The organism is Flavobacterium alkalisoli, assembly GCF_008000935.1.
Classification (GTDB): domain Bacteria; phylum Bacteroidota; class Bacteroidia; order Flavobacteriales; family Flavobacteriaceae; genus Flavobacterium; species Flavobacterium alkalisoli.
This window is the reverse complement of sequence record NZ_CP042831.1, coordinates 1,440,938-1,556,280: the sequence shown is the minus strand read 5'-3', so window position 1 is coordinate 1,556,280 and position 115,343 is coordinate 1,440,938. Positions and strand designations below refer to the sequence as shown.

Annotated in this window: 98 protein-coding genes, 3 tRNA genes, 3 rRNA genes, 1 pseudogene and 1 riboswitch (1 of these 106 cut by a window edge); of the genes and pseudogenes, 41 read left to right on the top strand and 64 right to left on the bottom strand. The window is 38.2% G+C overall.

The window, feature by feature from the left end; all coding sequences use genetic code 11:
* Positions 1-147: 147 nt before the first annotated feature.
* The 6 genes from rrf to FUA48_RS06865 all read right to left on the bottom strand — a co-directional run bounded on the left by rrf (position 148) and on the right by FUA48_RS06865 (position 7,494).
* Positions 148-256, bottom strand: a 5S ribosomal RNA gene (gene rrf / locus FUA48_RS06890).
* Between the two features lie 136 nt (positions 257-392).
* Positions 393-3,273: ribosomal RNA gene (locus FUA48_RS06885) — 23S ribosomal RNA — on the bottom strand.
* Between the two features lie 131 nt (positions 3,274-3,404).
* Positions 3,405-3,478, bottom strand: a tRNA-Ala gene (locus FUA48_RS06880).
* A gap of 108 nt (positions 3,479-3,586) precedes the next feature.
* Positions 3,587-3,660 (bottom strand) — tRNA-Ile (locus tag FUA48_RS06875).
* Between the two features lie 144 nt (positions 3,661-3,804).
* Positions 3,805-5,321, bottom strand: a 16S ribosomal RNA gene (locus FUA48_RS06870).
* The 16S, 23S and 5S rRNA genes sit together here with 2 tRNA genes alongside, the layout of an rRNA operon.
* A 937-nt stretch (positions 5,322-6,258) precedes the next feature.
* Entirely contained in the window at positions 6,259-7,494 is a 1,236-nt protein-coding gene (locus FUA48_RS06865; protein WP_147582856.1) for an ABC transporter permease, read from the bottom strand.
* A 5-nt stretch (positions 7,495-7,499) separates the two neighbouring features.
* Between FUA48_RS06865 and FUA48_RS06860 the strand changes: the two genes are divergently transcribed.
* Positions 7,500-8,756, top strand: a complete 1,257-nt coding sequence (locus FUA48_RS06860; RefSeq protein ID WP_147582855.1) for an exo-beta-N-acetylmuramidase NamZ family protein — start codon at positions 7,500-7,502, stop codon at positions 8,754-8,756.
* Between the two features lie 93 nt (positions 8,757-8,849).
* The gene (locus FUA48_RS06855) at positions 8,850-9,056 is read left to right on the top strand and encodes a hypothetical protein (RefSeq protein ID WP_147582854.1); all 207 of its coding nucleotides are present in this window, start codon (positions 8,850-8,852) and stop codon (positions 9,054-9,056) included.
* A 31-nt stretch (positions 9,057-9,087) separates the two neighbouring features.
* Here the strand turns inward: FUA48_RS06855 and FUA48_RS06850 are convergent, their stop codons facing one another.
* Both FUA48_RS06850 and FUA48_RS06845 read right to left on the bottom strand, forming a co-directional pair.
* Positions 9,088-9,318: a hypothetical protein gene (locus FUA48_RS06850; protein ID WP_147582853.1), complete on the bottom strand. Its 231-nt coding sequence runs from the start codon at positions 9,316-9,318 to the stop codon at positions 9,088-9,090.
* Between the two features lie 5 nt (positions 9,319-9,323).
* Complete coding sequence (locus FUA48_RS06845) at positions 9,324-9,815, bottom strand: YkgJ family cysteine cluster protein (protein ID WP_147582852.1); 492 nt, start codon at positions 9,813-9,815, stop codon at positions 9,324-9,326.
* Positions 9,816-9,856: 41 nt separating this feature from the next.
* On the opposite strand from FUA48_RS06845, the gene FUA48_RS06840 reads away from it, so the two are divergent.
* Entirely contained in the window at positions 9,857-10,567 is a 711-nt protein-coding gene (locus tag FUA48_RS06840) for a class I SAM-dependent methyltransferase (protein ID WP_147582851.1), read from the top strand.
* 50 nt (positions 10,568-10,617) lie between these two features.
* On the opposite strand, the gene FUA48_RS06835 is transcribed toward FUA48_RS06840, so the two are convergent.
* From FUA48_RS06835 to FUA48_RS06795, 8 genes are all read right to left on the bottom strand, one after another.
* Positions 10,618-11,019, bottom strand: coding sequence for a DUF2059 domain-containing protein (locus tag FUA48_RS06835; protein WP_147582850.1), 402 nt, complete (start codon positions 11,017-11,019; stop codon positions 10,618-10,620).
* A gap of 27 nt (positions 11,020-11,046) precedes the next feature.
* Entirely contained in the window at positions 11,047-11,679 is a 633-nt protein-coding gene (locus FUA48_RS06830; RefSeq protein WP_147582849.1) for a 7-carboxy-7-deazaguanine synthase QueE, read from the bottom strand.
* A gap of 100 nt (positions 11,680-11,779) precedes the next feature.
* Positions 11,780-13,477, bottom strand: coding sequence for a tetratricopeptide repeat protein (locus FUA48_RS06825; protein ID WP_147582848.1), 1,698 nt, complete (start codon positions 13,475-13,477; stop codon positions 11,780-11,782).
* A 49-nt stretch (positions 13,478-13,526) separates the two neighbouring features.
* Positions 13,527-14,471 (bottom strand): PstS family phosphate ABC transporter substrate-binding protein, encoded by a 945-nt coding sequence (locus tag FUA48_RS06820; RefSeq protein WP_147582847.1) that lies wholly within the window; start codon positions 14,469-14,471, stop codon positions 13,527-13,529.
* Between the two features lie 265 nt (positions 14,472-14,736).
* Positions 14,737-15,570: an energy transducer TonB gene (locus FUA48_RS06810; protein ID WP_147582845.1), complete on the bottom strand. Its 834-nt coding sequence runs from the start codon at positions 15,568-15,570 to the stop codon at positions 14,737-14,739.
* Positions 15,571-15,601: 31 nt separating this feature from the next.
* Positions 15,602-16,153, bottom strand: a complete 552-nt coding sequence (locus tag FUA48_RS06805) for an ExbD/TolR family protein (protein ID WP_147582844.1) — start codon at positions 16,151-16,153, stop codon at positions 15,602-15,604.
* A gap of 21 nt (positions 16,154-16,174) precedes the next feature.
* A complete protein-coding gene (locus FUA48_RS06800; protein ID WP_147582843.1) occupies positions 16,175-16,822 on the bottom strand; it encodes an ExbD/TolR family protein in 648 nt (215 codons plus the stop codon).
* Positions 16,823-16,911: 89 nt separating this feature from the next.
* Positions 16,912-17,757, bottom strand: a complete 846-nt coding sequence (locus tag FUA48_RS06795) for a MotA/TolQ/ExbB proton channel family protein (RefSeq protein WP_147582842.1) — start codon at positions 17,755-17,757, stop codon at positions 16,912-16,914.
* A 458-nt stretch (positions 17,758-18,215) separates the two neighbouring features.
* Here FUA48_RS06795 and FUA48_RS06790 point away from each other — a divergent pair, with 458 nt between their 5' ends.
* Entirely contained in the window at positions 18,216-18,578 is a 363-nt protein-coding gene (locus tag FUA48_RS06790; protein ID WP_147582841.1) for a cupin domain-containing protein, read from the top strand.
* Between the two features lie 10 nt (positions 18,579-18,588).
* Here the strand turns inward: FUA48_RS06790 and FUA48_RS06785 are convergent, their stop codons facing one another.
* Positions 18,589-19,929, bottom strand: coding sequence for an FAD-dependent oxidoreductase (locus FUA48_RS06785; protein ID WP_147582840.1), 1,341 nt, complete (start codon positions 19,927-19,929; stop codon positions 18,589-18,591).
* A 182-nt stretch (positions 19,930-20,111) separates the two neighbouring features.
* On the opposite strand from FUA48_RS06785, the gene FUA48_RS06780 reads away from it, so the two are divergent.
* Entirely contained in the window at positions 20,112-20,270 is a 159-nt protein-coding gene (locus tag FUA48_RS06780; RefSeq protein WP_147582839.1) for a lmo0937 family membrane protein, read from the top strand.
* A 71-nt stretch (positions 20,271-20,341) separates the two neighbouring features.
* Here FUA48_RS06780 and FUA48_RS06775 read toward each other — a convergent pair whose 3' ends face one another.
* From FUA48_RS06775 to FUA48_RS06710, 14 genes are all read right to left on the bottom strand, one after another.
* The gene (locus FUA48_RS06775) at positions 20,342-21,430 is read right to left on the bottom strand and encodes an agmatinase family protein (RefSeq protein WP_147582838.1); all 1,089 of its coding nucleotides are present in this window, start codon (positions 21,428-21,430) and stop codon (positions 20,342-20,344) included.
* 4 nt (positions 21,431-21,434) lie between these two features.
* Positions 21,435-22,718, bottom strand: a complete 1,284-nt coding sequence (gene kynU / locus FUA48_RS06770) for a kynureninase (protein WP_147582837.1) — start codon at positions 22,716-22,718, stop codon at positions 21,435-21,437.
* Positions 22,719-22,821: 103 nt separating this feature from the next.
* Entirely contained in the window at positions 22,822-23,871 is a 1,050-nt protein-coding gene (queA, locus tag FUA48_RS06765; protein ID WP_129750911.1) for a tRNA preQ1(34) S-adenosylmethionine ribosyltransferase-isomerase QueA, read from the bottom strand.
* Positions 23,872-23,969: 98 nt separating this feature from the next.
* Positions 23,970-25,193 carry a 3-phosphoshikimate 1-carboxyvinyltransferase gene (locus FUA48_RS06760; RefSeq protein ID WP_147582836.1) on the bottom strand — a complete coding sequence of 408 codons (1,224 nt, stop codon included), beginning with the start codon at positions 25,191-25,193 and terminating at the stop codon, positions 23,970-23,972.
* 3 nt (positions 25,194-25,196) lie between these two features.
* On the bottom strand, positions 25,197-25,406 hold the full coding sequence (locus FUA48_RS06755) for a hypothetical protein (protein WP_129750909.1): 210 nt from the start codon (positions 25,404-25,406) through the stop codon (positions 25,197-25,199).
* A gap of 33 nt (positions 25,407-25,439) precedes the next feature.
* Positions 25,440-25,766 carry a nucleotide pyrophosphohydrolase gene (locus tag FUA48_RS06750; RefSeq protein ID WP_129750908.1) on the bottom strand — a complete coding sequence of 109 codons (327 nt, stop codon included), beginning with the start codon at positions 25,764-25,766 and terminating at the stop codon, positions 25,440-25,442.
* A 3-nt stretch (positions 25,767-25,769) separates the two neighbouring features.
* Positions 25,770-25,952, bottom strand: coding sequence for a hypothetical protein (locus FUA48_RS06745; RefSeq protein WP_147582835.1), 183 nt, complete (start codon positions 25,950-25,952; stop codon positions 25,770-25,772).
* 29 nt (positions 25,953-25,981) lie between these two features.
* Positions 25,982-27,694, bottom strand: coding sequence for a DUF3857 domain-containing protein (locus FUA48_RS06740; RefSeq protein ID WP_147582834.1), 1,713 nt, complete (start codon positions 27,692-27,694; stop codon positions 25,982-25,984).
* 3 nt (positions 27,695-27,697) lie between these two features.
* Entirely contained in the window at positions 27,698-29,704 is a 2,007-nt protein-coding gene (locus tag FUA48_RS06735) for a DUF3857 domain-containing protein (RefSeq protein ID WP_147582833.1), read from the bottom strand.
* 1 nt (position 29,705) lies between these two features.
* On the bottom strand, positions 29,706-31,703 hold the full coding sequence (locus tag FUA48_RS06730; protein ID WP_147582832.1) for a DUF3857 domain-containing protein: 1,998 nt from the start codon (positions 31,701-31,703) through the stop codon (positions 29,706-29,708).
* A 24-nt stretch (positions 31,704-31,727) separates the two neighbouring features.
* Positions 31,728-33,629: a DUF3857 domain-containing protein gene (locus FUA48_RS06725; RefSeq protein ID WP_147582831.1), complete on the bottom strand. Its 1,902-nt coding sequence runs from the start codon at positions 33,627-33,629 to the stop codon at positions 31,728-31,730.
* 50 nt (positions 33,630-33,679) lie between these two features.
* Complete coding sequence (dtd, locus tag FUA48_RS06720; RefSeq protein ID WP_147582830.1) at positions 33,680-34,132, bottom strand: D-aminoacyl-tRNA deacylase; 453 nt, start codon at positions 34,130-34,132, stop codon at positions 33,680-33,682.
* The gene (gene rsgA, locus FUA48_RS06715; protein ID WP_147582829.1) at positions 34,132-35,103 is read right to left on the bottom strand and encodes a ribosome small subunit-dependent GTPase A; all 972 of its coding nucleotides are present in this window, start codon (positions 35,101-35,103) and stop codon (positions 34,132-34,134) included. The genes dtd and rsgA overlap by 1 nt, the downstream gene beginning before the upstream one ends.
* Before the next feature lie 36 nt (positions 35,104-35,139).
* Complete coding sequence (locus FUA48_RS06710) at positions 35,140-36,228, bottom strand: bifunctional 3-deoxy-7-phosphoheptulonate synthase/chorismate mutase type II (protein WP_147582828.1); 1,089 nt, start codon at positions 36,226-36,228, stop codon at positions 35,140-35,142.
* Between the two features lie 152 nt (positions 36,229-36,380).
* Here FUA48_RS06710 and gldA point away from each other — a divergent pair, with 152 nt between their 5' ends.
* The gene (gldA, locus tag FUA48_RS06705) at positions 36,381-37,277 is read left to right on the top strand and encodes a gliding motility-associated ABC transporter ATP-binding subunit GldA (protein WP_147582827.1); all 897 of its coding nucleotides are present in this window, start codon (positions 36,381-36,383) and stop codon (positions 37,275-37,277) included.
* Between the two features lie 2 nt (positions 37,278-37,279).
* Here the strand turns inward: gldA and metF are convergent, their stop codons facing one another.
* Genes metF through FUA48_RS06690 form a run of 3 tightly spaced genes read right to left on the bottom strand, consistent with a single transcriptional unit; the run spans position 37,280 to position 42,018 of the window.
* Positions 37,280-38,236 carry a methylenetetrahydrofolate reductase [NAD(P)H] gene (metF, locus tag FUA48_RS06700; protein ID WP_147582826.1) on the bottom strand — a complete coding sequence of 319 codons (957 nt, stop codon included), beginning with the start codon at positions 38,234-38,236 and terminating at the stop codon, positions 37,280-37,282.
* Positions 38,237-40,975, bottom strand: coding sequence for a methionine synthase (gene metH / locus FUA48_RS06695; RefSeq protein WP_147582825.1), 2,739 nt, complete (start codon positions 40,973-40,975; stop codon positions 38,237-38,239).
* A 2-nt stretch (positions 40,976-40,977) separates the two neighbouring features.
* Positions 40,978-42,018 carry a homocysteine S-methyltransferase family protein gene (locus FUA48_RS06690; RefSeq protein WP_147582824.1) on the bottom strand — a complete coding sequence of 347 codons (1,041 nt, stop codon included), beginning with the start codon at positions 42,016-42,018 and terminating at the stop codon, positions 40,978-40,980.
* Between the two features lie 87 nt (positions 42,019-42,105).
* Positions 42,106-42,211: riboswitch (SAM riboswitch) on the bottom strand.
* Between the two features lie 93 nt (positions 42,212-42,304).
* Here FUA48_RS06690 and FUA48_RS06685 point away from each other — a divergent pair.
* A complete protein-coding gene (locus tag FUA48_RS06685) occupies positions 42,305-42,778 on the top strand; it encodes a barstar family protein (RefSeq protein ID WP_147582823.1) in 474 nt (157 codons plus the stop codon).
* Positions 42,779-42,780: 2 nt separating this feature from the next.
* Here the strand turns inward: FUA48_RS06685 and FUA48_RS06680 are convergent, their stop codons facing one another.
* Entirely contained in the window at positions 42,781-43,308 is a 528-nt protein-coding gene (locus tag FUA48_RS06680) for a hypothetical protein (protein ID WP_147582822.1), read from the bottom strand.
* Between the two features lie 97 nt (positions 43,309-43,405).
* The gene (locus FUA48_RS06675) at positions 43,406-43,858 is read right to left on the bottom strand and encodes an OsmC family protein (protein ID WP_147582821.1); all 453 of its coding nucleotides are present in this window, start codon (positions 43,856-43,858) and stop codon (positions 43,406-43,408) included.
* Between the two features lie 701 nt (positions 43,859-44,559).
* Between FUA48_RS06675 and metK the strand changes: the two genes are divergently transcribed.
* The gene (gene metK / locus FUA48_RS06670) at positions 44,560-45,810 is read left to right on the top strand and encodes a methionine adenosyltransferase (RefSeq protein ID WP_147582820.1); all 1,251 of its coding nucleotides are present in this window, start codon (positions 44,560-44,562) and stop codon (positions 45,808-45,810) included.
* A gap of 55 nt (positions 45,811-45,865) precedes the next feature.
* On the opposite strand, the gene FUA48_RS06665 is transcribed toward metK, so the two are convergent.
* Together FUA48_RS06665 and FUA48_RS06660 are read right to left on the bottom strand one after the other, a co-directional pair.
* Positions 45,866-48,622 carry a TonB-dependent receptor gene (locus tag FUA48_RS06665; RefSeq protein ID WP_147582819.1) on the bottom strand — a complete coding sequence of 919 codons (2,757 nt, stop codon included), beginning with the start codon at positions 48,620-48,622 and terminating at the stop codon, positions 45,866-45,868.
* 29 nt (positions 48,623-48,651) lie between these two features.
* A complete protein-coding gene (locus tag FUA48_RS06660) occupies positions 48,652-49,551 on the bottom strand; it encodes a GLPGLI family protein (RefSeq protein WP_147582818.1) in 900 nt (299 codons plus the stop codon).
* Between the two features lie 113 nt (positions 49,552-49,664).
* Here FUA48_RS06660 and FUA48_RS06655 point away from each other — a divergent pair, with 113 nt between their 5' ends.
* Both FUA48_RS06655 and FUA48_RS06650 read left to right on the top strand, forming a co-directional pair.
* Positions 49,665-50,459, top strand: coding sequence for a hypothetical protein (locus tag FUA48_RS06655; protein ID WP_147582817.1), 795 nt, complete (start codon positions 49,665-49,667; stop codon positions 50,457-50,459).
* Positions 50,459-51,073: a deoxynucleoside kinase gene (locus tag FUA48_RS06650; protein WP_129750889.1), complete on the top strand. Its 615-nt coding sequence runs from the start codon at positions 50,459-50,461 to the stop codon at positions 51,071-51,073. Before FUA48_RS06655 ends, FUA48_RS06650 begins: the two co-directional genes overlap by 1 nt.
* Before the next feature lie 61 nt (positions 51,074-51,134).
* Here FUA48_RS06650 and FUA48_RS06645 read toward each other — a convergent pair whose 3' ends face one another.
* From FUA48_RS06645 to FUA48_RS06620, 6 genes are all read right to left on the bottom strand, one after another.
* The gene (locus tag FUA48_RS06645) at positions 51,135-53,591 is read right to left on the bottom strand and encodes a sodium-translocating pyrophosphatase (RefSeq protein ID WP_147582816.1); all 2,457 of its coding nucleotides are present in this window, start codon (positions 53,589-53,591) and stop codon (positions 51,135-51,137) included.
* Positions 53,592-53,704: 113 nt separating this feature from the next.
* Entirely contained in the window at positions 53,705-54,235 is a 531-nt protein-coding gene (locus tag FUA48_RS06640) for an inorganic diphosphatase (RefSeq protein ID WP_129750887.1), read from the bottom strand.
* A gap of 318 nt (positions 54,236-54,553) precedes the next feature.
* Positions 54,554-55,099 carry a hypothetical protein gene (locus tag FUA48_RS06635; protein WP_147582815.1) on the bottom strand — a complete coding sequence of 182 codons (546 nt, stop codon included), beginning with the start codon at positions 55,097-55,099 and terminating at the stop codon, positions 54,554-54,556.
* A gap of 84 nt (positions 55,100-55,183) precedes the next feature.
* Positions 55,184-55,663 carry a hypothetical protein gene (locus tag FUA48_RS06630; RefSeq protein WP_147582814.1) on the bottom strand — a complete coding sequence of 160 codons (480 nt, stop codon included), beginning with the start codon at positions 55,661-55,663 and terminating at the stop codon, positions 55,184-55,186.
* A 73-nt stretch (positions 55,664-55,736) separates the two neighbouring features.
* Positions 55,737-58,229: a DUF5686 and carboxypeptidase-like regulatory domain-containing protein gene (locus tag FUA48_RS06625; protein ID WP_147582813.1), complete on the bottom strand. Its 2,493-nt coding sequence runs from the start codon at positions 58,227-58,229 to the stop codon at positions 55,737-55,739.
* Positions 58,230-58,297: 68 nt separating this feature from the next.
* The gene (locus tag FUA48_RS06620) at positions 58,298-59,293 is read right to left on the bottom strand and encodes a pyruvate dehydrogenase complex E1 component subunit beta (protein WP_262712753.1); all 996 of its coding nucleotides are present in this window, start codon (positions 59,291-59,293) and stop codon (positions 58,298-58,300) included.
* A 257-nt stretch (positions 59,294-59,550) separates the two neighbouring features.
* Between FUA48_RS06620 and FUA48_RS06615 the strand changes: the two genes are divergently transcribed.
* The 8 genes from FUA48_RS06615 to porT all read left to right on the top strand — a co-directional run bounded on the left by FUA48_RS06615 (position 59,551) and on the right by porT (position 65,297).
* The gene (locus tag FUA48_RS06615; protein WP_147582811.1) at positions 59,551-60,297 is read left to right on the top strand and encodes an electron transfer flavoprotein subunit beta/FixA family protein; all 747 of its coding nucleotides are present in this window, start codon (positions 59,551-59,553) and stop codon (positions 60,295-60,297) included.
* 26 nt (positions 60,298-60,323) lie between these two features.
* Positions 60,324-61,292: an electron transfer flavoprotein subunit alpha/FixB family protein gene (locus FUA48_RS06610; RefSeq protein WP_147582810.1), complete on the top strand. Its 969-nt coding sequence runs from the start codon at positions 60,324-60,326 to the stop codon at positions 61,290-61,292.
* 96 nt (positions 61,293-61,388) lie between these two features.
* Positions 61,389-62,000 carry a bifunctional nuclease family protein gene (locus tag FUA48_RS06605; protein ID WP_147582809.1) on the top strand — a complete coding sequence of 204 codons (612 nt, stop codon included), beginning with the start codon at positions 61,389-61,391 and terminating at the stop codon, positions 61,998-62,000.
* A 74-nt stretch (positions 62,001-62,074) separates the two neighbouring features.
* Positions 62,075-62,899 carry a thymidylate synthase gene (locus FUA48_RS06600; RefSeq protein ID WP_147582808.1) on the top strand — a complete coding sequence of 275 codons (825 nt, stop codon included), beginning with the start codon at positions 62,075-62,077 and terminating at the stop codon, positions 62,897-62,899.
* A 36-nt stretch (positions 62,900-62,935) separates the two neighbouring features.
* Positions 62,936-63,298 carry a 2TM domain-containing protein gene (locus FUA48_RS06595; protein ID WP_147582807.1) on the top strand — a complete coding sequence of 121 codons (363 nt, stop codon included), beginning with the start codon at positions 62,936-62,938 and terminating at the stop codon, positions 63,296-63,298.
* Complete coding sequence (locus FUA48_RS06590) at positions 63,298-63,786, top strand: dihydrofolate reductase (RefSeq protein ID WP_147582806.1); 489 nt, start codon at positions 63,298-63,300, stop codon at positions 63,784-63,786. The genes FUA48_RS06595 and FUA48_RS06590 overlap by 1 nt, the downstream gene beginning before the upstream one ends.
* Before the next feature lie 76 nt (positions 63,787-63,862).
* The gene (gene ubiE / locus FUA48_RS06585) at positions 63,863-64,591 is read left to right on the top strand and encodes a bifunctional demethylmenaquinone methyltransferase/2-methoxy-6-polyprenyl-1,4-benzoquinol methylase UbiE (RefSeq protein ID WP_147582805.1); all 729 of its coding nucleotides are present in this window, start codon (positions 63,863-63,865) and stop codon (positions 64,589-64,591) included.
* A 4-nt stretch (positions 64,592-64,595) separates the two neighbouring features.
* Positions 64,596-65,297 carry a type IX secretion/gliding motility protein PorT/SprT gene (gene porT / locus FUA48_RS06580; RefSeq protein ID WP_147582804.1) on the top strand — a complete coding sequence of 234 codons (702 nt, stop codon included), beginning with the start codon at positions 64,596-64,598 and terminating at the stop codon, positions 65,295-65,297.
* On the opposite strand, the gene FUA48_RS06575 is transcribed toward porT, so the two are convergent.
* Positions 65,294-66,028, bottom strand: a complete 735-nt coding sequence (locus FUA48_RS06575) for a TrmH family RNA methyltransferase (RefSeq protein WP_147582803.1) — start codon at positions 66,026-66,028, stop codon at positions 65,294-65,296. The two genes, porT and FUA48_RS06575, sit on opposite strands and share 4 nt — an antisense overlap.
* 38 nt (positions 66,029-66,066) lie before the next feature.
* On the opposite strand from FUA48_RS06575, the gene tamL reads away from it, so the two are divergent.
* From tamL to accD, 3 genes are read left to right on the top strand one after another with little or no spacing between them, the layout of a single operon-like run.
* Positions 66,067-68,637, top strand: coding sequence for a translocation and assembly module lipoprotein TamL (gene tamL, locus FUA48_RS06570; protein WP_147582802.1), 2,571 nt, complete (start codon positions 66,067-66,069; stop codon positions 68,635-68,637).
* 49 nt (positions 68,638-68,686) lie between these two features.
* On the top strand, positions 68,687-69,754 hold the full coding sequence (gene fbaA / locus FUA48_RS06565) for a class II fructose-bisphosphate aldolase (protein WP_147582801.1): 1,068 nt from the start codon (positions 68,687-68,689) through the stop codon (positions 69,752-69,754).
* 37 nt (positions 69,755-69,791) lie between these two features.
* Entirely contained in the window at positions 69,792-70,646 is an 855-nt protein-coding gene (accD, locus tag FUA48_RS06560; RefSeq protein WP_147582800.1) for an acetyl-CoA carboxylase, carboxyltransferase subunit beta, read from the top strand.
* 52 nt (positions 70,647-70,698) lie between these two features.
* Here the strand turns inward: accD and FUA48_RS06555 are convergent, their stop codons facing one another.
* Positions 70,699-71,949: an ABC transporter permease gene (locus FUA48_RS06555; RefSeq protein ID WP_147582799.1), complete on the bottom strand. Its 1,251-nt coding sequence runs from the start codon at positions 71,947-71,949 to the stop codon at positions 70,699-70,701.
* Between the two features lie 157 nt (positions 71,950-72,106).
* Here FUA48_RS06555 and purH point away from each other — a divergent pair, with 157 nt between their 5' ends.
* The 6 genes from purH to rodA are packed head-to-tail and all read left to right on the top strand — an operon-like array spanning position 72,107 to position 79,166.
* Positions 72,107-73,633 carry a bifunctional phosphoribosylaminoimidazolecarboxamide formyltransferase/IMP cyclohydrolase gene (purH, locus tag FUA48_RS06550; protein WP_147582798.1) on the top strand — a complete coding sequence of 509 codons (1,527 nt, stop codon included), beginning with the start codon at positions 72,107-72,109 and terminating at the stop codon, positions 73,631-73,633.
* A gap of 58 nt (positions 73,634-73,691) precedes the next feature.
* Positions 73,692-74,720 carry a rod shape-determining protein gene (locus FUA48_RS06545; protein ID WP_147582797.1) on the top strand — a complete coding sequence of 343 codons (1,029 nt, stop codon included), beginning with the start codon at positions 73,692-73,694 and terminating at the stop codon, positions 74,718-74,720.
* Positions 74,721-74,733: 13 nt separating this feature from the next.
* Positions 74,734-75,558, top strand: coding sequence for a rod shape-determining protein MreC (gene mreC / locus FUA48_RS06540; protein ID WP_147582796.1), 825 nt, complete (start codon positions 74,734-74,736; stop codon positions 75,556-75,558).
* Positions 75,551-76,057: a rod shape-determining protein MreD gene (locus FUA48_RS06535; protein WP_147582795.1), complete on the top strand. Its 507-nt coding sequence runs from the start codon at positions 75,551-75,553 to the stop codon at positions 76,055-76,057. The genes mreC and FUA48_RS06535 overlap by 8 nt, the downstream gene beginning before the upstream one ends.
* Entirely contained in the window at positions 76,054-77,910 is a 1,857-nt protein-coding gene (gene mrdA, locus FUA48_RS06530; protein WP_147582794.1) for a penicillin-binding protein 2, read from the top strand. The genes FUA48_RS06535 and mrdA overlap by 4 nt, the downstream gene beginning before the upstream one ends.
* A complete protein-coding gene (rodA, locus tag FUA48_RS06525) occupies positions 77,910-79,166 on the top strand; it encodes a rod shape-determining protein RodA (RefSeq protein ID WP_147582793.1) in 1,257 nt (418 codons plus the stop codon). The genes mrdA and rodA overlap by 1 nt, the downstream gene beginning before the upstream one ends.
* Position 79,167: 1 nt before the next feature.
* Here the strand turns inward: rodA and FUA48_RS06520 are convergent, their stop codons facing one another.
* The 3 genes from FUA48_RS06520 to FUA48_RS06510 are packed head-to-tail and all read right to left on the bottom strand — an operon-like array spanning position 79,168 to position 82,780.
* Positions 79,168-79,467 (bottom strand): hypothetical protein, encoded by a 300-nt coding sequence (locus tag FUA48_RS06520; protein ID WP_147582792.1) that lies wholly within the window; start codon positions 79,465-79,467, stop codon positions 79,168-79,170.
* A gap of 10 nt (positions 79,468-79,477) precedes the next feature.
* Positions 79,478-80,587, bottom strand: a complete 1,110-nt coding sequence (locus FUA48_RS06515; RefSeq protein ID WP_147582791.1) for an ABC transporter permease — start codon at positions 80,585-80,587, stop codon at positions 79,478-79,480.
* 6 nt (positions 80,588-80,593) lie between these two features.
* On the bottom strand, positions 80,594-82,780 hold the full coding sequence (locus tag FUA48_RS06510; RefSeq protein ID WP_147582790.1) for a carboxy terminal-processing peptidase: 2,187 nt from the start codon (positions 82,778-82,780) through the stop codon (positions 80,594-80,596).
* A 138-nt stretch (positions 82,781-82,918) separates the two neighbouring features.
* Here FUA48_RS06510 and surE point away from each other — a divergent pair, with 138 nt between their 5' ends.
* The 5 genes from surE to FUA48_RS06485 all read left to right on the top strand — a co-directional run bounded on the left by surE (position 82,919) and on the right by FUA48_RS06485 (position 87,936).
* Entirely contained in the window at positions 82,919-83,689 is a 771-nt protein-coding gene (surE, locus tag FUA48_RS06505) for a 5'/3'-nucleotidase SurE (protein ID WP_147582789.1), read from the top strand.
* Positions 83,690-83,971: a hypothetical protein gene (locus tag FUA48_RS06500; RefSeq protein WP_147582788.1), complete on the top strand. Its 282-nt coding sequence runs from the start codon at positions 83,690-83,692 to the stop codon at positions 83,969-83,971.
* Positions 83,972-84,015: 44 nt separating this feature from the next.
* On the top strand, positions 84,016-85,134 hold the full coding sequence (gene lpxB / locus FUA48_RS06495) for a lipid-A-disaccharide synthase (protein WP_147582787.1): 1,119 nt from the start codon (positions 84,016-84,018) through the stop codon (positions 85,132-85,134).
* A 64-nt stretch (positions 85,135-85,198) separates the two neighbouring features.
* Entirely contained in the window at positions 85,199-85,879 is a 681-nt protein-coding gene (locus tag FUA48_RS06490) for a C40 family peptidase (RefSeq protein WP_240732553.1), read from the top strand.
* 62 nt (positions 85,880-85,941) lie between these two features.
* Positions 85,942-87,936 (top strand): ComEC/Rec2 family competence protein, encoded by a 1,995-nt coding sequence (locus tag FUA48_RS06485; protein ID WP_147582786.1) that lies wholly within the window; start codon positions 85,942-85,944, stop codon positions 87,934-87,936.
* Positions 87,937-87,939: 3 nt separating this feature from the next.
* Here FUA48_RS06485 and FUA48_RS06480 read toward each other — a convergent pair whose 3' ends face one another.
* The 6 genes from FUA48_RS06480 to FUA48_RS06455 are packed head-to-tail and all read right to left on the bottom strand — an operon-like array spanning position 87,940 to position 96,384.
* Positions 87,940-88,422: a thioredoxin family protein gene (locus FUA48_RS06480; protein ID WP_147582785.1), complete on the bottom strand. Its 483-nt coding sequence runs from the start codon at positions 88,420-88,422 to the stop codon at positions 87,940-87,942.
* 11 nt (positions 88,423-88,433) lie between these two features.
* Positions 88,434-88,895, bottom strand: a complete 462-nt coding sequence (locus FUA48_RS06475) for a thioredoxin family protein (RefSeq protein ID WP_147582784.1) — start codon at positions 88,893-88,895, stop codon at positions 88,434-88,436.
* 44 nt (positions 88,896-88,939) lie between these two features.
* Positions 88,940-90,805 (bottom strand): peptide MFS transporter, encoded by a 1,866-nt coding sequence (locus FUA48_RS06470; RefSeq protein ID WP_147582783.1) that lies wholly within the window; start codon positions 90,803-90,805, stop codon positions 88,940-88,942.
* A gap of 28 nt (positions 90,806-90,833) precedes the next feature.
* Positions 90,834-92,462: a peptide MFS transporter gene (locus FUA48_RS06465; RefSeq protein ID WP_147582782.1), complete on the bottom strand. Its 1,629-nt coding sequence runs from the start codon at positions 92,460-92,462 to the stop codon at positions 90,834-90,836.
* Positions 92,463-92,479: 17 nt separating this feature from the next.
* Positions 92,480-94,198, bottom strand: a complete 1,719-nt coding sequence (locus FUA48_RS06460; protein ID WP_147582781.1) for a peptide MFS transporter — start codon at positions 94,196-94,198, stop codon at positions 92,480-92,482.
* 14 nt (positions 94,199-94,212) lie between these two features.
* Positions 94,213-96,384, bottom strand: coding sequence for a S9 family peptidase (locus FUA48_RS06455; RefSeq protein WP_147582780.1), 2,172 nt, complete (start codon positions 96,382-96,384; stop codon positions 94,213-94,215).
* Positions 96,385-96,559: 175 nt separating this feature from the next.
* On the opposite strand from FUA48_RS06455, the gene FUA48_RS06450 reads away from it, so the two are divergent.
* Together FUA48_RS06450 and FUA48_RS06445 are read left to right on the top strand one after the other, a co-directional pair.
* Positions 96,560-97,909 (top strand): hydroxymethylglutaryl-CoA reductase, degradative, encoded by a 1,350-nt coding sequence (locus FUA48_RS06450; protein ID WP_147582779.1) that lies wholly within the window; start codon positions 96,560-96,562, stop codon positions 97,907-97,909.
* Entirely contained in the window at positions 97,890-98,810 is a 921-nt protein-coding gene (locus FUA48_RS06445) for a GYDIA family GHMP kinase (protein WP_147582778.1), read from the top strand. Before FUA48_RS06450 ends, FUA48_RS06445 begins: the two co-directional genes overlap by 20 nt.
* Before the next feature lie 50 nt (positions 98,811-98,860).
* Here FUA48_RS06445 and FUA48_RS18630 read toward each other — a convergent pair whose 3' ends face one another.
* From FUA48_RS18630 to FUA48_RS06410, 7 genes are all read right to left on the bottom strand, one after another.
* The gene (locus FUA48_RS18630) at positions 98,861-100,951 is read right to left on the bottom strand and encodes a peptidylprolyl isomerase (protein ID WP_147582777.1); all 2,091 of its coding nucleotides are present in this window, start codon (positions 100,949-100,951) and stop codon (positions 98,861-98,863) included.
* Positions 100,952-101,052: 101 nt separating this feature from the next.
* Positions 101,053-102,312 carry a hemolysin family protein gene (locus tag FUA48_RS06435; protein ID WP_147582776.1) on the bottom strand — a complete coding sequence of 420 codons (1,260 nt, stop codon included), beginning with the start codon at positions 102,310-102,312 and terminating at the stop codon, positions 101,053-101,055.
* A 10-nt stretch (positions 102,313-102,322) separates the two neighbouring features.
* Entirely contained in the window at positions 102,323-102,517 is a 195-nt protein-coding gene (locus tag FUA48_RS06430) for a hypothetical protein (protein ID WP_317130705.1), read from the bottom strand.
* A 3-nt stretch (positions 102,518-102,520) separates the two neighbouring features.
* Positions 102,521-103,075: an LPS export ABC transporter periplasmic protein LptC gene (gene lptC, locus FUA48_RS06425; RefSeq protein ID WP_147582775.1), complete on the bottom strand. Its 555-nt coding sequence runs from the start codon at positions 103,073-103,075 to the stop codon at positions 102,521-102,523.
* Positions 103,075-104,451 carry a tetratricopeptide repeat protein gene (locus FUA48_RS06420; protein ID WP_147582774.1) on the bottom strand — a complete coding sequence of 459 codons (1,377 nt, stop codon included), beginning with the start codon at positions 104,449-104,451 and terminating at the stop codon, positions 103,075-103,077. The genes lptC and FUA48_RS06420 overlap by 1 nt, the downstream gene beginning before the upstream one ends.
* Before the next feature lie 18 nt (positions 104,452-104,469).
* Entirely contained in the window at positions 104,470-105,744 is a 1,275-nt protein-coding gene (locus FUA48_RS06415) for a hypothetical protein (protein WP_147582773.1), read from the bottom strand.
* Positions 105,737-106,471, bottom strand: a complete 735-nt coding sequence (locus FUA48_RS06410; RefSeq protein WP_147582772.1) for a type III pantothenate kinase — start codon at positions 106,469-106,471, stop codon at positions 105,737-105,739. The genes FUA48_RS06415 and FUA48_RS06410 overlap by 8 nt, the downstream gene beginning before the upstream one ends.
* A 99-nt stretch (positions 106,472-106,570) precedes the next feature.
* Here FUA48_RS06410 and FUA48_RS06405 point away from each other — a divergent pair.
* A tRNA-Phe gene (locus tag FUA48_RS06405) sits at positions 106,571-106,643 on the top strand.
* A gap of 124 nt (positions 106,644-106,767) precedes the next feature.
* Here FUA48_RS06405 and FUA48_RS06400 read toward each other — a convergent pair.
* Both FUA48_RS06400 and FUA48_RS06395 read right to left on the bottom strand, forming a co-directional pair.
* Positions 106,768-106,938, bottom strand: a pseudogene (locus tag FUA48_RS06400) (cold shock domain-containing protein); the annotation flags it as partial.
* Between the two features lie 113 nt (positions 106,939-107,051).
* Positions 107,052-107,336, bottom strand: a complete 285-nt coding sequence (locus FUA48_RS06395) for an RNA recognition motif domain-containing protein (protein ID WP_147582771.1) — start codon at positions 107,334-107,336, stop codon at positions 107,052-107,054.
* A gap of 326 nt (positions 107,337-107,662) precedes the next feature.
* On the opposite strand from FUA48_RS06395, the gene FUA48_RS06390 reads away from it, so the two are divergent.
* The 6 genes from FUA48_RS06390 to FUA48_RS06365 all read left to right on the top strand — a co-directional run.
* Entirely contained in the window at positions 107,663-108,919 is a 1,257-nt protein-coding gene (locus tag FUA48_RS06390) for a hypothetical protein (RefSeq protein WP_147582770.1), read from the top strand.
* A 106-nt stretch (positions 108,920-109,025) separates the two neighbouring features.
* Positions 109,026-110,213, top strand: coding sequence for a porin (locus tag FUA48_RS06385; protein WP_147582769.1), 1,188 nt, complete (start codon positions 109,026-109,028; stop codon positions 110,211-110,213).
* Positions 110,214-110,272: 59 nt separating this feature from the next.
* Positions 110,273-111,364: an acyl-CoA dehydrogenase family protein gene (locus tag FUA48_RS06380; RefSeq protein ID WP_147582768.1), complete on the top strand. Its 1,092-nt coding sequence runs from the start codon at positions 110,273-110,275 to the stop codon at positions 111,362-111,364.
* A 118-nt stretch (positions 111,365-111,482) separates the two neighbouring features.
* Positions 111,483-112,061, top strand: a complete 579-nt coding sequence (locus tag FUA48_RS06375; RefSeq protein WP_147582767.1) for an RNA polymerase sigma factor — start codon at positions 111,483-111,485, stop codon at positions 112,059-112,061.
* Between the two features lie 99 nt (positions 112,062-112,160).
* Positions 112,161-113,099, top strand: coding sequence for a FecR family protein (locus tag FUA48_RS06370; protein WP_147582766.1), 939 nt, complete (start codon positions 112,161-112,163; stop codon positions 113,097-113,099).
* An 89-nt stretch (positions 113,100-113,188) separates the two neighbouring features.
* Positions 113,189-115,343: the 5' portion of a SusC/RagA family TonB-linked outer membrane protein gene (locus tag FUA48_RS06365; RefSeq protein WP_147582765.1), read on the top strand. The gene runs 1,289 nt beyond the window's last position; the window shows 2,155 of its 3,444 coding nt (coding positions 1-2,155); it begins with the start codon at positions 113,189-113,191; its stop codon lies beyond the right edge, outside the window.

Below are 115,343 nucleotides of genomic sequence, written 5' to 3'. Positions count from 1 at the left end.
AGTTAATTAAATTCAAACCGTAAATAAAACAATTGGCTTAAAGTGTGGAAATACACAAAAAAAGTGTAGAATTTCTACACTTTTAATATATATCAGAATATCTACAAAACAAAAAACCCTATCCGGTTATGGATAGGGTTTTCAAAAGAAAGGCGGTGACATACTCTCCCACAAGATGCAGTACCATCTGCGCAGGCGGGCTTAACTTCTCTGTTCGGAATGGGAAGAGGTGAGCCCCGCCGCAATAACCACCTTAAGTCGTTATGTTGCTTTGGGCAACATGATTACAGGTAACAATGTAACTGTAAACAAATATCTTAACATACTGAGATAAAGAATAGTATACTTAAATTAGAAAGTTTCTCCCCTCCCCCTGGAGGGAGGGAAAGAGCGTACATAAGCTTACGGGTTATTAGTACTACTCGACTATGACATTACTGCCTTTACATCTATAGCCTATCAACGTGGTCATCTTCCACGACCCTTAAAAGAAATCTCATCTTGTGGTGGGTTTCGCGCTTATATGCTTTCAGCGCTTATCCCTTCCAAACGTAGCTACTCTGCGGTGCCCCTGGCGGGACAACAGATACACTAGAGGTTTGTCCAACTCGGTCCTCTCGTACTAGAGTCAGATCCACTCAAATTTCTAACGCCCGCAGTAGATAGAGACCGAACTGTCTCACGACGTTCTGAACCCAGCTCGCGTGCCACTTTAATGGGCGAACAGCCCAACCCTTGGGACCTTCTCCAGCCCCAGGATGTGACGAGCCGACATCGAGGTGCCAAACCCCCCCGTCGATATGAGCTCTTGGGGGAGATCAGCCTGTTATCCCCGGCGTACCTTTTATCCTTTGAGCGATGGCCCTTCCATACGGAACCACCGGATCACTATGCTCTACTTTCGTACCTGATCGACCTGTATGTCTCTCAGTCAAGCTCCCTTATGCCATTGCACTCTACGCACGGTTACCAAGCGTGCTGAGGGAACCTTTAGAAGCCTCCGTTACTCTTTTGGAGGCGACCACCCCAGTCAAACTACCCACCAAGCAATGTCCCGCACAAAGTGCGGTTAGGCCTCAGATAAGCAAAGGGTGGTATTTCAACAATGACTCCACAACGCCTGGCGACGCCGCTTCAAAGTCTCCCACCTATCCTACACATCACTTATCCAAGGTCAATACTAAGCTATAGTAAAGGTGCACAGGGTCTTTTCGTCCCACTGCGGGTAATCGGCATCTTCACCGATACTACAATTTCACCGAGCTCATGGCTGAGACAGTGTCCAGATCGTTACACCATTCGTGCAGGTCGGAACTTACCCGACAAGGAATTTCGCTACCTTAGGACCGTTATAGTTACGGCCGCCGTTTACTGGGGCTTCAATTCAATGCTTCTCCGAAGATAACATCTCCTCTTAACCTTCCAGCACCGGGCAGGTGTCAGGCCCTATACTTCATCTTACGATTTTGCAGAGCCCTGTGTTTTTGATAAACAGTCGCCTGGACCTTTTCACTGCGGCCAGCATTGCTGCTGGCGACCTTTCTCCCGAAGTTACAGGTCTATTTTGCCTAATTCCTTAGCCATGAATCTCTCGAGCACCTTAGGATTCTCTCCTCGACTACCTGTGTCGGTTTACGGTACGGGTGCTTATAATCTAAGTTTAGAGGTTTTTCTTGGAAGCCCTTAGGTACACTATCACTTTGTCCGAAGACTCCGTGTACTATCGCATTTCACCAAAACCTGCGGATTTGCCTACAGGCCTTATAGCTAGGTGCTTCAACGAACTATTCCGTCAGTTCGCGGTACTTTCATCACTCCGTCACCCCATCACAATTATAAGCAGTACGGGAATATTAACCCGTTGGCCATCGACTTCCCCCTTCGGGTACGCCTTAGGTCCCGACTAACCCTCAGCTGATTAGCATAGCTGAGGAAACCTTAGTCTTTCGGTGTGCGGGTTTCTCGCCCGCATTATCGTTACTTATGCCTACATTTTCTTTTCTATCCGCTCCAGCAATACTCACATATCACCTTCGACGCTGAATAGAATGCTCCCCTACCACTTACGCCTAAACGTAAATCCATAGCTTCGGTAGTATACTTATGCCCGATTATTATCCATGCTCGTCCGCTCGACTAGTGAGCTGTTACGCACTCTTTAAATGAATGGCTGCTTCCAAGCCAACATCCTAGCTGTCTGGGCAGACAAACCTCGTTTATTCAACTTAGCATACATTTGGGGACCTTAGCTGATGGTCTGGGTTCTTTCCCTCTCGGACATGGACCTTAGCACCCATGCCCTCACTGCTGGTAAACATTATATAGCATTCGGAGTTTGTCAGGAATTGGTAGGCGGTGAAGCCCCCGCATCCAATCAGTAGCTCTACCTCTATATAACTATATCCAGCGCTGCACCTAAATGCATTTCGGGGAGTACGAGCTATTTCCGAGTTTGATTGGCCTTTCACCCCTACCCACAGGTCATCCGAAGACTTTTCAACGTCAACCGGTTCGGACCTCCACTATGTGTTACCACAGCTTCATCCTGCCCATGGGTAGATCACACGGTTTCGCGTCTACCATTACTGACTAAAGCGCCCTATTAAGACTCGCTTTCGCTACGGGTCCGTGACTTAATCACTTATCCTTGCCAGCAACGGTAACTCGTAGGCTCATTATGCAAAAGGCACGCCGTCACCCCACTAAAGGGCTCCGACCGCTTGTAGGCGTATGGTTTCAGGATCTATTTCACTCCGTTATTCACGGTTCTTTTCACCTTTCCCTCACGGTACTGGTTCACTATCGGTCTCTCAGGAGTATTTAGCCTTGGCGGATGGTCCCGCCGGATTCAGACAGGGTTTCACGTGCCCCGCCCTACTCAGGATACCACTATGTATTATATCTCTTACTCATACGGGACTATCACCCTCTATGGTGCAACTTTCCAGATGCTTCTGATTCAATTTACATACAATGTCGTGGTCCTACAACCCCAGTATTGCCGTAACAACACTGGTTTGGGCTAATCCGCTTTCGCTCGCCACTACTCACGGAATCACTTTTGTTTTCTCTTCCTCCGCCTACTTAGATGTTTCAGTTCAGCGGGTTTGCCTCCTATCGGATACTATATCTTCAATATAGTGGGTTGCCCCATTCGGATATCTGCGGATCAATTCGTATGTGCCAATCCCCGCAGCTTTTCGCAGCTTATCACGTCCTTCTTCGCCTCTGAGAGCCACAGGCATCCCCCATACGCCCTTATTTTGCTTATTGTACTTTATATGTGTGTTATAAATAACACACAACTGTGCTTTCTATATTTTTCTACTTGTATTTATCTCAATATGTCAATGAACGTGTGGCATCTCGCCACTGACAATAATATCAGCGACTTTAGCCGGATGTGGAGAATATCGGAGTCGAACCGATGACCTCCTGCGTGCAAGGCAGGCGCTCTAGCCAGCTGAGCTAATCCCCCGTTTTCAGTAAGCAGCTAACTCTTTTCAGTTAACAGTTTAAAACGGTCACTAAAAGTGTAACTCAACTTCTAAAATTTCCTTTGTATCTAAAATAAGAAGAGATTTAGTAGTCCCGGGCAGACTCGAACTGCCGACCCCTACATTATCAGTGTAGTACTCTAACCAGCTGAGCTACGAGACTATATTTCTTTAGAATCTTACCTACTTAGCAACTCTGTTACTCAGCAGCTTTCTTCCAGCTCTCTTACTTTAAATTTTTGAACTAACAGCGAGAGTAAGTCTTTTACTTATCACTCATTACTTAACCTAACGATCGTGTCTCTAGAAAGGAGGTGTTCCAGCCGCACCTTCCGGTACGGCTACCTTGTTACGACTTAGCCCCAGTTACCAGTTTTACCCTAGGCAGCTCCTTGCGGTCACCGACTTCAGGTACCCCCAGCTTCCATGGCTTGACGGGCGGTGTGTACAAGGCCCGGGAACGTATTCACCGGATCATGGCTGATATCCGATTACTAGCGATTCCAGCTTCATGGAGTCGGGTTGCAGACTCCAATCCGAACTGTGACCGGCTTTATAGATTCGCTCCCTGTCGCCAGGTGGCTGCTCTCTGTACCGGCCATTGTAGCACGTGTGTAGCCCAGGACGTAAGGGCCGTGATGATTTGACGTCATCCCCACCTTCCTCACGGTTTGCACCGGCAGTCTTGCTAGAGTTCCCGACATTACTCGCTGGCAACTAACAACAGGGGTTGCGCTCGTTATAGGACTTAACCTGACACCTCACGGCACGAGCTGACGACAACCATGCAGCACCTTGTAAAGTGTCCGAAGAAAAAACTGTTTCCAGTCCTGTCACTCTACATTTAAGCCCTGGTAAGGTTCCTCGCGTATCATCGAATTAAACCACATGCTCCACCGCTTGTGCGGGCCCCCGTCAATTCCTTTGAGTTTCAAACTTGCGTTCGTACTCCCCAGGTGGGATACTTATCACTTTCGCTTAGCCACTCAGTCTTGCGACCGAACAGCTAGTATCCATCGTTTACGGCGTGGACTACCAGGGTATCTAATCCTGTTCGCTCCCCACGCTTTCGTCCATCAGCGTCAATATAATGTTAGTAACCTGCCTTCGCAATTGGTATTCCATGTAATATCTAAGCATTTCACCGCTACACTACATATTCTAGTTACTTCACAGTAATTCAAGCTCTACAGTATCAGAGGCAGTTCGACAGTTGAGCTGCCGGATTTCACCACTGACTTATAAAGCCGCCTACGGACCCTTTAAACCCAATGATTCCGGATAACGCTTGGATCCTCCGTATTACCGCGGCTGCTGGCACGGAGTTAGCCGATCCTTATTCTTACGGTACCGTCAGCCCTCTACACGTAGAGGGGTTTCTTCCCGTATAAAAGCAGTTTACAATCCATAGGACCGTCATCCTGCACGCGGCATGGCTGGTTCAGACTTGCGTCCATTGACCAATATTCCTCACTGCTGCCTCCCGTAGGAGTCTGGTCCGTGTCTCAGTACCAGTGTGGGGGATCTCCCTCTCAGGACCCCTACCCATCATTGCCTTGGTATGCCGTTACCATACCAACTAGCTAATGGGACGCATGCTCATCTTGTACCGAAGTTCTTTAATATAGAAAAGATGCCAGTTCTATATACTATGGGGTATTAATCCGGATTTCTCCGGGCTATCCCCCAGTACAAGGCAGATTGCATACGCGTTACGCACCCGTGCGCCGGTCTCAAGGAAGCAAGCTTCCTCTACCCCTCGACTTGCATGTGTTAGGCCTGCCGCTAGCGTTCATCCTGAGCCAGGATCAAACTCTTCATCGTATGTTTTTAATATTTTTACGATCTTTATTGCTAGGTCTGTGTTTTTCGATAAATCGAGTTTCTTACTCTCTCTTTATGCTGTCAATCCAATATGTCTATGAACGTATTCTTCTGTTTTATTCTCACCTCAATCACTCAGCCTTTCGGCGTTTGTTTCTCAAAGCGGCTGCAAAAGTACAACTTCTTTTTAATCCCGCAAGCTTTTTTCAAAAAAAAATTTCTTTTTTATTTTTAAAGCTTTTCCGATAAAGAATCAGTGATTGCGGCTCGTTTCATCTCCGAAACGGGAAGGCAAAGATACTATCTTTTTTCCTTAACCTGCAAATCTTTTTTCTTATTTTTTTCAGATTCTTTTAAGCTTTTCTTCACTTAAAAAGTAAAGCTCAAAATGCGGTTTCATTATCTCAAAGTACGTCGCTCGTTTTGCGGTTGCAAAGGTAGACAAGTTTTTCATTTCTGCAAATATTTTCTGAACTTTTTTTTCGAAGCCTTTTTAAGCTCCTCCCTTTATTTAAAAGGGTTTCCAGATAATATCACTCTCCAAAAGAACTCGCTGTTATTGCGGGTGCAAAAGTAGCAAACTTTTCTTTTCTCACAAACTTTTTCCGAATTTTTTTCTGATTATTTTTTCTCAGTAATTCCACTCCTATAATAAGCGGTCCGGTAAGCTGTTTTTCTAAGAACGTGTGCCTCTAATGCGGGTGCAAAAGTAGCCATCTTTTCCACTAACGCAAACTTTTAATGCCCTTTTTTTAATCTTTTTTTAACCTTATTTCATAACTAACTGAAAAGGTGGTTTTTGCATGGTGAAAAAATTTACCGTTTTTTAAACCACATAAAGAGAAACTTTAAAAAATATCCAACCTAAAACAAGAAACGATGCTGTTTTTTCAAAAAGCATCGTTTCTTATATATTCAAATTAAGAATTTTTCAATACTAATCAAATCGTAGCACCTTAACAGGAGATATTTTTGTAATTATATAAGATGGTATAAGCAATAAAGCCATACATATAATAATAGTACCTGCGTTTACTGCTAATATAAAAGGTATATTAAAACTTACCGGCGCTACACTTACATAGTAACTTTCGGGTCTAAGGGTAATAATCCCGAAATATTTTTGAATCAACAACAAACCTATACTTATAGCATTACCCCAAAGAAGCCCTTTTACTATTAAATAGGTCGCATTGTATAAAAATATTTTTCTGATACTCCAGTTAGTTGCACCAACTGCCTTAAGCATTCCTACCATTTGTGTGCGCTCTAATATTAAAACAAGCAGCGCCACCACCATATTAATAGTAGAGACTACTATCATAATTGTAATTATCACTAATATATTAAAGTCAAAAAGCTTTAGCCACTCAAATATATTAAGGTATTTATCTTCTATGGTACGACTATCCAGTGTAGGAGGTAATGCATTATATACTTCTTTACCCTTTTCACCAATATTAGTAAAATCGTCTACAAAGACCTCAAAAGAACCTACCTGATCTTTTTTCCACTTATTAATACGCTGAACATGCCTAATATCACCTATTACTATAGTGGCATCAAACTCCTGAAATCCGGATGTAAACAAACCAACAACTTCAAAAACTCTCATATTAGGCATTCCGTTACCATCCTCTTTCATAAAATAAGTAGTAAACCTGTCGCCTATTTTAAGCTCAAGCCTTTTTGCCATATATTCTGAAAGGATGATTTCTTCGTTCAGTTTATCTTTCAGGTCAGGAATTCTTCCCTCAACAAGATACTCTTCAAGGTTATCCCATTTATAGTCTTTCCCTACTCCTTTAAATATAATTCCTTCAAAAGCTTTTTCGGTACGGATAATACCTGCCTTAGACGCAACAGCCTGTACATGGTTTATTCCCTGTACGGTTTTAAACTCAGGATAAAAATCCTGATTTATGGAAATAGGCTCTACGCTTACCTCCGACTGGTTATCGTCAAAATTGGAAATAATAATATGACCGTTAAAAGCAGATATCTTTTCACGTATCTTATCCTGAAGTCCCACACCTGCTGCCACAGATACCACCATCATAATAATACCTATAGCAATTGCTACAATTGCTATTTTTATTATTGGTGCCGAAATACTACTTTTATAGTTCTTTGCAGAAACAAGCCTCTTGGCTATAAAATATTCTAAATTCAATTTATATGGTATCTTATTCTTTGCTCAAAAATACATTTTTATTCTCATTTATATTAATTGGCGCCTGTGGAAATTCTATTTCCAGTCAAAACCCGAAAATTGAAAGTCATAAAGAAGAAAAACAGGACAATGGCAAAATTACAGCCAAAGATCTGTTTGTTGCCGATATTAAAACAGGAGCTGAGAATCACACCACTTATTTACCTATATTAAAAGACAAGAAAGTTGGCATTGTCACCAATCAGACAGGTACCATGACAATTAATGGGAATCCTACTCATATAGTAGATTTTTTAGTAGGTCAAAAGGTAAACCTGAAAGCAATATATGCTCCCGAGCATGGTTTTAGAGGAACAGCAGATGCCGGCGAGCACGTTAAAGACGGAAAAGACACACAAACAGGATTACCCATAGTATCATTATACGGTAACAACAAAAAACCGAAACCGGAACAGCTTCAGGGAATAGACATAATGCTTTTTGACCTTCAGGATGTAGGGGCACGTTTTTACACCTATATATCATCTTTACATTATGTAATGGAGGCCTGTGCCGAAAATAATATTCAGGTTATTGTATTAGACAGGCCAAACCCTAACGGAAGTATTGTTGACGGCCCTGTTCTGGAAAAAGAAAACACCAGTTTTGTGGGTATGCACCCTATTCCTGTACTTCACGGAATGACCATAGGGGAGTATGCCAAAATGATTAATGGTGAAAAATGGCTAAAGGATGGTATTCAGTGCAGGCTTACAATTATACCATGCCTTAACTACAATAGAGACATGGAATATCATTTACCTGTAAAGCCTTCCCCAAACCTGCCTAATGACCAGGCTATTAATCTTTATCCCAGCCTTTGTTTTTTTGAAGGAACCAATATTAGTGTTGGGCGTGGCACAAACAAGCAGTTCCAGATATATGGCTCTCCTTATCTGCCAAAAAAAGGATTCAACTTTACACCAGTACCTAATGAAGGTGCAAAAGATCCGCTGTATAATGGTAAAACCTGTTACGGAGAAGATCTTTCAACCATTAAAAATGTAAATCAGCTTGAACTTAAATGGCTTATTGATGCTTATAAGCATACTGAGGATAAATCGAAGTTTTTTATACCTTTCTTTACAAAGCTTGCCGGAACGAAAAAACTTCAGGAACAGATTGAAGCAGGTAAAAGCGAAACAGAAATAAGAGAAAGCTGGAAAAAAGGATTAGCCGACTTTAAGCAAACCCGAAAAAAATATCTTATTTACGCCGGATAACAATCAAAATTCTTAATGTTATTACAAAGTTCTTTTAGTTGCTGATATAGTTTTGTAATTTTCTGCTAAGTATTAATATCAAAAAAATTAGCCATGAATATATCAGAAACAGTAGACAATGTAATACAGTACATTATAAGAATGATTGAAAAAGCAAAAGGCTACATCGATCAGGTTATCGACTTCTTTAATATGCTTAAGGATAATATTGAAGCATTGCTTGAATATATCGACGAAAAAATTGAACACATACAAAGTATTATCAGTGAGTTGAAATACCATGAAGAAGTGGCAGCCTAACAAAACTGTATAAATAAGACAAAAGCCTTCCCTATTTTTGAGAAGGCTTTTTTATTTGAACAGCTTTTACAAGCTTTATTATTAATTGTGTGATAAAATAAATTATGGTCAGGGCTACAAAGAGTAAAAATGATATGGTTAACACTTCAAACACTTTTACTTCCCAGGAAGACTCAACCACATTAAAGTTTATAAAAAACAGGGAACATGACACTGCAAAAGCAAGTATATAAAGCAGCGATAATCTTTTTATGGTTTTCATAAATGTTATACTATTTTCTTTTTCATTTCCTCCACTATATTATAAGCGGCAGGGCAAATGGCTACATTTTTTAGGGTAAGGTTGGCTATCTGCTGAAACTTCTTCCTGTCGGTATGCGGAAATTCCCTGCAGGCTTTAGGCCTTACATCATAAATCATACAATAATTCTCGGCATCAAGAAAAGTACAAGGCACGCTTTGCAGTACATAATCTTTATCTTCGTCAATCCTTAAGTACTTATCGATAAACTGCTGCGGCTTCATCCTGAAGTGTTTTGCTATCCTTTCAATATCAGCCGTTGTAAAAAGGGGACCCGTAGTCTTACAGCAATTGGCACACTTGAGGCAGTCTGTTCTTTCAAACTCCCTGTCATGAAGATCCTGCATAATATAATCCAGGTTCTTGGGCGGTTTCTTTTTCAGCTTATCAAAAAACTTTTTGTTCTCGTTATGCTTATCTTTGGCAAGTTTTGGAAGCTGGTTTAAAAAATTCTCCATCACACTGATCATATTATATTCTGCAGCAAAAGTATAAAAAAATGAAAGACCTTTTTGGCAAAGCGATACTGGATTATCAAACCAATAATAATCCTGATGATATTATTACCGAAACTTCAATATCTGAAGAAGACGAAATGAGTGTAGCCTATCTTTTCAGGGATTACAAACAAATGCCTAAAATTGAGAAAAAGGCTCTGTCTCTTACCAAAGGGCGCGTACTTGATGTAGGTTGTGGTGCCGGGAGCCATGCGCTTTACTTACAAAATGTCAAAAAGCTGGATGTTACCGCCATAGATATTTCTGCCAATGCAGTTGCAGCCTGTAAATTAAGAGGATTAAACGATGTACGTGCAATAGATGTACTGGAACTGAACAATGAAAAGTTTGACACTATAATTCTACTTATGAATGGTACCGGAATTTTTGGCAAACTAAAAAACTGCACCCTTTATCTTGAAAAGCTAAAATCACTTCTTAATCCCGGCGGTCAGATACTAATAGACTCGTCTGACATTATTTATATGTTTGATGAAGATGAGGATGGCGGTAAATGGATACCTACCGATACCGAGTACTATGGGGAACTTACTTTCACCATTACTTATAAAGGAGAACAGGAAGATACGTTTGACTGGCTCTATATAGATTATAACACATTACAAAATGCAGCTCATGCCCATGGCTTAAACTGCGAACTGGTTACAGAAGGCGAACATTTTGACTATTTAGCTAAACTCACATTACAATAAATAAAAAATCCGGCTAATGCCGGATTTTTATTATATAATCTATTTGCAGATTATTGCATGTATTTCATCATGATGCTTTGAAGTCCCATACCCCATTCCTGACCAATCTGTTGTCCTTTTTCATATAGCACAGTAGTTTTACCTGCTAATTTTTTACCTGCAGGGCTTTCATAAAACTTGATGAACTGTTTTATTTCATCATGAGTAAACTCCTGCATGTACATTTCTGCCATTTTATCCATAAGCCCATCCATAGATGCATTTAGTTCTTTTTTGAAATCCGCCTGCTTTTCAGCCGGAAGCTGACTAACGATATCTTTAGTCAGTAATTCAAAAATCTGTCTTTGCTCAGTAAGCTGAATATACTTAAGAGCGTCCTGTTTAAATGCATCCTGAGCAAAAGCTGTTGCTCCTGCAAGAACTAAAACTAAAGTTAAAAGCAATTTTTTCATAAGTTATAATATTAGTTGTTTAATGATTTACGGTATGTTTAAATACTTGTGGGTTTGTAACGATACTCTCCATTTAGGGTTAGCCATTACATAATCAACAATAAGCGGAGTCATTTCTTCCTTTTTGCTCCATTCCGGCTGAAGGAATAAAATAGCATTCTTATTGGTTTTTGCCGCCTGCTCTTCTGCAAAAATAAAATCGTGCTTGTTATGTATTATCACTTTAAGCTCGTGTGCCTTTTCATAAACCCCCGCTACAGGAAGCTTGGTTTTTTTAGGCGAAAGACAAATCCAGTCCCATGTACCGGAAAGCGGGTATGCTCCCGAAGTTTCAATATGTATCCTTAATCCTTTTTCCCTTAGGCTTTGGGTTAAAGGCCCCATGTCCCATGTTAAAGGCTCACCACCTGTAATAACTATGGTCTTAGCATATTTATTAGCATTCTCAACAATAGATTCTATATTTGTGGGCGGATGCAGATCTGCATTCCAGCTTTCCTTAACATCACACCAATGGCACCCCACATCACACCCTCCTACCCTTATAAAGTAGGCAGCCGTACCTGTGTGGTAACCCTCACCCTGTATAGTGTAGAACTCTTCCATCAACGGAAGCATTTCTCCTTTTTCTACTGCTATTTGTATATCTTTCTTCAGCATTTTACATCAAAATAGTTGGCAAAGATACATATAAAAAAAGAAGCTTCACCAAACCCATAAAAAAAGCCGACAGTTAACTGTCGGCTTTTTATTTATTCAATTAAGGTTTTAACCTTTTTAATTCCTGTTTAGCATACTCATCGTTTGGATCAAGCTCTAAAACTTTGTTGTAATACTCAATTGCCTTAGCAGTATCAGTTACAGCATAGTAAGAACCTGCATTTGAATAAGCCTCGATAAGGTTAGCTTTTTGTTTAGCAACTTCAGCAGCACCCTTTTCTGTTACAACTCTGATATACTCATTGTAAGCATCAGCCATTCTCTGGTAAGCCTCGTCAGACTGTATTCTCTGATTAACTCTTGCTTTGTATAAATAAGCATCCTGAGCATCAGGAGAGGCTTTAATTACATAATCAAGAGCAACATCTGCTTTACCTAATTGTACAGCATTTTCTTTTTGAGCTTCCTCTGATTTGTTTAAGTGATCGTAGTAAATAGAGTAAGCAAGATAGAAGTTATCATAAAACAGGTTCCTGTTATCAGGGTTTGTAGTAGCCACTTCAAACACTACAGAAGCCGGTCCGTAAAGTTTTTGTCCAAACAGTTTTTTACCAATAGCATTAAACTGGTTTGTAATTTCGATATCTTTTTCAGCAGCAGCTTTAATATCTGTAATTGCTTTATCAAACACTGCCTGATCAGTAATGATAGTATTACCCTGAGCATCCTCACTGATTACAGAAGCCATTTCAGCTAAACCTAGGTAAAGGTGGTCTCTTGCAATAACACGTTTAGGATCAACTTTAGCCATAAACTCATTCATAGCCTTAATACTTTCTGCATAGTTACCGTTCTCGTAAGCGGAGTAAGCCAGGTAACGAAGTATTCTTGGGTTAACACTATTAATCTGCTGCATTTTCTTAGCCTCTGCCTCAAGTGCTTTATAGTCACCTGCAAGTACTAAGAAGTCAGCATGTCTCATACGAGAGTCAAGAGAATAATCAGTAAGCGTCATGTATTTCTCATAATACTCTAATGCTTTCTTAATGTACTCGTTGTATTTTTTAGTATCTGTATTACCCCATAGGTAATAAGTTTCAGCAAGCTCACGGTAAGCCGGACCATAGTTAGGGTCTTTTGCTAATATTTTATTGAAAGCCTCTACCGCCTCAGGAAAAGCAGCTCTCGTGTTTTTAGTAATTACACCTAGCTGAAGATCTGCTCTTAAAAGACTTGGATCATAAGATGTAGCATTACGGTAAGCCCTGTACGCTTCATTATGGTTTCTGTCTCCAATATAAGCATCACCTAATGCAAGATAAGCTGCAGCCGCTTTAGAATCTTTCTCTATAGCTTTATTTAAAACAGCAATAGCTTTTTTATAGTCAGGATTGTCAGAATCGATATAAGCCCTACCTATGTATATAAGCTGCTCAACATCTTTTCTTCTAAGTTCATCCTCTACTGACTTAAACTTAGCTGCTGCTGCAGATGCATTTCCGTTGTCAAGATCTATATGACCCAAACCTATAGTGTTATATTCAGCATCGTTTTTTGCCTTTAAACCATTGTTAAAGTACATAGCTGCAGAATCCTGCTCTGTTTGTTTTAAATAAACATCCCCTAAAAGGAAGTAATTTTTCCCTTCATTAGAATCAGATGCAATTAAAGATTTTAAAATTGTTTTGGCCTTTTGATATTGTTCAGCATCGATAGCTTTTTTAGCCTGCTCTGCATCCTGTGCATTAGCCGTACCGAAAACCAATAATGACAAGCCAATGATTTTTAATTCTTTCATTTTAATCTCCTTTAAATGTATACTATTTAATTATTACGTTATTCAATTCTTATAATTCTTTACGGACAGAAATCTCTCTCGTAGGAATCTCTACAGGCAAAAGCCCTGATTTTAAAATTATACGCTGACCTTCACGTGCTCTTATATAGATTTCAAAACCCATGCCTAAACCCTGTTTACTCTGATAATTTAACACATAAAGCTTTCTGGTTAATGGGTAAGCCCCAGTAGCTATATTGCTTTGATTGGGCTTATAATACTTCTTTTCTGCCCCATCCATTTTAACATTATCAACACCTAAAACTGTAATTTCGTCAATATATTGTGTAAGGTGTGAAGGTGCCTGTACTATCCAGTCTACACCAATAATACCTATTGCCCCTGCATTATCATGCACATATTTTATAATCTCCTCATTACTTTTTACAGAATAAACCCCGCTTTCCGGTAGTTTATCTACGCCTGCCATTTCCAGCATATACTCTACAGTACTGGATCCCGGGTTATCAAAAACAAGACTTTTAACCTTACCCGACGGCTTTCCTCTAAGAACATTTAATACATCTTCAAGATTAACTACCGTATCATTCGTTTTCGAGTTGGCCAACAAAGCTATGGCATCTGTGGCAAATTCGGTAACTCTTGGTGTAATCTTTCTGTTAGTAAAATATTTTTCTTCCGAAGGAGTAAGTTTTCTGGGTAATATAGCAACCCTTGCAGAGTCATTTAATAAAGCCTGAACAATCTCTTTCTCTGTTTTATTAACCTGATTGATATGGGCATTCTTGTAAACACTGTGAAAAACAGTAACCACATCTTCCACTATAGGAGATATGGTATTATCGGTAAGAATTGTAATCTCACCCGAAGTAAGCGTTTCCTTAATTACCGCTTCTCTGTCTTCATCTGTTTTATCCTTACACGAATAAAAAGTTACTGAAACAGTTAAAACCAGTAAAAGTGAAAAAAATATGTATTTGATTTTACCTTTCATTACAAGATTATATTAATCTCTGTCATTCTGTTTTTGCCATAGCCTGTAAAAGCGTATAAAAGAATAGACAATCAAAATTATGCCTAAAGCCAGTCTTTGATTACGAGAAAGTGGCAAAGGTAAAGTTTTCCAAAAAATAATCATAAGGCCTAAGCCCAAATACATTAAAAAGAAGACCAAGCCAAAAACAAACAGAAATCGCTTTACAGGCGATTTCTGTGTTTGTCTTCGAGTGTTTCTGTGTGAAAACATCTCTAATATATTATTAAGATTTAAGGTTCATTGTGATAGGAAGGGTAAATGATGCCCTTACATTCTTACCATTCTGAACACCCGGCTGCCATTTCTTTTTCATTGATTTAAGAACACGGATAGCCTCTTTACCCATACCGTAACCAGGATCTCTAAGAACTTTAATATTAGTCATAGAGCCGTCCTTTTCAATTACGAACTGAACGAAAACCTTAACGGTCATATCCCTGTCAACCTCTGGTGGGTTAAAATTATTTTTTACATAATTATAGAAAGAATCCATACCACCCGGATACTCAGGTTGTACCTGAAGACCTGCAGTATTATATACAGCATTATCTTCCGGTTCTACACCTTTATCAAGGTCACCTGCAGGAGCACCAATAACGATATCACCTGTTGGGCTCTTTTCAGCATTTCTTGAACTTGGATCAGCCTCTTTAAACTGCTCAGTCTTTGGCGGTTCTTCTACAACTTCTTCTTTCTTTTTAACCTCTAGTGGCTTGAATTTTACCTCTTCCACTACAGATTTTGGTGCCTGAACCTCTTCTACCGGTGGTGGCGGAGGTGGCGGCGGAAGCTCTTCTGCCGGTGGTGGCGGAAGATCTACCACTTCAATAACTTTGTCTATAGACTCTTCTTTTTTAGCTGTACCCAGTTTATCACCAAACCATTTTGAAATAAGTGGTGAAGCTACAGCCAAAGAAAACAGAACTATACCTATGATAACTGCCTTTACAGTCGTTTTAGGATTTTCGGAACGCAGCTGGTATGCACCATACTTTTTGTTACGGCCTTCAAAGACCATATCAATCCACTCCTGTTTGAAAATATTCAGTTTTGACATATTAATAGTTTTTGGTTAGTGAGTAACAGAATTAATACATTCCGTCTTTCTCTAACAATTCAATTTCCGGTTTGGATATATCACCAATAGCATAAAGCTGAACATTGGTAATAGCCATCTCATCAAGGATATCCACAAGATTTTTATAATGTGTCTTGTCAGTTGGCTTGATAATTACAATTAAGCCTTTTTCCTTATCATCTCCGTATACCGCCTTAACAGCAGCCTGTCTTTGCAATATTGCCTGACGGATACCATCTTTACCATAAGTTGTCTTTGTAGGAGCAACTAATGGCTCGTCGAACAGACCCAAATACCATTGAATAGTATTATCCTTACCCATCAATATGGTCATAGACCTGTCATCAGGTGTATTCATTGTTGTAGGATCTTTTGGACTATCTTTATCAGGCATTGCCAAGTTCATGGACTGAGGCTTTGACAATGATGTGGTTAACATGAAGAAAGTAATCAAAAGGAATGCCAAATCCACCATCGCGGTTAAATCTACACCCGGGTTGCTTTTCTTACTTCTTACCTTGCCACCTTTACCACCGTCGCCGCCGGTATTTAATTCTGCCATTTTATATTATTTTTTATAATATTAAAAATCTTCGTTTCTTAAACCTGTAACAAGGAAGAATCTGTTCTTCTTTTGTTCCTGCAGGATATCAATCACCCTCTTAATAGTTGGGTACTCTTCATCGGCATCGCCTTTAATAGCGATATCCAGGTCTTTAAAAGGAACATCTTCGCCATTAGCAATACGCATCTCAAGCACTTCCTTATTAGCCTGTCTTGCAAACTCTACCCAGTCTCCTAACTGGTTATTGATAGAATCGTAAGGAATACCTTTTTGAAGTCCTTCTTTGTTTCTCTCAGCAGGCTCTAATTCAAGCAGCCCTTTTAATTGATTAAGAGGCACACCAAAACCCTGTACATTTGAGAACGCCTCATATTCACCTTCAGTAAAAGGCATATTATATTTTGACGAAATGCGCTCAAGAGTCTTCCTTCTCACTTCTTTACCTAATATAGTAAAGAAAACTTTTTGATCACCAACTGTTATAGTTGCCAAACCATCCTCCGGAAGTTTTGTTTGCACTGTTGAAGCAGGAGCATCAACCGGGTGCGGTTCAGGCAACCTGGCAGTAGCAGTCATAACGAAGAACGAAAGCAAAAGGAATGCCACGTCACACATAGCGGTCATGTCTATCCTGGTGCTCTTCTTTGATATTTTAACTTTAGCCATTCTAAAATTTATTAGCTTACAAGATTTTGAAAGTGATTTTCACACTTTCAAAACCTTATTGTATATTAATTACTTACCTACTATCTCAATTATGCGTTGTTAGCACGAGCTCTGAATCTTCTGTACGTTTGAGTAATCGCGAAACCAGCCTCATCGATAGAGTAAGTTAATTTGTCAATTTTTGAAGTAAATGAGTTGTAAGCAATAATCGCTACTGTAGAAGTACCAATACCTGTAGCAGTATTAATAAGTGCTTCAGAGATACCTACTGCAAGCTGAGCTGAATCCGGAGTAGAACCTGCACCTAGAGCAGAGAACGCTTTAATCATACCCGATACAGTCCCTAATAGACCTACAAGCGTACCAATTGACACAAGCGTAGAGATAACTACAAGGTTTTTCTCTAACATTGGCATTTCAAGAGAAGTAGCCTCCTCAAGTTCCTGCTGTATAGCAGCCTCAGCTCTTTCGCTGTCAAAACCTTCTCTTTTAACTTCTTCATATTTTAAAAGACCAGCTTTTACAACATTAGCAACAGTTCCCTGTTGTTTGTCACACTCAGCCATAGCCTCAGCAATGTTACCTGAAGTGATTTGTTTTTGTACTCTGGCAACAAAAGCTCCAACACTTCCTTTACCAGCTGCTTTAGAGATAACGAAAAATCTCTCAATTGAAAACACAAGTGACATTAATAATAATCCTAATAGTACTGCTACCACTACACCACCTTTATAAACCGTACCTAAGAAGCTACCATCTAATGGATGGCCTGTATTGTCTCCATTTTCAAAGTTAGATGGAGCTCCCATTACAAATCTCCAAACAAGGAAACCTGTTAACAGACATATTACAATTGCTAATCCTGCGAAAATATTCGATCCTTTACCAGATCCACCTTCTTTTTTTTCAACCTTCTGAATAGATGCGTTTGCCATTTCTTTTAAAAATTTAGTTCTTTTTGATTTTTAATAATAGTTCTTATTGTTTTATTTTTTACTTTTTAAAATAAGATTGGCAAATTTATATTATTAGGAGATAAAAAAAAACAAAATGATTTTTTTTCTCGTTTCTTAACATTAAATTATCACAATCTTAAACTTCCATAAACACCCAATTTACATTAGTGCTTTATACAATTTCTAATTTTTTAGGTATAATACTGACATTCATTATAAATTCAATTAAATTAATATAGATTCTGTATAAATAACATAAAAGCCATAATTTTATTGTGCGCGCATTGTAAAATAGTTTTTTTGACCATTTCTACAACAAATAATGCTCAGTTTATACTAAAAAACACCTTGCTTTGTAGTACATTTTTTATAAAATTACAACCAAAACGTCAGATTAGCTAACGGATAGCCATATTTTAATTAAAAAATAACTTCTTATGAAACAATATTTTACACAAAAAAGCCCCTTTATAGTACCCACAAACGACGGTAAATTAATAGAAGAACATTTCGGCAAAGCTTCTAACGGAGATAACAATGTTTCTATTGCCCATATGGTAGCCCCGCCACACTGGAGCGAGCCGTTTCAAACCCCGGAATTTGATGAATACACCTATATAATAAAAGGCAGGAAACAGTTTATTATAAATGATGAGAAGATTATACTGGAAATCGGCCAGTCTATAAAAATTATGAAGGGCGCAAGGGTGCAGTATTCTAACCCCTTTGAGGAACCTTGTGAGTATATAGCGGTATGCCTACCTGCTTTTACTATAGAAGCAGCTAACAGGGAAGAATAAAAAAAGCTGCTTAACTAAGCAGCTCTATTATTTTTTGTTCCACTTCGGGACTATTCCATTTTTCTTCTATGCCATCTATTTGCATTATTTCATCCATAATGGCTTTTTGCTGATCTCCTATCGCTAACGCTTCAGAGTATGGCCTGTAACTAAACGTTACCCTACTATATAAAGGAAGCCATTTATCAGGATGTTTGGCAGAGAACCATTTCTCAATTTTCTTTTGCAACAGGAATTTAGCATCTGCCGTTTTGGAGCTCATCTCCATAAAGTTACGGTAAGACAGTTCTGCTATAGCATCTGCATTAGGCTTACGACTTATCTCATACTCCTTAAATATAGTATCCCAATCGTCACCATATTGCCCCATTAACTGATTAAGAATAGTAATATCCTCAAAACCGGCATTCATACCATGACCGTAAAAAGGAACGATAGCATGACAGGCATCACCTATAAGGGCTACCTTATCACTATATGTCCACGGATAACACTTCATAGTCACCAGTGTACTGGTAGGGTTTTTAAAGAAATCTGCAACCAGATCAGGAATAACATCTATAGTTGAAGGAAAATAAGTAGCAAAGAATTTTTCCAGGCTATCCTTATCCTTTAATGCTTCAAAAGAATTCTCACCTTCAAACGGCATAAACAACGTACATGTAAAACTACCGTCAAGATTAGGCAGTGCTATAAGCATGAAATCGTTTCTTGGCCAGATGTGAAGTGAATTTTTATCCAGTTTATGGGTACCGTCTTCGTTTGCCGGAATATTAAGTTCCTTATAACCCGTATTTAAAAATTCCTGAGAATAATTAAACATGCTTTGTCTTTGCATCCTGTGGCGTACTCTTGAAAAAGCACCATCAGCACCAAACACCTTATCATATTTTAGCTCATTCCATTCACCTCTTTCAGTATCTCCCGCATGAAGTGTGGCATCTGCCAGTGTTACGTCCCAAATTTTTGTTTCAAAAAAGAACTCTACCCCTTCGGCTTCCGCCAGCGAAACCATCTTTCTGTTAAGAAGTCCGCGTGAAAGCGAGTAGATACTTTCGCCATCCTTACCATAATACTGAAAAGCCAACGGCTCGCCAACAATATGAATGGCTCTTTTATCCATAGGAATAGCAATTTGCCTTATCTCATCCCCTAACCCTACTTCATCAAGTGCCCTCCAGCCCCTGTGTGACATTGCAAGATTTATGGAACGTCCTGAAAACTGAATAGTCCTGATATCCGGGCTGCGGTCGTACACGTGTACGGTATGCCCTGCTCTTTTTAGGTATATTGCCAAAAGTGATCCTACTAAACCGGAACCTACTACAGCAATTTTTAAGGGAGTTTGCATGTAAAATAATCTAAAACACTGCAAAAATACTCAATTAATAAAACAAGCCTCTGTTTTTCAGCATTTATTTCACTATCAGAATTTTATTAAGAAAACTTTTGCACCTAAAGGATTCTTAATTAATTAACACACCCGCATCATAATGCTTAATTTTAACTCACTAACTATAAAAAACTTAAGTTATGAGAGATTTAATCTGGTTAATTGTCGTAATCCTGGTTATAGGATGGCTGGTAGGATTTTTTGGATTTAGAGAATCGGTAGGTGGTTTAATACATATATTATTAGTATTAGCCATTATAGGAGTTCTTTACAGGCTTGCAACAGGCAGAAGGCCTTAAAAGCTTTACATTACAGCATAAAAAAAGCCCCGCATTAGTGCAGGGCTTTTTTTTATATATAAGAAACTTTATTAAAACTTAATTACATTCCCGGTTTGCATGCCGTTGTTTTTTGCCAAAACACCACACATATGAAAAAGCATTCTTGCCCCTACGTTACCATCCCAGTCGTCACCTTCTTCACCCGGAGCTACCTCTACAAGATCGAAACCTATAATTTCTTTTCCGCTTTCTGCAAGCCTGCTAAATAAATAGGCCGCCTGCTCAAACGAGAAACCTCCCGGAACCGGAGTACCTGTATTAGGACAATACCACGGGTACATACCATCTATATCAAAACTGATACAAACTTTTTGTGGCAACTGTGCTATAATAGCATCACATTGCTGTTTCCAGGTTATACCTTCAAAAGTTTCAGCTTTAAGGTCGCGGTCTGTATAAATTTTTACACGGCTACCTTCAGCTTCGGCTACTTCAACTTCCTGTTGGCAAAAATCACGGATACCTACCTGAACGATTTTTGTTATTTGCGGTAACTTAAGTGCATTGTACATTATAGATGCATGCGAATAAGTAAAACCTTCATAAGCAACACGAAGATCCATATGTGCATCTAGGTGAAGCAAACCAAAATTATCATATTTAGAAGCTAAAGCCTCATAATAACCAAGCGGGGTACTATGATCTCCTCCTAAAAGAACAACCTTCTTACCCTGCTCCATCCAGTACTGTATTCTTGCTTTTACCTCATTTTTAAATTCATGGCAAATAGCATTAATCTCATCAAGATTAGCTTTCAGGGTAGTGTCATCCTCAATATTTTCTCCGCCTTCCAGAGCCTCTATAATAGGTTGGGCAAGGTTTTTATATTTTCTGCTCTTATCAGCCCATTCTTCCGTCTGGCTGTTTTGATCAAGGTAAATTCCCAGCTTCCAAAGCTCAGGAAATTCCTGATGATGCAGGTCTACCTGAAATGAAGCTTCCATTATAGCATCTGGACCTTCTGAAGCTCCTGCACCATAACTCACTGTAACTTCCCATGGAGCGGGCACTATAATAATCTCGCTCTCTTCTGCTGTGAAAGGCAAACCAAAGATACTGGCATCAGACAGTCCCGGTTGGCTTGGGTCGAACCCTGCTATTTTTTGTTCTTTTGTCATTTCCTTATTTTCTGTGTGAAAGGATTCCTTCTTTTAAAATCTGTCCAAACTCATACATATCTTCATATGAGCAGTATAATGGCACCGGCGCTAACCTGATTACATTTGGCTCTCTCCAGTCGGTAATTACACCGTTTTTCATTAAGTAATCAAATAATTGTCTTCCTTCACCGTGAAGATAAACCGAAATCTGGCTCGCTCTTTCTTTAGGATCAGCCGGAGTAATAACCTCAAAATTACCGTTGATTTCCTTATCAATTTCATGAAGGATAAACTCCAAGTAAGAAGTTATACAGTCTCTTTTTTGAATAAGCGCAGGCATACCTACCTCATCAAACATCTCTACCGACGCTAAGTATGGTGCAAGCGATAATATAGGCAAGCAGCTTACCTGCCATCCGTGTGCACCACGAACAGGATCAAACTGAGGTTCCATTAAAAATCTTCTTTCTTTATTATGACCCCACCATCCTGCAAAACGAGGAAGATCTAAATCATTATGGTGCATTTCGTGAACAAAAGCACCCGATGCGTTACCCGGCCCTGAGTTCATATACTTATAGCTACACCATGCAGCAAAGTCTACATTCCAGTTATGTAATTCCAGATGAATGTTACCTGCAGCATGCGCCAAATCCCATCCCACATAAGCTCCGGCTTCCTGACCTGCTTTTGTAATGGTTTCCATATCAAACACCTGACCCGTATAATAGTTTACCCCTCCTATTAAAACAAGTGCAAGTTCATCGCCCACTTCTTTAATAGTATTAAGGACATCTTCTTTTCTTATATTGTGTTCTCCCGGACGTCTCCTGATTTCTACAATAGCGTCTTCAGGCTCAAAACCATGGAATTTAACCTGGCTCTTTATCATGTATTGATCGCTTGGAAAAGCTTTCTCCTCACAAATAATTTTGTATCTTTTTTGTGTAGGCTGGTAAAACGTTACCATAAGCAGGTGAAGGTTTACCGTAAGAGTATTCATAACCGTTACTTCACTTGGCAATGCACCTACAATTTTACTTAACGGAGCAGAAAAACGTTCATGATAATCCCACCAGGGCTTATCGGCATAAAAGTGACCTTCTACAGCCAGCTTTGCCCAATCGTCCATTACCTCATCAACATAAGCTTTTGTTCGTTTTGGCTGTAACCCAAGTGAGTTACCCGTAAAGTAAATTACCTGCTTGCCGTTTACATGAGGAAAAATAAATTCGTCCCTGTATTTTGCAAGTTTATCTTTGGCATCCATCTGCCTTGCGAAATCGCGTGTATTTTGAAACTCCATCTTTATTTGTTTGTTGCGCCGTAAAATTACATAATTAATAAAAAACCTTAAAACAAAAAATCCTGCCGTTAATGACAGGATTCATTTTTTATCATTTTACTAATTAAAGTATTAGCATTGCATCTCCGTAAGTATAGAATCTGTATTCTTCCTTAACAGCCTCCTCATAAGCTTTCTTCATAAGATCATGACCCATAAAAGCACTAATCATCATTAGAAGCGTAGATTTTGGTGTGTGGAAGTTAGTAATCATGCAATCGGCTACACTAAAATCATAAGGAGGGAAAATAAATTTATTTGTCCAGCCTACATAAGGGTTTAGCGTTTTTTGTGAAGATACCGAACTCTCCATAGCTCTCATGGTAGTTGTACCCACTGCACAAACTTTCTTCTTGTTTACTTTTGCCTTGTTTACAATATCACAAGCTTCCTGAGTTATCATAAGCTCCTCAGAGTCCATTTTGTGTTTAGAAAGATCTTCTACCTCTACCGGATTAAATGTACCTAAACCTACGTGAAGAGTAATTTCTGCAAAGTCGATACCTTTTATCTCCAGTCTTTTTAATAAGTGCTTAGAGAAGTGAAGTCCGGCAGTTGGAGCTGCAACAGCACCTTCCTCCTTAGCGTATATAGTTTGGTAACGCTCTGCATCCTCAGGAACAACTTCCCTGTTTATGTATTTAGGTATTGGTGTTTCTCCAAGTTCAGTAAGCTTAGCCCTAAACTCCTCATAAGAACCGTCATATAAAAATCTAAGAGTCCTACCTCTTGATGTAGTGTTATCAATAACCTCTGCTACAAGAGAATCATCATCACCAAAGTAAAGTTTGTTACCTATCCTTATTTTTCTTGCAGGATCTACAAGTACATCCCAAAGACGCTGCTCTGAATTAAGCTCCCTTAAAAGGAATACCTCAATTCTTGCACCTGTTTTCTCTTTATTACCATAAAGGCGGGCAGGGAAAACCTTAGTATTGTTAAGCACCATTACATCTCCTTCATCAAAATATTCAAGAATATCTTTAAACAACCTGTGCTCTATAGTTTTTGTTTTTCTGTTTACCACCATTAAACGGGATTCATCCCTGTTTTCAGCAGGAAATTCAGCCAGTAGTTCTTTTGGCAGATTGAAATTGAAGTTTGATAATTTCATCTTTGTATTTTTAATTGGATGCAAATATACTACCGCAAAACAGGGGTTGTCAAGTATTTTGGGATATATTTATTTTTTAATTACCGTAACGCCCGCTATTAAAGCGTTTCAACAATAAAACCTATTTTTTTAAAGTCGTCCCAAAAGGCAGGATAGGATTTAGAAACAACCTGAGCATCGTTAATTACAATAGGCACTTTTATAGCCAAAGGCGCAAAAGCCATTGCCATTCTGTGATCGTTATAGGTATCTATAGCCACATTATGATTTATTTGCAGCACACGCTGTAACTCAAGTGAATCTTCTGTTATAATAACACCAGCTCCCAACTTTGTAAGTTCTACCCTTAATGCTTGAAGCCTGTCTGTTTCTTTAATCTTAAGCGTGTGCAAACCTGTGAGCCTACAGCCAATTCCCAAACCTAAACAGGTTACAGCTATAGTTTGGGCAATATCAGGGGTATTGTTCAAATCAAGATTAACCACTTTAGGCCTTAAACTTGTTTTACGCAATACAATACTATCATTACTGAAAGTAGTTTCTACACCAAGAAACTTATATATATCTATAAGGGCACTATCCCCCTGAAGACTCCCTTGCCTATATGATGAAAGTTCTATTTGAGAACCTTCTTCCGCCAAAGCGATTAATGAATAAAAGTAAGAAGCACTGCTCCAGTCACTCTCCACAACAACCTTTACCGGGTTCATCTCACGAAGCGGACTAACCTTAATAACATTACCTGTCATTTGAGCATCAATTCCTACCTCAGCTAAAAGCCCTAAGGTCATATTAATATAGGGCAGGGATGTTATTTTACCCTGTAGGGTAATTTCAATTCCGTTTTTTAATTTTGGGACTACAAGTAACAATGCTGTTATATATTGGCTACTAACATCTGCCTTTAGCGAAACCTTATTATTTGTTATTTCAAACTTACCTATTCTTAATGGAGGATACCCCTCTTTTTCAGCATACTCTATTTTAGCTCCCAGTTCTCTAAGTGCATCAACCAAAATACCGATGGGGCGTTCCTTCATTCTTGAAGAACCTGTAAGGAGTATCTCCCTGTTACCATGAACAGCAAAAAATGCCGTAAGAAAACGCATGGCTGTACCTGCATGATGAACATCAATAACACTTTCAGTACTATGGAGTGCCTTTATCATCGCATCAGCATCATCCGACTCAGAAATGTTTTCAACTTCTATCAGAGGGTATAATGCCTGTAGTAACAAAAGCCTGTTGGTTTCTGACTTGCTTCCGGTAATTTGTATTGACGAAGAAAGCATCCTTGAGGATGCTTTTAACTTAAGATTCATTATCTAATGAGTATTACTTTTCTTTTTAAACCACTTTCCTTCCCTGATTTTAGAAAGAATGAACATTTCACACAATGTCATACTCAGGGTAAAGCTAATCATAAAACGCCATTTGTTTTGAAAGTCATCCCAACCATCTATAAACACCAGCAATACGGCTAACGGAAAATAAATGATTATCCCTCCTATAAAATGTGCAATCTTACTCTTCATAATCTGAATATTAGCTTCTCAAAAATAAGCAAATTACTTCAGTTTCTCGTTATTATGATGGCGATCGTGATCACGCTTGGTTTTCAGGTCCATCTTCTTATCAAATGCAGCCTGTAGATCAACCCCCGTTTGGTTAGCCAGGCAAAGCACTACAAATACCACATCTGCCAGTTCTTCGCCAAGATCTTTACTTTTATCACTCTCCTTTTCACTTTGCTCCCCATATCGGCGCGCAATAATCCTTGCTACCTCACCTACCTCTTCGGTAAGCTGTGCCATATTGGTAAGTTCGTTAAAATAACGCACTCCGTGTTCCTTAATCCAGTTATCTACCTCAAGCTGTGCATTCTTTATATCCATCTTTTATTTCTTTTTAAGTACAATTTTTTCTGACTGCTTGCTAACAATATTAGCAGTATACTCTTTAAGGCTGTTGTAATATTCTGCACCAACACTGGAGTAATTAACGCTATTGACTACGACAACCTGTATAAGGTTTTCTTCCTGGGCTATATTAAAAGTGAAAGTAGCAATATTATCTACCATTGCAAAACGTGCAGCCTTTGGCAGCGATTCTACCTCATAGCCTTCAGGAATTGTAAGTACAAAAGTAAACCTTCCTGTTGAAGGATATGCAATCTTTTTTCTTCCTTAAACGGATTTTCAGTCTCAGCATAAAACAAAAGCGGCGAAACATAAATTTTATCTCCAATTACCTCGGCACCTTTAGCTGTAAAACTGAAATTAACCTCAGTTTCTTTAGCATCTTTAAACTCAAAATCACTTATTTCAACATTCCCTCTTTTCTTTTCTGCCTGCTCTATATGCTGTTCTTCATTAATATCAGCATATTTTTCTCTATATCTTATGGCATTATAGTCGTAATACCTGTTACTGGTTTTACCTGTTACGATACCGTCTGTATTTATTTGAGCTGTAAGATAAACGCTTTCTCTTGAGTTAACGGTTGGATTAAGCTTCACTTCTTTGTCGGTTTTATCTTCCCTTAAAAGCCTGCCATAACCGTTCAAATCATTAACAGGTAACAATCCGGGTTCAGCATATTTACTAGTGGCATCCAGCAATACTACTTCATCGCCAAACTCTACCCCGGCAATTACATAATTAAATGCATAAACACTAATATATGAAGCAATGCCATTGTCTCTGGTACTTATAATTACCGGACTCGCCTTTAGGCCCGCATATTTTAACATTGCGGTAAGCATAAGGTTTATTTCACCCGAATTACCCGAACGTTCATCATAGGCCTTTTTAACGCTCTCCCAACTTGTCAAACCATATCTGCCTGACCAGGACATTCTGTTTTTAACATAGTTGAAAACAGTTTCCATTTTTTTTCTGTCATCGGTAACACCAGATAAAAGAGCGTCTATGTCGGTTTTAAAATACGCTGTCTTTTTAAGCTCGTCACCAAAATCATCTTCCATATACAACACCTTGGCTACCGACTCCCAATTTGAGGCAAATTTTGTAACCTTATCATTCATATCCCTCGTTTCGGAAAGCTCATGCTTTACAAAAAGCAGGTAATTATCAATATTATCTATATAGGCTTCGGTTTTAAAGGCAGGCAAATCTTTTACCACATACTCCTGAGCAATCTCATGCAAAGTGATTTTAGCGTGCCTGTCTATTATAGTACGCTTAACAATATCGGTTTTTTCCTCTATGGGGTAATACGAATTAATTATACGGTTGTAGGAAAAGAACTGAGGAATATTCAGGTTATATTGAACATAATTTACAGGAATTTTATCCTGAAAAAACCAGTCTTCAAGATTATAAATATAAGGCGACTTAACAATATACTTATACTCAATTACTGAACCTTCCTTTACGTTAGGAAGCATTATCTTTTTCTGTCTTCTGGTCTTGCTTAGCTCTTCTGTAAATTCTTCATCTTTGTTTAAAGATGTTTTTTGTATTTCACCATTAACAAGATTGTAAGTAGCAGCCTCCTTAAAAGTAACCGACTCCCCACTTACCCTTTTATAATAATAGGGTACAGCAACGTTAGCCCAATCGTACCCCTCCTTACTATAGATCTTAACCCTTACCTCTACTTCAGTAAAAATAACCCACCTTTCATTATCTATGTCAAAATAGGTTTTCCCTTTTTTATATAAAACAGCGGCTTTTGCAGAAGGGTCAAGCGGATGTACTTTTTCCTCAAGTTCTTCTTTTGATACTTTACCTAACTTAAAATCACCTGCAAAAACAGTACAGGCAAAACTCATTAACAGTAAAGTGAAAATATTTTTCATCCTCTATTTTTTTACCAGCACTATTTTCTCAGATTGTTTTTTAACTATATCGCCATAAATATCCTTTAGCGTAGTATAATATTCAGGATTAAATCGTGCAAAAGACAAATCTTCCTGGGCTATAATCTGTAACTGATTGTTCTGATTTACCGTAGCGGTAAACTTAAAAGAAACATAATCATCCTGAGTAGCATACAAAACAGATTCAGGTATAGATTCTACAACATATCCTTCCGGAATCGTAAAGGTTATAATATATCTTTCATTTTGAGGGTAAATAAAATCTATAGGAAGCTTTCTTTCGGTCTCATTAAAAGGGTTTTGAGTCACACTAAAACCTAATAAAGGAGATATATAAATCTTATTACCTGCCACATCTGTACTTGTCTTAAAATCAAAACTTTCAGAAACCGGCTTTGCAGCATCATTTAAATCGTTAAGCTCATAATTACTCAGCTCCACGGCAAGACTATTTTCATACCTCTGGATTTTTGCCTCATCATTAATACCATTATACATCTCCCTAAGGGCTAAAGCATTGTAATCATAATTCTGAATTTTACATTTACCCATTACTGTACCATCTGTATTAACCTCACCAATAATCACAACATTTTTTCTTGATTTCTGCTCAGGCAACAGGCTTATCTCTTTTGAAGTAAGATTTTCCTTAATCATCCTGCCAAAAAGGTTAAGATCCCTTACGGGAAGTATATTTTGTGTTGCATATTTACTGGTAGCATCAAGAAGTATTGTTTTGTTTTGAATTTCTACACCTGCTATAACATAATTAAACTCATCTCTGTTCACAAAAGCCACATGGCCTTTATCTCTTGTACTTAACAATACCGGATTAGCCTTTAAACCTGCATATCTTAACATGGAAATAAGCATAAGGTTAATATCGGCCACATTTCCCGACCTGCTTTCATAGGCTTTCTTCACTCCCTTTTTACACGTATAACCATACTCACCATCCCATGCCATCCTGTTTTTCACATATTCAAAAACCAAGGTTGTAATTTCTTCACGGTTAATTTTACCTTCTAAAATTGAATTAAGGTCTTTTTGATAGTAGTCGCTTTTATCTATTTCTTCCCCAAAACTCTCTTCATTATAAATAAGTGCCGCAACACTATCCCAGTCGTATGCATATTTTTTTTCTTCAGAGTCCGGATACTGAACACTCGCCAGTTCATGTTTAATAAAAGACTTATAATTATTTATATTATCAATAAAAGCTTCCGTTTTTAGTGCAGGAACATTTTCTGCCTCATAGGTATATACATTTTCATAAAACCCTACCTGTCCGCTTTCAGAACGCAAAGTAGAACTGGAAACCCCATAAGGGCCTTTTTTAGCTACATGACTATACTGTCTTACTACCTGTCTGGTTTCCTTACCTTCTTTTAGCTCTATATACGGGCTTTTTACCCTGTTATATATAAAGTAATGCGGAACTGCAAATTCCACTTCAATATGCTTTACCGGAATTGAATACTGAAAATACCAGTCTGGAAGGCTTGAAAGGTATGGTGATTTCTTAATATACCTGTATTCTATAACAGAACCTTCCTTTACATTAGGAAATGTTATTTTTTTAGTACGCCATTTTTTATTGGTCTGTTCTGTAAAAAGCCCGTCATCTTCTACTTTGGTTTTTTGTATCTCTCCGTCAACAATGTTATACACTGCTGCATCAGAAAATTTCACATCCTCCCAGTCGGCCGCATAATCATAATACGGAATTTCTACGTTCGCATAATTATACCCTTCTTTAGTATAAACTTTTAGCCTTACAAGTACATCAGTAACAATTACCCATTTACCCTGACTATTAAAATCAAAATAAATTTTACCTTCCTTATTCAATATGGAAGCCGCAACTGAGGGGTCTCCCTGATATTGAGTTTCTTTAAGCTCCTTTTCAGAAACTTTTCCAGGTTTATAATTTTGGGCAAATAGTACACCCGACAGCAATAATGTTACTACTAAAGAAATCTTTTTCATATTATATTTTCTTACTTAAAACAATTTTTTCGGTTTGCTTTTCTACCATTTTCTGGTAAAAATCTTTAATTACGGTATAGTAATCCTGCGGAATGTTAGAATAATTAATTTCTGTTGTGGCAATAAGCTGTATCTGTTTTTCATTTGCCTGAATAGAAAACTTAAACGAACCTATATTCTGCTCCATTCCCAATGCCAATGATTCTGGAATTGACTCTACCACATAACCCTCAGGAATACTTAACGTTATCATATACCTGTCCTGTCTTGGGTATACAAAATCTATAGGGTATTCTCTTTTCTCCTGTTTAAAAGGATTTTCTGTTTCAGCAAAGAACAATAAAGGATGTACATATATTTTATCCCCTATGATGTCTGAAATATTGTTATGCACAAAATTAAACTCCTCTACTACCGGCTTGTTTAAATCATCATTAGTTACCGAATAATTTTCTATTTCAATACCGTCATACCTTTTTTCAAGTTTCTCCAGATAACTATCCAGATTTGAATTAGAATGAGATTCTCTAAAGATAAAGGCATTGTAGTCAAAGTACTGATCTCTTGCCTTACCCGAAACTTTACCTTCTTCGTCAATAGCAGCTATTATGGTAATTAACTCTTTTGAATTTGATTGCGGGAACATACTTATTTCTAAAGAACTTCCGTCTTTTCTTATCAACCTGCCGTTCCAGTTTAATGATCGAACAGGTAATATATTTGGCAATGCAGATTTAGATGTTGCATCAAGCAACACTATTTCATTTCCAACCTGCACCGCCGCTATAACATAATTAAAAGCAGATCTGGTAGGGAAAAGTGCAATTTTACTGGATCTTGTTGTAACCAACACCGGATTTGCTTCTAATCCGGCATAATTGAGCATTGAAACAAGCATAAGGTTTATTTCGGCAACATTACCCGTCTTGTTTTTATAGGCCTGTTTAACTCCGTCATGACACGTATAGCCATAATAGCTATTCCAGTTCATTCTGTTTTTAACATAACTAAATATTACCCCTATCTTTTTTTCCTGAGTATCTGCACCGGAAAGAAGCGCATTCAAATCGTCTTCATAATACCCGGTCCTTTTTATCTCACCACCAAAATCATCATAATTGTATATTGTTTTGGCTAAATCTTCCCATGAGTGTGAATATGATTTTACCGTTTCTCCGGGATATTGGGTTATGGCAAGTTCATGCTCAATACTACTTGTATAATTATCTATATTATTTACATAATACTCATCCTTAAGTGCAGGAACATTTTCCATAACATAAGTGGCAACCTTTTCTGAGTAATCTATTTGCCCATTAGAAAACTGAGTACCCCTGCCTGTCCTTTCCTTCTCAACATAAGTAATCCTTTTATTCGCAGCAGAATTAGATACTTTAGGAGCTAAATACCCCCTAAAATTGGGTTTATATGTAAAGTATTCAGGAATTCTGGTTGTGTACTCCGAGTAATTTACCGGTATAGGCTCCTGAAACCTCCATTCAGGAAAAAGACTTATAAAAGGAGACCTTACCGTATAGCGATATTCTACAATACTGCCTTCCTTAACATCGGGCATCATAATTTTTCTCTGCTTATAAAATTTGTTTACCTGCTCTGTAAACTCACCCTCTTTTTTAAGCTTGGTCTTTACTACTTTACCGTCTGCAAGATTATAGGTAACAGCCTTATTTACATCAACCGTTTCATCTCCGTTATCAGAACTGTAATAACTAATGATCTTATTAGCCCAGTCATATCCGTCTTTATTGTATATTTTAATTTTTGTATCAACCTCAGTAACAATCATGAAACCACTACTTGCACTGTAATCCATATAAGTGGTTCCTTTTGAAAAAAGTATTGCTGCGGATGCCGAGGGATCTGTAGGATGACTTTTTTGTTCCAGTTCTTCTTTTGTTACTTCTCCCAATTCATATTTTTGGGCGTGTGCTGCAAAACCTGTCACTAACAGGAATGCGATAAGGTTAAAAATTTTCATGGTTGGTTAATTTGGTTGTGGTATTTATTTTTTAAGCAATACTACTTTAGCATTATCGTTACGGGCTATTTTTTCTCTAAACTGTCTGTATAAATCATAATCAGATTTTTCATAAAGACCCTTATTTAAAGAAAATGTCCTTTTATAAACAAGGGTATTATCATCCTTCAATTCTAAAACTGATGTATATTCTCCAAACTTTTCTTTTATCTCAACAGCGTTTGGCAAGGCCTCAATAGTATATCCTTCAGGAAGGGTAATTACTATCTCATCGCTGTCTAAAAAGCCTCGTTCTATCTCAAACGGATTATGCCTGTTCCTGTATCGTTGCGGCACATAAGTACTCATGTTAAAAGCGTTGATAACAAACATCATCCTGTTTCCGCTCACACTTCCGTAACTCTCTGCCTCAAGCTCTATTGTTTCGGTAAGCTCAGGCTTTTCACGATTGTTGGCAAACTCGGTCTTATTAAGTTTTAGATTATTAATGTTATTAAAGTATCGTGATTTATACAATTTATCCAAATCATCTTTAGATCTGGTTTCATACATATACTTATCATCATATTGTGTTCCTTTAGAAACCCTTGTTAACTCACCTGTAATCTTACCATTATCAAGTAAAGTATAACTCCCTTTTACATACTGGGTATTTTCTTCTTTTTTATAAATATGGGTTCTTACAAGCTCACCTTTTTCGGGTGTAATTATAAGTGCCATCCTGTCGTCCGTAAAATCACCCTGAAATCCAAAAGGAGCAATCTGGCTGGTACATTCCAGCCAAACCAGTTCATCGTTATTAGGTATTGCGAGTACCATATGGTTACCCTGCATACACACAAAGTCATCAGAAATATCACGTTTTCTCCTGTCTCCGTAAATAATCGCACAGTAAGAATCCACACCTACAGCCTTTAATAATGATCTTGTATAATTAGAAAGTGCTTTACAGTCGCCATACCCTAATCTGTCAACATCTTTTGCCAGCATAGGTTTCCATCCGCCTATACCTAACTGTATGCTTACATAGCGGGTTTTATCCTGTACATATTTATAAACTACTCTTGCTTTCTTTATAGGATCGGTCTCATCACCTATTAATGTTTTTATTTTAGCAACGGTTTCCTCAGGCACCTCATCTGTACCTGTAAGCAGTGTATTGTAATACCAGTTACCAAAAGAAGCCCAGTCGCTTGCCTCTCCGTCAACACCTTCTAAGTGAAATTTTGTTAAGGAGAACATTACCTTAGGCATAATCTTTTTATACGGACTATATTCTTCTGATTTTATGGCAGGAACATTCTCGCAGCTTAGCTTCAACATTCCTTCAGACTCTTCTTTTTTTAATGTAATATCATCAAAATTATAATCCTTATACCTAAACCCAAGTTCCGGAGCATATTGTATATTGAATTCGGATTTCTCCACACTCATGTACAAATCTGACACAGGCATCCAAGGGGTTATAAAGGCAGTATTGGCTGTTTGTACCTCACTCTCAAAAACTATGGTAAAAGGATATTGTACGGGAGTGTAAGAAAGATATAAAGCTTTTGTATCGGTTATTCCCGCTCCCTGTGATACAGCCGACATTTTGAAATCTTTTTTCCTGATTTTCTTAACCTCAGCCCCAAAAGCATTATAAATAACAGCCTCTATAGACTTTATTTTTCTGGTTTCGTCAAAATACTCATAGGTATCAACATCATCAAAACCGGTCTCGTTAAAAACTGTCACGATTTTTTTGCTGGTAATGGTCATCGACTTACGCGAATCGATAACAACATCTGTTTTGCTTAGGCGCACAACGGCATTAGCATGTTCTTTTAGATTATCCGGAATCCCGGAAATAGAAAGGTTTTCCTGTGCAAAAACCGATAACTGTATGAACAGCAGAAGTAAAGGTGTGTATTTTCTTAAAAACATTTTGTTAAAATCTTTTAGCCAAAAATAGCCGTTTTTAACAAAAATGAAAATTATTCCTTGTTTTTTGTGTCAATTAAAATTGTTACGGGCCCGTCATTTATTAAAGCTACTTTCATATCGGCACCAAATTCACCTGTTTGAACAGGCTTTCCTGTCTCATTTTTAAGGCATTGAACAAAACTTTCATATAACGAAACTGCAACATCAGGTTTTGCAGCTTTTATATAAGAAGGGCGATTCCCTTTTTTTGTTGCAGCATGAAGTGTAAACTGACTCACCACAATAATATCGCCATTAACATCGGTAACACTCAGATTCATCACACCATCCTCATCACCAAAAATCCTTAGTTTGGAAATCTTGGCACAAAGCCAGTCGACATCTTCTTTTGTGTCGGCATCTTCTATACCTATCAAAATTAAAAGTCCCTGTTTTATATCAGCTGTCTTCTTACCTCCTATGGTTACCGAAGCTTCACTGACTCTCTGTATTACTGCCCTCATTAATCTTCGTTATCATTATTACGACCATCGCCATAAATATCTGTCCTGTAGTTTTCGTCTTCACCTTCCAGCATCTGTATATAGCTTTTATAACGCGACCAGGCAATTTCATCATTTTCCAGTGCTTCCTTCACGGCACAAAACGGTTCGTTTTTATGCAGGCAGTTATTAAACTTACATTGGTCTTTAAGTTCAAAAAACTCAGGAAAATAATCGCCAAGCTCATCTTTTGCCATATCCACTACACCAAACCCTCTTATTCCCGGAGTATCAATGATTTTAGCCCCAAAATCAAGATCAAACATCTCGGCAAAAGTAGTGGTATGCTGTCCCTGGCTATGCTGTTCGGAAATTTCTTTGGTCTTTAGGTTTAATGAAGGCTGTAATTTATTGATAAGGGTAGATTTCCCGACACCCGAGTGCCCCGAAAACATGCTTATTTTATCCTTCATCATCTCTTTAAGCTCTTCTATGCCTTTATCCTCAACGGCCGAAACCCTTAAGCATTTATAACCTATCGAGCTGTATATGTACTGAAGGTACAACTGTTCATCCAGCGACTCTTCATTAAAAGTATCTATCTTATTAAAAACAATAACCGCTTCAATACCGTAGGCCTCGGCAGTTACTAAAAAACGGTCTATAAAACTGGTAGTGGTAACAGGGTTGTTTATTGTTACCAGCAGGAATAACGCATCTATATTAGAAGCAATAATATGAACCTGCTTAGACAGGTTTACCGATTTGCGGATAATATAGTTTTTACGCTCTTGTATATTATTAATGGTACCTGTAGTATCGTCCGAAGTCTCATCAAGTTCAAAATCCACCACATCACCTACTGCCACGGGGTTAGTACTCTTAATTCCCTGAATACGGAATTTACCCTTTATACGGCATTCATAAAAATCACCTTCTTCGGTTTTTACCGTATACCAGCTACCGGTAGATTTATAAACAAGTCCTGTCATTCGGCAAAGATAATTATTTTAAACCCATGAGTTTTGCTATTCTTCCTTATTAATAACGTTTTGCTGATGATTGATGCTTTCCTGGTGAATTGCCCTGAAAAGCTGTAGTATGAATTCCTCACCCAGACTTTCTTCCTTTCCTCCTGCCTTCATTTTTTCAAGAATGGATTTCCAACGGCGGTTTTGAAGTATGGCTACGTTATTTTCTTTTTTAATAACGCCTATCTCATCGGCAATACGCATACGGTTACCTAATATTTCTATCAGTTTGGTATCATATTCGTCAATACGAAGCCTTAGTTTTTCCAGCTTATCATTAAAGGCATCTCCTTCTACCGATTTATGGCGTACCACAAGATTCTTTAATATCTGCTTAAGCGTATCGGGTGTTACCTGCTGTGCAGCATCGCTCCATGCCTTATCCGGATTATTATGGGTTTCAATCATCAACCCGTCATAATTAAGATCAAGTGCCTGTTGCGACACCTGTTGTATCATATCCCGCTTACCAGTTATGTGTGAAGGATCGCAGATAATGGGCAGGTTCGGAAACCTTTCATGAAGTTCTATGGCAAGCTGCCATTCCGGTATGTTCCTGTATTTGGTTTTCTCATAGGTAGAGAACCCCCTGTGTATTACGCCCAGTTTTTCAATCCCGGCATTGTAAAGTCTTTCAACTCCGCCTATCCAAAGGGCCAAATCAGGGTTCACAGGATTTTTTACCAAAACAATCTTATCGGTACCCGCAAGGGCATCGGCAATTTCCTGAACCGCAAAAGGGTTAACGGTGGTGCGCGCACCTATCCAAAGTACATCTATATCATGTTCCAAAGCCAGTTGTACATGGTGGGCATTTGCCACCTCAACCGCCATAAGCATTCCGGTTTCTTCCTTAGCCTTTTGCAGCCATTTAAGCCCTATGGCACCTACACCTTCAAAACCTCCAGGCCTGGTGCGTGGCTTCCATATCCCGGCACGGTATATTGTAACGTCCGATTGTTTTAACTGTTTTGCAATATCCAGCACCTGCTCCTCAGTTTCTGCACTGCAGGGGCCTGCTATAACTAACGGGTGCGAAAGATTAAAATCTTCCAGCCACCTTCTAACTTCAATATTGTTTTCCATTTTTTGCATCCGGATACAAATTTAATGCATTTACACGTTATAAATACCAAGTATATAAGGGTTAAACAAGCGCATGGCACAATTTCATAAAATTAACAGGTTATATACCCAACATTTATTTTTCTTAGTACTTTTGTTCAAAATCACAACATATGTCAATCGAGGTTAAGGATATTTCTAAAAGCTATGGCGAACAAAAAGCGCTTAATGCTGTTTCATTTTCAGTAAAAAAAGGAGAGATTGTTGGTTTTTTAGGACCTAACGGTGCCGGAAAATCTACATTAATGAAGATACTTACCACTTACCTTATTGCAGATGAAGGCAGCGCTTCTGTTAACGGGCATGATGTAAACAACGACCAGAAAGCAGTACAGAAATCTGTTGGTTACTTACCGGAGCACAATCCGCTGTACCTTGATTTGTATGTTAGGGAATACCTGGCTTTTAATGCAGATGTATATAAGGTATCCAAATCCAGAATTGACGAAGTAATACTACTTACAGGGCTTACCCCTGAGGCACATAAAAAAATAGGAGCACTTTCTAAAGGTTACCGCCAGCGTGTTGGGCTTGCTACTGCCCTGCTTCATGACCCTGAAGTACTTATTCTTGATGAACCAACCACAGGACTTGACCCCAATCAGCTTGTGGAGATACGTGACCTTATTAAAAACATAGGTAAAGACAAAACCGTATTCCTGTCTACTCACATCATGCAGGAAGTAGAGGCTATATGTGACAGGGTTATTATTATTAATAACGGAGAGATTGTTACAGATAAAAACCTCAACAACCTGGTAAAAGATACCAATCAGGTTATTGAGGTTGAATTTGATATTGCTGTTAATGAACCGCTATTGCAAAGCCTTCCAAATTTGGTAAATGCCAAAAACGTACAGGGACACATATGGGAACTTACGTTCGGTACGGATAAAGATATGCGCCCTGTAATTTTTGACTTTGCACAAAATAACGGCATTAAGACGTTACAGTTAAGCCTTAAAAACAGAAACCTTGAGTCTGTTTTCAGGGAAATGACCAAGAAGTAAGCCTAAAAGACTTCCTTGCCAATAGCCTTAATATTATCTGACTTGCCCATAGAATAGTAATGCAGTACCGGTATGCCGGCTGCTACCAGTTCCTTACTTTGGGCAATACACCATTCTATACCTATTTGCCTAACGGCATCGTTGTCTTTTGCTTTAACTATTTCCATAATAAGTTCATCCGGCAGGTCTACCTTAAAACGGTGCGGTATCTGGTTAAGCTGTTTTTTTGTTGATAGCGGCTTAAGTCCCGGTATAATAGGCACAGTAATTCCTTCTTTTCTGCACTTGGCTACAAAATCAAAGAATTTCTTATTATCAAAAAACATCTGGGTCACTATATAAGAGGCTCCGTTCTTTATCTTTTGTTTCAGGAAATAAATATCGCTGTCAAGGCTTGGGGCTTCCATGTGTTTTTCAGGATAGCCTGCCACACCAATACAAAAATCTGTTGCCGATGTATTTAGTAAATCATCATCCAGGTAAATCCCCTTATTAAGGTTTACAATCTGTGTTACCAGTTCGCTGGCATACTCATTTCCTTCCTTTTCGGGCTTAAAATATATTTCACTCTTTACGGCATCTCCCCTTAAGGCAACAACATTCTCTATCCCCAGGAAATCAAGATCTATTAAAAAGTTCTCGGTATCCTCTTTGGTAAAGCCACCACAAAGTATATGCGGAATAGCATCTACCCCATACTTGTTTTGTATAGCCGAACAGATACCTACAGTACCCGGACGCTTTTTTACCACTTTCTTTTCCAGCAGTCCGCTGGGCAACTCCTTAAAAGTATATTCTTCCCTATGGTAAGTCACATCTATAAAAGGCGGCTTAAACTCCATTAACGGGTCTATACTGTCAAAAATAGACTGTATGTTTTGCCCCTTTAGCGGAGGCAGTATCTCAAAAGAGAAAAGTGTTTTTCCGTTTGCATTTTCTATATGCTCAGTTACTTTCATCTAATCTGCAATATTTGGGTTAAGCCATTTTACGGCTTCATCAATACTTATATTTCTTCTTTTGGCATAATCCTCAACCTGATCCTGTTTTATTTTCCCAAGTCCGAAGTACTTACTTTCAGGATTACCGAAGTAATATCCTGATACCGATGATGCCGGCCACATGGCAAGGCTTTCGGTTAAGGTTACACCTGTTTTATTTTCAACATCCAGCAGCTGCCAGATTGTGTTTTTCTCTAAATGGTCAGGACAAGCCGGATAACCCGGTGCCGGACGTATACCTTTATATTCTTCTTTTATAAGTGCCTCATTGCTCAGGTCCTCATTAGCGGCATACCCCCAAAAATCCTTTCTTACCTTTTCATGCAGATATTCTGCAAAGGCTTCCGCAAAACGATCACCCAGAGCTTTTACCATTATCGAGTTATAATCGTCATGATTTTTTTCAAACGCTGCAGCTTTTTCATCCACACCAAAACCTGTGGTTACACAAAAGGCTCCCATATAATCGGTTTTACCTGCTTCTTTCGGACAAACAAAATCGGCTAAAGCTATATTTGGCGCACCCTTTGTTTTTTGCGACTGCTGCCTTAGCGTAAGAAACGTTACCAGCTCGCTTCCGTTTTCATCATACACGGCTATATCGTCATCATTCACCTGATTGGCAGGGAATATACCGTATACTCCTTTGGCCTGCATCCAGTTTTCACTAACAATATCTGCCAGCATCTTTTGGGCATCCTCAAACAGGATCACCGCCTGCTCCCCTACTATTTCATCTTTTAGTATATCAGGGTATTTACCATGTAAATCCCACGTACGGAAAAACGGTGTCCAGTCTATATAAGGTTCCAGTTCTTTTAATGAAGGTGCTATAGTATGTATCCCGATAGCCTTAGGCTTATGGGCAATGTAATTACCCCAGTCCAACTGAAGCTTATTTGCCCTTGCACCGGCTATGGAAAGGAAATCCTTATCATGCGAACGGTTTAAATAACCCTCTCTAAGTTTATCATACTCTTTCCTTATTATTTTTGAATATTCGGTTTTTGTACCTGTATTAATAAGGTTACCCGCTACGGTTACTGCCCTTGAGGCATCGTTAACATGTACAACGGTTTCCCTATACTCAGGCGCAATCTTTACCGCAGTATGTGCCCTCGATGTGGTAGCCCCGCCTATCATAATTGGGATACTGATGTTAAGCTTATCAAGTTCTTTTGCCAGATATACCATTTCGTCAAGCGAAGGTGTTATCAGCCCGCTAAGCCCTATAATATCTACCTGTTCCTTTATGGCGGTTTCGATAATTCTTTCGGGCGGAACCATAACCCCAAGATCTATAATCTCAAAATTGTTGCATCCCAGCACTACCGATACTATATTCTTACCTATATCGTGCACATCTCCTTTTACTGTGGCCATTAACACCTTACCAGCCGAGGTTCCTTTACCTTTACCCTCTTCAATATAAGGTAACAGATAGGCCACTGCTTTTTTCATTACACGTGCCGATTTTACTACCTGCGGTAAAAACATCTTACCACTCCCAAACAGGTCGCCCACTACATTCATACCAGCCATAAGATTTATCTCGATAACCTCAATAGGCTTAACTGCACTTAGACGTGCTTCCTCAACATCTGCTTCTATAAATTCGTCAACTCCTTTTACCAGAGCATGTGTTATTCTTTCCTGTAACGGAAGTGCACGCCATTCCTGCAGCTGCTTTTCTACAGATTTCACATCTCCTTTTACATTATCAGCAAAAGCCAATAATCTTTCGGTAGCATCATCACGGCGGTCTAAAAGCACATCTTCAACATGCTCCAGCAGGTCTTTATCTATTTCATCATACACCTCAAGCATTTCCGGGTTAACAATACCCATATCCATACCATGCTGAATAGCATGATATAAAAATGCTGAGTGCATAGCTTCCCTTACTTTATCATTACCTCTAAAGGAGAACGATACGTTACTTACTCCTCCGCTCACGTGAGCATAAGGCAGGTTTTGCCTTATCCATTGGGCGGCCTTAAAAAAGTCAAGGGCATTTTTACGGTGTTCTTCCATACCGGTAGCTACCGGGAAAATATTCGGGTCGAAGATGATATCTTCCGGAGGGAAATTTACCTGATTAACCAGTATATCATAGGAACGCTTGCATATATCTATACGCCTTTGGTAGGTATCAGCCTGACCCACCTCATCAAAAGCCATTACAATTACCGCTGCCCCATAGCGTTTTACTTTTTTTGCATGCTCAATAAAAAGTGCTTCACCTTCTTTAAGGCTAATGGAGTTTACTACACTTTTTCCCTGAGTAACCTTAAGCCCTGCCTCTATAATTTCCCATTTGGAACTGTCTATCATAACAGGTACACGGGCAATATCCGGCTCAGATGCTATAAGGTTCAGGAAAGTAGTCATGGCATGTACACCATCAAGCATGCCCTCGTCCATATTAATATCAATAATCTGGGCACCGCCTTCCACCTGAGCACGCGCTACATCGAGTGCTTCCTCATACTTCTCCTCTTTTATAAGGCGCAAGAATTTTCGGGAACCTGTAACATTGGTACGTTCTCCCACATTAATAAAATTACTTTCGGGCGTTACGATTAACGGTTCCAGCCCCGATAGTTTTAGGTATCTAGCCCCCCCTGCCCCCGAAGGGGGAGCAGAAGAACCTGATAAAAATTCCTGATTATTTTCTATAAACTGACTCTTTTCCATAACTAAATAATTCCCTGTTTAAGTGAGTCTGTTACTATTCCCCCTTTGGGGGTTAGGGGGCTTCGGGGTTTGTACTGCGCTGCCACCTGAGCTATCAGTTTAATATGCTCAGGGTTTGTACCACAGCACCCCCCAATAATATTAATAAGGTTATCATCCAGATACTCTTTAATAAGCTGCTGCATTTCTTCCGGTGTCTGGTCATACTGTCCAAATGCATTAGGCAGACCCGCATTAGGGTGTGCCGACACGTTGAACGAAGTATTATGAGCCAGCCTTTTCAGGTACGGTTTAAGCTGATCGGCACCAAGCGCACAGTTAAAGCCCACACTTAATAAAGGAATATGTGAAATAGAAATAAGAAATGCCTCTACCGTTTGCCCTGACAGTGTCCTGCCCGAAGCATCGGTAATTGTACCACTAACCATGATAGGTATATCTATACCCAACTCATCTTTTACCTCTTCTATGGCAAAAAGGGCCGCTTTTGCATTAAGCGTATCAAAAATGGTTTCTACCAGCAGAATATCACTACCTCCTTCAATAAGGGCATGCACCTGCTCTTTATAGGCAATTAAAAGGTCATCAAAAGTTATGGCTCTGAATCCGGGGTCGTTTACATCGGGCGACATACTTGCCGTACGGTTTGTAGGCCCTATGGAACCTGCTACAAATCGGGGTTTATCAGGATTTTTAGCGGTATATTCATCAGCTACCTCGCGGGCAATTCTTGCCGACTCATAGTTAAGTTCGTAAACAAGGCTTTCCATATGGTAATCGGCCATACCAACAGTAGTGCCCGAAAATGTATTGGTTTCAACAATATCGGCACCTGCCTCAAAATATTGGGCATGAATATCCCTTATAGCCTGTGGCTGGGTAAGTGTTAAAAGGTCATTATTGCCTTTTAACGGATGCGGAAAATCTTTAAATCGTTCGCCCCTGAAATCTTCTTCAGTAAAATTATACCGCTGCAACATGGTACCCATGGCGCCGTCCAGTATAAGTATCCTTTCATTAAGGGCCTGATGTATTTTTGACATAACAGTTTATATTCGGATTAATGTTCCGTTATAAAATCAATATGTCATCAAAAAAAGTGGAGTTAATATACCGTAAGTATATTTCTTGTGTTATCTATCCGCTCAATTGCGGTAGAATTTAGCACCTTCTTTAAAGATTAAAGGGTTGCTAAGGCTTCAACGGGTCTATTCCCTCTGCCTTTCGTGATAACAAATCAATGTGTAAAAGAACCCTGCAAAGTAATGTAATAAATTGTTACAAAACAAATTTGTTTTAATTTTGAATCAAATTTCTTAATTCCGAAAAATGTTCAAGTTTGACAACAATCCGGACACATGGCAAAGACTGGATTATCAGATAATGTGTCGTGGATCTATAAAGCCCTATACTGAAGATGCATCTTTAAAAAACGATATCTCCTGGCTGGAATCTGAAAATTACAACGTAACAGAATTTGATTGCAGCACATGGGAAACACAGGAATTAATGCACTTTGAACTTTCTGATAAGCTTGAGTTTCCGGGCTATTATGGAAAAAACTACGGTGCTTTAAACGAATGTCTTAACGAACTTGAAATAACAAATGACGGACTTGTTGTAGTATTCCGAAATCTGGATACTCTTAATATAAATACAGCTCATACACTTATGGATATATTTATAGCAAGTTCAAGACGTCATTTGTTATTTAATGAACGTTTAATAATTTTAATTAAAGTTAAAAGCAACAAATATCCATTACACCCATTAGGCTCCATAGAGTTATCCTGGGATTGGTAACATTAAGCCGCAAGCCTTTTTTGCTTTTCGGCTATTTCTATAAGCGACTCAAATAACTTTTCTACAGCTGCATGCTTATCCCCTTTAGCATTGTGTACAAAAGTGCTTTCCAGTCCGCGTACCGATGCTGCCAGTTTTACGTTTTCCTTAAAATCAGCAGGAAGATCAGCAACAGTTTTATTTACCGATACCACATTAAACCCTGCCTGTATCAGTTTTATATATTGCGATGGCAGCTTAGCATCGGCAGTGGCATCAACCGCAATCAGGTTACTAATATTATTAGCAAGAACATAGCTAACCACGTCTTCCATCTTAAACGGAATACTAAACTGTATAAAGTTGGCTTCCCATGAAAAATTAGCACCTTCCTTTGCAAAAAAGGCAACCGATGAGTTTGTAATTACAGGAAACCTGAAATCTATCTTACTCTCAAGTGCCAGTTCTTTTCTTTCTTTTAAAACTTTATTTATTAATGCGCTCCCTATATTTCCTATACCAAAGAGCACTATATTGATTCTATTATTCATTACGATTTTCTTTTTTTAAGAAACTGCTTCTCCCGCTTTAGCGGGAGGTGGCAGTTCTTCACAAACAAACAAAAAACAACTTATATATCTTTTCCTCTTAGTTAGAGTAATTGTATTCTTTATAGAGTATCAGGTCTACCGGAGTGGCATTAACCAGATTATCATAAACAGGGCTGCGGTCCTGTATTTCCTTCAGCCATTTTTGCAATGCGGTTAACGGTGCCTTTGTTGTAGGCTTAAGGGTAATTTCCAGTTTATTAAAACCTGCCCTTTCTTTAGTAGGCCTGCCTTCATACTTTGCAACATTAAAGTTCCCAGTAATTTCCACCTGAAGTGAGTCCAGCGTTAAGCCCTGTTCACTTGCCACCAGCTGACCCAGCGAATTGATGCACCCTGCAAAACCGGCAAGAATGTATTCGTAAGGGTTAGGGCCTTCCAGTTCGGGAAATTTTTCATTCTCACTGATCCTTAAATCAGTATTCAGGGTTTTTACAACAAACTGTTTATTGTTTCCTGTATACCCCAGTACATTAATTGAAGTTGCACTCATAATTATTTTTTTTAAGCTATTGATAATGATTTGAAATAAAAAAAGTCCTTTTGGAGGGTTACCAAAAGGACTTTAAACTTGGGTTATATATAAACTACAGATTAAGTCGTTCGCTTTTGGTAACAGCAATGGGGCATCCACATCCATGTATAACAAATGTGATGGCAAATAATAAATGATTTAAAAAATGTGAAGGTTTTCATACCCTGTTCCTGTTTTAGTTTTTTTCTTAAAATAAAAAAGCCCCTGCTGTTGGCAGGGGCTTACTGTGCTTATATAATTTTTTGATTTAAAATTAGTCAACAGTCACCCCTGCGGAAGTTTTCCACATAAAGTAAAATGTATGACAAATATTAAATTTCATTTCTTCTGATTTTGAGTAACAAACTTCTGAACAATTCCTGACATACGCAATACCCAAAATAAAAATTAACATTTAAAAAACACAAAATCAGCCTATAAATACTACGTATTTAAATTTCAGGGAACTTGAAACACTATTTTTTCATAGAGATAAAGTATTAAAATCCTGAGGCATTTTTTTTATTCCAAATAGGTTTTATACCTTTGCATCATAAAAAATTAGAGGAAAGATTTGAACTGATTGCAACCTCATTAAAAAATGCTAAAGCAGGACTTCATTCCCCTTTAGCATTCCCTGCATTCTCATTTCTTCCCCTTCATAAATTATATAGAATTTTATGGCATATTTATTTACGTCAGAATCAGTGAGCGAAGGGCATCCTGATAAAATTGCTGACCAGATTTCGGATGCGCTGATTGATAACTTCCTTGCTTTTGACCCCGAGTCTAAAGTTGCCTGCGAAACACTTGTTACGACAGGACAGGTTATTCTTGCCGGAGAGGTTAAGTCTAAAACTTACCTTGATGTACAGCAGATAGCACGCGACGTTATCAAAAAAATAGGATATACTAAAAGCGAATATATGTTTGAGGCCAACTCATGTGGTGTGCTTTCTGCCATCCACGAGCAGTCTCAGGACATTAACCAGGGAGTTGACAGAACGACTAAAGAAGAACAGGGAGCCGGAGACCAGGGTATGATGTTTGGTTATGCTACAAACGAAACCGAAGACTATATGCCTCTTGCCTTAAACCTGTCTCACAAACTGTTACAGGAACTGGCAGAGCTTCGCCGTGAAAATAAAGACATTACTTACCTGCGCCCTGATGCAAAATCTCAGGTAACACTTGAGTATGATGATGATAACAAGCCTGTAAAAATTAAAGCTATCGTAATATCTACACAGCATGACGACTTTGATACCGAAGATGTTATGCTTGCTAAAATCAAAAAAGACATACTTGACATCCTTATACCAAGAATACTGGCAAAGAACCCTCAGTATGCTCATCTATTTAACAACGATATCGAGTACCACATAAACCCTACAGGTAAGTTTGTAATAGGCGGACCTCACGGTGATGCCGGACTTACGGGAAGAAAAATTATTGTAGATACTTATGGTGGTAAAGGTGCTCATGGTGGTGGTGCTTTCTCTGGTAAAGACCCGAGTAAAGTAGACCGAAGTGCGGCCTATGCAACCCGTCATATTGCTAAAAACCTTGTTGCTGCAGGTGTTGCAGACGAAATACTTGTTCAGGTATCTTATGCTATTGGTGTAGCTAAGCCTATGGGTATATACATCAATACTTACGGTACTCAAAAAGTAAACCTTACTGATGGCGAAATCGCTAAAAAGGTAGAGGCTATATTTGATATGCGCCCTTACTTTATTGAGCAGCGCCTTAAGCTTAGAAACCCTATCTATAGTGAAACGGCAGCTTACGGACACATGGGCCGCAAGCCGGAAACCGTAACAAAGGTTTTCACATCGCCTTACGGAGAGGAAAAAACAGTTGAAGTAGAACTGTTTACATGGGAGAAATTAGACTATGTTGAAAAAGTAAAAGAAGCTTTCGGGTTGTAATCAACCCAGAAGAAGAAGAAAAATAAAAGGCAGCCAAGTGGCTGCCTTTTTTATGTTATAAACTATACCTTACGGTTAGCATTAAGTATCGCGGTTGTACCCTATATTTAGATACCGATGTACTAAACTGGTTAAAACTGTCGGTGTTAAGTGAAGTCGTGTTAAGCAGGTTAGTTCCTCCTACCTTAAACTCCCATTTGTTACCCGGCACTGTATACATAACGTAAGCATCTAAAAAATCATATTTGTTATCTGAAGTTCTTGTGTCATTGTAGTAATGGTTAAACTGATAATCAGCTGTTACGGTAAACGATTTCCAGAATATATAATCCAGCTTTGCAAACGGCCTGTGGTTATAGAATTTATTATCGGCATAATCATTAATGCTCAAGGTATAACCTACTTCAATATTAGGCACTGTTTTATAATTTGTGGCAAAGCTTGTGGTATAGCTTTGGGTAAACTGTTCGTTAGCCTGCCTTATTGAGTTTTCAATAGTCGGCACACCTGTCAGTCCGCTATTAGGATCGAACCTGAAGTTGTTGAACTTATTCCAGCTCAGGTTAACCATTACAGAGGCCTTGTAATAGCGCCAAAAGCTTTTGTTATAACCAACCATACCTGTTAGTGACTGATCGGCAAAATTAGAGTTCTCTACAGTGCTTATACTGTTTGCCCCGTTATAGCCTGCAAGGCTTTTAACGGCATCCATACGGTGATTATAATTAATGGAACCGAATACCTGCGTAAAGCTGAACATATCAAACTTAAAGTAACGAAGGCTGTGATTTTGATACAGCGCATTTTCCAGATACGGATTACCCCTAAACAATGAGTTATAGTTGGTAAATATAAGTCCCTGTGCAAAATTAGTCACATCAGTAAACTCGGTAGTCATGTTGTAGGTATAGGTAAGGCTCTCCGATTTTTTTATCTGATATAATGCATACACATCCGGCAATACATTGTAGAAATTATTTTCAATTTTGGCTCCCAGCTGTTCGTTATAAGAATTATAACTATGGAAAGTTACCCCGGGATTAAACGTAAACTTACCTGTAATAAACTTGTAATGAAGGCCTAAAAACACATCATTAAAACTATACTTAACATCATTCTTAGAGTTATCATCAAGGTTATCCTGACTGTTATCATCCAGAATCTGGAATATATCCGAATTGAAGCTCTGGTAAGAATGGGTATTGCCTAAAGTAAGATTGATATTGCTCTTAGGGGTTACCATGTAATAATAATCAAGTTTAGCGTCCACCTTATTCGTGATTACAAAACGCTCCTGAGTAATATCATAACGGGTAGCCGGAGACAACCCAAGGTTTAATGAAGAGTCTCCTATTGGCGAATCAGGGAAAGGGTTATTTCCTAAATTGGCATTATAGAACGGATCTTCATCCTGATATAAGTGCTGTCCCTCAAATGCCAATACATTTTTATCATCTAAGGTATAGTACAGGTTAAAGTTCTGGTTAAACGAGAAAGGCCTTTGCTTTTTCAGTCCGTAAATTTCCTGATCCTGAATTGTCTCGGGAAATACCGAAGAAAACAATCCGCTCTCTTCCCTTTGGTCAGACGATTTAACCAAGGCATCATAATCCACGTGTAAGTTTTTGTTTGGTATATAACTACCGCTCAGCTTAAACACGGCAAACTCACTTTTTTGCAACGATTTTTCGGCTGTTTCCTGAGTAGTTTGTGTTTCACCCGATTGAGGATCTAAAATCTGTCTTCTTGTTTCCGTTTCTGTTTCCGTACGGCTGGAATTGAATATACCAAAACCGCTTATTGTTAAAGCTTTGGTAGGATTATAGCTAAAATTAGCCGCCCCAAATTTGGTCTCTATTTCTTTTGCACGGTTGTTACGCAGTAATGCAATCCCTAAGTCATTAGAGCCTATATTAAAGTTGGTTCCTCCCTTACGCATCATGTTACGGAAACCTCCGGTAAACTTAAAGTAATCCTGTATGGTAAGTGGCAAATCTCCGTTATTGTTAAGATTCCCTATAACGTTAATACTGTATTTAGGACTGTAGTAAAAAAGCTTAGGGTTTGCCAGATAACGCTCGCCTTCACCTATACTCGCCCCGGCAGAAATATCTCCAAACCAAAAGTTCTTTTTACCGTCTTTCAGTTTTATATTCATCGCCACATTGTCCTGATTGTTCTCAAGTCCCTTAAGCTGACTAACCTCATTGTAATTTCTTAAAACCTCAATTTTATCAAGGGCATCGGCAGGAATATTTTTTACCCCAAGCTTAGTATCCCCGTCAAAAAAGTCTTTCCCTTCAACCATCAGCTTAGAAACGGTTTTACCTTCTACAGTAACCTCTCCGTCATCATTAACCTCCACACCCGGGAGCTTTTTCAAAACATCTTCCAGCTTTCGTTCAGAACCATTAGTAAACGAATCAGAGTTATATACGATAGTATCGCCTTTTATGGTAACCGGCATCTCATAAGTAATCTCAAGTCCGGCAAGCTCTACCCCCTGCTGTAATACTATATTCTTGGTTACATTTTCCGTTCCTGTGGTAAAGGTAATTTCCTGAGCAGTAAAACCTATATAGCTTGACTTAAGGATATATTGGGTATTTGCCTTAAGAATCATTTGGTATTTACCAGCCTCGTTGGTAATAGCATACGATTCCATTTCGTTGGTAACCTTATTAACCACCATAACGTTTGCCATTTCAAGAGGGATGCCAAGAGAGTCTTTAACGGTACCTTCCAGTCGTATATTTTGGGAATAAGAATATCCTGAGAGCAGTAAAAACAGCCCTAAAAGTAATTTGTTCATCGGTATAAATTGGTAAGTTTAGTATAAGATTATCCGCCCATTCTCATGCGTCCTCCGCCACCGGGACCACCCATCTGCTGCATTTCCTGCATTTTCTTCATAAGGATTTCAGCAAATTCCTCCTGAGTTACTTTTTGACCCTTCTTTGGTTCTTTAATCTCAACTTTTTCTTTGGTATTAAGTACTATTTTAGAGCAAAGTATGTTGGTTTTACCGTCGTTCACTTCAAGAATAAGACCCGGCAGGCCCCAGTAATTTGCGGGCCCCTGATTAATAGGAATTTCAGGAGTATACCATGCTGTTACCTCAACAAAATCGGGCATTTCTACCATATCCATAAAGTTGGTCTTTTTAAGCTCCTCCTCATTACCTTCCTCCTGAAGCTTTTTTATTTTCTCTTCAGCCCCTTTCTTAGGTCGGAAATTCATCATGTTCGATTTGTCAACAGGCATTTGTGCCGTAGCCTTATAGCAGGTATAGTTCCCTATTTTTTTGCTTTCATTCTCCATCTTCCATTTAATAACCGGAAGCGAATCACTAACAAGAAACTCTTTTCCAAAAATGTCTTTCTCCATCATCACCTTCTTGTCCTTTACATTTTTGTATTGTTTACCTCCGCCACCAGTCATACTTGACATCATTTTGAAAGGCCCTCCGTCCTGTCCCGGAGCATCAAGTTTTTGTTCTTCTTCATAAATTGAAGCTACTTTATCAAAATGAAGCGTAAACGTTTTTTCAAACATACCCTTCACTCGTTCCTCAATCATTTTTCTCATTTCGGGAGTGATATCCTTATTGCTGTCAAGACGATTGTTTAAATCGGCCATGCTGGTTTTTGACTCATAAACAGCCATGCCCTGAAAATCCTGCGCATATGATGATACTATGGAAAGTAATAATGTTGTAAAATAAAAAATGTACTTTATCATGTTGTTTGGTTTTTAGCTATTTACTGGTTAGACTAATAAATAGGGCATTTGTTACATAGGCTTTACAAAAAAAATTAAACTTTACCCTTTTATTTTTCGTAATTTGGCTTCGTATGAAAAAAGCCCTGTTATCATTCACCCTTTTATTTTGTGCCTTTATTTCGGCACAGGAACTTACCATTCCGGTTAAGTTTTTATCCAGTACAAAAAACACTACCGAAAGATATATAGGCACCGATGCTTTTGGCTGGGAATACACTATAACCGATAACGAATTCAGGAAACAAAACGACCAGAAAAGGCTAAACTACAAAAGCCTCTCCTTAGGCGATATTTACAGGGTAGACCTTCAAAACCCATTACAGATAGTTCTTTTTTACAAAAGCTTCAATACGGTTGTATTACTCGACAACCAACTTACCGAAACGGCACGTTTTAACTTTTCTGACATTTCCCAACCGATAATTGCTGAAGCAGCCGGACTGGCCTCACAAAACAGGTTATGGCTGTATGACATCAACACACAGCAGATTGGTTTGTATGACACTTCACAAAACAGTTTTAAAACCATAACTCCACAATTAAACGATGGTATGAAATACTACCAGTCTGACTATAATTATTTCTATTGGATAAACAACAGTAACAAATGCTACAGGGTTAACCTGTTTGGAAAAGTAAATCCGCTGGGTACGGTCGAAGATTTTGACCAACTGCAATTTACAGCGCCAACGACCGTTTTATTCAGTAAAGACAACACCCTTTATCTTTATAATACAGAAACGCAAAGCCGCAAAGTGGTTGAGATTAAGGAAAAAAGCTTTAAAAGTTTCTATTACAAAGAGCAAATTTTATCTATTTTTACAGACAACGATATAACACAGTATAAAATAACAGCAACCGAATAATGCATATAGCAGTAGCCGGAAATATAGGTGCCGGAAAAACCACGTTAACAGAGTTATTAGCCAAACATTTTAAATGGGATCCGCATTTTGAAGATGTGGTAGACAACCCTTATCTTGACGATTTTTACCATCAGATGGAGCGCTGGTCGTTTAACCTGCAGATTTATTTCTTAAACACCCGCCTTAGGCAGGTGCTTCAGTTTAAGGAAAGTGGTAAGAACATTATACAGGACAGGACCATCTATGAGGATTCTCATATTTTTGCCCCTAACCTGCATGCTATGGGACTTATGAGCAACAGGGATTTTAGTAACTACACTTCGCTTTTTGAACTTATGGAAACCTTTGTAGGCGCACCTGATTTGCTTATCTATCTTAGAAGCTCAATCCCTAATCTGGTAAAGCAGATACACAAACGCGGACGTGATTATGAGAATTCCATATCCATTGATTACCTGAGCAGGCTAAACGAGCGTTATGAGGCATGGATTCAGAATTATGATAAAGGGAAGTTGCTTATTGTTGATGTGGATAAAAACAACTTTGTAGATAATCCGGAAGATCTGGGAGATATTATCAACAGGATTAATGCCGAACTTAACGGACTTTTCTAAACAATATAAAATCAAAAATGCCCGCTGTACAGCGGGCATTTTTTTCTAGTAATAGATATAATTAGTTTTTGTTTTCCTTTAATGCTTCGATTTGAGCCCTTACTTCTTCCTCTGTACCTTCAAAAACCTTTTCTTCCATTTTCACATCCTCATTGGTAGTATAGGTAGATATTACCACCTTAGCAGTAACCTTGCCGTCTTCACCCACTTCTTTTTCAATAGAAATTTCTTTTCTGTTCTCTATAGCGTTTGTTATAGGCTGTTCTATAACCGTAGCCGACTGAACATTCATATTTCCACCCTCAGCATGTCCGCCTAAAATTGGGGCAATAACAAGCCCTATAAGACAGCTTAGCTTGATAAGGATATTCATAGAAGGCCCAGAAGTATCTTTAAACGGATCTCCTACTGTATCACCTGTTACAGCAGCTTTGTGCGCATCAGATCCCTTATAGGTCATTTCTCCGTTAATCATAACTCCGGCTTCAAAAGATTTTTTGGCATTGTCCCATGCACCCCCTGCGTTATTTTGGAAAACTGCCCAAAGCACACCCGAAACAGTTACCCCTGCCATATAACCACCCAGCATTTCTGCCACTAACTGATGGTTATCCGGATAAATAAGCATACCTATAAGCACAATAGCAATAGGGAAACCAATAGTAAGCAGGCCGGGAAGCATCATTTCGCGTAAAGCAGCCTTTGTAGAGATTTCTACACATTTACCATACTCTGGCTTACCTGTGCCTTCCATAATACCAGGAATCTCTTTAAACTGCCTCCTAACCTCATATACCATATCCATTGCTGCCTTACCAACAGAGTTCATGGCAAGTGCAGAGAATACTACCGGAATCATACCACCTACAAAAAGCATAGCCAGTACCGGAGCCTTAAATATATTAATACCGTCTATACCTGTAAAGGTTACATAGGCGGCAAAAAGCGCTAATGACGTTAAGGCTGCCGAAGCAATAGCAAATCCTTTACCTGTAGCCGCTGTTGTATTACCCACAGAATCTAAGATGTCTGTACGGGTACGCACCTCTTTTGGCAGTTCGCTCATTTCGGCAATACCTCCTGCGTTATCCGATATCGGCCCGAATGCATCAATAGCAAGCTGCATAGCAGTAGTAGCCATCATTGCCGATGCCGCTAAAGCCACACCATAAAATCCTGCCAGAGCATAAGAACCCCAAATTGCGCCTGCAAATAAAAGCACAGTTGGGAAAGTAGAAACCATACCCGTAGCAAGTCCGGCAATAATATTAGTACCGGCACCTGTACTCGATTTTTGTACTATAGCTAAAATCGGCTTTTTACCAAGCCCTGTATAATATTCAGTTACCGATGAAATAACACCTCCCACAAATAAACCAACAAGGGTTGCATAGAACACCCTCATGGAAGATATGGTTTGTGCTTCCTCTCCATAAAAGTTCATTTTCATTGTTTCAGGTAACAGATAGGTCACCAAAAAGTAGCATGATACCGCTACAAGCGCAATAGAAACCCAGTTACCCACATTAAGTGCTCCCTGAACCTCCGCCTCTTTAGCATTATTATCTTTTATTCTCACCAACAAAGTACCGATAATGGAGAACAATATACCGAATCCGGCAATTGCCATAGGAAGCAAGATAGGACCTATACCGCCAAATGCATCTGTAAATGCAGGGTTATCCATTAAAATATCCCTCAACACATAATTGCCTAATACCATTGCCGCTAAAACCGTAGCCACGTATGACCCGAAAAGATCGGCACCCATACCGGCAACGTCACCTACATTATCCCCTACGTTATCGGCAATAGTCGCCGGGTTACGAGGATCATCTTCCGGAATACCGGCTTCCACCTTCCCTACAAGGTCAGCACCTACGTCGGCAGCTTTAGTATAAATACCACCTCCCACACGGGCAAATAATGCAATAGACTCTGCACCTAAAGAAAAACCTGCAAGGGTTTCCAGTACAATAGTCATAAGTTCCTGTGGCGTTCTGCTCACTCCATCAATATCTGCAGGAGCCCAAACACCATTCATAAAATAATGGAAAAAGAAAATAAAGAAGCCTGTTAATCCAAGTACTGCCAGTCCGGCAACACCAAGCCCCATTACAGTACCGCCACCAAAAGACACTTTAAGTGCCTGTGGTAAGCTTGACCTTGCAGCCTGCGTTGTTCTTACATTTGACTTGGTTGCGATTTTCATTCCCATATTTCCTGCAAGCGCAGAAAAGAAAGCTCCAAAAATAAAAGCCACCACGATAAGTATATCTGTGGTGGGGACTATATATGAAATAACCGCCAGGGCTATACTGGCGGCTATAACGAAAAATGCAAGTAATCTGTATTCTGCCTTTAAGAAAGCTAAGGCGCCTTCGTAGATGTAATCGGAGATTTCTTTCATCTTACCATCTCCGGCATCCTGCTTAAGCACCCATGATCTTTTGGCTGCCATAAAAAGAAGCCCTACAACGGCCATAATAATAGGCACGTAAATCATAATTGATTCCATAAAAAAGAATTTTGGTTTGTTAATAGATTCGTAAATGTAACAAAACCAAAATAAATAAAAAAGCAATATTCAGGGTTGAATATTGCTTTTTTGATATTTTTTTACAAAATATGTTATCGGATGCTAAATAACTCCTCAGGTCTGTCCTGTAAAGTATCAAAACGGTCAACACATTTCTCAATAATCTCACGTGCTTCCTTAACATCACCCCATCCTCCAACATCAACTTTCTTATTCTCAAGGTCTTTGTATACCTGGAAGAAGTGCTCAATCTCTTTTAGTAAGTGAGGGTTCATATCACTTAGATCCTCAAGTCTGTTCCAAATTGGATCTGATACAGGAACACAAACAATTTTCTCGTCCGGACCTTTTTCATCTGCCATGTGGAATACACCAATTGGCTTAACTTCCATAACACAACCAGGGAAAGTAGGCTCTGTTACTAACACTAGTACATCAAGAGGGTCACCATCCAAAGCAAGAGTTTCAGGAATAAAACCATAATCTGCAGGATACATCATAGACGAGAATAACATCCTGTCATAACGTATCTTCTTTAATTCAAAGTCATACTCATATTTATTTCTGCTTCCTTTTGGTATCTCGATAAGTACATCGAACGAATTTGATTTTGCTGCGCTCATTTTTATTGTCTTATTATTTCATTTACAGTTTTAGCGGGTGCAAAATTAGTGTAATTTTTACTGTTTACAAAGCAATAACACTATTAAAAACACTGTCTTGTAGTGAGTTTACGTAAATTTAATAAGGAAATTTGCGGTCACGCTTTTCCGGATAGTAGTGCCACAAAAAAAAATAACTGAAAGTCTCGGAGTTATCTGTAAAAACTTTTCATCTTATTTTCTGCACAAAGCAGATGACTTATTCATATAAAAAACTAAAGCCCTCTTAAAAAGAAGGCTTTAGACTACTATACGTATTAACTATTAATAAAAACTACTTTAAAAAGTCGCTTCACCTTTTACGCAGTTGTAAGTACAACCGTTTTCTTCGCAATAAGGTATTTTTTGTGTACCCTCGGTTAAAAACCTAAGGTTACATCCTGATGCACAACCTGTACATGTGGTTGATGCACCTCCAAAGTTTCTGTCTACAGTAAACTGAAAACTAGAATTTTGAACCAGCATTATACCTGTAGAAAAGTTTTTAGAACTGTTACTTGCAGTTCCAATCAGCATAAAAGCATCAACGCTGGGATTATTAGTAGCTGTCAACTTAGATATTGTTGCATCTGTAAGCTGATCATCATAACCCAGGCTTTTAACAATTTGCTGCATTTCAGTCAAGAGTCTTTCTTTAGGAACAGTAATTACATATTGCCCGTTTTGTTCAACGCCAATAACGCCATCCCAAACAGAACCTGTTGCTTTAAGATTAAACTCTTTATTGTTTTCGTTCATTTCAATGGAGGATTGTTCGTCTGTACATGACACAGCAAATACAGCAAACATTACAAACAAAATAGCTTTTAATAAATTTTTCTTCATAATCGGTAAGGATTTAAACTATTAATTAAAACGAAAGTAAAACTTTTAACATTACTCAACTCCCAACTAAATGTTAAAAAACATTTATTGCAGAGCAACATCCTGCTTTAAACAATCAGGACATGGTGAACATATTATTGAGGGCGCGCCATACTGTAAAACCACTAAAGGATCACAGCCTTCTTTACAGCCTGTACACTTAACCACTATTACAGTATCATCATGTTTAGCAAAATAAAGTTCGTCTCCTCTTTGCTCAAGCAATACTGCAATTTTTGTATTATTTGCTACCGCCATTCCCAGTAACACATAATAATCTCCGGGGCCATCTGCCGCCTTCACTTTTTTTATCACAATATCTTCAGGCAATATTTTATCTCCTGCAATATTTTCCCATTTCTCGTGTACACCTTTTTTATTCAGAAACTCAAAATCGTTTCCACTAATTTTAGCCACAGGATTATCTGCGGTAATATCAATCATCTTTGTGTCTTCGTCTTTCTGCTTGCAGCCCACAAAGACAAAAAATACTGCAACCAAGGCACATAACGCCATATTTTTCATACTCTTATATGTAAAATAATTTAACATAAATACGCACTAATGTACAATTTTTTTCTATACACGAAACCTTTTCTTAAAAATGGAATCCAAAAACACCCTTAACAGCAAACCTGTTAATATCCGGAAGATCAAGATAACTACCCCTCCAGGCAAAGTCTATCCTGAATACCTTAAATATATTACCTATACCGGCATGATATTCCCAATATACCTCATCAGGGGCACGGTATGTAATACTTGACGCATTAAGAGCAATATTTTCCTGAGACACGGTACCATAAATACCTTTTATACCCACTATCTCCCTAAGATTAAGTTTTCTTAATAACGGAATTCTGGAAAAAAGTCGGCCATTAAAATTATGCTCCAGATGAAGCGATACATATTCATCTGCCGCAAACTCATAATAATTCATTACATTATAGGTGTTCTCAATAATAAAGTATGACTGGTTACCGGGAACAATACCCATTAGACCAAGCGGAACAGCCCCAAATATCTTACCGGCCTCGACTGTTGTAAACAATCGACCAAAACCACCTACCAATACCGGCTGCCTGTAATAGAACTGAAGCTTTTGATAATTAAAATCACTATTAAAGATCTTTAACCCCTGAGTGTAGTTTAAGTACAGCCTTGCATAATTATAATCGACATCGCTGCGTTCTACGCCATACCCTATTGTTCTTCTCTTAGGGGTATAATCTACATGTATTCCATACTCATACTGATTGACCGTACCTTTTACCCCCTGAGAAGGGTCGCCTGGATCTATGTAATAATCCATATTAAAGGTTAACGGAGAAGCAGTCTTTAATGTCCTGTATGAAAAACTTGTTTTAAATACCAGATTTTTAACCGGCTCAATCTCTGCCGAAAATGTGGTAAAATTTATATTGGTAAGCTTACTGTTGTCGCCGCTTGCAAATAATGAGGAGGATGCAAAACTACGCCCAAGCACATCACTTGTAGCCGTTAGGCTCACACCTGTTTGCTCCACATCCCTGCGGTTACCAGCAGCAAGTATAATCCTTCTTTTTTTATCGACCATCCATTTTCCGGAAAGGCCATATTTAAACTTATTATCCTTAAGACCATAGGCTGTATATCCTTCTATACGCCACGGGTCATTTTGTCCAAAATAGGTTCGCCCTCCGGTACGCAGTCTTATTCCCTCAACATCATTATACCCGAAACTTGAGAAAATTGGTCCGTAGTCAAAGTGCCCAATCTGGTAATAGCCCGAACCTAATGTAGCAACCAGGTTATACATACGCTTAAACTTAGGAACAGTTTTAAGGGTATCAAGCATTTTATAAATACCCTTCTCATCTTTACTTAAAGACTCAAAACGGTTTCGATCCCAATACTCATCAGATTTGTTATTGACCGATTCATCAAAAAAGTTAACATCTTTATGATAAAACTCAGCCGGCTTCTCTATATTAAATTCATAGTTTTGGAATAGCGTAGTCCTTTTACCGTACACTCCTTTAGACTTCTCTTTTTTATTGAGTGCAAAATCAGACATCATGTGATCTCGGGTAAGGAGGAAAACAGAATCGTTAAGCACTTCAAACTCCTGCTCAATATAAATATCCTTTACCCAGTTAATATTAGCACCCTTGCTGGCAGACATGGCTATCTTCTTAATAGCATAAGTGGTATCATTTACCCAGAAATTCCCTTTAAAGGTCAGCTCATTTTTACGCCTTGGATAAAACACTATATTATAGCACCACTTATTATCTACATATGCACTGTCATGCAGCACATAGTTATATACATTGATACCCGTACGTGAAAGCGGACTCACAAAGTCCTTATCAAAAAACTTAAGGTAGTTATTGTAAATATCATAATCAGCATACAGGTCCTTTACAAAAGCTATTATCTGCTGGTTATCACTAAAACCGGAGTTTCTGTTTGCCTCGGTAATTTCCTTTTTCTGGTTGGTGGTATTATCACCATATACTTTACCTATATTCTCATTAATAAATATAGGAAGGTAAGTTTTACCCGTAACGGCAGAAGTATCAACATGCTCAAAAATAAACTCCATCCCCTTAAAAAGTTTGTTTTGCATAAACGCACTGTCAATGCTGTTCATGTCAAACTCTACTTTTTCATACTTATCATACTGATACTGGTTAAACATATGAAGCCCGTTCTTACGGCGCCTTTCCCATATTTTCCTTAATATATCAATAGCGGGATTATCTTTCTTGGATGTCTTACCAGAGTATATTACCACCTCTTTCAGTTCCTGAGAATCACCCAAAACAACCTTAAGATCGTAGGTAACCGATTTTTCAAGAGTAACCTCCTGCGAAGAATATCCCACAAAAGATACAAGAAGCTGAGTATAACTGTTTTTAGACTCAAGATAAAACTTACCATACTCATCGGTAATTACTCCTTCAGAAGTTCCTTTAAAGTAGACATTAGCATATGGTATAGGCTCATTTGCTTCATCCAGCACAATTCCTCCTACTTTGGTTTGTGACATCAGGGAGGCAGTGAATGACAGCATCACAGCCAGAAAAAATAGTAACTTCTTTTTCATATATGCTATAAACAAAAAACTTCATCATATAGTATGATGAAGTTTCAAATATAATCGAATTTATCGGATTATTTATACATAACTTTCTTAACCGCTTTTACAAGATCATCCGCATTTGGCAACCATTCTTTAAGCAGTACAGGAGAGTAAGGAGCCGGTGTATCGGCAGTAGTAATTCTCTGGATAGGAGCATCTAGATAATCGAACGCTCTTTCCTGAACCATATAAGTAATTTCTGAAGCAACACTACCAAACGGCCAAGCCTCTTCAAGAACCACTAACCTGTTTGTTTTTTTCACAGAGTTTAAAACCGTATCATAATCTAAAGGACGAACCGTTCTAAGATCTATAATCTCACAGCTAATACCTTCTTTCTCTAATTCGTCAGCAGCAGTATAAGCCTCTTTTATAATTTTACCGAAAGATACTATAGTAACATCTTTACCTTCACGTTTAATTTCTGCAACTCCAAGAGGAATAGTATACTCTCCTTCAGGCACCTCTCCTTTATCACCATACATTTGTTCAGACTCCATGAAGATTACAGGGTCGTTATCACGTATAGCTGATTTTAAAAGTCCTTTTGCATCATATGGATTAGAAGGAACTACAACTTTTAATCCCGGTGTATTTGCAAACCAGTTCTCAAAAGCCTGAGAGTGTGTAGCAGCAAGCTGTCCTGCAGAAGCGGTAGGCCCACGGAAAACGATTGGCATAGAAAACTGCCCGGCAGACATCTGCCTCATTTTAGCAGCGTTGTTTATAATCTGGTCAATACCTACAAGTGAGAAGTTAAATGTCATGAACTCAACAATAGGTCGGTTACCGTTCATTGCAGAACCTACTGCAATACCGGCAAAACCAAGCTCGGCAATAGGAGTATCAATTACCCTTTTAGGACCAAACTCATCAAGCATACCTTTAGATGCTTTATAAGCACCGTTATATTCGGCTACTTCCTCACCCATTAAATATACTGACTCGTCGCGACGCATTTCTTCGCTCATTGCTTCGCAAACTGCCTCTCTAAACTGTATCGTTCTCATGTAATTATTATTTCTTATTTTAATGATTGGCAAAAATAAAGATTTTATATTTATTTCGAAGGCAAAAAATTACAAATAAACAACCTTGTTTTTCTGCGCTTTTAAACAATTAGAATTTCATAATTATCAAGCTAAATCGTATGCGTTTTTCACAGTATTTGAAATTTTAACACAGATTCTTTAAAAAAATCATATTTATTATGCATGCATAGTTTTTTATTTAAATAAAATTAGTATTTTCGTATCCGGAAAATAATCTTTATAACTTTATAAAAATGAAAATATTAGTCTGCATCAGCCACGTGCCTGATACTACTTCCAAAATCAACTTTACCAATGGTGACTCTGAGTTTGACACCAACGGTGTACAGTTTGTTATAAATCCTAACGATGAATTTGGCCTTACAAGAGCCGTATGGTTCAAAGAACAACAGGGTGCTAACGTAACGGTTGTTAACGTAGGCGGCCCTGACGCAGAAGCTACACTAAGAAAAGCACTTGCAATAGGTGCTGACGAAGCTATACGTGTTAACGCTAACCCAACTGACGGATTTTTTGTTGCAAAACAGCTTGCAGAAGTTGTTAAGACCGGAAACTATGACTTAGTCATTGCAGGTAAAGAATCTTTAGATTATAACGGTGGTATGGTACCGGGTATGCTTGCAGCATCTCTTGGTTACGATTTTATCAACTCTTGTATTAACCTTGAGGTTAACGGAGGTGATGTAAAAGCAGTAAGAGAAATAGACGGCGGTAAAGAAACCCTTAGCACTAAACTTCCTTTAGTAATAGGAGGCCAAAAAGGACTTGTAGAAGAGAAAGACCTTAAAATACCTAACATGAGAGGTATTATGATGGCGAGACAAAAAGCGCTTACAGTACTTGAGCCAGTTGCTGCAAACAGCACAACTCAGGCTGTTAAGTTTGAAAAACCGGCTCCTAAATCGGCAGTTAAACTAGTTAGCGCTGACAACCTTGACGAACTGGTTAACCTATTACATAACGAAGCTAAAGTTATCTAATTCCACAATCTTAAAATTCCACGACTATGTCTATCTTAATATATGCTGAATCAGCAGAAGGAAAATTTAAAAAAACAGCGTTTGAGCTTGCATCATACGCTAAGAAAATAGCAGGAGAAACAGGCGATACAGTAACTGCTGTTGCCGTTAATGCTGCCGATGCTACTCAACTTGGTAAGTACGGAGTTGACAAAGTATTAAACGTAAAAAACGATAAGCTTACTTCTTTTAACGCAAAAGCCTATGCTGACGTTGTTAAACAGGCTGTACAAAAAGAAAGCGCTAAAATAGTTATCCTTTCTTCAACTACAGACAGCCTTTATATGGCTCCGCTTGTAGCTGCAGGTCTTGAGGCAGGTTATGCTTCAAACGTGGTAGCGCTTCCTGAAAGCACTTCACCTTTCCGTGTAAAAAGAAATGCTTTCTCTAATAAGGCTTTCAACATCACAGAAATAACTACCGATGTAAAAGTTTTAGCTCTTGCCAAAAACTCATACGGTCTTGTTGAGGCTTCAGGCGCTGCAACAGAAGAAGCTTTTGCTCCAACATTAAATGACAATGATTTCTCTATAAAAGTAGAATCTTCAGAAAAAGTTTCAGGTAAAGTTACTATCGCCGATGCAGAGATTGTAGTTTCAGGCGGACGCGGACTTAAAGGACCTGAGAACTGGGGTATGCTGGAAGAGCTTGCATCAGTACTTGGTGCGGCTACAGCCTGTTCTAAGCCAGTATCAGATCTTGGATGGAGACCTCACTCTGAACACGTAGGACAAACTGGTAAACCGGTAGCTTCTAACCTTTACATTGCAGTAGGTATTTCAGGCGCTATACAGCACATTGCAGGTATCAACTCATCTAAGGTAAAAGTAGTTATAAACACTGACCCGGACGCTCCTTTCTTTAAAGTAGCAGACTATGGTGTTGTAGGAGATGCTTTTGATGTTGTTCCTAAGTTGACTGAAAAAATAAAAGAGTTTAAGGCTCAAAACTCATAATTTTATTATAAATTGTGCCCTTAAAAGGGCTATCTGATACGGATGGTTTAAATTTGTTCAGATAGCCCTTTTTATTTGACAGAGGAAACGATTTTTATGAGCTTAGTAAAACTTACTATTAAAGGGATTTCGTACAGCCAGACTCAAAACGGCGCGTATGCTTTAATCCTGAATGAGGTAGACGGTGAACGAAAATTACCAATTGTTATTGGTGCGTTTGAAGCACAATCTATTGCAATAGCCCTTGAAAAGGAGATTAAACCACCAAGGCCGCTTACCCATGACCTATTTAAAAATTTTGCCGACCGCTTTGATATCGTGGTAAAACAGGTTATTATCCACAAGCTGGTAGACGGTGTTTTCTTTTCAAGCATAATATGCGAGCGCGACCGTATTGAAGAAATTATAGACGCAAGGACTTCAGACGCTATCGCACTGGCATTACGTTTTAATGCGCCTATATTCACATATAAGAACATTTTAGACAAGGCAGGTATTTACCTTAAAATAAATCCTGAACCGGAGAACGCCGAAAACGACGACATCCTTTCTGAACCCGAAACATTCGGTACAGAAGAGGTATCGGGCGAAGGCTACACACAGTACAGCCTTCAGGAACTGAACGAAATGCTGGAAGGCGCGGTACAGAATGAAGACTATGAAAAGGCAGCAAAAATAAGAGACGAAATATCTAAGAGAGAGAGTTAATTTGGTTATTCGTTAATTCGGTTATTTGAGAGTCAAATCAACAAATAGCCACATAAACAAATCCACATAATAAGATGAAGCAGTATTTAGATTTAGTGAAGCATGTAATGGAAAACGGCAACCAAAAAGGTGACCGTACAGGAACAGGAACTAAAAGTGTTTTTGGCTACCAGATGCGTTTTGACCTTAGCGAAGGTTTCCCGCTGGTAACTACAAAAAAACTTCACCTTAAATCTATTATATATGAGCTGCTTTGGTTCTTACAGGGAAACACTAATATTGGTTACCTTAACGAGAACGGTGTAAGGATTTGGGACGAATGGGCAGATGAGAACGGCGATTTAGGCCCTGTTTACGGACACCAGTGGAGAAACTGGGACAGTCAGGAAATAGACCAGATAAAAGAACTTATAGAAACCCTTAAAACCAACCCTAACAGCCGCAGGATGCTTGTTAGCGCATGGAACCCCAGAGTTTTACCGGACACCTCTAAATCATTTGCAGAAAACGTGGCCGAAGGCAAAGTTGCCCTTCCTCCCTGCCATGCTTTCTTCCAGTTTTATGTGGCCGACGGTAAACTATCATGCCAGTTATACCAAAGGAGTGCCGATATATTTTTAGGCGTTCCGTTTAATATTGCTTCTTATGCCCTGCTTACTATGATGATTGCACAGGTGTGCGACCTTAAGCCAGGCGATTTTGTACACACTTTTGGTGATGCCCATATTTACAACAACCATATGGAGCAGCTTGAACTTCAGCTTACACGCGAGCCAAGGCCACTACCAAAAATGATACTGAATCCGGAAGTGAAAAATATTTTTGACTTTAAGTTTGAAGACTTCACACTTGTTGATTACGATCCGCATCCACATATTAAAGGAGTAGTAGCTGTGTAACGATTTTTTCCCTACCTTAGATAAAAATCCTTCACCATGGAACCAAATCAACAGGAACTATACGAATATGCTAGAAAGAGAGTAAAACAGAAAAAGCGTGTTTACTTTCATTTCATACTGTTTTTTGTAGGCAGTATTTTTCTGTACGTTATCAATAAATGGCTTAATGTACAACCGGAAAAGGACTGGTACCTTTGGGCTATTACTGCCTGGGCATTTTTATTTGTAATGCACTTTATAAAGGTTTTTGTTACCGAAAGTTTTATAAACAAAAAATGGGAACAGGAACAGATTGACAAGCTTGTTGCGAGACAGGAACGTAAGATAAGCCAGCTTGAAAAAAAGCTGGAAAACGACAATCAGAACTCACAAACCGAAAACACTACCTCAACAGAATAATGACAGTTACCCTTATAGCCGCAGCCGCAGAGAACAATGCATTAGGAAAAGACAACCAGATGATTTGGCACCTGCCCGACGACTTTAAACGGTTTAAACAGCTTACATCTGGGCATTATGTTATTATGGGACGTAAGACTTTTGACAGCCTTCCCGGCATGTTACCCAACCGCACCCATGTTATTATTACCCGCCAGAAAGATTACACAGCAGAGAACTGTATTGTGGTAAACAGCCTTGAGGAAGCACTAAAAGTATGCCCACAGGATGAGGAAGTGTTTATTATTGGCGGTGGCGAGATCTACAAACAATCTATGGCAGTAGCCGATAAGATAGAACTTACCAGAGTACACGGAACCTCACCTGAAGCAGATGCTTTTTTCCCGGAAATAGACCCTTCTGAATGGATATTGGAACAAGCTATTCACCATCCTAAAGACGAAAAGCATAAGTTTGATTTTACTTTTGAAACGTTTGTAACAAAGTAAGCCTGCCCAAACACGACTTTACTTATAACATATTATTAGTAAAACTATTTATATCTTTGCCCCGTAAATATTTGCAATGTCACAAAATGTAACCCCCTATAAGGATTCCCAATTGGGAAAAAAAGAACAGGTAGCCCAAATGTTTGATACCATTTCCGGTAAATATGACGGTCTTAACCGTGTAATTTCATTTGGTATCGACGTTAAGTGGAGAAAAAAAGTACTTAAACTGGTTTCGGACACTAACCCTGAAACTGTGCTTGATATTGCTACCGGCACCGGCGACCTTGCTATTTTAATGACGCAGACAGGAGCTAAAAAAATTACCGGGCTTGACATTTCTGCCGGAATGCTGGAAGTAGGCCGTAAAAAAATTGCCGAACGCAAACTGTCCAATAAAATAGACATGGTATTGGGCGACAGCGAGAACATTCCGTTTGAAGATAACAGCTTTGATGCCATTACCGTTGCCTTTGGGGTTCGTAACTTTGAAACCCTTGAAAAAGGACTTGCAGAAATTTTAAGAGTGTTAAAACCGGGAGGTATTTTTGTAATACTTGAAACCTCTGTACCTACAAAAACACCCTACAAACAAGGTTATAAATTCTACACAAAACACATACTGCCGCTAATTGGCAAACTTTTCTCTAAAGACAAGTCGGCTTACGCTTACCTAAGTGAATCGGCTTCCGTTTTCCCTCACGGCGAAATGTTAAACAATATTTTGAGGAAAATTGGGTTTATAGAGGTGAAGAACAGGCCGCAAACCTTTGGTGTGGCAACAATTTATTCGGCTTCAAAATAATACAATGAAAAGATTTCTTTTATACATAATCCTTATATGTGGCCTGCACGGGCATGCACAGCTTAAAATATTTGGTAAGGACCCTATTATCCACCTTGAAAACTTTGACAAGCAAAGAGTGCACTGGGGTTATTTCCTAGGATTTAACAGCTATGGCTTTAAGTTTGACTATATAAATCCCCCGGATGTTGATGTTATAGTAAAGCAGACTACAGGATTTAACGTAGGTCTTGTAGGTAATTTAAGGATTATGGAGCATCTGGATCTTCGCTTTGAACCAGGACTATATTACTCACAAAGAGATCTTACCTTTCCGGGATTTGAAAGGGAAAGTGATGCCTTTAGGGAAGTAAAATCAACGTATATCCATTTCCCGCTGTTACTTAAGTTCTCAGCAAAAAGGGCAGGAAACGTAAAACCCTATTTAGTGGGAGGTTTTTCAAAAACACTAAACCTTTCCAGTGGTTACAATTCCCTTGACGACAACTACACAGGCACATTCAGGATGAAACAATGGACTACCAATTACGAAATAGGTTTTGGTATAGACATGTATCTGGAGTACTTTAAGTTTTCACCTTCAATTCGTGGGGTATTTGGTCTTAACGATGAGCTTATAAGAGACAATAATCCGGACAGCCCATGGACATCTAACATAGGCTCTATGAAAACAAGGGCAATTTTAGTAAACTTTACATTCCACTAAGACAGAGAACGCCTAAACTCGCTTAGGATTATTGCAGTAGCGGTTGCCACATTAAGGCTTTCGGTTTGCTGAAGTTTACCAAATCGTGGTATTGAAATTTTATCAGTTACAACATCCTCGATTTCCTTAGATATCCCGTTTGCTTCGTTACCAAAAACTACAATACCGTTTTGCGGAAGCGATTGGGTGTAAATATTTTCACCATCCATAAAGGTTCCGTAAACAGGCAATGAGGTATTTTTAAGGTAATCCTGCAAATCGGCGTAGATAACTTTTACCCTGGTAACTGAACCCATTGTAGCCTGAATCACTTTTGGATTGTAGACATCCACACAACCTGAAGAGCAAACAAGATGTGTTACACCAAACCAGTCACACATTCTTATAATAGTCCCAAGGTTTCCGGGATCACGCACTTCATCAAGCGCAACAATCAATCCGCTATCAGGTAATTTGTTTTCCTCTTCAGGAATACTAAAAACGGCAAGACAGGTATTGGCAGTAGCAAGCGCACTAATCTTTTTCAGCTCGGCATCGGTTACCTCTACCCTCTTTTCATGAGGAATGTCGGCAAAATCATTTTGGGTGGTAAAAAGCTGCTGTAATTCAAAATGTGAGTTTAAAAGTTCTTCAACAACTTTAACACCTTCGGCAATGAACATTTTGTGTTCCTTTCGGTATTTTTTTTGCTGTAAACCCGTTATTGTTTTAATTTGGTTTTTGCTAACCATAAAAAATGTATTTTTGAATTACTATTTAGAGCCCTGCCTTGAGAAATAAAATAACAAAAATAGCACTTATTATATTATCTGCTTCTGTTTTGTTCTCGTGTTCCCTTACAAAAAGGGTTCCCGACAGCAAGCAACTGCTTAAAGAAGTAGACATTAATGTAAATGACAAATCGGAAAGTAAAAACGAAGAAGTCACTAATCAACTGTATCAGATACCCAATTCAGATGTTTTAGGGCTAAACATACGTCTGCACTTATACAACTGGGCAAACCCAAATCCGGATTCGTCCTATCAGGCATGGTTGGAAAGAAAACCCAACCGCCATAAAAGATATGCCGCCTTACTTTCAGAAAAACAGGTACAGCGCTTAGGGAAGTCATTTATTGTTTCCGGAATAGACAATTTCCTTAAGGATGTGGGCGAACCTCCTGTAATTGTAGACAGCCTTCGCACACAAAGATCGGCCAGAAGGCTAAACGCCTATTATTTTAAAAGAGGATACTTCCGCACAAAGGTAAATTATACCATAGATAGTATTGGCAACAAAAGAGCACGTGTAACTTATAATGTAAAAACCGGCAGGCCATACATAATAGACTCTATCTCGACACAAATACAATCATCGGTAATTGACAGCTTATACAATAAGACAAAAGACAAGTCAGTTATAAAAAAAGGCAAGCAATATGCCGAAGCCGATTTCACGGAAGAACGTGACCGCTTAACCACCTATTTCCTAAATCACGGGGTCTATAATTTTCAGCCCAACTACATATCATACGCTATAGATACCGTTGGCACTAATTATAAGGCAAATCCTAAAATTTTAATTGATAATGAAACTGTAAGGACACAGGATTCAACTTACACCAGGCCGTTTAGCATATACAAGATAAGCCAGGTTAATATTTACACGGAAAACCAAAACGGTGAAGAGCGCACCATTGACAGCGCCTCCTATAAAGGCTTTAATATTTACAGCACCGGAAAACTTAATTACAGGCCAAAAGCACTTACCGATCCCGTTTTTATTACCGCGGGCACCCCTTATGCCGACTTTAGAAGAACCTTAACTTACAGGTATCTTTCTAACCTTAATATATTTTATTATCCTAAAATAATATACGAACCGGATCCGGCAGATTCTACCGGAACATCACTTATTACAAATATCTACCTGAAACCGAAAACCAAGTTCGACCTTATTGTGGGTGCCGATTTTATACATTCAAACATACAGGACTTTGGTATACAGGGTAACCTTACCCTACTAATGCGTAATGTATTTAGGGGTGCCGAGATATTAAGTATAAGTACCCGTGGAAATGTTGGTTCATCAAGAGACCTTTCAATACAGGACAGAAGCTTCTTCAACATTCTGGAATACGGAGCTGATTTAAAGCTTACCTTCCCGCGTATATTTTTCCCGCTTAATACCGACAGAATTATTCGTAAAGAAATGATTCCTTCCACAAATATGAGCTTTGGTACAAGCAGGCAGCAAAATATAGGCCTTGACAAAGAAAGCTTTACAGGTATACTGAGTTACAACTGGACACCTAAACGAAATGTTACTGCAAGACTGGATCTTTTAAATATTCAATACGTACGAAATGTAAATCCACAAAACTACTTTAATGTATATGCATCATCTTACGAAAGGCTGAATGATTATGCCCTACAGTATCAGAATCAGGTAGACCCTAATTACTTTGCTATTGATCCCGAAACAGGAGAAACCAGACTAATAATTGAAGAGGGTACAGATGGTTTTATTAATGATGTAGACAACAGCACTATAACAGTTACTCCTGAAGATTACAGGAACATTAACAGTATTGATGAAAGAAAACAGAGGCTTACCGAAAACAACCTGATTTTTGCCTCAAACTTTACCTATACCACCAGCACCAAAGAAAACATACTGGACAATACCTTCTTTATTTTTAAAACAAAAATAGAGTCGGCCGGTAATTTCCTTTCTCTGCTATCCAGACTTGAAGGTAATAGCAATACTAATGACAACGGAAGGCATACATTTTTAAATGTAGAATATTCTCAATACATAAAAACAGAATTCGACTTTATCAAGCACTTTGATTTAAGAAGAGGCAAAGTCCTTGCCATGAGGGCATTTGCCGGTATTGCCATACCATACGGAAATGCTAATTCCATTCCGTTCACAAGAAGTTACTTTGGTGGTGGCTCTAACGACAACAGGGCATGGCAATCGTATAGTTTAGGACCGGGCCGTAGCGGAAGTCCCAACGATTTTAACGAAGCTAACTTTAAACTGGCTTACAGCGCAGAGCTTCGCTTTAATCTTTTCGGACAGCTTAACGGAGCTGTTTTTGGCGATGTAGGTAACATTTGGAACGTTTTTGACAGCGAGACCGATACCGACTATACCTTTAACGGACTCCAGTCTTTCCGAGACCTTGCCTTTGGCACTGGCTTCGGATTCAGGTATGATTTTAACTTCTTTGTGGTACGTCTTGACTTCGGATACAAAACCTATGATCCGGGCAGACCGGAAAACGACAGATGGTTTAAAGGATATAATTTCTCTAAGACAGTTTTAAATGTCGGAATTAATTATCCGTTCTAAATTTAAAAATACTATTTTTGTAAATTAATTTTTAAAAACTATAAATAAAATGGCTCATAATATCAAACCCGGGGTTGCAACCGGAGACCAGGTTCAGGAGATCTTTAAGTATGCCAAAGAAAAAGGATTTGCATTACCTGCAGTAAACGTAACAGGCTCTAGTACTATTAATGGTGTTCTTGAAACAGCTGCAAAACTAAAAGCTCCGGTAATTATCCAGTTCTCTAATGGTGGTGCTTCATTCAACGCCGGTAAAGGATTATCTAACGAGGGTCAGAAATCTGCCATTTTAGGTGCTGTTGCAGGTGCTAAACATATACATACACTTGCAGAAGCTTATGGTGCTACTGTAATTTTACATACTGATCACTGCGCGAAAAACCTTTTACCATGGATAGATGGTCTACTTGATGCAAGCGAAGAGCATTTTAAAGCTACGGGCAAGTCGCTATTTAGCTCACACATGATTGACTTATCAGAAGAGCCACTTGAGGAAAACATCGAGATCTCTAAAAAATACCTTGAAAGAATGAGCAAAATGGGCATGACCCTGGAAATCGAGCTTGGTATTACAGGAGGCGAAGAAGATGGTGTTGACAACTCTGACGTAGACAGCTCTAAACTATACACTCAGCCGGAAGAAGTATCTTATGCTTATGAAGAACTAAGCAAAGTATCAGATAAATTTACTGTTGCGGCTGCTTTTGGTAACGTACACGGTGTTTACAAACCGGGTAACGTTAAACTTACTCCAAAAATCCTTAAAAACTCTCAGGAATATGTACAAAACAAATTCAACACAGGTGCAAACCCTGTAGACTTTGTATTCCACGGAGGTTCAGGATCTACTCTTGAAGAGATAAGAGAAGCTATTTCTTATGGTGTAATAAAAATGAACATTGATACTGACTTACAGTTTGCATTTACTGAAGGTATCCGTGATTATGTTACCAACAATGTAGAGTACTTAAAAACTCAGATTGGTAACCCTGAAGGAGCAGAATCTCCAAACAAGAAATACTACGACCCAAGAAAATGGATTCGTGAAGGAGAGCTTACCTTTAACAAGAGACTTGAAAAAGCATTTGAAGACCTAAACAACGTTAATACCCTATAATTTTAAAGGGGCTGTATAACTAACTAATATTTGTAAAATGGCTTGGTTTAAAAGAACGGAAAAAGGAATACAAACACCAACCGAGAATAAGAAAGATGTACCTAAAGGATTATGGTACAAATCGCCTACCGGTAAAATTGTAGATGCAGAAGAACTTGCAAGAAACTTTTATGTAAGTCCGGAAGACGGATATCACGTAAGAATAGGCAGTAAAGAATATTTTGAAATACTTTTTGACAACAACGAGTTTGAAGAGCTGGATGAAAACATGACAGCTAAAGACCCGCTTAAGTTTGTTGATACAAAAAAATACAGCGACCGTTTAAAAGACGCTATAGATAAAACAAAACTTAAGGATGCTGTTAGAACCGCTGTAGGTAAATCTAAAGGTAAAGACCTTGTTATTGCATGTATGGACTTCGCTTTCATTGGCGGATCTATGGGTGCTGTGGTAGGCGAGAAAATTGCACGTGCAATAGACCACTCTATCAAAAACAACATTCCTTTCCTTATGATTTCAAAATCAGGTGGCGCAAGGATGATGGAAGCAGCTTACTCACTTATGCAGTTAGCTAAAACATCTGCTAAGCTTGCCCAGCTTGCTGACGCTAAAATACCTTACATCTCTTTATGTACAGACCCTACAACAGGTGGTACAACCGCATCTTATGCAATGTTAGGAGACGTAAACATTTCTGAACCTGGAGCACTTATCGGATTCGCAGGTCCGCGTGTAGTAAAAGACACTACAGGTAAAGACCTGCCGGAAGGCTTCCAGACTGCAGAGTTTGTATTGGAGCATGGTTTCCTTGATTTTATCACTCCTCGTAAAGAGCTTAAAGATAAGATTAACCTGTATCTAGATTTGATTCAAAACAATCCTATACGATAATATAAAAAAGCCTCACTTAAAGTGAGGCTTTTTTATACTTATATTTTACACATTACATTCCGCTCCTTATTGCCTCTACCGGGTCTAACTTAGCCGCAGATATAGCAGGCAATATTCCTGATATAAGCCCGATAGCGATTGACAAGCCACTACCTAAAGCTATATTAAATGCACTTAGTACAAACTCAAAATCGAGCATTTTGGTTATCCCTATAGCTATAAGCCAAACAAGAAACATACCCACAAGTCCGCCTATAAAAGACAATATAACTGCCTCAAACAGGAACTGAAGCAATATAAACTTACTTTTTGCGCCAAGTGCTTTTTGTATCCCTATAAGATTTGTTCTTTCCTTAACCGATACAAACATAATATTGGCAATACCAAAACCTCCCACAAGCAGAGAAAAGAACCCTATAATCCAACCGCCAATATTAAGATTACCTACAATCTCGTCAATCATATCGGTAAAACCGGAAAGGATATCTATAATAAAATTATCTATATCACCGGCTTTTATACCCCTGTAATTTCTAAGCTTATAAGTCACCTCCGCTTTCACCTCTTCGCCGGTATAACCCGCTTTAGGTTTTATTATGATAATAGGCGTCATAAAATCATTATGATCACCAAACTTGCGCCTTAAAAAATTGACAGGAATAAAAACAGCCGTATCGTTATTTTCTCCAAATGCTCCTGATCCCTGTTTTGCAAGTACTCCTATTACGGTAAATTTTTGCCCGTACATGCGTACTTTTTTCTCCAGCGGGTTGTCATCACCAAACAAAGCCTTTGCTACCTCATACCCTATTACCACAACAGGAGTACCGGACACCGATTCTGTTTCATTATAAAAACGACCTGTAGGTATATCCAGTTTTTGTATATCAGTAAACTCATAAGAAACCGGAACCACATTAATGTCGCTTGCCGATTTTTCGTTATACTTAATAATCTCACTTTTGGTAAAAATCTGAAAAGCTACCTGATCGGCCATTGTAACCGCATCTTTCAGGTACTGATACTCATTATATTCAACATCCGGAAACTGCTGACGTTTCCATCGCGGTATGTCCGACGGGCCAAAAGAGAAACTTTTAAGATACATGGTATTTTTATCTACCGCGCTAAGCTGCTCTTTTATTTGCCTGTCCATAGAGTCTACAGCAGCAAGAACCGCTATAATAGAGAATATACCTACCGTTACCCCAAGCAACGATAAAAACGTTCTGAGCTTATTGTTTCTTAGTGCATTTAAAGCAAATGCAAGGCTTTCTCTAAGCAATCGCAGGTATAACAGCATAACAAATTTTATTGAGTTGTGTAAAATTCAATAATTTTTTCGCAAATTCCTAAAATCAAAATGTAATAAAAATAAAAAAACATAAAATTATCTCTTATATCTCTTTGAATGTTAGCTATACAATAACTACTTTTGCACCTTTAGAACACGCATCAAAATGAGTACAGTAAAAAACATTTCATCGGCCCTTATTTCAGTATTTGATAAAGACGGCTTAGAACCTATTGTTAGGAAACTACACGAAAATTCAGTAACCATCTATTCTACCGGAGGTACAGAATCTTTTATCAAAGATTTAGGCATACCTGTTGTAGCTGTTGAAGACGTAACTTCCTACCCTTCAATACTTGGCGGTCGCGTTAAAACTTTACACCCTAAAGTTTTCGGAGGTATACTTAACCGTCAGGACAATGAATCTGACGTACAGCAGATGAAAGAATTTGACATTCCTCAAATTGACCTGGTTATTGTAGACCTGTACCCTTTTGAAAAAACAGTTGCATCGGGAGCTGCAGAAGCTGATATTATCGAGAAAATTGACATCGGTGGTATCTCTCTTATCCGTGCTGCTGCTAAAAATTTTAAAGACACAGTTATCGTTGCATCAGTAAACGAGTACAGCCTGTTTTTAGATATGCTAACCAACAACAATGGCGGCACTACTCTTGAAGAAAGAAGGCTTCTTGCTACTAAAGCGTTCCACGTTTCTTCAAACTATGATACTGCAATATTCAACTATTTCAATACAGACGATACTTACTACAAAGCAAGTATAGCTGACGGACAGGTACTTCGTTATGGAGAAAACCCTCACCAGAAAGGTTTCTTCTTTGGCGAATTTGATAAAATGTTCACTAAACTTCACGGTAAAGAGCTTTCATACAACAACCTTCTGGATGTTGATGCTGCCGTTAACCTGATGCAGGAGTTTAAAAATGACAATCCTACATTTGCAATATTAAAGCATAACAACGCTTGCGGACTTGCTACAAGAAGCACTGTAAAAGAGGCTTACCTTGACGCACTTGCAGGCGATCCTACCTCTGCTTTTGGAGGTGTTCTTATTTCTAATGCTAAAATCGACAAGGCAGCGGCAGAAGAAATCAACCAGCTTTTCTGCGAGGTGGTAATTGCTCCGGGTTATGACGATGACGCTGTTGCAGTACTACAGGAAAAGAAAAACAGAATTATTTTAATACAAAACGAGGTGGAACTACCTGCTAAACAGGTTAGAACATGCCTAAACGGATTATTAGTTCAGGATAAAGATAATATTACAGACAATAAAGAGCATTTAACTACCGTTACAGTAACTTCACCTACTGAGCAGGAAGTGGAAGACCTGCTGTTTGCTTCAAAAATCTGTAAGCATACAAAATCCAATACCATTGTTTTTGCTAAAAATAAACAACTGTTTGCAAGCGGTACCGGACAAACGTCTCGCGTAGATGCTTTAAGACAGGCTGTGGAAAAAGCAAATTCATTTAACTTTGACCTTAACGGAGCTGTTATGGCCAGCGATGCGTTTTTCCCTTTCCCGGACTGCGTTGAGCTTGCTAAAAATGCCGGTATTACAGCTGTAATACAACCGGGTGGTTCTATAAAAGACGAATTAAGCATAAACTACTGCAACGAAAATAATGTTGCAATGGTATTTACAGGAACACGTCATTTTAAACATTAATTTGTTACATTTGTTTTTGAGCATCTAATTTAAATAAACTAAACCCTAAGGAATAAATATGGGATTTTTTGATTTCATGACCGAGGATATCGCAATTGACCTTGGTACCGCAAATACCCTCATTATACACAACGACAAAGTAGTTATAGACAGCCCGTCTATTGTAGCCCGAGACCGTGTTACCGGCAAGATAATAGCTGTAGGTAAAGAGGCTAATATGATGCAGGGTAAAACCCATGAAAACATAAAAACCATACGTCCGCTTAAGGATGGGGTTATAGCTGACTTTGCCGCGTCGGAAGAAATGATAAAAATGTTTATCAAGAGTATCCCGGCACTAAAAAAGAAATTATTTACACCGGCCCTTCGCATGGTTATCTGTATTCCGTCGGGTATTACCGAAGTGGAGATGCGTGCAGTAAAAGAATCTGCCGAAAGGGTAAACGGTAAAGAAGTATATCTTATCCACGAGCCTATGGCTGCGGCCATAGGTATCGGCGTGGATATTATGCAGCCTAAAGGAAACATGATTGTGGATATAGGTGGTGGTACTACCGAGATTGCCGTAATAGCACTTGGAGGTATTGTATGTGACAAATCGGTTAAGATTGCGGGTGACGTTTTCACAAACGATATTGTTTACTACATGAGAACACAGCACAACCTTTTTGTGGGTGAAACCACAGCCGAGAAAATCAAGATCCAGATAGGTGCCGCTTTAGAGGATTTAGAGTCTCCACCAGAGGAAATGTCTGTACAGGGTCGTGACCTTCTTACAGGTAAACCAAAACAGGTTGATGTTTCTTACCGTGAGATTGCAAAAGCCCTAGACAAATCTATACAGCGTATTGAAGATGCCGTTATGGAAACTCTTTCTCAAACTCCGCCGGAACTTGCAGCCGATATTTACAATACAGGTATTTACCTTGCGGGTGGTGGATCTATGCTTAGAGGACTTGACAAGCGTATTTCACAAAAAACAGACCTTCCGGTATACATTGCAGAAGATCCGCTAAGGGCAGTAGTGCGAGGAACGGGAATGGCACTTAAAAATATCCAGAAATTCAGAAGCATACTTATCAAATAAAGAGCTATAGTTCATGCAGCAAATATTTAATTTTATATTTAAAAACAGTATTTTATTACTGTTTTTGCTGCTTTTAGGCATATCGTTGTCGCTGGTTATACAATCTCACTCCTACCACAGGAGCAGGTCTGTAACTTCAGCCAATGCTGTGTCGGGATACGTATATCAAAAAATCAACGATGTAGAGCAGTATTTCAGTCTTAAAACAGAAAATGAAAAACTTGCCGCCGAAAATGCAGAGCTTAAAAAAATCCTGTACAACGGACAGGACAGCATCGTTACAACCACTACTCCAACTGCCGCTACCGGTAATTTTGTAGTTACTCAATCAAGGGTAATTTCAAATTCATTTGGTAAAAGAGACAACTACCTAACCATAAACAGCGGAACCAATGACGGGGTTAAACGCGATATGGGTGTGGTAAGTTCATTAGGGGTTATAGGTATTATCGAGAATACATCAAAAAATTACTCTACTGTTATCAGTGTGCTTAATACCCGTATTAAGCTGGATGCAAAAATCAAAAAAAATAACCACTTCGGAACTCTTAAATGGGATGGCAAGAATGCAGGTTTCGCACTACTTACCGAAGTACCAAGACTGGCAGAAGTAAACAAGGGAGATACTATTGTTACAGGAGGCCGCTCGGTTATTTTCCCTGAAAACATTCCGATAGGTAAAATCGAAAAAGTATTTATAGACAAAAAAACAAATTACTATACACTACAAATAAGACTGTTTAACGACATGACCAGCCTTGACCATGTGTATATTATAGAGAATAAGGATATACAGGAAATAACAACACTGGAAGCACAAACAACAGCAAATGAATAGTACTGTTATAACAAATATTGCAAGGTTTATCCTTTTACTGGCTGTACAGGTTGTTATCTTCAACCGTATAAACCTTTTTGGGTTTATTAATCCTTATCCTTACATACTATTTATATTACTATATCCTGTTAACGGTAGTAAAGCAGGATTACTGCTATCCTCTTTCTTTTTAGGAATTATAGTAGACATGTTCCTAAACTCAGAAGGTGTTCATGCAGCAGCCTGTATTACCCTGGCCTATCTTCGCCCTACATTCTTTAAATTTTCTTTTGGTATCAGTTATGAATACCAAACCATTAAAATAAATGAACGCCTCACGCCCGAGAGATTTTCATTTATACTGATTTCAGTTGTAACTCACCATATAATTTTATATCTTTTGGAGATATTCAGTTTTAGTTTAATTCTGGATATACTATGGAGAACGTTACTAACAACTGTATTCACATTAATAATTAGCACAACAATAATTTACTTAATCAAGCCGGGCAAACAATGAGAAAGATTTTACTGCCAGCATTAATTATAGCTGCAGCACTGCTGATAGCAGCCAGACTTTTTTATTTACAAATTCTTGATGACTCCTACATCCAGAAGTCGGAAAACAACGCTATTAAGGTAAAATACGAATACCCCGAACGCGGTTATATATACGACCGTAACGGAGAACTGCTTGTTGCAAACCAACCTTCATACGACATTATGGTCACCCCTAATGAAATGAAGAATACCGACACTCTTGAAATTTGCAGCCTGTTGGGTATTACCAAAGAAGATTTTATACGAAAAGTAGAAAAAGCAAAAGTATACAGTCCAAGGCTACCGTCTATATTCCTTCCACAGCTTAATAAAAAAGAGTTTGCTGCCTTTCAGGAAAAAATACGTCGCTTTAAAGGTTTTGACATCGTTAAGCGTTCGCTTAGGGATTATCAGGTAGATGTAGCTGCTAATGTTTTTGGATATATTCAACAGGTAAACTACAGCACCATACAAAACAACCCTTATTACAAAAGCGGCGACCTTATCGGGAAGCAGGGGGTTGAAGAAGTGTATGAAGATATACTTAGAGGTGTAAAAGGTGTGAAACGCATACAAAGAGACCGTTTTGGCCGTGAGATAGGACCTTTTAAAGATGGTATTTATGATACTATTGCCGTAAAGGGAAAAGACATTACCCTAACCCTTGATGCTGAACTGCAGAAATATGGCGAGTCGCTTATGTTTGAAAAACGTGGAGGTATTGTTGCTATCGAACCTAAAACAGGTGAGATACTGGCACTGGTAACTGCGCCCTCATATGATCCGTCAATTTTGGTAGGAAGAAAGCGTTCAGAAAATTACACAAAGCTATATAACGACACTATAAGCCTTCCTCTTTTTGACAGGGGATTACTTGCAGAATATCCTCCGGGATCACCTTTTAAAATTTTAACCGGACTTGTAGGTTTACAAACAGGCGCGATTGATGAAAATACTACATTCGTTTGTCATCATGGTTTCTTTTACGGTCGCGGGGCGTTTATGAAATGTCACGATTCAGGGCCTGTAAAACTACACAATGGTATTTATAATTCATGCAACACTTATTTTGGCAGCACCTATAAGCAAACCATAGACAAGTTTGCATCACCAAAAGAAGGTGTAGACGTGTGGAGTAATCACCTTAAGAGTTTCGGACTGGGTAACTTTTTGGGTTACGATTTACCTCCGGGAAGAAAAGGACTTATTCCTAACGGGGATTACTATGACCATTGGTATCCTAACGGCGGATGGAGAAGTTCTACAATTATATCTAACGCTATTGGACAGGGTGAGGTTAAAATGACCCCTATACAATTGGCAAACATGATGGCTGCAGTAGCTAACGAAGGTTATTACTACACCCCTCACATCATTAAAAAAATACAGGGAGACAAAATAGACGAAAAGTTTACCACAAAACATTATACCACTATAGACAAGGAACACTTTAAGCCTGTTATAGACGGACTTTTTGACGTATATAATCTGGGTACTGCAAGAGGCCTGCGCGTTGAGGGGATTGAGATTTGTGGTAAGACCGGTACAGCAGAAAACTTTACCAAAATAAACGGGAAAAGAACACAGCTTACCGACCACTCTATATTTGTAGCATTTGCACCAAAGAACGACCCTAAAATAGCTATTGCGGTATTTGTGGAAAACGGTTACTGGGGTGCCCGTTGGGCAGGGCCTATTGCCAGCCTTATGATTGAAAAATACCTTAAAGGTGAAATAACAAGAAAAGACCTTGAAACAAAAATGCTTACTCAGGGACTGAAAGCAGAGTATGAAAAACCGTATAGCGGAAAACCGTTTAGCATAAACAAATAATGAAGAATCAAAGCGTTATAAATAATATAGACTGGCCTTTGGTATTACTATATGCAGCATTAGTAGTATTGGGTTGGATGACTATTTATTCCGCTTCGTTACCGCTGGAAGAGACCTCTATTTTTGACCTTGGACAGATTTATGGTAAGCAGATGCTTTTCATTATGATGAGCATTCCTTTAATAAGCGTTATACTCTCGCTGGACGCCAAGATATATGAAAAGTATTCCCTCATCTTCTATATCCTCACACTCATACTCCTCGCGGGATTATTTGTAGCCGGTAAAACCATCAAGGGACAAACCAACTGGTATGCTTTTGGCGGGTTTAGTATACAGCCCTCTGAGTTTGCTAAGATTGGCACTGCACTTATCCTTTCCAAATACCTGAGCGATGTACAGATAAACCTTAAAAACACAAACCATCAACTTATCGCATTTGGTATCCTTGCTTTACCGATAATGCTTATAATGTTGCAGCCGGATGCCGGTAGTGCAATGATATTTGCTTCGTTTGTACTGGTACTGCACCGTGAAGGCTTGCCTGCCTGGTATTTATGGACAGGATTTTTGGCTATAGTACTTTTCCTGGCTGCATTACTTATTAAGTTCCAGTTCCTGTTTATTTATATAGTGGCAGGAGTTATTATACATTATGTACTTACCCGAAGGGCGAGACGAAATATTATACTTTACGGAATTTCGCTTGTAGCGATGATAGGTTTCTCCTATTCGGTAGACTATGTATTTGAAAACGTGCTTGAGGATCACCAAAAAGACCGTATTAATGTACTTTTTGACAAGAATGTAAATCAAAAGGCCGAAGGATACAACCTTAACCAGTCTATGATTGCTATTGGTTCAGGATCATGGCTTGGCAAAGGATATCTTGAAGGAACACAAACAAAAGGAGGCTTTGTGCCTGAACAGCACACCGATTATATTTTTACTACTGTAGGTGAAGAATGGGGCTTTACAGGTGCAATTGTAGTAATTATTCTATTTGTGGCATTATTACTTCGTATATTATACCTCGCTGAACGGCAAAAATCGCGCTTTAGCCGAACGTATGGCTATTGTGTGGTAGCAATACTCTTTATGCACTTTTTTGTAAATATAGCAATGCTTATTAAGCTTTTCCCTACTATTGGAGTACCTCTTCCATTTTTCTCTTATGGAGGATCGAGCTTATTTGCCTTTACAACGCTGTTATTTATATTTATAAAACTGGATGCCAATAAGGTGAATGAGTGGTAGATTAATCATCATAATGCTTACCTGTTAGCTTATTGTTTTTAAAAGTAAAAGCATAATTACCGTAGCCGAAAATATCAGCTTTGTAAACAAGTATAACTTTATTTTCTTCCTTATTAAGGATTAAAATTTTATCCTCCTTGCCAAAAGAAGATTTCAACTCGTTTAAAGAAACTCCTAGAGCAATAGCCTTATAACTCTTATCAGATGGATAGTACCATTTATTGACTAACAAAAGAGCAACAACAAATATTATTATACCAAAAAGTATTAACTCGACAGTATATTTTATTTTGTTAATCATAAAACTGTTATTATTCAGCCTTAACATCGAGGGCATCCCTTAAGGCATTACCTACCATCATAAAGGCCAGAACCAATAGAAGCATCGCGATTCCGGGAACCAGTGCCAGATAAGGTTTGCCTAAAATAATATAGTTGTAGTGGTCTTTAATCATCCCTCCCCAACTTGGAATAGGTGGCTGCGCACCAAGCCCTAAGAAGCTAAGTCCGCTTTCTACAAGAATGGCAGAGGCAAAATTTGCCGCCGAGATAACAATTACCGGTGCCATGCTATTAGGCAGTATATGGTTAAAGATTATTCTTCCGTTATTATATCCTAAAGCCCTTGCTGCTGTTACAAACTGCATTTGTTTTATACTCATAACCTGCCCCCTAACTACACGGGCAACCTCTACCCACATAGTTAGTCCCACAGCAACAAATACCTGCCAGAAACCTTTACCCAACGCAAGGGTAATGGCAATTACCAGAAGTAGTGTAGGTATGGACCATATAATATTTACCAGCCACATTACAAAAGCATCTACCTTACCTCCAAAATAACCGGCTATAGCTCCAAAAAATATTCCGACTATGAGCGATATAAGCACGGCTACAAAACCTATGGAAATGGAAACCCTTGAACCCACGAGGAGCCTGCTAAGCAAATCCCTCCCCTGGCTATCTGTTCCCAAAATAAACTTTTGCTCTTTTATAAAATCAGCTTTTATTTTTTCGGCATCCTTAGTTCCAAATATTGTTAGAGGGACTGTTTTAGTAACAGCCAGATCGGCATCGGTAGCATATTCTGTATAGGTAAGGCTATCCCCTTTTATTTCGTAATCTAAAATGGTGACTTTGGGCTGTACAAAATCCTTCCCCGTAAAGTAATCGCTTAAATGTGTTTCCTCAGTTTTACCGGAAACAGGAAGCGTAAGCATCTGCACTGTAAAGCCGGGTGGTTTGGAGTGAATGGAAAGATCACCCCAGTTTGCATTTTTTGTTTTATCGGGTGCCAGCGCATAGGCAAACAACGCGATAAACATAAGAATTACAATAAACGACAAACTTAAAACGCCCCAAAAGTTCTTCCTGAACTTTTGGAGCGCTAAGCCTGTAAGGGATTGATTATTTTTATTCATTAAAACTTATCTGGTTTTAATAGGCTTTTCTTTTTTGTTTAAAGATACTGTTTTGGCAGCTTTAGGCTGCATATCCTCAAGTACGTTTAGTGCTTCCTCTACATATACATCCTTAGAAAGACTTTCATACCATCTTTGTTTTTTCTCTGCAGCGGCAGGGTCTTTTTCAAAAGCAGTTTTTTCCTGCGGCAGTGGTTCAAACTGTAAACTGTTTTTATAATCAGATATAGCTTTGAACTTTTTAGTTATCTCCTCAGTTTTGGCAATTTCAGCTTTGAACTTGTCTATGTTTAGATCAAATTTAGTATCGTCTTTTTTAGCTTCAATCCATTTAGCATTTTCATCTATTAGCTTAAACTGATCATTTTTAGAAATCCTGTCTTTACTGTTTGCTATAACAAGATCGAAATTGTTATTGAAACGTGTAAATGAAGCTGCATCTATTTTATCCCATGGCATTGCGTTCTCTGAATCGCGCTCTCCCATTTCAAGATAAGCATACCTGTCCGGCATAATAATATCACTGTAAACACCTTCTCTTTGAGTAGAACCACCGTTAATACGATAGAACTTTTGAGTAGTGGTTTTTAATGCCCCTAAATCGCCCATAGAGTTACCTCTAACAAACTGATTAAGGTCTATTACATTTTGAACAGTACCTTTACCATACGTATGTCTGCTTCCTAAAATAAGTCCTCGGTTGTAATCCTGAATTGCAGCTGCAAAAATCTCTGAAGCCGAAGCTGAGAAATTATTTACCAATACCACAAGCGGTCCGTCCCACTGCACTTTAGTATCCTTATCTTCAAGAACTTCTTTATTTTTTCCGGTAGTCTTAACCTGAACAACAGGCCCTTTAGGAACAAACAGTCCTGTCATATCTACAACAGTTTTAAGCGAACCTCCGCCGTTATCCCTAAGATCGATAATAATACCTTTTACACCGTTTTGTTTAAGTTTTTCAACTTCTGCTGCTACATCTTTAGCAGCATCACGATTGTCTTTGTTCTCAAAGTCGATATAGAACTTAGGCAGGTTGATAACACCATATTTTAATCCGTCTTTTTCAACAACGCTTGATTTGGCATAAGTCTCTTCCAGTTCAACCACCTCTCTTGTTATTGGTATAACCTCAATAGTACCGTCAACTTTCTTAACTGTAAGTCTAACTTCGGTACCTTTAGGCCCTTTAATTTTCTTAACCACATCTTCAAGACGCATACCTGCAATATCAACAGGCATTTCCTCACCTTGGGCAACTTTCATGATAAGGTCTCCCTGCTCAAGCTGTTTACCTCTCCATGCCGGTCCGCCAGGTATAAGTTCCGATATCTCTACGTAGTCATTTTTCTTCATTAACCTTGCCCCTATACCTTCAATAGAACCTCTCATACTGTCATCAAATTTTTCCTTATCATCCGGAGCAAAGTAGAATGTATGCGGGTCAAATCTTTCAGCGATAGAATTAAGGTATATACTGAACCATTCATCGCGTGTAAGATCTTCAATAAACTCAAAGTATTGATCCAGCGATTTTAAACTCGCCTCACGAGCTTCTTTCTCAAGTTCATCAAATGGTTTTGTTTCAGGTTTCTCGCCTTCTTTGTCTTTTTTCTCTTCAAAAGCCTTTGCTGCCTTATCCTGAACTTTCTGTTTATCAGTTACAGATGATAATACCGAAAGCTTAAGTTGTTTTTCCCAACGCGTTTTAAGCTCATCCTTGCTTTTTACGTAAGGTTTGTGCTCATAGTCGGCATCAAAAGTCTCATTTATAGTATAATCAAAAGGTTTGCTTAGTATATCCTTATAAAGGCCTTCCGATTCTTTTATCCTTTTAAGCAGTCTTGTATAGGTAAGATCAAAAAAAGTAAGGTCTCTCTCCTTAATCATATCATCAATCTTAAGCTCATATTTAGAGAACTCATCAATATCCGACTGCATGAAGAAACGTTTTGAAGGATCAAGCCCCTCTATATAATCTTTATATACTCCTTTAGAAAAAGTATCATCTATTGCAGCAGGGTCATAATGACCTTTCTCAATAACAAATGTTATAAGTTCAAGTAGTAATTTATCTTTTTCGGGATCTGACTGTTTCTGTCTTGGCACAAAACTAAATAGTGCTACTGTTAGTACAGCAACAACTATAAGTATCTTATAATTTCTTTTCATAAATCTCAAAATGGCTTTCATTATAAATTCTGTATAAAAAAGCGTGCCAAAAATTCACCTGACATTAAATTCCGCCAATAAAAATGAGGGGCACGAAAGCAAAAATGCTTATTTTAGCTAACGTAAAAGTACAACTCTTATTTTGATTTTACTACACAGATGAAGAAAAAACCGCTTATACTGGTTACCAATGACGACGGTATTTCTGCACCCGGCATACGTGCACTTATTTCGGTAATGAAAGAGATTGGGGAAGTTGTGGTGGTAGCACCCGATAGTCCGCAATCGGCCACAGGACATGCCATAACCATAAACAACACGCTGTTTATTAATAAGATAGACATCGACCCGGATGTAGAAGCCGAATACAGTTGCTCTGGCACGCCTGTAGACTGCGTTAAGTTTGCCGTTAACGAAATTCTTAAACGCAAGCCCGATTTATGTGTTTCAGGGGTTAATCACGGCTCCAACTCTTCAATAAATGTTATTTACTCCGGCACTATGAGTGCCGCGGTTGAAGCAGGTATAGAAGGTATACCGGCCATAGGCTTTTCTTTATTGGATTATAACTGGAATGCCGATTTTGAACCCGCAAAACCTTTTATAAAAAAGATAACCCAACAGGTTTTAGACAGCGGACTTCCCGAAGGAGTTATACTTAACGTAAACTTCCCGAAGCTTAAGGAAAAAGAAATAAAAGGTATGAAAGTTTGCCGACAGGCAAAAGCCATGTGGATGGAAGAATTTGACAAAAGGCAAAATCCGCAGGGACGCGATTATTACTGGCTAACAGGTAAATTTGTAAACCTTGACAATGGTGAAGATACCGACGAATGGGCACTTAAAAACGGATACATATCTGTTGTTCCCGTTCAGTTTGACCTTACCGCACATCATGCTATACAACAACTTAATTCATGGAAATTATAAATGAAATTAACTGATTATATCCAATTATTCTTAGGAATAGTTATTGGCCTGGCAGCAGCCTCACTGGGTGTTTATCTTTTTTTAGAACTATTTGCCGACAATGGTTTTGAAAACAGTTTAAGTACAATGCGTACCGAAGGCTTGTTAGGCAAAGTAATTACCATAGGCACCGTATTAAATCTTATCGTCTTTTTTATACTTATACGATTAAAAAAAGACATGATGGCCTGGGGCATAATTACAGCTACGGCAATTCTTGCCCTTATTACAGTAATTGTATAAAACGCTGCCTTAAAATAACTATTTTTGGCTCTTAAACTTTAAGCATGAAATATTACATAATTGCAGGAGAAGCTTCGGGTGATTTACACGGCTCCAACCTTATGAAGGAACTATACAAACAGGATCCTGAGGCAGAAATACACTTTTGGGGCGGAGACCTTATGCAGCAAACCGGAGGCACACTGGTAAAGCACTATCGTGATCTTGCATTTATGGGCTTTGCAGAAGTAGTGCAAAACCTGCGTACTATTTTAGGCAACATTAAGTTTTGCAAGCAGGATATAGAATCCTTTAAGCCCGATGTAATTATTTTTATTGATTATCCCGGCTTTAACATGCGTATTGCAAAATGGGCAAAAGAAAAAGGTTATAAAACACATTACTACATTTCACCACAAATATGGGCCTGGAAAGAAAACAGGATAAAAGCCATAAAAAGGGATGTAGACCATATGTATATCATCCTTCCGTTTGAAAAGGATTTTTACGAAAACAAACACCAGTTTGCCGTTGAATTTGTAGGCCATCCGCTTATAGACGCCATACAAAACAGAAAAGCAACCGATCCCGAACAGTTCAGAAAAGAAAACAATCTTGACGATAAGCCTGTAATCGCATTACTTCCCGGAAGCCGTAAACAGGAAATATCTAAAATGCTAAGCGAAATGCTGTCGGTAGTAAATGATTTTCCAGACTATCAGTTTGTAATCGCCGGAGCACCATCACAGGATTATGAATTCTATCAGCAGTTTCTAAAAAACAGCAATGTTCATTTTATAAGCAATAAAACTTACGACCTGCTTAGCATTGCACATGCTGCATTAGTTACATCAGGCACTGCCACACTGGAAACAGCCTTATTTAAAGTACCTGAGGTGGTTTGCTATAAAGGAAACTGGATTTCTTATCAAATCGCCAAACGTATTATTACACTTAAATACATATCACTGGTTAACCTTATAATGGACCGTGAAGTGGTGAAAGAACTTATTCAGGACGACTGCAACCGTAAAAACATTAAAAAGGAACTGGAGAAGATACTTAACCCTGAACACCGAAAACAAGTACTTGAAGACTATAATATTTTAGAGGAAAAACTGGGCGGCAGCGGGGCTAGCCAAAAAACCGCACAATTAATACTGCAACATTTAACCAAGGCATAAACAACTTATAAATTTATTTTTATATTTGTGAATAAGCCATCCGTTAAACTATAAGATTACACTTTTGAAAAACCTTTTACCTATATACCTGTTAGCCATGATGATGATTTCCTGTAAAGCATCATCTCAGATAATAACATCTAAAGAAGAGGCAAAACAAAAAGGCGTTTATTCGTATAGTGATACCGATAAAGAGACTTCTCTTAATACTGCAGGAGGCGGCAGTTCTTCCAAAAAGAAAAACAAGAAGAATAAAAAATCAGAGCCCGTTGCTAAAAAAACCAATAAGGCATCTGAAAGTGAAATTGTACTGGACAATACCGAGTACGATTATACCACTACCCTAAATCCGGGTAACTACCTGCAAAACCAGATTGTTTTTAATGCTTTGGAATACAATGGAGTAAAATACAAAACAGGTGGAACAACCAAAGATGGAATGGACTGTTCCGGACTTGTATTTACAACATTCAAAATTTTTGACATCAGCCTTCCCAGAAGTTCTCATGAGCAGGCTAAAATAGGAAACACCATAAAACTATCTGAAGTTAAAACCGGCGATCTGCTTTTCTTTAAGAACAATCCCCGAAGAAACGTTATTAACCACGTAGGGCTTGTAATATCTACCGACAACGGAGATATTCAGTTTATCCACTCTACCCTTAGCCTTGGGGTTGTAATATCTTCTATGAGTGAGGATTATTACAAAAGGACATTTGTTCAGGCAAACAGGGTTATTAAATAAATTACAAACTGTAATATTTAGCTTACTTTCTTATCTTTGGTAATACCTTACCTAAAGATTATATGATAATAGCATGCATTACCCTGTTTATGGCAACCGGAATTTTTACCGGCTATTATCTTAACCTTTCCCCTATAACCACCGCACTATTCTTAAGCCTTTCAACAGTATTATTTGTATTCGCATATCATAAAAGTAAAAAGCAGTTAATCCAAAAACCACATTTTACAATCAGTACCGGGTTATTGGCATTTACACTAGGGCTATTTAGCATAACAACACATAAAGCCACCTACCATAAAAATCATTATTCGCATTACCTTAATAACAATACTGTAATTGAAGGTACCATCTCCCAAAGGCTTAAACCGAATGAGTTCTCTGAAAAGTATTTTTTAGAAGTATGCTATGTAAATAAAAACCAAAGCAGTGGAAAGATTTTAATAAGCACCCCTAAAACAAAACCACTTGAGGTTGGAGATAAAATTATAATTACCGAAAAACCTAAAACCATTAAAAAATCGCTTAATCCCTATCAGTTTGATTATGCGGAATACATGGCAAAGCAAAATGTTTTTCACGAAGTAAGGCTGAACAAAAATTGCATAAATGCAGGGAAGAACAAAACCCTTGACTACTACATTCAAAACCTTAGAAACACCTTAATAAAAAGTTTCGATTCGTCACATTATGACAAGGCAACCTTAAATTTTTTAAATGCATTACTATTAGGACAAAGGCAGGATCTTGATCCTGTTTTAACCGAAACTTATGCATCGGCAGGTGTTATGCATATACTCGCCATATCAGGATTACACATTGCTATCCTGTTCTATATAATCAGTTTTTTATTAAAGCCGCTCCACTATTTCCACAAAAAAGGAAGGTTGCTCAGGCTTATACTGCTATTATCATCACTCTGGATTTTTGCAATAATTTCAGGGTTATCACCATCGGTAGTTAGGGCAGTAATTATGTTCAGTTTTATAAGTATTGGGCAATACATAAACAGGGACACCCACCCTATCAATTCCATTGCTGTTTCTATGCTTCTTATTTTAGTGGTTAGCCCCAACCAACTGTTTGATGTAGGATTCCAGCTGAGCTATACCGCCGTAATTGCAATAGTATTATTTAAACCACTCTATAAGAACTTTAAACCTTCCAGATACAGAGTTATAAATTACCTTTTAGAAATAACACTTATATCTGCAATCGCACAAGTAAGCCTGTTACCGTTTTGTCTTTATTACTTTAAGCAGTTTCCGGGGTTATTTATACTTTCCAATGCTGTAGTTATACCATTAACAGGAATCATATTAATAACAGCCCTGCTTACACTAGCCTTAAACTTTACTTTCACACAGGCATCTTTTATAACAGGACATATATTGGAATGGCTCATTAAAGCGATGAATACCTACACATCATGGATCGCCTCGTTCAGCAGCTTTAACTTTAAAAATATCGCTTTTACAATCAGCCTATCCATTCTTTTAGGAGGAGCATTAATTTGCATTGGCTGCTGGCTATTTAAACAAACTTATAAAAGGACAATAGCGGTTTTGACGAGCCTATTAATTTTCCAGGCATGTTATTTAGCACATAGAACAGCCATTAACAACAAAGAAGAACTGATTGTATTCAACAGCTATAAAGAGCCTCTTATTGCTATTAAAAAAGCAAAACAGCTTATTATATTAAGCAACGACACACTTACATCATCCCTGCGAGCTATTACAGACTACAAAACAGCCAATTTCACACCTAACGACACCATTATACCCCTCAAAAACTTCTTATCGCTTAAAGAGCATAAAATACTGGTAATTGACAAAAGTAACCTATACCCTGAAAATATAAATCCGGATATAATAGTCCTTACTCAATCACCAAAAATAAATCTGGATAAAATACTAACCCAATTAAACCCTAAACAGGTAGTTGCCGATGCGACTAATTATCCCTATTTAACTGAATTGTGGAAAGCGACCTGTATAAAAAGAAAAATCCCTTTTCATGCCGTAGCCGAAAAGGGATATTATATAGTTGAATAACTGTTATTGTTTCTGATTCTTGCTGTATAAACTTACTATCTCGTTAGCTTTATCAAGCCATATTTTAGAAGTCTTCTCATAGCCCAGCCTTCCCATTTTTTTAAGTAAAGGTTTTCCATCATCACCTTTAGTACTTGCATCAACCAACCAAACCGTTGGATAAGCTCGCACACCAAATGAATTCTGCAATGAATAGTTTTGCTGCTTCAGTTCTACTGACTGTGATAACCGACGAGGAAAATCAAGTTCAACCAAAACTGCATTATCCTTCGCCCATTTACCAAAATCGCTGGTTTTAAAAACATCTTTCTGAAGTTTCATACACCATCCGCACCAATCACTCCCTGTAAAGAATAAAAGCAAAGGCTTTTTTGTATCCTGAGAAAGCTTAATAGCCTTATTGATATCGGTATGCCATTCTAATTCCTGCGCTTGGACAGCATAAGAACCTAATAGTATGAAAAGTGCTAAAAGTATTTTTTTCATATAATATTATTTTACTCTTCCTGTAAAGCGGTTAAAAGCTGTTCCGGAGTATGTAGCCCTACAATAGTATTTATTATTTCACCTTTTTTATCAAAAACCATCATGGTTGGATAACCCTGAAGGTTAAGAATACGCGTAAACTCATGCGTAGCGTTTCTTCCTTTGCGGCCTTCCACATAACCCGGATTAGAGTATTTCTTACCCTTATAAGTTACATCAGGCTGACCTTCGGCATTAAACTTAACGGCATAATAGTTTTTACTGATAAACTCAATCACCTTAGGATCATGAAAAGTTTGTTTATCAAGTATCTTACATGGTCCGCACCAATCGGTATACACATCCATAAAAATAGGCTTAGGTGACTTTTTTTGTGCTGCCTGAGCTTCATCAAAAGTCATCCATTTTATTTCCTGAGCTTTTGCCGCAACAGAACCTAAAGCGACAAAAAGTACTAAAAGTAGTTTTTTCATTATATTCTTTTTTTAACCGGATAACCCAAAAACAATGCCGAAAATTATTTAACTCCGTGCATTAGTTTTTTTATGGGCTTGTTCAGTAAAATTGCAACAACGCCTACTGCAATAGCTAATACCATTATTATCATGAAAAATGTGCCTATGCCCTTTTCATTTGCAATATCTGTAGAATTTTCTCCGATAATACCTGCCACTTTGTTTGCAATAGCAATCGCTAAATACCAAACACCAAACATAAACGCAATCATTCTTCCCGGCACAAGCTTACTCACATAAGACAATCCTACAGGAGAAATACAAAGCTCTCCCATAGTATGGAAAAGATATACAAAAATTAACCAGTACATCCCAACAGAAGCTGAATCTGCTCCAGGCGCAATATTTCTGCCCCCATAAGCAATAAAGCCCATTCCCAATCCTAACAATATCATACCAATACCAAACTTAGCGTTAGCAGACGGATTGAATTTACTTTCCCACCACTTAGAGAATAATGGTGCTAATGTGATAATAAACAAAGAGTTTAACACATTAAACCATGTAGCAGGTATTTCTGTAAGTTTTACAGTAATCTTATCTATTTTAAGCATTTCTAAGGTGCTATCGGAAAGCTGCAAATATCCTGCAGAATAAAAATCTTTTGTAAGCATCCATATTGTTATTATCCAAATAATAACAAAACTTAAACTTAAAAAAATGTTTGCAAGTGCATAGTTTTTAAATGTTTGCTTGAACAACTTAAACAACACCCATGTTATAATAGCCAAAGGCACAACTGCAATAAGTGTATTAACGATTAAGAAAACAAGACTCGCCCCACCTGTTAATATACGATCAGTATAATCTCTTGCAAAAATAGTTAATGTCCCCGGAGCCTGTTCAAAGACCACAAAAAAGCAAAAAGTAAGCGCAGCAAAAAACGTAACTGCAAGAAGTTTTTGTCGTGTAACCAAGGCATACTGACTTAATCTGTAAGCTAATAAAATAAAGAATAATACTAAAGCCGTTAGAACAGCAAAATTAGACAAATCATAACCGCCAACACTTAGGAAGTTCACAGATCCCTCAGAAATTTTAGAAACAGGATCATTTATTACCCAAATAAGACCTAATATACTACAAATAGCTATTACGGCAAGTTGCCAGCCTGTAAAAGGCACTCGCTTATCGTTGTCAATTTTATTAATTTCTTTCTCATCTATAACATTAGTATTAATTTCAGAAGCATCTGAATTAGCTAATGCCACGTCATCAGCCATTTTAGGCTTAAGACCAATATCTCCAAATATATTTTGAGAAAAATAGAATTGTAAAAGTCCAAAAAGCATAAATATACCAGCTAATCCAAATCCTATACTCCAACCTACTTTTTCTCCAAGATAACCACATAATAAGATTCCGAAAAAAGCACCTGCATTGACACCCATATAAAATATGGTATAAGCACCATCTTTCTTTTCAGGTCTTTCTTTATACATTTCTGAAATTATCGAAGTCATATTAGGTTTAAAGAAACCAGTACCAAAGACTAGTAAAGTCAAGCCCAAGTATATAAAGAAAGGTGTTTCAATAGCCATACTGGCATGCCCAAGTGTCATTAAAAAAGCACCGACAACTACTGCCCATCTGTAACCTATGAGTTTATCAGCAAAATACCCTCCTAACATAGTCGACAGGTAAACCAAAGCAGTGTAAGAACCAAACAAAGCAAAAGCATGCTCTTGTGGCCATCCCCATCCCGGATGATCTCCCATCACCGAGGCAGTTAAAAACATTACTAATAGGGCTCTCATACCATAGTAGGAAAAACGTTCCCACATTTCGGTAAAGAATAATACAAATAATCCGGCCGGATGTCCTAATACATTCGTTTTAAAAAAGTCATTCTTTGTTGTCGTAGACATATTTAATATATTGATTCCTAATTAATTTTTATTTTACATCCTGCATTAGCTTTCTTACTATTGGTGATATTACTATTAATACCACACCCGCTATCGCAGCATAAATTGCCAGTTGTAAATAACCGTCTGTATATGTAACCAGTTTTTGCTGTAACGAATCTCCCTCGCCTGCCTCAGAAAGGCCTGCACCAAGAATACCTGCTACATACTGGCCGTAAGCACTTGCCAAAAACCACATACCCATCATAACTCCCTGTAGTCTTTGCGGAGACAGCTTGGTCATAATAGATAAACCTATAGGTGAAAGGCAAAGTTCGCCAAATGTAATTACAAAATATGCCAAAACAAAGACATCAAGGCTTGCAATTCCCGAACCGGCTACTACTTCAAAAAATCTCGTAGTGTAGAAAGTATAGAAACCACCGGCAAGGAAAAGAAAACCTAAACCAAATTTTATAACTGTATTAGGCTCTATTTTCTTTTTTGCCATAGCAATCCATACAAGCCCTACTATTGGGGCAAATACAATTACAAATATTGAGTTAGCTGCATTATTTACTCCGTTAGGATCAAGAGTAAACAGGCCTAGTACCTCATTGTTAAGATTTTTAGCCGCAAAAATACTAAGCGAACCCCCGCTTTGTTCAAAGAATGCCCAAAATACAATTGAGAATATTATAAACACAAGGGCAGCGAGAAGTTTTTTACTTTCCTCCCAAGTGTGTTTCGTCATTTCATATCCGAGATATAATAATGTACACGGACCAATTATATACATAAACCAATCTGTATACTCCGTTTTAGCTACCATTGTCATAACAACAGGGATAAAAGCAAGCGTGCCAAAATACACAGCATATTCATACCATGACTTACCTGACTTAACTGTTCTCTTTACAGTTGTAACTTCAGGCTGAACAGTACCTATCCCTTCAATTTCAGGTACACTTTCTGTTTCACCATCCTGACTTTTAAGCGGCGAAAGACCAATAGGGCCAAGAGTTTTTTGCGTGAAGATGAATGTTACCAAACTTATAGTCATAACAACACCTGCAAGGCCAAAAGCAACATTCCATGTTTTATCTGCAGGAATAAAGCTGGTAAACAATTGTCCTTTTCCAATTGCTATACAAGCATATCCTCCTAAAAGAGCGCCAATATTAATACCTGAATAGAATAAAGAGAAACCTGCATCTCTCCTTGAGTCACCCCTTTTATAAAGTGAGCCAACCATAGTAGAAATGTTCGGCTTAAAAAAACCTGTACCAATTACAGTAAAACTGATACCTAGAAAGAAATTCTGTTCAGGAAACGGGTCAAATGCCAAAATAGCACTACCAATAATCATTAGTATACCACCCCAGAAAAGTGATTTACGGAAACCTAAAATTTTATCTGCAAACAAACCTCCTATAAAAGTAAAAGCATATACAAAAGCCTGTGTAGCGCCATACTGAAGGTTAGCCTGACTTTCCTGCATGTGTTCACCATTTTCAAGGATAAGATGTGTAATCATAAAATAGGTTAACACACCTCTCATTCCGTAAAAGCAAAAACGCTCCCACATTTCCGAGAAAAATAATCCCCATAATTGTTTTGGATATTTTCCTTCAAAGCTCTGGATTTCCTCCAGAGTTGCAGTTCTTGATATTTCCATTTATATCTGTTCTACTATTAATATACGTTATTTTCCTTCATTACCTTATTAAGCCATTTAAGCATAAGGAACAGCATTAATGCCGCACCAAGTACCAGTGCAAAGTTCAGGAAGAAGAAATTTTCTTTCTCTTCCATAGTTTCCCATAAGCTTGAAAGCATTCCTGCAAGTTTATTACCTACCGAGATAGAAAGGAAGAAACCTCCCATCATTAGAGCAGTAATCCTTGGCGGACTTAATTTAGAAACCAATGAAAGTCCCATTGGAGAAAGGCAAAGCTCACCTAATGTAATTACAGCATAAGACGCTATTAACCACCAACTGCTAGCTTTCATCGACAAATCGTTAGTAGCATACACAGCTCCAACCATAACCAGTGCCGATAATGCCGTAACAACTAAACCAATTGCAATTTTTGTAGGCGTACTCGGTTCTTTTTTTCTTTTTCTTAAAAAGCCCCATAGCCCTACCAGTACAGGAGTAAGTAATACTACCCAGAATGGGTTGATTGACTGATAAAGCTCTGTAGAGAATAATTTAAGATCTTTACCATTTGCAGGAACTTTTTCCGGAGCAAGGTTTTCAAAATATTTTCTTGAAGCCCTGTAACCTGCAAGCTCTTTTGCATATTCTTTTTTAGCTTTTATTTCAGCATCAGTATTTTCAGGCATTGCATTTTCCTGTGCCCTTAACTGTGCCATCTTTTCTTCAAAGGCTGCATCATCAAGCTGAACAATATCATTATTTTCTACTGTTTGAGCCATATCAAACTTAGTAGCAACATTAGCTACCGATTCTGGCATTTCCCTATCAGTATAATCTTCTGCCCATACTGTAAGCGCATCTCCGTTTTGGTGGAAAACAGCAAAGAATAAAATTACACAGGAGAATACCGCCAATAATGCCCCTATTGCTCGTTTTTCAAGACCAGATGATTTAAACCACAAGTACAGGAAGAAAGCAATTACCGGAACACATCCAAATATAAAGGCGTCATTAGTATCTGAACCAAGAATATTACCAGGGATAAGATATCCTAAAATACCAAAAACAAACATTGGTAATAATGTTAGTCCTAATATCTTGCCTGTTTTCATATCGCCTTCTTCAAGAGGCTTCATAACATCTACATGCTTTATATGCTTAGTACCACTCAAAAAGATAAGCACCCCTAAAAGCATACCTACACCGGCAGCAGCAAAAGCATAGCCCCAACCGAAATTAATACGCATATAAGCAGCAACGAAATTACATACAAAAGCACCTATATTGATACCCATGTAGAAAATGTTATATCCTGAATCTTTTTTACCTTTAAGTTCATCTGTACTGTAAAGGTTACCTACAAGGGTAGAGATGTTTGGTTTAAAGAAACCATTACCCATTATGATGAAGAAAAGACCCAGATAGAAACTTGTCATATCATGAAAAGAAAGCAGGAAATAACCCGAAGCCATCATTAGACCTCCCATTATAATGGACTTTCTGTAACCTAATACCCTATCAGCAAGCAAACCTCCTATAAACGGGGTAAGATAAACTAACCCAAGGTAGGTACCATAGATGTCTGATTTTTTTTCCGGCGAGAACCCCATACCTCCGTTATTCCAGCCGTCAAGCATATATAACGAAAAGATTCCAAGCATAAGATAGTAACCAAACCTTTCCCACATTTCTGTGGCAAATAAAAACCAAAGTCCTTTAGGATGCCCTTGTTGTGTAGTGTTTCCGCTCATATAAAATGTGTTTGTTATAGTTTTTCTTTAATAAAATTAGTCATCTTGGTAAACAGCTGCAGCCTTGTAGCACCGCCATAAATACCGTGATTCTTATCAGGATAGATAGCCCAGTCAAACTGTTTGTTAGCCTGTATTAAAGCCTCTACCATTAGCATGGTGTTTTGTACATGCACATTATCGTCTGCCGAACCGTGTATAAGCAGGTAAGAACCTTTTAGCTTACCTACATGGTTTATAGGAGAGTTATCATCATACCCGGAAGCATTCTCCTGAGGTGTTTGCATATACCTCTCAGTATATACCGTGTCATAAAAACGCCAGTTTGTAACCGGAGCCACGGCAATAGCCATTTTAAACACATCATTTCCTTTAAGGATACAGTTAGAAGACATAAAGCCTCCAAAACTCCAGCCAAATATACCTATTCTTGATGCATCTACATAATCATACCTTCCTAATACTTTAGCGGCATCAATCTGGTCTTCCACTTCATATTTACCAAGTTCCTTATAAGTTACTTTTTTAAAGTCAGCGCCTTTAAAACCTGTTCCCCGACCGTCTACACAAGCTACGATGTAACCCTGCTGTGCCAGCATAAGGAACCAATAGTCATTATAAGTGTTCCATCTGTTAGCTACTTCCTGAGAACCAGGACCACTGTATTGGTACATAAATAGCGGATATTTTTTATTAGGATCAAAATCTGCCGGCTTAATTATCCATGCATTAAGCTCATGACCTTTATCTGTTTTAATAGTTGTGAATTCCTTTTTAGGAAGACTGTAACCTGCTAATCTTTCTTTAAGAGCATTGTTGTTAGCGATCTCTTTTACCTGATTGCCATTTTTAGCACTTAGCAAAGCATAAGACGTTGGCTCCTGAGCACTTGAAAAACTATTGATAAAGTATTCGTAGTTAGGACTGAATGTAGCATCATTAGTCCCTGTTTTTTGTGTAAGCCTTGTTTTGTTTTTACCTGTAAGTGCAATTCGGTATACATCACGATTAATAGAACCATTTTCTACCGACTGGTAAAAAATATTTCCTGTTTTCTTATCAAAACCATAGTAGGCCGTTACTTCCCAGTTACCCTGTGTAACCTGACGGATAAGTTTACCCGATTTGTCATAATGGTAAATATGGTTGTAACCGTCTTTTTCACTGGTCCAGATAAAACTGTTATCGTTAAGGAAGGTAAGATTGTCTGTAATATCGATATAAGCCTTATCGGTTTCGTGAAGTACCGGAGTAACTTTACCTGAATCCGCATTAACAAATACCATATTCAAATCATTCTGATGCCTGTTCATTAGCTGAACACTTAATGTTTGCGCATCGTTTGTCCATTTGATTCTTGGTATGTAGTAAGCATCAATAGTGCCAAGGCTTATTGTTTTTGTAGTATTGTTTTTTACATCATAAACATGAAGCGATACATTTGAGTTATTCTCTCCCGCCTTAGGATATTTAAACTCATACTGCTGTGGGTAAAGCGAACCCTGATATACATCCATTGAAAATTCAGGGACATCACTTTCATCAAAACGTATGTAAGCAATCTTATCTCCTGCTGCATTCCAGTCATAAGCTCTTACAAAAGCGAACTCCTCTTCATATACCCAGTCGGTAATACCGTTTATAATGGCATTCTTCTGCCCGTCTGTAGTTATTTGTTTGGTAGTTTTTGTGGCAAGGTCAAAAACATAAAGATTGTTATTATAACCGTAAGCCACTTTAGAGTTATCGGCAGAAAAAGTAGGTTCCTGCACCTGGTTATCACTTAGCTTAACAAGCGATTTAGAAGCAATATCATAAATATAAAAATCGGCCGTAAAAGAATGCCTGAAAATCTGGTTTGAATTTGTTGCTATAAGCACTTTTTTCTCATCCGGGCTAAAAGTATAACTGTCTATACCTTTCAGCTCACTAAAGCTTTTAGAATCTATAATAGTACTAACCTTTTCGAGGGTTGCAAAATCATACAGGTCTATTTGCGAAGTACCGGCATTCCAGTTGCTGTTTAAAACCGTGTATTGATTGGTATTCTGCATCGCTTCCAGCGAATACATCCCCTTTGTCCTGTAGCTTCCGCTCCAAATCTCTTCGAGGGTTATTTTTTGCTGCCCTAAAACAGGCAGGCTTAACAGTAAAAATAAGTAAAGTGACTTTTTGATATTTTTCATTCTATACATGGTAAAAAACCTCCAATTTTAATAAATTTTTATGAGATAGCCGTCCTTTTTTTTGTTAAATGAAAATTTACCCCACAATTAGCGGGAATATCGCATTAATAGTTTTTAGCATTTGCACAGCTTAAAATGTATCTTTGCAAACTATTATAATATTAAGACACTGAAAATGAGCAAGGCAATAGCTGGTTTCTCTAAACTATCTAAAGAAGAAAAAATTAACTGGATTGCAAACGAGTATTTTACCAATCCGGCAGATGCAATAGCATTACTGAAAAAATACTGGAATTCAGACGAATCGCTGCAAAAGCTGCATGATGAATTCATAGAAAACACCATCACCAATTTTTACCTTCCCCTGGGTGTAGCCCCAAATTTTACAATTAACGGAAGGGAATACACCATCCCTATGGCTGTAGAAGAAAGTTCAGTAGTGGCCGCCGCTTCAAAAGCTGCAAAATTCTGGGCACAGCGTGGTGGTTTTAAAACCGTGATATTAGGAACCGAAAAAATAGGACAGGTTCATTTTCTATACAAAGGAGACAAAGAAAAACTTACTTCTTTTTTCAATACTATAAAGTCTAAGTTTTTTGAAGAAACCGAAAGCATAACTAAAAATATGCAAAAACGCGGCGGTGGTATTCTGGACATTGTCCTGAAAGACAAAACCGATTCACTTGACAACTATTATCAGCTTCATGCCACTTTTGAAACAAAGGACAGCATGGGAGCCAACTTTATTAACTCCTGCCTGGAACAGTTTTCCAAAACACTTAAAAACGAAGCACAAAACAACAATGCTTTTACCGAAGAGGAAAAACAGATTCAGGTAATAATGAGCATACTTTCTAACTACGTACCTAACTGCGTGGTTAGAGCCGAGGTTTCATGCCCCGTAGCCGATTTAAGCGAAGGCAATGGCGTAGATCCCGTAGAGTTTGCCGAAAAGTTTGTTACAGCAGTTAAAATTGCCGAAATAGAGCCTTTTAGGGCAGTTACTCACAACAAAGGCATAATGAATGGTATTGACTCTGTAGTAGTAGCCACAGGAAACGATTTCAGGGCAATTGAAGCAGGTGTTCATGCCTATGCAGCAAAAAGCGGAACGTACAGCAGTCTTTCTCACGCAAAAATTGAGAACGACATATTTACCTTCTGGATGGATATTCCACTAGCACTTGGTACGGTTGGAGGACTTACAACATTACATCCTCTTGTAAAGCTATCTCTTGAAATGTTAGGCAACCCAACCGCAAAAGAACTTATGCAGATTATTGCTGTTACCGGACTGGCTCAAAACTTTGCAGCATTACGCTCATTAACAACAACAGGAATACAGCAGGGACATATGAAAATGCACCTGATGAATATACTAAACCAACTGGAAGCTACCGATAGTGAAAAACAGCAAACCGTAAGGCATTTTGAAAAGAATACCGTTACCCATGCGGCCGTGGTAGACTTTATAAAGGATTTACGAAAAGTAACAGCAAAAGACCTTGAAAAAGACTTTTTATAGTAACGGAAAACTTTTAATAACCGGAGAATATACCGTTCTTGATGGTGCAAATGCTTTTGCATTACCCACTAAGTACGGACAATATTTACATATAAAGCCCGGAAAAGACAAAACCATTACCTGGAAAAGCTTTGACAGCGATAAAAGTATCTGGTTCAAGGACTCTGTTTCTTTTTCAGAAATAGATAATGGCATAACTCAAAATACAGATCCTGTTACTAAAACCTTAGTAAAGATTCTTAATGTTGCCCACAACCTTAACCCGGACGTTTTAAACAAGTCAAACGGGTTTGATATTATAACAGAACTTACTTTTCCAAGAAAATGGGGTTTAGGCACCTCTTCTACCCTTATAAACAACATTGCACAGTGGTTTGGCATTAATGCTTACACGCTGCTTAATGAAAGCTTTGGAGGAAGTGGATATGATATTGCCTGCGCACAAAACAACACAGCAATAATATACCGACTTGAGAATAACAACCAAATAGTTGAAAAAACTGATTTCAACCCTCCTTTTGCAAACAGGCTGTTCTTTGTATACCTTAACCAAAAACAAAACAGCCGAAGCGCTATAGAAGCCTACAAGAGCAAAAAGAATGACATTGCCGCTGTTATCAGTAAAATAAACTCTATCACTCAAAGAGCCTTAAAAACTCAGGATATTAGTGAATTTATAAACCTTATGGATGAGCATGCAGAGATAATGAGTAAAGTCCTTGAACTACCAATAGTAAAAGAAGAGTTTTTCGCTAACTTTAATGGCACTGTAAAAAGCTTAGGAGCATGGGGCGGCGATTTTATACTTGCAGTATCTTTAACTGATGAAGCGGATACTACACACTATTTTAAAGAAAAAGGTTACTCTGTTATCATACCTTACAAAGACATGATATTATAAAAAAATAAAAAATCCCGCCTAAGGCGGGATTTTTATTATCTGTACAACTATTAGTTGTTTGATCTTTCGTCTTCAATGTCAGCATTTTCTTTTAATGCCGGAGTAATTAGCTGATTTACTCTGTTCTTTTCTTCTCTCTCTACTCTTGATAAGTAAGAGTTGTAGTTAGGAAGTTCAGGAGCTTTTTCAACGCTCTTAACTTTTAGCATGAACACACCTGATTTACCAATAACAAGACCAGAAGTTTTATCTTTTTCAAGAGCATAAGCAGTACCTACAACTTTAGGCTCAGGACCTACAGTAGGAACCATAGCACCACTTAAAGTTACATTCTCTGCAGTAGACACTTTAGAACCTGATGCCTGAGCAACAGCCTCAAGAGTATCACCTTTCATTTTCTCTTTTATCATTTCAGCTTTCTTCTCATTTCTAAGAATTGGGCCTACTACTAATTTAGCTTCTTCAAGAGGTAATAATCCTGTTGTATTTACATTAGTTACCCTTGCTATTACATGTCCGTCAGAAGTATCAAATTTCTTAACAGAACCTTCTTTAGTGTCTTTAGAGAAAGCCCACATAACGATAGCTCTTTGAGAACCTAATCCCTGAACAGCTTCATCGTTAGGAAGTAATTTCTGAACCTGTACCGGACTAAGGCTGGCAGCTTTAGCTACTTCTTCAAACGGTTTTTCCTGAGCATCAAGTTCAAACTGAGCTGCTTTTTCAAACACTGCATCACTTGTAGCTTCACTTGGCTGAACCGAAAGAGCAATAGTTGCTAACTGTACAGCGTCATATTTTGCATCAACTTTAATTACGTGGTAACCGAAATCTGTCTCAACAACACCAGTTTTTCCAACCGGGCTGTTAAACACGAAATCATTAAACTGAGGCACCATTTGACCAGGTACGATGTTATCATAAGTACCACCATTGTTTTTAGACCCCGGGTCTTCGCTGTTCTCAGCAGCTAAAGCAGCAAATGAAGAAGGGTTTGCATTAACCTGTTTTAATAGGTTATCAGCTTTAGCTTTAGCCTCTTCTTTAGTCAACTCTATAGTAGGGTTAGCTCTCATCGCACCTTTGTAAGTAATAAGGATATGACTTGCTTTTGCGCTACCTCCTGATTTTTTATCCATCATTTTAGTAAGCTTAAGGTAGCCATCTTCCTGATAAGGACCATAAACATCACCTTTAGCAAGGTTAAAGATTTCCTCAGCATGTTCTACAGGAATATCTTTTTTAGCAACATAAGTGGTATCAAATCTGATGTCAGAGTTTTTGTTTACAAACTCAGGAACATCTTCAAATTTCATTTCTCTGAAACCGGCAACAGTATCATTACCTACTACTCTTGCAGTAAGCATACTGTTAATTTCGTTTCTTAGAGCAAGCTCATCTTCTCCGGATGCCTTATCCTCTATCTTAACGTACTCTATTGAACGTGTAGGCTCTGATTTGTATTTCTTTTCGTTCTTTTTCATATAGCTGATAATTGCATCGTCTGCAATTGTAACCTCTTCATCATTGATAGTTGAGAAAGGAACATATACATAATCAAAAGTAACTTTATCGCTCTCTGCCTGGTATCTTGCTTTTGCATCAAGATTTGTAGCTACAAATCCTGCTTTTACCATTGCAGTATATATTTGTTTTTTAGCTGAAGCTTCAACAAGAGGCCTGTTGCTTTCAATCATCCTCCATTGATCAGGATTGGATGTTTTCATGTTCGCAAGGAACTCGTTGAATTTAGCTTTATCAAACTGACCTAAAGCATTAAGGAACTGAGGGTTTTGAGCCACCTGAGGGTTTTGGCTGTACATGTTGATTACATGATCTCTTCCTACTCTTAAGCCTGCATCTTCAAACCTTTCGCCATAAAGAATGTTCTCTACTTCCTGATTCCATATTGCATTTGAAGCCTGTGTAGGTGATATACCCGGTTGATTTCTTTCTAAATCACTAACCTTTTGCACAAACTCCTTTACAGGGATATCTGTACCGTTTACACTACCCACATTTGTGTTTGATGCAAAACGACCATTCCTTATAACGTCCTGCACTACAAAAGCAAAAAGACAAAAACCAATAACAAGTATCAGAATAAGCGAACGCTGCCTAATTTTTGATAAAACCGCCATTTTTTATGTTGTTAAATTTTATTTCAGTGGGCGAAAATACAATTATCTATTTAATAATAAAAGTAGACAAGTTATATTTTCCGATTAAAATGTTAAATTTTTTATTTCTGTTGCACAGGAATAAATTTTATGAGTTCAATCTTTTTATTTGAAGCCATCTCGATGAGGATTTCAAAATTTTCAAAATTTATCCTGTGTCCTGTTTTAGGTATTTCCTTAGTATTATGTACTACAAACCCTCCTAGTGTGGAATATGAATCGCTTTCAGGTATCTCAAGCTCATATTCCTCATTAACATACTCTACGTCAAGCCTCGCCGAAAACAGGTATACTCCGTTTTCAAGCTCCTTTTCTATAAGTTCCTCCTCGTCATCATGCTCATCTTCAATTTCACCAAAAAGTTCTTCGATAATATCTTCTACAGTAACAATACCTGATGTACCTCCATATTCATCAAGAATTACTGCCAGGCTTTTTCTCTTTTTGGTAAGTATACCCAACAGTTCTTTTATATAAATTGTTCCCGGCACATACTCGGCAGGTATCATCATCTGCCCCACATTCTTCGGTTTTTTAAACAACTCAAACGAATGGATGTAACCAATTATATTATCAAGCGATTCTTTGTAAACAATCATTTTAGAGTAACCGGTATCCACAAAAAGATCTTTTAGTTCGGTCACTGTATCGTTAATCTCTACCCCTACTATCTCGGTTCGGGGTGTCATGATATCACGTGCTTTTAAATCGGAAAACTCAAGTGCATTCTGGAATATCTGTATTTCAGAATCCACTTCTTCCTGCTCTTCCACACCGTTCATCTGTTCGGTTATATAATGACCCAGTTCGCCACGGCTGAAGTAACCCTGTTGTTTATCTCCGCTGGTCCTGAATATTTTTATGAGTATAAAATCGGATATGCGTATAACAAACTTAGATGCCATTGAAAAAAGGCAGTAAAAAAAGTAAGCCGGTAAAGCAAAAAGCTTGATAAGCCTGTTAGCATATACCTGAAAAAAAACTTTAGGTATAAACTCGGCTGTAAGAAGTATTATAAAAGCCGAAATTACTATTTGCAGCAGCACGGTATTAAAAACCGAAAGCTGAGCCGGTTCAAGCCACCTCATTACAACAACACCCATATAGTACCCGTAAATAACAAGCACTATACTGTTACCTACAAGCATTGAGGTAATAAATCTGGCTGGTTTCTCGGTAAGTTTGGTAAGTATTTTGGAAAGAAACGAAGTCTGTTTCCTTTCTACGCTTAGGTATATTTTATTGGACGACACATACGCTATTTCCATTCCTGAGAAAAAGGCGGAAAGCAGTAAGCATAGTATAATGACCGTCGCTTCCATAAGCGTTTATCTATTCCTGTTTTTTATTGTCAAACTTTTTAAGACTTTTTATCCTGAAGAAAAACATAAACACACCTACAGCTGCGAAAGCAAAACTAAGATATGGAGTTCCTTCACCACTTTGAAGTTTTGTTATCCCGTCATAAACAAAAAATGCTGCAAAAACCAAATATAAGTATGTCGTAATTTTTAAGTATCCCATCATGTGTTATTCTAAATTATCAATTTCCCCTTCACCTGTGTTTTGCTGTGCATTAACAACCTTAAAGTCTTTACTGAAGTCGATACCGGGGCCTTCATAATAGCTACCGTCGATATCTGTAAATTTAAACTTTTTTTCGGTATAAAACCATTCATTCACCTGATCGTAATAAAGCTGCTCCGTTTCCAGGTATTTACCATCAGAAGAAGTAAGCTTTACATTACCCTGTAAATCTATAATTTTTGTCTTGTTGTAACTGACAGCATAATCCGACTCCACATAACTTTTAGTATTCTTTTCATCTAACAAGGTAACATGAACTCCCTTAGGAAATTCGTTAAACCCGTACTCAAGATTAGAATAATCAAGCATTAAAGGACTTACCAGTATCGCCTTAACTTTTCCGGAATCGGTATATTTAAGATTTATATCCTCCGATTGCCCTATCGGGCTAAAGGCTACCTCGTTCATTCTCTGAACATCCCTAAGATTACTTTCACAAGAAGCCAGCAACCCTAAAACCGATAAACCAAAAAGGAGTTTATATTTTTGAAGTTTCATTATTTTATTTTTGGAAGCGTAACCGTTTCATTTATCCAACATCCATACTTTATCTCATCACCTTTTCTCTTGCCTGCCTCTTTCATTTCATCGGCAGTAGGGAGTCTTTTTTCATACCCCTGAACCATAGAGTCTACAGTACGCTTATACTTAGGATCTACACCTTCTGCTTTTTTCGCAGTATCTATCGCAAGCCAAAGTAATGCCTTTCTTTCAAATTCGGTAACATCACACTCTCTGGTAACTGATGAGTACATTTCGGCTAAAAATATATACGGGCGTGCATCTTTAGGATTATCCTTCATCACCTTAAACGTATATTCTTTTGCTTTAGCCTTATCAGTATTTCTAAACACTCCGGCAATCTTATAGTTGATATCTGCCCTTTCTTCAGGATTTTTCTCCATTTGGGCCGCCTTATCAAAATACATTACCGCTTCCTGAGTATTATTTTTTCTTAAAGCTATGTTTGCCATATTAAAAGCCGATTGTACAGAAGGCCTTAACTCATAAAGAGTGTGTGCGCCTTTTTCCAGCACGGCAGAATTATAGCATCTGTTTAAGAACATTACATTAACTAATGCTTCAAGCCAGTCGGCATTCTCTTTATTTTTTTCAAACTTTGCAGTATAAAACTCTTCAAGCCCTTCACATCTGAAATGTTTAGAAGACAACCTGTCTACATTTTCACCTACTGCCGTTAAAGCATCCAGATCATTTTTAGCAGAGGCCAAAAATTCTTTTTCTTCTTCTGTAAGCGGTTCGGTCTCTTTTTTCACTAAAAGAGCCGACTTTTTAGCTAAAATCTTGTTTTTAGCATAAATTACCTGAGCCGAAACATCGCCAAACTTACTCATAAAATCTGCTGTAGAAATATTTGCCTTTCCACTCTCAAAACGCTTTAAATAAAGCGAATAGTAGGCCTCCAATTCTTTGTAACCCGTAAAATCATGACTTTGCTGAGTAAAAGCCCTATCAAACGCTTCAAATATTTTATCTTCACTCTCGAGTTTCTGGTCATACTGTAGTTGAGCTTTTTTTATGGCATTTCTGTTTTTTGCAGCAGGGAAGTTTTTATTGTAATTATCATATAATGCAAAAAGGCCATCTATAAATTCCTGCCTTGATTTTTTATCCTGAGCCGACTCTATCTTATACACATAAGCAACTTCTGCAAGCATGTAAAGCTTTTCATCTGCCTTAGGACATTCTTTTACAAGATCTTTAAGACCGCCTAACGCCTCATCATAATTTCCGGATTTCACAACTGTTTCAAAAGCAGCAATTGCCTCTTCACATTTAGAAGCTTCCTGCGCTTTAGCTGTTAATACCGAAGCGATAAATAAAAAAACTATAAGACTTTTTTTTATCATCATGATAAGCAATTTATTTTATTAGAAATACTTGCGTTTAACAAACCATCTGTCGTTAAACGAGAAGCTTAAATACACATTAAAATAATTTTCCTGTATAAGCCCGGCATTAGTTGTACCACGCTTACCTACTTCAAACCCAAGGTTAAGGTTAGCCGGAGCAACTAAGTTACCATTAGCTCCCATAGGAAAACCAAAACCAAAACTAAGAGCCATATCGTTTATCTCTTCGTTATTGATAACAAGACCTGTATTTTCATACCTTAAACCTGCCCTATAAGTAATCCTGCTAAGATAGCTGGTGTATGAGTTATATTTTGGTATAAAATAACCTCCAAGAGACACTTTGTATGAGTTTTGAAAATCAAGATCGTCAACAGTATTAAAACGATTAGACATATCATTGCTTTCCTGCCCTGTAAACTGTGCAGCTACAAACCATTTTCTCTCCAAACCAAAACCTGTACCAAGAGTAAAGGCAGAAGGTAAATCTGTATCAGATTTTAATTCACTCTGCTCAATCTCGTCAATCACAACCTGACTACCGCTTGAAGTTAGCGAGATAGTAGCCAAATCTCTTGTAGTTGTTGTATTTAATGTAGAGGCCGGCGTATAAATAACGCTGCTGTACCAGGTAAGTCCGTTTTTAAACCTTGTCTTATAATTTGCTGCCAAATTAAATGAGGCACCACCATAATGAGAACTGTTTTGCTCACGGGTACCATACTGAACATCTGAGATAGCAACAATAGATTCCGTATCTATATTACCAAAATTGTAGTTAATATCGGCTCCTACGCTAAACTTAGGCGTAATCTCATAAGACGCACCAAAGAATACTCTGTTAAGACCTCCCTTTCCATTAAATCGTGAAAATCTTTCTATATCGTCAGCCCCGGTTGTTAAATTATCCACTTTATACCCTACAGATGTATATGGCATAATACCCAGAGCAATACCGGCTTTATTGCTAACCGGAAGCCCTATACCTAAATAATTAAGTGTAGTCCTGTTAACTTTTTCGGTAACATCTGTTGTCTCTAATGATGTAGCAGAAGTATTTCCCCCGATAGTAAATGTAGTATAATCAAGAGAACTATAGGTAGAAGGATTTTGAAGGTTAAGGTGAATACTGTCTCTTAGTACCCCTACCCCTCCCATGCTTACATTCTCTACGGTACCTTTAAATTTTTGGTCTCCCAAACCATAGTAAGAATAAGGTGATGCATTACTTTCCTGTGAAAAAACTACCCCCGAAAAAAGAAGGCAAAAGCCTGCGATTATGTTTTTAATCATTTTTGATTTTATATATATATAGATTGTTCAAACTTTCCAGCAGAAAATTTGAATTGGCAAATATGGTGTTTTTTAATCTTTTAGCCAAAAATTCAGCGTCTCCTCCTGTTAATATAACCGTTAAATCTTCATAGTCCCTACTATACTCCTTTATAAACCCTTCAATTTCATACACAAAGCCGTTTACCGCACCCGAATGTAAGGAAGAATTAGTAGAGTCACCTATGTATGTAGACGGTGTTTCCGGATATAACAACGGAAGTTTTGCAGTAAAATTATGCATGGCATCATACCTCATCTGTAAACCCGGAGAGATTGCGCCACCAAGATAATGGTTATTTCTATCTACAAAGTCATAGGTTATGCATGTACCTGCATCCAGCACGAGCCTGTTTTGATCCGGAAACTGAAGCACCGCTCCTGCTGCCAAAACCATTCTGTCTACCCCTAAAGTAGCCGGAGTGGTATATTTATTTATAAACGGAAATGAAAATTCGTGATCAATTACCGTTACCGGAGCGTATTTTTTAAGTTCTGATACAATCTCTTTTTCTCGATTTCCTACCGAAGAAAGAATAACCGACGCAATTTTTTCATGCTGCTCAAAAATTTTTTTAATTTTTTTTTCGGTCTCGTTTTTCTCAAAAACAAATTTCTCTTTCAAGGCATTTACCTCAAACACAGCGGCTTTAATTTTTGTATTACCTATATCTACGGTTAAAAGCATTTTCCTTTTGTTAGTAAGGCAAAGATACAAATTGATTTTTTTTGATTTTTGTTTTGGATAATATAAAAATGGTTCTATATTTGCACCCGCAATGACAACGGTACCTTAGCTCAGTTGGTAGAGCAATGGACTGAAAATCCATGTGTCCCTGGTTCGATTCCTGGAGGTACCACAAACAAAAAAAGCCGGTTTACAAAATGTAAACCGGCTTTTTCTTTTTCAAGAATCGATAGCTTTTATTTCCATCTCTTTTTAAAAGTTTCACTACGTTTTTCATCTTTACCCTCAATCTTTACTTCAGGAGGTGTAGATGTTAACTGTCCCTTTTCATCTACATAGACAAACATATCTTCGAGGCTCTTTCCTTTATTGTTATTCGTTTTCCTGTCTTCCCTCTTTAATTCCTTTTCCTTTTTCTTTTTCGCTTTCTTTTTTATGTTTTCTTTTTTTGTAAATGAGTCTGGCATAAATATATAATGTTTGATTAAAATTAAAATGCTTCTTTTGAAGCATTCGTTCACTAGTATAAAAAACTAAGAATGGCATAATACACCACTCTTAGTAAGTAAAAAATAATTCCTTAATATCTTTTATTATTGAATTTAAAAGCTCCAGGCTGTGCTGACTTAGGGCGGGCTTCGTTCACAACGATAGAATTAGAATCCACATCACTTTCATTAAGCTCCTGAATGGCTTTTATACCATCCTGCTTATTGCTCATTTCCACAAAACCGAAGCCTTTAGAGATGTTAGTAATATTGTCTGTAATAATTTTTACAGTTTCGACCTCGCCATAAGTTGCGAATAGATCACGTAATTTGGCTTCCGAAGTCTGCTGACTCAGATTCCCTACATAAATGTTCATAGTATAATTTGTTTAAATTAAAAAAGAGGTAACTGAAACACCTCGACTGAAGAGAAAGATGGGAACAAATTGCAGATCAGAGAAAGCTTGGCAGAAAACCAATTGTGGTAAAGGTAGGCATAATAATATCAAATACACCATATTACAGGAATATATAGGTAAAACCGTTTAATTACTCCTATTTTTAACAGATTATACCTCTAAAACATCATACTTTAAGACAGATACACTTTTTAACTATCTGCCTCTCCTATTAATATACAGGAAAAAGCCTACAACATTTTTATTATCCCAGCGTTATTTGTTACAAAATCAAACCAACTGTAATGAATCAAACCAACACCTTAACCGCAACACCGTGGAACGGCATTACTAAGTTCCTTTTCCGGTATTTTTTTGCTTTTTGTGCACTGTCAATATTTCCTGCGATAGGAAATATTTTGTTTACTATTGTAAGTAAACTGCTGAATCTTCTTTTTGAATCCGAAATCACTTACCACCCGAGTGGAAGCGGAGACACATTATATGACTATTATAAATTAGCTTTTACAGCTATAACTGCCCTTGCATTTGCCTTCCTTTGGACCCTTATTGACAGAAAAAACAAAGAATACAAGCTCATACTATACTGGCAGGAAACCTATATACGCTACTACTTAGGCATGTTTATGTTGGTATACGGTTTCTCTAAAGTTATCAAAACCCAGTTTACATATCCTTCGCTAACCTCATTAATACTGCCGTTAGGAAATAAATCCCCAATGGGGCTGGCCTGGACATTTATGGGATTTTCCGACACATACACTATATTTTCAGGTTTATGCGAGGTGGCTGCCGGATTGCTTTTAATGTACCGAAAAACCAGAACCCTGGGAGCTATTGTATGTTTTGGAGTAATGCTTAACGTGTTTTTAATGAACATGTCTTATGATATTCCTGTCAAGCTTTTCTCTTTCCAGCTTATGCTGCTTGCTGCTTTCCTTATTGGACTGGACTACAAGAGGCTTGTAAACTTTTTTATACTTAATAAGCCGGTAGGTACACAATTTAACCGCCAGCCTTTTAAGTCAAAAAAAGCTAACCTTATTACTCAAATCGTAAAAGGAGTAGCTATAATCACCGCTTCAGGTTTTATGATATATAACGGACTTAGATCTCAAATGATGTATGGCGATGCATGTCCTAAACCTGCCATGTATGGCATTTATGAAGCAGAGGATTTTATAATGAATAATGACACCCTGCCACCTACTCTTACAGACACCAATAGATGGAAAAATATAGTCTTTGAAAAAGGCGATGGTGTAAATATCTTTAAAATGAATTCATCTAACTGGGGGCATCTTTTACGTTATCGTGCAGAAACCGATACCCTTAAAAAAGAAATTTCATTTTTTAGTTATAGCGACTCTACGGAAGTAGGCAGGTTAAAATATTACAAAACCGACAGCATACATTATACTTTTGAAGGTATTTTTAAAAACGACACTATTAAATTGAATACACGTCGTAGTGATGAAAAAGATTTCCCACTAATCAGTAAAGGTTTTAATTGGGTAAACGAATACCCAGATAACAGATAATTAAAAACATACTTTAAAAAGCCCTGCTAATGCGGGGCTTTTTTATTCTACCTGTAAACGTTTTTTTTGTAATTTTAATACAATCAGCTGAAAACCAACCTTGCACATGAAAAAAACATTATCCCTATTACTTTTCTTTGTTGTTGTTTCGGCATTTTCACAAAGCAGTGAGGATACTACATTTGTAAAAGTGCGATATGGCCACAAGGGTTTTGAGTTTAATACCAGCGATAATAAATTTTTATTGCAAATTCAGGGAAGGCTTCAGCTAAGACTATCTACACCCGGAGATCAGGACCCGGTAACTTATGACGATTACCTAACCGAAAATAAAACTGCTTTCAAAATAAACAGGGCACGCTTAAAAATAGGCGGTCATGCATATGAACCCTGGCTTAAATACTATTTTGAATACGAATTATCACAAAGTAATCTTTTGGATTTTAGGATAATGCTTGAAAAATGGGAGTTCCTCAGCTTTAAAGCAGGGCAATGGAAGGTAGAGTTTACCCGTGAACGTTTTATAAGCAGTGGTGAACAGCAAATGGTAGACCGGTCGCTTATAAACAGGGAATTTACTTTAGACAGGCAACAGGGATTGGAAGTATACGGGCATCTTAAAGGCAAAGGCATACTCGATTTTAATTACTGGGCTGCCACTTTAACCGGTACAGGCAGGGGAAGCACCACTAACGACGACAATAACATTATGTATTTTGGCAGGGCACAATGGAACTTTTTAGGCAGGGAAGTTGGCTTTGAAGGCAGCGATTTGGAGTTTCATGAAAAACCTGCTGCTTATGTAGCTTTTGCGTCAGCAACAAATCAAAGTCCTTATACTAGGTTCTCTCAGGCAGGAGGTGGTTCTCTTGTCGGTTTTGAAGATGGAGAACCCGGGCAATACAGGGTTAACCAAAACAATTTGGAAAGCGCTTTTTTATATAGAGGATTCAGTGCTCAAACCGAATGGCATCATAAAAACATAACAGATAAACTTAACGGCAACACCACCACACAGCTTAGAGGATATTATGTACAGGGTGGTTATTTTTTCCATTATCTTTTTGATTGGTTCCCTAAAAAAATGGAAATAGCTGCACGATATGCCGAGTTTAAACCTGATACAGACTTACCTGAAAACCTGCAAACGGAAACCTCTATTGCCTGCAACTGGTTTTTTCACGGACATAAATGCAAGCTAACAGGCGAAGGAAGCTACTTTAGCTATCAGGACAAGTCGTTACCTTATGAAGGCGGGTGGCGCTTTAGGCTACAGCTCGATTTTTCTTTTTAACCACACATATTACAGCTGCGTTTTTTACTTTTGCCCTGCATCAGCTAAAAAAAGTAAACATGTCTAATTTTGAGTTTAAGGATTCCTGGATAAAAACAATTAAAGAACATGCGGCACAGTCGGAAAAAGACGGAAAGCTGCATCCGGAAATACTTAACCTCATCTACTCACAAAACTGGTTTAATATTTACGTCCCTAAAGCCTATGGAGGACTTGAAAAACCTTTACCCGAAATACTTTTACTGGAAGAAAAGATTACCAAAGCTGACGGAAGTACCGGATGGACTGTTACCTTATGCAGCGGAGCGGCATGGTTTGCAGCTTTTTTAGACATAGAACTGGCTAAAGAAATTTTCAGCAAACCTGAAACCTGCCTTGCAGGCAGTGGGGCAGCTACAGGCACAGCCACACTAACCCCAAACGGTTATCTTATAAACGGAAGCTGGAAATATGCCAGCGGTGCGCTTCATGCCACTCACTTTACCATGAACTGCCTTGTAAAAAACAGTGATGGCTATGCGGTTTTAGATGAAAATAATGAAGAGCTTGTACTTTCCTTTATACTCGATAAAAAAGATGTAAACATTGTACCCAACTGGCCCTCTATGGGCATGGTAGCATCGGGGAGTCATAGTTTTACCGTTACTAACATTAAAGTCCCGGCATCAAGAAGCTTTACCATAAACGGAAGCCTTAAAGCAGAAGCTCCTTATCTTAATTACCCGTTTCTGCAGTTGGCAGAAGCCACATTAGCCGTAAACTTTTTGGGCATGGCACTTCATTTTACCGAACTGGTTGAAGATTTGTTTTACAACAGATCGGGCATTGAAAGGTTCACTGAAGACCAAAAAGCTTTTTTTGAAAAGGAGTTCCACACTCAGAAAGAGCTGCTTTTAACCAATCGTGAACAATTTTATATCACGGTAAACGAGTCTTGGGACAGCTATATTAAAAACAATAGCGTTTCTGACGAGTTACTGCAAGCCGTTACTCATAGCAGCCGCACATTAGCACACAATGCCCGAAAGATAACAGATACACTTTACCCCTACTGCGGACTGGAAGCTGCCAAAACACAGTCGGAACTTAACCGTGTGTGGAGGGACTTGCATACGGCAAGTCAGCATTCACTGCTTACTTTCATATTTTAGACATCAATTTTTAAAAACAGCATACAATACCAATTTAAACTTACCGTAACATAAACTTAAAACAAGTTACTGGGAGTTTTTAAAGTATTGTTATTCATTTGCCTATGCTGTTTTTATCATGAGAAAAAAGCTTACTTCGTTATCAGACAGTGAATTACAAAACCTCCTGAAAGAAGGAAGTCAGGATGCTTTTGGCGTAATTTTCGACCGCTACTGGAAAAAGCTTTACAACTACGCCTATAAAATTTACAGGGAAGAAGAAATTTGCCAGGACATTGTTCAGGAAATTTTTATTAGCCTTTGGAACAATTCCGGCGAAGCGGTTATCCTTAATCTTGAAGGATATTTAATGAGAGCCGTAAAATACAGGGTAGCAAACCACATCCGTAGCCTTAAATTCACTCAGGAGCATGAGGATGCCCTTCTCACTATAGCCGATCCTGTAAAAACAGCTAACGATATTGAGTATCGTGAATTTGAACAGGGCATACTTAATGAAATAGACAAACTATCTCCAAAATGTCGCGAAGTGTTTTTACTAAGCCGTTTTGAAAACTACACCAATAGCGAAATCGCAAAAAAACTTGACCTTTCAATCCACACGGTAGAAAAGCACATAAGTAATGCAATTAAGCACCTTCGTACCAATCTTGACAATTACCAACTCGCCATAATTGTTATTTCATTGTTTCTTTAATGTTACCGTCGCAGTGCGTTTTTTAAGAAAACATTAAACCTAATTTTCTTACTACTTGTACTTACCAAAAAATGTGACTTAAGGGTAAAAGCAAGAGTTTTGAAGAAAGAAGATTTAATACAGTTAGTAGAAAAATATGCCGCAGATTCCTGTACGGCAGAAGAAAGAAATACCGTTGAGGCATACTTTAAAAATTTACAGGAAACCGGAGAAGATATTCCCGATTATTTATTAGATCAGAAAAGGGATCATATTTTCAACACCATAATTACACAAACAAACACCCCTAAGGTAAAAAAACTACCGGTATGGAAACAGGCTATGAAAGTAGCGGCTTCCATACTTATAATTGCTGCCCTTGCTTTATCATATAACTTATTTACAAAAGAAATTCCAACTATTACAGAGCTTGCAGCTAAGGGTGAAAAAAAGGAAGTGCTGCTGCATGACGGAAGTATAGTAGTATTAAACTCAAACAGCAGTATTACCTACCCTGAAAAATTTGGAAAAACAAGAGAAGTAATGCTTGAAGGTGAAGCTTATTTTAAAGTACACCGCAACACTCAGCAACCCTTTATTGTAAAAGCAGGCAAGGTAGATGTAAAAGTACTGGGTACATCATTCAACATTAATGCCTACGATACACTTAACACCAAAGTAAGCGTACTTACCGGAAAAGTACAGGTTACCGACCCAACCGGTAAAAAGGTATATCTGATTAAAGACCAGCAGGCAGAATACACCGAGAAAAAAGATTTTAAACTCTCTCAAGAAAACAGCAACGACGGTATAGCCTGGACACAAAACACCATAATGCTTAAAGAAACTACTCTTGGAGAAACAGCCCAAATACTGGAAAACTGGTACAACGTAACAATTCAGTTTGAAGATAAAGACCTTGAAAACCTTACCATATCAGGTAAGTTTAAAGACGAAAAGCTAGAGAACATACTGGAAAGTATTGCCTTCCTTAAACAGGTAAAAATTGATTACTTAACTAAAAACCAAATCATTATAAGAAGAAATACACACAATTAACCAATAAAAAACCCGCGTCTGCTGCAACAGATACGGGCACTTACTTAAAACAAAGACTACAAACAAAATCAAATTTATAGCCTATAGTAATGGATACTAAACTACAATTTTTTTTGAATCGAATATCAAATAAATTCTTTTATTTGTTTTGTGCCGTTTTAATGGCCGCAACCAGCTTTGCAGCTCCTGAAAAAGGACAGGAAATCAGCGAAAAACAAATCACTTTAAATCTTACAAATGCTTCGGTTACTGAAGTATTTACTGCAATTGAACAAAAAACAAATTTCACTTTTGTTTTTGATGAGAAAATATCAGGCACTAACCAACGCCTTAGCATAAAAGCTGTAAACGAAAGCGTTGAGCAGGTACTTAACAAAATTACACTTAAAACAGGTTTCCTTTTCAAGAAGATAAACAACACTATCACTGTTACTAAAAAAGATCAGCAGATGGTACGTGGTAAGGTAACCGATGAAACCGGTATACCATTACCTGGAGCTTCTGTACTTGAAAAAGGCACTACAAACAGTGTTACTACCGATATGGATGGTAATTTTACCATTACTGCTGCAAGCGGAGCTACGCTTGAGGTTTCTTTTATCGGTTATGAAACTGTTGAAATAACTGCCGATGCCAACAAGGAGCTTGTTATTACCCTTAACCCAACATCTAACGAACTTAATGAGGTGGTAGTAACTGCCTTGGGTATTAAAAGGGAAGAAAAACGCCTTGGTTTCGTACAACAGACAATCAAATCTGATCAGCTTGAAACAACAACTCCTAACAACTGGTCTTCTGCCCTTAAAGGTAAAGTTGCCGGTTTAAATATAATTTCATCAGGTTCAGGACCTCTTAACTCTCAAAACATTATCTTAAGAGGTAACAGGTCGTTAAACGTACAAAACAACAACGCACTTATCGTGGTTGACGGTGTACCGGTAAACCAATCGATGACAACATCAGGATCGTCATCTGCTTACATGGGTGAAGATTCACCTATCGATTACGGTAACGGTATATCAGAACTTAACCTTGATGATATTGAAAGCGTTACTGTACTAAAAGGTGCGGGTGCAGCTGCACTATATGGTACAAGAGCAGCAAACGGTGCGCTTATCATTACAACTAAATCAGGAAAGAAAAACAAAGGCCTTGGTGTAACATACAGCACAGGTGCTACATTTGATGTTATACAAAGATGGCCGGACTGGCAATACAAATACGGACAAGGTACCGGTAAATCATTTGATGCAGACGGAAACCCTTACTATTCTTATGGTGCTTCTGAAGACGGTAACAGTACAGGTGGTACAAGTAGTGCCTGGGGACCCGCTTTTAACGGACAATATTTCTTCCAGTACGACCCTACAGTAGAAGGACAGTCGCCGGAAAGAAAACTATGGCAGCCTTATGAAGATAACCGTAAGGATTTCTGGAGAACAGGTGTTACCCTTAACAACAACCTTACTGTACAGGGAGGTGATGATAAAGGTTCAATGAGACTTTCATTAGGCCACCAGAAAAACGAATGGATAATGCCTAACACAGGCTTTGAAAGGATTACTGCTGCTATTAATGCAAACTACCAGGTTTCTGAAAGAATTAAACTGGGAACATCTGTTAACTATAGCAACAGGGCAAGTGATAACCTGCCATCTACAGGTTACAATAACGGATCTATCGCTTACTTCATGATTTTCCAAAATCCTAACGTAGATCTTGACTGGTACCGACCAATATGGCAGGATGGACAGGAAAACCTACAGCAGATACACCCGTTCAGTTCTTATATAGACAACCCTTACCTAATTGCTTATGAAGCTACAAATACACTGGACAACGACCAGATTGTAGGTAACATTTATGCAAACCTAACGCTTACATCTAAGTTAGACCTATTATTACGTTCGGCTATTAACCAGTCTAACCAGATGAGAGAGCAAAAAAGGCCTTACAGCATCAACCGTTATGCAAAAGGTTTCTACAAACGTCAGGATATATTCAATCAGGAAGTTAATACTGACTTCTTACTTACTTACAAAGACAACTTTGCAAGCGACGTAATTTCATTCTCAGCTTCTGCCGGTGGTAACATGAGAAACCAAAAATACAGAAACATGGAAGCTGAAGTAGAAGGCCTTGTAGTACCGGATGTTTATAAGCTTACTAATGGTGTTAATGCTCCGCTTGTAAGAGCCGGTGACAGCAATAGAAAAGTAAACAGTTTATATGGTTTAGTAACAT

Bases quoted from the DNA above. Each gene is read 5' to 3' on its own strand.
- FUA48_RS06775 (WP_147582838.1), bottom strand. From the start codon at position 21,430: ATGACAAAAGAACAAAAAATAGCAGGGTTCGACCCAAGCCAACCGGGA.
- FUA48_RS06555 (WP_147582799.1), bottom strand. From the start codon at position 71,949: ATGCTGTTATACCTGCGATTGCTTAGAGAAAGCCTTGCATTTGCTTTA.
- FUA48_RS06625 (WP_147582813.1), bottom strand. From the start codon at position 58,229: ATGAAAAAGAAGTTACTATTTTTTCTGGCTGTGATGCTGTCATTCACT.
- FUA48_RS06795 (WP_147582842.1), bottom strand. From the start codon at position 17,757: ATGGCAAACGCATCTATTCAGAAGGTTGAAAAAAAAGAAGGTGGATCT.
- metK (WP_147582820.1), top strand. From the start codon at position 44,560: ATGGCATATTTATTTACGTCAGAATCAGTGAGCGAAGGGCATCCTGAT.
- FUA48_RS06515 (WP_147582791.1), bottom strand. From the start codon at position 80,587: ATGAATAAAAATAATCAATCCCTTACAGGCTTAGCGCTCCAAAAGTTC.
- FUA48_RS06520 (WP_147582792.1), bottom strand. From the start codon at position 79,467: ATGATTAACAAAATAAAATATACTGTCGAGTTAATACTTTTTGGTATA.
- FUA48_RS06850 (WP_147582853.1), bottom strand. From the start codon at position 9,318: ATGAAAACCATAAAAAGATTATCGCTGCTTTATATACTTGCTTTTGCA.
- FUA48_RS06595 (WP_147582807.1), top strand. From the start codon at position 62,936: ATGGAACCAAATCAACAGGAACTATACGAATATGCTAGAAAGAGAGTA.
- dtd (WP_147582830.1), bottom strand. From the start codon at position 34,132: ATGAGGGCAGTAATACAGAGAGTCAGTGAAGCTTCGGTAACCATAGGA.
- FUA48_RS06610 (WP_147582810.1), top strand. From the start codon at position 60,324: ATGTCTATCTTAATATATGCTGAATCAGCAGAAGGAAAATTTAAAAAA.
- FUA48_RS06740 (WP_147582834.1), bottom strand. From the start codon at position 27,694: ATGAAAAATATTTTCACTTTACTGTTAATGAGTTTTGCCTGTACTGTT.
- FUA48_RS06800 (WP_147582843.1), bottom strand. From the start codon at position 16,822: ATGGCTAAAGTTAAAATATCAAAGAAGAGCACCAGGATAGACATGACC.
- FUA48_RS06835 (WP_147582850.1), bottom strand. From the start codon at position 11,019: ATGAAAAAATTGCTTTTAACTTTAGTTTTAGTTCTTGCAGGAGCAACA.
- FUA48_RS06860 (WP_147582855.1), top strand. From the start codon at position 7,500: ATGGTATCTTATTCTTTGCTCAAAAATACATTTTTATTCTCATTTATA.
- FUA48_RS06385 (WP_147582769.1), top strand. From the start codon at position 109,026: ATGAAAAAAACATTATCCCTATTACTTTTCTTTGTTGTTGTTTCGGCA.
- FUA48_RS06485 (WP_147582786.1), top strand. From the start codon at position 85,942: ATGATAATAGCATGCATTACCCTGTTTATGGCAACCGGAATTTTTACC.
- FUA48_RS06640 (WP_129750887.1), bottom strand. From the start codon at position 54,235: ATGAGCGCAGCAAAATCAAATTCGTTCGATGTACTTATCGAGATACCA.
- FUA48_RS06755 (WP_129750909.1), bottom strand. From the start codon at position 25,406: ATGAAGAGTAAGATTGCACATTTTATAGGAGGGATAATCATTTATTTT.
- FUA48_RS06480 (WP_147582785.1), bottom strand. From the start codon at position 88,422: ATGAAAAAAATACTTTTAGCACTTTTCATACTATTAGGTTCTTATGCT.
- ubiE (WP_147582805.1), top strand. From the start codon at position 63,863: ATGTCACAAAATGTAACCCCCTATAAGGATTCCCAATTGGGAAAAAAA.
- FUA48_RS06375 (WP_147582767.1), top strand. From the start codon at position 111,483: ATGAGAAAAAAGCTTACTTCGTTATCAGACAGTGAATTACAAAACCTC.
- FUA48_RS06535 (WP_147582795.1), top strand. From the start codon at position 75,551: ATGAATAGTACTGTTATAACAAATATTGCAAGGTTTATCCTTTTACTG.
- FUA48_RS06825 (WP_147582848.1), bottom strand. From the start codon at position 13,477: ATGAAAGAATTAAAAATCATTGGCTTGTCATTATTGGTTTTCGGTACG.
- FUA48_RS06450 (WP_147582779.1), top strand. From the start codon at position 96,560: ATGAGCAAGGCAATAGCTGGTTTCTCTAAACTATCTAAAGAAGAAAAA.
- FUA48_RS06665 (WP_147582819.1), bottom strand. From the start codon at position 48,622: ATGAACAAATTACTTTTAGGGCTGTTTTTACTGCTCTCAGGATATTCT.
- gldA (WP_147582827.1), top strand. From the start codon at position 36,381: ATGTCAATCGAGGTTAAGGATATTTCTAAAAGCTATGGCGAACAAAAA.
- FUA48_RS06645 (WP_147582816.1), bottom strand. From the start codon at position 53,591: ATGGAATCAATTATGATTTACGTGCCTATTATTATGGCCGTTGTAGGG.
- FUA48_RS06475 (WP_147582784.1), bottom strand. From the start codon at position 88,895: ATGAAAAAACTACTTTTAGTACTTTTTGTCGCTTTAGGTTCTGTTGCG.
- FUA48_RS06710 (WP_147582828.1), bottom strand. From the start codon at position 36,228: ATGGAAAACAATATTGAAGTTAGAAGGTGGCTGGAAGATTTTAATCTT.
- FUA48_RS06415 (WP_147582773.1), bottom strand. From the start codon at position 105,744: ATGATTAAAAACATAATCGCAGGCTTTTGCCTTCTTTTTTCGGGGGTA.
- FUA48_RS06460 (WP_147582781.1), bottom strand. From the start codon at position 94,198: ATGAGCGGAAACACTACACAACAAGGGCATCCTAAAGGACTTTGGTTT.
- FUA48_RS06785 (WP_147582840.1), bottom strand. From the start codon at position 19,929: ATGCAAACTCCCTTAAAAATTGCTGTAGTAGGTTCCGGTTTAGTAGGA.
- metH (WP_147582825.1), bottom strand. From the start codon at position 40,975: ATGGAAAAGAGTCAGTTTATAGAAAATAATCAGGAATTTTTATCAGGT.
- purH (WP_147582798.1), top strand. From the start codon at position 72,107: ATGAGTACAGTAAAAAACATTTCATCGGCCCTTATTTCAGTATTTGAT.
- FUA48_RS06855 (WP_147582854.1), top strand. From the start codon at position 8,850: ATGAATATATCAGAAACAGTAGACAATGTAATACAGTACATTATAAGA.
- FUA48_RS06830 (WP_147582849.1), bottom strand. From the start codon at position 11,679: ATGCTGAAGAAAGATATACAAATAGCAGTAGAAAAAGGAGAAATGCTT.
- lpxB (WP_147582787.1), top strand. From the start codon at position 84,016: ATGAAATATTACATAATTGCAGGAGAAGCTTCGGGTGATTTACACGGC.
- mreC (WP_147582796.1), top strand. From the start codon at position 74,734: ATGCAGCAAATATTTAATTTTATATTTAAAAACAGTATTTTATTACTG.
- FUA48_RS06575 (WP_147582803.1), bottom strand. From the start codon at position 66,028: ATGGTTAGCAAAAACCAAATTAAAACAATAACGGGTTTACAGCAAAAA.
- FUA48_RS06465 (WP_147582782.1), bottom strand. From the start codon at position 92,462: ATGGAAATATCAAGAACTGCAACTCTGGAGGAAATCCAGAGCTTTGAA.
- FUA48_RS06615 (WP_147582811.1), top strand. From the start codon at position 59,551: ATGAAAATATTAGTCTGCATCAGCCACGTGCCTGATACTACTTCCAAA.
- FUA48_RS06805 (WP_147582844.1), bottom strand. From the start codon at position 16,153: ATGGCAGAATTAAATACCGGCGGCGACGGTGGTAAAGGTGGCAAGGTA.
- FUA48_RS06510 (WP_147582790.1), bottom strand. From the start codon at position 82,780: ATGAAAGCCATTTTGAGATTTATGAAAAGAAATTATAAGATACTTATA.
- accD (WP_147582800.1), top strand. From the start codon at position 69,792: ATGGCTTGGTTTAAAAGAACGGAAAAAGGAATACAAACACCAACCGAG.
- FUA48_RS06750 (WP_129750908.1), bottom strand. From the start codon at position 25,766: ATGGATATAAAGAATGCACAGCTTGAGGTAGATAACTGGATTAAGGAA.
- FUA48_RS06500 (WP_147582788.1), top strand. From the start codon at position 83,690: ATGAAATTAACTGATTATATCCAATTATTCTTAGGAATAGTTATTGGC.
- metF (WP_147582826.1), bottom strand. From the start codon at position 38,236: ATGAAAGTAACTGAGCATATAGAAAATGCAAACGGAAAAACACTTTTC.
- FUA48_RS06810 (WP_147582845.1), bottom strand. From the start codon at position 15,570: ATGTCAAAACTGAATATTTTCAAACAGGAGTGGATTGATATGGTCTTT.
- FUA48_RS06435 (WP_147582776.1), bottom strand. From the start codon at position 102,312: ATGGAAGCGACGGTCATTATACTATGCTTACTGCTTTCCGCCTTTTTC.
- FUA48_RS06395 (WP_147582771.1), bottom strand. From the start codon at position 107,336: ATGAACATTTATGTAGGGAATCTGAGTCAGCAGACTTCGGAAGCCAAA.
- FUA48_RS06840 (WP_147582851.1), top strand. From the start codon at position 9,857: ATGAAAGACCTTTTTGGCAAAGCGATACTGGATTATCAAACCAATAAT.
- FUA48_RS06430 (WP_317130705.1), bottom strand. From the start codon at position 102,517: ATGATGGGATACTTAAAAATTACGACATACTTATATTTGGTTTTTGCA.
- mrdA (WP_147582794.1), top strand. From the start codon at position 76,054: ATGAGAAAGATTTTACTGCCAGCATTAATTATAGCTGCAGCACTGCTG.
- FUA48_RS06660 (WP_147582818.1), bottom strand. From the start codon at position 49,551: ATGATAAAGTACATTTTTTATTTTACAACATTATTACTTTCCATAGTA.
- FUA48_RS06420 (WP_147582774.1), bottom strand. From the start codon at position 104,451: ATGATGATAAAAAAAAGTCTTATAGTTTTTTTATTTATCGCTTCGGTA.
- FUA48_RS06545 (WP_147582797.1), top strand. From the start codon at position 73,692: ATGGGATTTTTTGATTTCATGACCGAGGATATCGCAATTGACCTTGGT.
- FUA48_RS06605 (WP_147582809.1), top strand. From the start codon at position 61,389: ATGAGCTTAGTAAAACTTACTATTAAAGGGATTTCGTACAGCCAGACT.
- queA (WP_129750911.1), bottom strand. From the start codon at position 23,871: ATGAAATTATCAAACTTCAATTTCAATCTGCCAAAAGAACTACTGGCT.
- FUA48_RS06680 (WP_147582822.1), bottom strand. From the start codon at position 43,308: ATGAATAATAGAATCAATATAGTGCTCTTTGGTATAGGAAATATAGGG.
- FUA48_RS06760 (WP_147582836.1), bottom strand. From the start codon at position 25,193: ATGAATCTTAAGTTAAAAGCATCCTCAAGGATGCTTTCTTCGTCAATA.
- porT (WP_147582804.1), top strand. From the start codon at position 64,596: ATGAAAAGATTTCTTTTATACATAATCCTTATATGTGGCCTGCACGGG.
- FUA48_RS06745 (WP_147582835.1), bottom strand. From the start codon at position 25,952: ATGGTAGATAATATTGCTACTTTCACTTTTAATATAGCCCAGGAAGAA.
- FUA48_RS06685 (WP_147582823.1), top strand. From the start codon at position 42,305: ATGTTCAAGTTTGACAACAATCCGGACACATGGCAAAGACTGGATTAT.
- FUA48_RS18630 (WP_147582777.1), bottom strand. From the start codon at position 100,951: ATGGCGGTTTTATCAAAAATTAGGCAGCGTTCGCTTATTCTGATACTT.
- FUA48_RS06650 (WP_129750889.1), top strand. From the start codon at position 50,459: ATGCATATAGCAGTAGCCGGAAATATAGGTGCCGGAAAAACCACGTTA.
- FUA48_RS06590 (WP_147582806.1), top strand. From the start codon at position 63,298: ATGACAGTTACCCTTATAGCCGCAGCCGCAGAGAACAATGCATTAGGA.
- FUA48_RS06470 (WP_147582783.1), bottom strand. From the start codon at position 90,805: ATGTCTACGACAACAAAGAATGACTTTTTTAAAACGAATGTATTAGGA.
- FUA48_RS06655 (WP_147582817.1), top strand. From the start codon at position 49,665: ATGAAAAAAGCCCTGTTATCATTCACCCTTTTATTTTGTGCCTTTATT.
- fbaA (WP_147582801.1), top strand. From the start codon at position 68,687: ATGGCTCATAATATCAAACCCGGGGTTGCAACCGGAGACCAGGTTCAG.
- FUA48_RS06380 (WP_147582768.1), top strand. From the start codon at position 110,273: ATGTCTAATTTTGAGTTTAAGGATTCCTGGATAAAAACAATTAAAGAA.
- FUA48_RS06845 (WP_147582852.1), bottom strand. From the start codon at position 9,815: ATGGAGAATTTTTTAAACCAGCTTCCAAAACTTGCCAAAGATAAGCAT.
- FUA48_RS06390 (WP_147582770.1), top strand. From the start codon at position 107,663: ATGAATCAAACCAACACCTTAACCGCAACACCGTGGAACGGCATTACT.
- FUA48_RS06455 (WP_147582780.1), bottom strand. From the start codon at position 96,384: ATGAAAAATATCAAAAAGTCACTTTACTTATTTTTACTGTTAAGCCTG.
- FUA48_RS06820 (WP_147582847.1), bottom strand. From the start codon at position 14,471: ATGAAAGGTAAAATCAAATACATATTTTTTTCACTTTTACTGGTTTTA.
- FUA48_RS06600 (WP_147582808.1), top strand. From the start codon at position 62,075: ATGAAGCAGTATTTAGATTTAGTGAAGCATGTAATGGAAAACGGCAAC.
- FUA48_RS06410 (WP_147582772.1), bottom strand. From the start codon at position 106,471: ATGCTTTTAACCGTAGATATAGGTAATACAAAAATTAAAGCCGCTGTG.
- surE (WP_147582789.1), top strand. From the start codon at position 82,919: ATGAAGAAAAAACCGCTTATACTGGTTACCAATGACGACGGTATTTCT.
- FUA48_RS06735 (WP_147582833.1), bottom strand. From the start codon at position 29,704: ATGAAAAAGATTTCTTTAGTAGTAACATTATTGCTGTCGGGTGTACTA.
- FUA48_RS06730 (WP_147582832.1), bottom strand. From the start codon at position 31,703: ATGAAAATTTTTAACCTTATCGCATTCCTGTTAGTGACAGGTTTTGCA.
- lptC (WP_147582775.1), bottom strand. From the start codon at position 103,075: ATGAAACTTCAAAAATATAAACTCCTTTTTGGTTTATCGGTTTTAGGG.
- FUA48_RS06675 (WP_147582821.1), bottom strand. From the start codon at position 43,858: ATGAGTGCAACTTCAATTAATGTACTGGGGTATACAGGAAACAATAAA.
- FUA48_RS06690 (WP_147582824.1), bottom strand. From the start codon at position 42,018: ATGTCAAAAATACATCAGGCCCTTAATGAAAGGATACTTATACTGGAC.
- FUA48_RS06725 (WP_147582831.1), bottom strand. From the start codon at position 33,629: ATGTTTTTAAGAAAATACACACCTTTACTTCTGCTGTTCATACAGTTA.
- rsgA (WP_147582829.1), bottom strand. From the start codon at position 35,103: ATGACAGGACTTGTTTATAAATCTACCGGTAGCTGGTATACGGTAAAA.
- FUA48_RS06635 (WP_147582815.1), bottom strand. From the start codon at position 55,099: ATGAAGAAAAATTTATTAAAAGCTATTTTGTTTGTAATGTTTGCTGTA.
- kynU (WP_147582837.1), bottom strand. From the start codon at position 22,718: ATGGAGTTTCAAAATACACGCGATTTCGCAAGGCAGATGGATGCCAAA.
- FUA48_RS06790 (WP_147582841.1), top strand. From the start codon at position 18,216: ATGAAACAATATTTTACACAAAAAAGCCCCTTTATAGTACCCACAAAC.
- FUA48_RS06630 (WP_147582814.1), bottom strand. From the start codon at position 55,663: ATGAAAAATATGGCGTTATGTGCCTTGGTTGCAGTATTTTTTGTCTTT.
- FUA48_RS06780 (WP_147582839.1), top strand. From the start codon at position 20,112: ATGAGAGATTTAATCTGGTTAATTGTCGTAATCCTGGTTATAGGATGG.
- rodA (WP_147582793.1), top strand. From the start codon at position 77,910: ATGAAGAATCAAAGCGTTATAAATAATATAGACTGGCCTTTGGTATTA.